The 112,017-nt window shown below is 71.0% G+C and carries 105 protein-coding genes, 4 tRNA genes, 1 pseudogene and 1 riboswitch (2 of these 111 only partly in view); of the genes and pseudogenes, 59 read left to right on the plus strand and 51 right to left on the minus strand.

The genetic code is table 11. The features are described 5' to 3' along the window. Together BM085_RS09310 and BM085_RS09315 are read right to left on the minus strand one after the other, a co-directional pair. Positions 1–1,527, minus strand: partial view of a serine/threonine-protein kinase gene (locus tag BM085_RS09310; RefSeq protein WP_245789220.1) — the 5' portion only. 270 nt of this gene lie to the left of the window's left edge; only the first 1,527 of its 1,797 coding nucleotides appear in the window; it begins with the start codon at positions 1,525–1,527; its stop codon lies beyond the left edge, outside the window. A gap of 125 nt (positions 1,528–1,652) precedes the next feature. Beyond that, positions 1,653–3,014: an FAD-binding oxidoreductase gene (locus BM085_RS09315; RefSeq protein ID WP_093886612.1), complete on the minus strand. Its 1,362-nt coding sequence runs from the start codon at positions 3,012–3,014 to the stop codon at positions 1,653–1,655. A 221-nt stretch (positions 3,015–3,235) separates the two neighbouring features. Here BM085_RS09315 and ctaD point away from each other — a divergent pair, with 221 nt between their 5' ends. The 4 genes from ctaD (at position 3,236) to BM085_RS44290 (ending at position 9,616) form a co-directional block, all read left to right on the plus strand. Continuing rightward, complete coding sequence (ctaD, locus tag BM085_RS09320; RefSeq protein WP_425443262.1) at positions 3,236–4,960, plus strand: aa3-type cytochrome oxidase subunit I; 1,725 nt, start codon at positions 3,236–3,238, stop codon at positions 4,958–4,960. Between the two features lie 530 nt (positions 4,961–5,490). Then, positions 5,491–8,265 (plus strand): immune inhibitor A domain-containing protein, encoded by a 2,775-nt coding sequence (locus tag BM085_RS09325; RefSeq protein WP_093886614.1) that lies wholly within the window; start codon positions 5,491–5,493, stop codon positions 8,263–8,265. A gap of 179 nt (positions 8,266–8,444) precedes the next feature. Further along, positions 8,445–9,383 carry a diacylglycerol/lipid kinase family protein gene (locus BM085_RS09330; protein ID WP_093886615.1) on the plus strand — a complete coding sequence of 313 codons (939 nt, stop codon included), beginning with the start codon at positions 8,445–8,447 and terminating at the stop codon, positions 9,381–9,383. Between the two features lie 77 nt (positions 9,384–9,460). Continuing rightward, the gene (locus tag BM085_RS44290) at positions 9,461–9,616 is read left to right on the plus strand and encodes a hypothetical protein (protein ID WP_156056206.1); all 156 of its coding nucleotides are present in this window, start codon (positions 9,461–9,463) and stop codon (positions 9,614–9,616) included. Positions 9,617–9,671: 55 nt separating this feature from the next. On the opposite strand, the gene mads6 is transcribed toward BM085_RS44290, so the two are convergent. After that, positions 9,672–11,120 (minus strand): methylation-associated defense system protein kinase MAD6, encoded by a 1,449-nt coding sequence (mads6, locus tag BM085_RS09335; RefSeq protein ID WP_245789221.1) that lies wholly within the window; start codon positions 11,118–11,120, stop codon positions 9,672–9,674. Positions 11,121–11,374: 254 nt separating this feature from the next. On the opposite strand from mads6, the gene BM085_RS09340 reads away from it, so the two are divergent. The 5 genes from BM085_RS09340 to BM085_RS09360 all read left to right on the plus strand — a co-directional run bounded on the left by BM085_RS09340 (position 11,375) and on the right by BM085_RS09360 (position 15,055). After that, positions 11,375–11,896, plus strand: a complete 522-nt coding sequence (locus BM085_RS09340) for a GNAT family N-acetyltransferase (RefSeq protein ID WP_093886616.1) — start codon at positions 11,375–11,377, stop codon at positions 11,894–11,896. A 167-nt stretch (positions 11,897–12,063) separates the two neighbouring features. Next, a complete protein-coding gene (locus BM085_RS09345; RefSeq protein ID WP_093886617.1) occupies positions 12,064–12,465 on the plus strand; it encodes a phage holin family protein in 402 nt (133 codons plus the stop codon). Beyond that, positions 12,462–13,238, plus strand: a complete 777-nt coding sequence (locus tag BM085_RS09350) for a DUF3618 domain-containing protein (protein WP_143120865.1) — start codon at positions 12,462–12,464, stop codon at positions 13,236–13,238. Before BM085_RS09345 ends, BM085_RS09350 begins: the two co-directional genes overlap by 4 nt. A 762-nt stretch (positions 13,239–14,000) precedes the next feature. Continuing rightward, positions 14,001–14,576, plus strand: a complete 576-nt coding sequence (locus tag BM085_RS09355) for a hypothetical protein (RefSeq protein ID WP_093886618.1) — start codon at positions 14,001–14,003, stop codon at positions 14,574–14,576. A gap of 11 nt (positions 14,577–14,587) precedes the next feature. Further along, the gene (locus BM085_RS09360; RefSeq protein WP_093886619.1) at positions 14,588–15,055 is read left to right on the plus strand and encodes a VOC family protein; all 468 of its coding nucleotides are present in this window, start codon (positions 14,588–14,590) and stop codon (positions 15,053–15,055) included. Here the strand turns inward: BM085_RS09360 and BM085_RS09365 are convergent. Beyond that, on the minus strand, positions 15,052–15,855 hold the full coding sequence (locus BM085_RS09365; protein ID WP_245789222.1) for a TenA family protein: 804 nt from the start codon (positions 15,853–15,855) through the stop codon (positions 15,052–15,054). The genes BM085_RS09360 and BM085_RS09365 overlap by 4 nt on opposite strands. Before the next feature lie 5 nt (positions 15,856–15,860). On the opposite strand from BM085_RS09365, the gene BM085_RS09370 reads away from it, so the two are divergent. The 6 genes from BM085_RS09370 to BM085_RS09395 all read left to right on the plus strand — a co-directional run bounded on the left by BM085_RS09370 (position 15,861) and on the right by BM085_RS09395 (position 21,898). Then, entirely contained in the window at positions 15,861–16,541 is a 681-nt protein-coding gene (locus BM085_RS09370; protein ID WP_218158665.1) for a FadR/GntR family transcriptional regulator, read from the plus strand. Positions 16,542–16,677: 136 nt separating this feature from the next. Beyond that, positions 16,678–17,196: a MaoC family dehydratase gene (locus BM085_RS09375; RefSeq protein ID WP_093886622.1), complete on the plus strand. Its 519-nt coding sequence runs from the start codon at positions 16,678–16,680 to the stop codon at positions 17,194–17,196. 180 nt (positions 17,197–17,376) lie between these two features. Continuing rightward, positions 17,377–18,537, plus strand: a complete 1,161-nt coding sequence (locus BM085_RS09380; RefSeq protein ID WP_093886623.1) for an acyl-CoA dehydrogenase family protein — start codon at positions 17,377–17,379, stop codon at positions 18,535–18,537. A gap of 22 nt (positions 18,538–18,559) precedes the next feature. Next, positions 18,560–19,390 carry an HpcH/HpaI aldolase/citrate lyase family protein gene (locus BM085_RS09385; protein ID WP_245789223.1) on the plus strand — a complete coding sequence of 277 codons (831 nt, stop codon included), beginning with the start codon at positions 18,560–18,562 and terminating at the stop codon, positions 19,388–19,390. 4 nt (positions 19,391–19,394) lie between these two features. After that, positions 19,395–19,823: an HIT family protein gene (locus tag BM085_RS09390; protein ID WP_093886625.1), complete on the plus strand. Its 429-nt coding sequence runs from the start codon at positions 19,395–19,397 to the stop codon at positions 19,821–19,823. 71 nt (positions 19,824–19,894) lie between these two features. Next, positions 19,895–21,898 (plus strand): hypothetical protein, encoded by a 2,004-nt coding sequence (locus BM085_RS09395; protein ID WP_093886626.1) that lies wholly within the window; start codon positions 19,895–19,897, stop codon positions 21,896–21,898. Here BM085_RS09395 and BM085_RS09400 read toward each other — a convergent pair. After that, positions 21,885–22,352 (minus strand): hypothetical protein, encoded by a 468-nt coding sequence (locus BM085_RS09400; protein ID WP_093886627.1) that lies wholly within the window; start codon positions 22,350–22,352, stop codon positions 21,885–21,887. The genes BM085_RS09395 and BM085_RS09400 overlap by 14 nt on opposite strands. A gap of 103 nt (positions 22,353–22,455) precedes the next feature. Between BM085_RS09400 and BM085_RS09405 the strand changes: the two genes are divergently transcribed. Further along, positions 22,456–22,743: a hypothetical protein gene (locus BM085_RS09405; RefSeq protein ID WP_143120866.1), complete on the plus strand. Its 288-nt coding sequence runs from the start codon at positions 22,456–22,458 to the stop codon at positions 22,741–22,743. Between the two features lie 373 nt (positions 22,744–23,116). Continuing rightward, entirely contained in the window at positions 23,117–24,340 is a 1,224-nt protein-coding gene (locus tag BM085_RS09410) for a helix-turn-helix transcriptional regulator (RefSeq protein ID WP_093886629.1), read from the plus strand. Positions 24,341–24,416: 76 nt separating this feature from the next. Here BM085_RS09410 and BM085_RS09415 read toward each other — a convergent pair whose 3' ends face one another. After that, positions 24,417–25,691, minus strand: coding sequence for an MFS transporter (locus tag BM085_RS09415; RefSeq protein ID WP_177245026.1), 1,275 nt, complete (start codon positions 25,689–25,691; stop codon positions 24,417–24,419). A 168-nt stretch (positions 25,692–25,859) separates the two neighbouring features. Between BM085_RS09415 and BM085_RS09420 the strand changes: the two genes are divergently transcribed. The 10 genes from BM085_RS09420 to sthA all read left to right on the plus strand — a co-directional run bounded on the left by BM085_RS09420 (position 25,860) and on the right by sthA (position 36,705). Continuing rightward, entirely contained in the window at positions 25,860–27,056 is a 1,197-nt protein-coding gene (locus BM085_RS09420) for a sensor histidine kinase (protein ID WP_093886630.1), read from the plus strand. Between the two features lie 143 nt (positions 27,057–27,199). Then, a complete protein-coding gene (locus BM085_RS09425; RefSeq protein ID WP_093886631.1) occupies positions 27,200–28,564 on the plus strand; it encodes an MFS transporter in 1,365 nt (454 codons plus the stop codon). Positions 28,565–28,640: 76 nt separating this feature from the next. Continuing rightward, entirely contained in the window at positions 28,641–29,402 is a 762-nt protein-coding gene (locus BM085_RS09430; protein ID WP_093886853.1) for a LytR/AlgR family response regulator transcription factor, read from the plus strand. 113 nt (positions 29,403–29,515) lie between these two features. Then, positions 29,516–29,932: a hypothetical protein gene (locus BM085_RS09435; RefSeq protein WP_051864704.1), complete on the plus strand. Its 417-nt coding sequence runs from the start codon at positions 29,516–29,518 to the stop codon at positions 29,930–29,932. After that, entirely contained in the window at positions 29,929–31,428 is a 1,500-nt protein-coding gene (locus tag BM085_RS09440) for a sodium/solute symporter (protein ID WP_093886632.1), read from the plus strand. The genes BM085_RS09435 and BM085_RS09440 overlap by 4 nt, the downstream gene beginning before the upstream one ends. 73 nt (positions 31,429–31,501) lie before the next feature. Then, positions 31,502–31,642, plus strand: a complete 141-nt coding sequence (locus BM085_RS44295) for a hypothetical protein (RefSeq protein WP_156056204.1) — start codon at positions 31,502–31,504, stop codon at positions 31,640–31,642. Between the two features lie 2 nt (positions 31,643–31,644). Beyond that, entirely contained in the window at positions 31,645–32,961 is a 1,317-nt protein-coding gene (locus BM085_RS09445) for a YcaO-like family protein (RefSeq protein WP_177245027.1), read from the plus strand. Beyond that, positions 32,961–34,532 carry an MFS transporter gene (locus BM085_RS09450; protein WP_093886634.1) on the plus strand — a complete coding sequence of 524 codons (1,572 nt, stop codon included), beginning with the start codon at positions 32,961–32,963 and terminating at the stop codon, positions 34,530–34,532. Before BM085_RS09445 ends, BM085_RS09450 begins: the two co-directional genes overlap by 1 nt. A gap of 5 nt (positions 34,533–34,537) precedes the next feature. After that, positions 34,538–35,179, plus strand: coding sequence for a nucleotidyl transferase AbiEii/AbiGii toxin family protein (locus BM085_RS09455; protein ID WP_093886635.1), 642 nt, complete (start codon positions 34,538–34,540; stop codon positions 35,177–35,179). 122 nt (positions 35,180–35,301) lie between these two features. Next, positions 35,302–36,705 carry a Si-specific NAD(P)(+) transhydrogenase gene (gene sthA / locus BM085_RS09460; RefSeq protein WP_093886636.1) on the plus strand — a complete coding sequence of 468 codons (1,404 nt, stop codon included), beginning with the start codon at positions 35,302–35,304 and terminating at the stop codon, positions 36,703–36,705. 132 nt (positions 36,706–36,837) lie between these two features. Here the strand turns inward: sthA and BM085_RS09465 are convergent, their stop codons facing one another. Then, the gene (locus BM085_RS09465) at positions 36,838–37,419 is read right to left on the minus strand and encodes a maleylpyruvate isomerase N-terminal domain-containing protein (RefSeq protein WP_093886637.1); all 582 of its coding nucleotides are present in this window, start codon (positions 37,417–37,419) and stop codon (positions 36,838–36,840) included. Positions 37,420–38,054: 635 nt separating this feature from the next. Between BM085_RS09465 and BM085_RS09470 the strand changes: the two genes are divergently transcribed. Together BM085_RS09470 and BM085_RS09475 are read left to right on the plus strand one after the other, a co-directional pair. Further along, on the plus strand, positions 38,055–38,384 hold the full coding sequence (locus BM085_RS09470) for a DUF485 domain-containing protein (protein WP_031164210.1): 330 nt from the start codon (positions 38,055–38,057) through the stop codon (positions 38,382–38,384). Beyond that, complete coding sequence (locus BM085_RS09475) at positions 38,381–39,991, plus strand: solute symporter family protein (protein WP_093886638.1); 1,611 nt, start codon at positions 38,381–38,383, stop codon at positions 39,989–39,991. Before BM085_RS09470 ends, BM085_RS09475 begins: the two co-directional genes overlap by 4 nt. Before the next feature lie 164 nt (positions 39,992–40,155). Here the strand turns inward: BM085_RS09475 and BM085_RS09480 are convergent, their stop codons facing one another. Next, positions 40,156–41,079, minus strand: a complete 924-nt coding sequence (locus tag BM085_RS09480; RefSeq protein WP_093886639.1) for an aldo/keto reductase — start codon at positions 41,077–41,079, stop codon at positions 40,156–40,158. Between the two features lie 104 nt (positions 41,080–41,183). Between BM085_RS09480 and BM085_RS09485 the strand changes: the two genes are divergently transcribed. Beyond that, a complete protein-coding gene (locus BM085_RS09485; protein ID WP_093886640.1) occupies positions 41,184–42,242 on the plus strand; it encodes an alpha/beta hydrolase in 1,059 nt (352 codons plus the stop codon). 25 nt (positions 42,243–42,267) lie between these two features. On the opposite strand, the gene BM085_RS09490 is transcribed toward BM085_RS09485, so the two are convergent. Next, positions 42,268–43,818, minus strand: coding sequence for an MFS transporter (locus BM085_RS09490; protein WP_093886641.1), 1,551 nt, complete (start codon positions 43,816–43,818; stop codon positions 42,268–42,270). A gap of 68 nt (positions 43,819–43,886) precedes the next feature. Beyond that, positions 43,887–44,444 carry a TetR/AcrR family transcriptional regulator gene (locus tag BM085_RS09495; protein ID WP_093886854.1) on the minus strand — a complete coding sequence of 186 codons (558 nt, stop codon included), beginning with the start codon at positions 44,442–44,444 and terminating at the stop codon, positions 43,887–43,889. Between the two features lie 214 nt (positions 44,445–44,658). On the opposite strand from BM085_RS09495, the gene BM085_RS09500 reads away from it, so the two are divergent. Next, positions 44,659–45,252, plus strand: coding sequence for a TetR/AcrR family transcriptional regulator (locus BM085_RS09500; RefSeq protein WP_031164199.1), 594 nt, complete (start codon positions 44,659–44,661; stop codon positions 45,250–45,252). Between the two features lie 27 nt (positions 45,253–45,279). On the opposite strand, the gene BM085_RS09505 is transcribed toward BM085_RS09500, so the two are convergent. The 3 genes from BM085_RS09505 to BM085_RS09515 form a co-directional block, all read right to left on the minus strand. Continuing rightward, positions 45,280–46,761, minus strand: a complete 1,482-nt coding sequence (locus BM085_RS09505; protein WP_093886642.1) for a WS/DGAT/MGAT family O-acyltransferase — start codon at positions 46,759–46,761, stop codon at positions 45,280–45,282. 290 nt (positions 46,762–47,051) lie between these two features. Beyond that, entirely contained in the window at positions 47,052–47,681 is a 630-nt protein-coding gene (locus tag BM085_RS09510; RefSeq protein ID WP_093886643.1) for a response regulator, read from the minus strand. Next, positions 47,621–48,718 (minus strand): sensor histidine kinase, encoded by a 1,098-nt coding sequence (locus BM085_RS09515; RefSeq protein WP_245789238.1) that lies wholly within the window; start codon positions 48,716–48,718, stop codon positions 47,621–47,623. The genes BM085_RS09510 and BM085_RS09515 overlap by 61 nt, the downstream gene beginning before the upstream one ends. Before the next feature lie 129 nt (positions 48,719–48,847). On the opposite strand from BM085_RS09515, the gene BM085_RS09520 reads away from it, so the two are divergent. Beyond that, positions 48,848–49,873: a hypothetical protein gene (locus tag BM085_RS09520; RefSeq protein ID WP_093886645.1), complete on the plus strand. Its 1,026-nt coding sequence runs from the start codon at positions 48,848–48,850 to the stop codon at positions 49,871–49,873. A gap of 209 nt (positions 49,874–50,082) precedes the next feature. On the opposite strand, the gene BM085_RS09525 is transcribed toward BM085_RS09520, so the two are convergent. Next, on the minus strand, positions 50,083–51,291 hold the full coding sequence (locus BM085_RS09525; protein ID WP_093886646.1) for a sulfite oxidase: 1,209 nt from the start codon (positions 51,289–51,291) through the stop codon (positions 50,083–50,085). Positions 51,292–51,372: 81 nt separating this feature from the next. Continuing rightward, a complete protein-coding gene (polX, locus tag BM085_RS09530; RefSeq protein ID WP_093886647.1) occupies positions 51,373–53,055 on the minus strand; it encodes a DNA polymerase/3'-5' exonuclease PolX in 1,683 nt (560 codons plus the stop codon). 230 nt (positions 53,056–53,285) lie between these two features. Between polX and BM085_RS09535 the strand changes: the two genes are divergently transcribed. After that, on the plus strand, positions 53,286–53,678 hold the full coding sequence (locus tag BM085_RS09535; RefSeq protein ID WP_086572233.1) for a VOC family protein: 393 nt from the start codon (positions 53,286–53,288) through the stop codon (positions 53,676–53,678). 73 nt (positions 53,679–53,751) lie between these two features. Here BM085_RS09535 and BM085_RS09540 read toward each other — a convergent pair whose 3' ends face one another. The 6 genes from BM085_RS09540 to BM085_RS09565 are packed head-to-tail and all read right to left on the minus strand — an operon-like array spanning position 53,752 to position 58,609. Continuing rightward, positions 53,752–54,498 (minus strand): copper homeostasis protein CutC, encoded by a 747-nt coding sequence (locus BM085_RS09540; RefSeq protein ID WP_031164185.1) that lies wholly within the window; start codon positions 54,496–54,498, stop codon positions 53,752–53,754. Next, complete coding sequence (locus BM085_RS09545; protein ID WP_093886648.1) at positions 54,495–55,475, minus strand: asparaginase; 981 nt, start codon at positions 55,473–55,475, stop codon at positions 54,495–54,497. The genes BM085_RS09540 and BM085_RS09545 overlap by 4 nt, the downstream gene beginning before the upstream one ends. Then, positions 55,468–56,292 carry an amino acid ABC transporter permease gene (locus tag BM085_RS09550; protein WP_093886649.1) on the minus strand — a complete coding sequence of 275 codons (825 nt, stop codon included), beginning with the start codon at positions 56,290–56,292 and terminating at the stop codon, positions 55,468–55,470. The genes BM085_RS09545 and BM085_RS09550 overlap by 8 nt, the downstream gene beginning before the upstream one ends. Beyond that, a complete protein-coding gene (locus tag BM085_RS09555) occupies positions 56,289–56,933 on the minus strand; it encodes an amino acid ABC transporter permease (protein WP_012892755.1) in 645 nt (214 codons plus the stop codon). The genes BM085_RS09550 and BM085_RS09555 overlap by 4 nt, the downstream gene beginning before the upstream one ends. Next, positions 56,933–57,859: a glutamate ABC transporter substrate-binding protein gene (locus BM085_RS09560; protein WP_093886855.1), complete on the minus strand. Its 927-nt coding sequence runs from the start codon at positions 57,857–57,859 to the stop codon at positions 56,933–56,935. Before BM085_RS09560 ends, BM085_RS09555 begins: the two co-directional genes overlap by 1 nt. A 21-nt stretch (positions 57,860–57,880) precedes the next feature. Further along, the gene (locus BM085_RS09565) at positions 57,881–58,609 is read right to left on the minus strand and encodes an amino acid ABC transporter ATP-binding protein (RefSeq protein WP_093886650.1); all 729 of its coding nucleotides are present in this window, start codon (positions 58,607–58,609) and stop codon (positions 57,881–57,883) included. 128 nt (positions 58,610–58,737) lie between these two features. On the opposite strand from BM085_RS09565, the gene BM085_RS09570 reads away from it, so the two are divergent. From BM085_RS09570 to BM085_RS09585, 4 genes are all read left to right on the plus strand, one after another. Next, positions 58,738–59,856, plus strand: a complete 1,119-nt coding sequence (locus tag BM085_RS09570; RefSeq protein ID WP_093886651.1) for an ROK family protein — start codon at positions 58,738–58,740, stop codon at positions 59,854–59,856. 219 nt (positions 59,857–60,075) lie between these two features. After that, positions 60,076–60,675 carry a sulfite oxidase-like oxidoreductase gene (locus BM085_RS09575; protein ID WP_093886856.1) on the plus strand — a complete coding sequence of 200 codons (600 nt, stop codon included), beginning with the start codon at positions 60,076–60,078 and terminating at the stop codon, positions 60,673–60,675. Next, entirely contained in the window at positions 60,645–61,400 is a 756-nt protein-coding gene (locus tag BM085_RS09580) for a ferredoxin reductase (protein WP_093886652.1), read from the plus strand. The genes BM085_RS09575 and BM085_RS09580 overlap by 31 nt, the downstream gene beginning before the upstream one ends. 44 nt (positions 61,401–61,444) lie before the next feature. Next, positions 61,445–61,717 carry a DUF6510 family protein gene (locus BM085_RS09585; protein ID WP_093886653.1) on the plus strand — a complete coding sequence of 91 codons (273 nt, stop codon included), beginning with the start codon at positions 61,445–61,447 and terminating at the stop codon, positions 61,715–61,717. A 67-nt stretch (positions 61,718–61,784) separates the two neighbouring features. On the opposite strand, the gene BM085_RS09590 is transcribed toward BM085_RS09585, so the two are convergent. Both BM085_RS09590 and BM085_RS09595 read right to left on the minus strand, forming a co-directional pair. Then, the gene (locus tag BM085_RS09590) at positions 61,785–62,759 is read right to left on the minus strand and encodes an aldo/keto reductase (RefSeq protein ID WP_093886654.1); all 975 of its coding nucleotides are present in this window, start codon (positions 62,757–62,759) and stop codon (positions 61,785–61,787) included. 232 nt (positions 62,760–62,991) lie between these two features. Further along, positions 62,992–64,152, minus strand: coding sequence for an NsdA family TPR-like regulatory protein (locus tag BM085_RS09595; RefSeq protein WP_218158666.1), 1,161 nt, complete (start codon positions 64,150–64,152; stop codon positions 62,992–62,994). 241 nt (positions 64,153–64,393) lie between these two features. Here BM085_RS09595 and BM085_RS09600 point away from each other — a divergent pair, with 241 nt between their 5' ends. The 3 genes from BM085_RS09600 (at position 64,394) to BM085_RS09610 (ending at position 66,360) form a co-directional block, all read left to right on the plus strand. Beyond that, entirely contained in the window at positions 64,394–64,774 is a 381-nt protein-coding gene (locus tag BM085_RS09600) for a hypothetical protein (RefSeq protein ID WP_143120868.1), read from the plus strand. Then, positions 64,771–65,058 (plus strand): hypothetical protein, encoded by a 288-nt coding sequence (locus BM085_RS09605; RefSeq protein ID WP_093886656.1) that lies wholly within the window; start codon positions 64,771–64,773, stop codon positions 65,056–65,058. Before BM085_RS09600 ends, BM085_RS09605 begins: the two co-directional genes overlap by 4 nt. Before the next feature lie 618 nt (positions 65,059–65,676). Beyond that, positions 65,677–66,360, plus strand: a complete 684-nt coding sequence (locus BM085_RS09610; RefSeq protein ID WP_177245028.1) for a maleylpyruvate isomerase N-terminal domain-containing protein — start codon at positions 65,677–65,679, stop codon at positions 66,358–66,360. A 473-nt stretch (positions 66,361–66,833) separates the two neighbouring features. On the opposite strand, the gene BM085_RS09620 is transcribed toward BM085_RS09610, so the two are convergent. Beyond that, complete coding sequence (locus BM085_RS09620; RefSeq protein WP_093886659.1) at positions 66,834–67,748, minus strand: LysR family transcriptional regulator; 915 nt, start codon at positions 67,746–67,748, stop codon at positions 66,834–66,836. A gap of 70 nt (positions 67,749–67,818) precedes the next feature. Here BM085_RS09620 and BM085_RS09625 point away from each other — a divergent pair, with 70 nt between their 5' ends. From BM085_RS09625 to BM085_RS09635, 3 genes are read left to right on the plus strand one after another with little or no spacing between them, the layout of a single operon-like run. Further along, entirely contained in the window at positions 67,819–68,757 is a 939-nt protein-coding gene (locus BM085_RS09625; protein ID WP_093886660.1) for an NAD-dependent epimerase/dehydratase family protein, read from the plus strand. An 11-nt stretch (positions 68,758–68,768) separates the two neighbouring features. Continuing rightward, entirely contained in the window at positions 68,769–69,659 is an 891-nt protein-coding gene (locus BM085_RS09630) for an aldo/keto reductase (protein WP_093886661.1), read from the plus strand. Between the two features lie 55 nt (positions 69,660–69,714). After that, positions 69,715–70,653, plus strand: coding sequence for an MBL fold metallo-hydrolase (locus BM085_RS09635; RefSeq protein WP_093886662.1), 939 nt, complete (start codon positions 69,715–69,717; stop codon positions 70,651–70,653). Positions 70,654–70,762: 109 nt separating this feature from the next. On the opposite strand, the gene BM085_RS09640 is transcribed toward BM085_RS09635, so the two are convergent. Next, positions 70,763–72,658, minus strand: coding sequence for a S9 family peptidase (locus BM085_RS09640; RefSeq protein ID WP_093886663.1), 1,896 nt, complete (start codon positions 72,656–72,658; stop codon positions 70,763–70,765). 91 nt (positions 72,659–72,749) lie between these two features. Next, positions 72,750–73,511 carry an SDR family NAD(P)-dependent oxidoreductase gene (locus BM085_RS09645; protein ID WP_093886664.1) on the minus strand — a complete coding sequence of 254 codons (762 nt, stop codon included), beginning with the start codon at positions 73,509–73,511 and terminating at the stop codon, positions 72,750–72,752. 31 nt (positions 73,512–73,542) lie between these two features. Here BM085_RS09645 and BM085_RS09650 point away from each other — a divergent pair, with 31 nt between their 5' ends. After that, complete coding sequence (locus BM085_RS09650; RefSeq protein ID WP_093886665.1) at positions 73,543–74,103, plus strand: carboxymuconolactone decarboxylase family protein; 561 nt, start codon at positions 73,543–73,545, stop codon at positions 74,101–74,103. On the opposite strand, the gene BM085_RS09655 is transcribed toward BM085_RS09650, so the two are convergent. Continuing rightward, positions 74,057–75,142: an alcohol dehydrogenase catalytic domain-containing protein gene (locus BM085_RS09655; protein ID WP_093886666.1), complete on the minus strand. Its 1,086-nt coding sequence runs from the start codon at positions 75,140–75,142 to the stop codon at positions 74,057–74,059. The genes BM085_RS09650 and BM085_RS09655 overlap by 47 nt on opposite strands. 203 nt (positions 75,143–75,345) lie before the next feature. On the opposite strand from BM085_RS09655, the gene BM085_RS09660 reads away from it, so the two are divergent. Together BM085_RS09660 and BM085_RS09665 are read left to right on the plus strand one after the other, a co-directional pair. After that, complete coding sequence (locus BM085_RS09660; RefSeq protein ID WP_093886667.1) at positions 75,346–76,782, plus strand: glutamate--cysteine ligase family protein; 1,437 nt, start codon at positions 75,346–75,348, stop codon at positions 76,780–76,782. Between the two features lie 84 nt (positions 76,783–76,866). Then, positions 76,867–77,904, plus strand: coding sequence for a hypothetical protein (locus BM085_RS09665; RefSeq protein ID WP_143120869.1), 1,038 nt, complete (start codon positions 76,867–76,869; stop codon positions 77,902–77,904). Between the two features lie 9 nt (positions 77,905–77,913). On the opposite strand, the gene pcp is transcribed toward BM085_RS09665, so the two are convergent. The 5 genes from pcp to BM085_RS09690 all read right to left on the minus strand — a co-directional run bounded on the left by pcp (position 77,914) and on the right by BM085_RS09690 (position 82,276). After that, positions 77,914–78,534 carry a pyroglutamyl-peptidase I gene (gene pcp / locus BM085_RS09670; protein ID WP_093886669.1) on the minus strand — a complete coding sequence of 207 codons (621 nt, stop codon included), beginning with the start codon at positions 78,532–78,534 and terminating at the stop codon, positions 77,914–77,916. Next, complete coding sequence (locus BM085_RS09675; protein ID WP_093886670.1) at positions 78,531–78,908, minus strand: thiol-disulfide oxidoreductase DCC family protein; 378 nt, start codon at positions 78,906–78,908, stop codon at positions 78,531–78,533. The genes pcp and BM085_RS09675 overlap by 4 nt, the downstream gene beginning before the upstream one ends. A 27-nt stretch (positions 78,909–78,935) precedes the next feature. Further along, a complete protein-coding gene (locus BM085_RS09680) occupies positions 78,936–80,786 on the minus strand; it encodes an endonuclease/exonuclease/phosphatase family protein (protein ID WP_093886671.1) in 1,851 nt (616 codons plus the stop codon). A gap of 237 nt (positions 80,787–81,023) precedes the next feature. Then, complete coding sequence (locus BM085_RS09685) at positions 81,024–81,908, minus strand: hypothetical protein (protein WP_245789224.1); 885 nt, start codon at positions 81,906–81,908, stop codon at positions 81,024–81,026. 110 nt (positions 81,909–82,018) lie between these two features. Continuing rightward, a complete protein-coding gene (locus BM085_RS09690) occupies positions 82,019–82,276 on the minus strand; it encodes a tyrosine-type recombinase/integrase (protein ID WP_177245029.1) in 258 nt (85 codons plus the stop codon). Between the two features lie 328 nt (positions 82,277–82,604). On the opposite strand from BM085_RS09690, the gene BM085_RS09695 reads away from it, so the two are divergent. After that, on the plus strand, positions 82,605–83,171 hold the full coding sequence (locus BM085_RS09695; protein ID WP_093886673.1) for a hypothetical protein: 567 nt from the start codon (positions 82,605–82,607) through the stop codon (positions 83,169–83,171). Positions 83,172–83,432: 261 nt separating this feature from the next. Here the strand turns inward: BM085_RS09695 and BM085_RS09700 are convergent, their stop codons facing one another. The 6 genes from BM085_RS09700 to BM085_RS09725 all read right to left on the minus strand — a co-directional run bounded on the left by BM085_RS09700 (position 83,433) and on the right by BM085_RS09725 (position 87,916). Next, entirely contained in the window at positions 83,433–84,731 is a 1,299-nt protein-coding gene (locus BM085_RS09700) for an MFS transporter (protein WP_177245030.1), read from the minus strand. A gap of 667 nt (positions 84,732–85,398) precedes the next feature. Beyond that, positions 85,399–85,473: transfer RNA gene (locus BM085_RS09705), tRNA-Val, on the minus strand. Between the two features lie 13 nt (positions 85,474–85,486). Then, positions 85,487–85,558, minus strand: a tRNA-Gly gene (locus tag BM085_RS09710). 77 nt (positions 85,559–85,635) lie between these two features. Further along, positions 85,636–85,706, minus strand: a tRNA-Cys gene (locus BM085_RS09715). Between the two features lie 22 nt (positions 85,707–85,728). Then, positions 85,729–85,803, minus strand: a tRNA-Gly gene (locus BM085_RS09720). A gap of 76 nt (positions 85,804–85,879) precedes the next feature. Further along, a complete protein-coding gene (locus BM085_RS09725) occupies positions 85,880–87,916 on the minus strand; it encodes an N-acetylmuramoyl-L-alanine amidase (protein WP_093886675.1) in 2,037 nt (678 codons plus the stop codon). Positions 87,917–88,070: 154 nt separating this feature from the next. Here BM085_RS09725 and BM085_RS09730 point away from each other — a divergent pair, with 154 nt between their 5' ends. From BM085_RS09730 to BM085_RS09755, 6 genes are all read left to right on the plus strand, one after another. Further along, positions 88,071–88,346 carry a hypothetical protein gene (locus BM085_RS09730; protein WP_031164139.1) on the plus strand — a complete coding sequence of 92 codons (276 nt, stop codon included), beginning with the start codon at positions 88,071–88,073 and terminating at the stop codon, positions 88,344–88,346. Positions 88,347–88,357: 11 nt separating this feature from the next. Beyond that, entirely contained in the window at positions 88,358–90,178 is a 1,821-nt protein-coding gene (glmS, locus tag BM085_RS09735; protein WP_093886676.1) for a glutamine--fructose-6-phosphate transaminase (isomerizing), read from the plus strand. A 115-nt stretch (positions 90,179–90,293) separates the two neighbouring features. Beyond that, positions 90,294–91,322, plus strand: a complete 1,029-nt coding sequence (locus BM085_RS09740; protein WP_093886677.1) for a Bug family tripartite tricarboxylate transporter substrate binding protein — start codon at positions 90,294–90,296, stop codon at positions 91,320–91,322. Beyond that, a riboswitch (cobalamin riboswitch) is annotated at positions 91,321–91,521 on the plus strand. (Overlaps the previous gene by 2 nt.) A 199-nt stretch (positions 91,522–91,720) precedes the next feature. Then, on the plus strand, positions 91,721–93,916 hold the full coding sequence (locus BM085_RS09745) for a ribonucleoside-diphosphate reductase subunit alpha (RefSeq protein WP_093886678.1): 2,196 nt from the start codon (positions 91,721–91,723) through the stop codon (positions 93,914–93,916). 25 nt (positions 93,917–93,941) lie between these two features. Then, positions 93,942–94,937 carry a ribonucleotide-diphosphate reductase subunit beta gene (locus BM085_RS09750; RefSeq protein WP_093886679.1) on the plus strand — a complete coding sequence of 332 codons (996 nt, stop codon included), beginning with the start codon at positions 93,942–93,944 and terminating at the stop codon, positions 94,935–94,937. A 58-nt stretch (positions 94,938–94,995) separates the two neighbouring features. Then, the gene (locus tag BM085_RS09755; protein WP_093886680.1) at positions 94,996–96,072 is read left to right on the plus strand and encodes a mechanosensitive ion channel family protein; all 1,077 of its coding nucleotides are present in this window, start codon (positions 94,996–94,998) and stop codon (positions 96,070–96,072) included. Here BM085_RS09755 and BM085_RS09760 read toward each other — a convergent pair. The 4 genes from BM085_RS09760 to glgC form a co-directional block, all read right to left on the minus strand. Then, positions 96,069–97,664, minus strand: a complete 1,596-nt coding sequence (locus BM085_RS09760) for a pentapeptide repeat-containing protein (RefSeq protein WP_093886681.1) — start codon at positions 97,662–97,664, stop codon at positions 96,069–96,071. The genes BM085_RS09755 and BM085_RS09760 overlap by 4 nt on opposite strands. A 111-nt stretch (positions 97,665–97,775) precedes the next feature. Beyond that, positions 97,776–98,150 (minus strand): VOC family protein, encoded by a 375-nt coding sequence (locus tag BM085_RS09765; protein WP_093886682.1) that lies wholly within the window; start codon positions 98,148–98,150, stop codon positions 97,776–97,778. Positions 98,151–98,160: 10 nt separating this feature from the next. Next, positions 98,161–98,955, minus strand: coding sequence for a TetR/AcrR family transcriptional regulator (locus tag BM085_RS45205; RefSeq protein ID WP_245789225.1), 795 nt, complete (start codon positions 98,953–98,955; stop codon positions 98,161–98,163). Positions 98,956–99,509: 554 nt separating this feature from the next. Beyond that, entirely contained in the window at positions 99,510–100,736 is a 1,227-nt protein-coding gene (gene glgC / locus BM085_RS09780; RefSeq protein ID WP_093886684.1) for a glucose-1-phosphate adenylyltransferase, read from the minus strand. Between the two features lie 48 nt (positions 100,737–100,784). Here glgC and glgA point away from each other — a divergent pair, with 48 nt between their 5' ends. Next, positions 100,785–101,963: a glycogen synthase gene (gene glgA, locus BM085_RS09785; protein ID WP_093886685.1), complete on the plus strand. Its 1,179-nt coding sequence runs from the start codon at positions 100,785–100,787 to the stop codon at positions 101,961–101,963. Positions 101,964–102,015: 52 nt separating this feature from the next. Here the strand turns inward: glgA and BM085_RS09790 are convergent, their stop codons facing one another. Then, on the minus strand, positions 102,016–102,381 hold the full coding sequence (locus BM085_RS09790; RefSeq protein ID WP_012892720.1) for a PH domain-containing protein: 366 nt from the start codon (positions 102,379–102,381) through the stop codon (positions 102,016–102,018). Between the two features lie 98 nt (positions 102,382–102,479). Between BM085_RS09790 and pgeF the strand changes: the two genes are divergently transcribed. Continuing rightward, positions 102,480–103,166, plus strand: a complete 687-nt coding sequence (gene pgeF / locus BM085_RS09795; RefSeq protein ID WP_093886686.1) for a peptidoglycan editing factor PgeF — start codon at positions 102,480–102,482, stop codon at positions 103,164–103,166. Positions 103,167–103,300: 134 nt separating this feature from the next. Here pgeF and BM085_RS09800 read toward each other — a convergent pair whose 3' ends face one another. The 4 genes from BM085_RS09800 to BM085_RS09815 all read right to left on the minus strand — a co-directional run bounded on the left by BM085_RS09800 (position 103,301) and on the right by BM085_RS09815 (position 106,426). Next, positions 103,301–104,092, minus strand: a complete 792-nt coding sequence (locus tag BM085_RS09800; protein ID WP_245789226.1) for a sirohydrochlorin chelatase — start codon at positions 104,090–104,092, stop codon at positions 103,301–103,303. A gap of 194 nt (positions 104,093–104,286) precedes the next feature. Then, a complete protein-coding gene (locus BM085_RS09805) occupies positions 104,287–104,844 on the minus strand; it encodes a GNAT family N-acetyltransferase (protein WP_031164110.1) in 558 nt (185 codons plus the stop codon). 181 nt (positions 104,845–105,025) lie between these two features. Then, complete coding sequence (locus BM085_RS09810) at positions 105,026–105,217, minus strand: ferredoxin (protein WP_093886688.1); 192 nt, start codon at positions 105,215–105,217, stop codon at positions 105,026–105,028. A 9-nt stretch (positions 105,218–105,226) separates the two neighbouring features. Then, positions 105,227–106,426 (minus strand): cytochrome P450, encoded by a 1,200-nt coding sequence (locus BM085_RS09815; protein WP_093886689.1) that lies wholly within the window; start codon positions 106,424–106,426, stop codon positions 105,227–105,229. A 122-nt stretch (positions 106,427–106,548) separates the two neighbouring features. Between BM085_RS09815 and BM085_RS09820 the strand changes: the two are divergent. Beyond that, positions 106,549–107,826: pseudogene (locus BM085_RS09820) on the plus strand (RNA-guided endonuclease InsQ/TnpB family protein). 87 nt (positions 107,827–107,913) lie between these two features. Continuing rightward, the gene (locus BM085_RS09825; RefSeq protein ID WP_093886691.1) at positions 107,914–108,540 is read left to right on the plus strand and encodes a TetR/AcrR family transcriptional regulator; all 627 of its coding nucleotides are present in this window, start codon (positions 107,914–107,916) and stop codon (positions 108,538–108,540) included. Positions 108,541–108,745: 205 nt separating this feature from the next. Here BM085_RS09825 and BM085_RS09830 read toward each other — a convergent pair whose 3' ends face one another. Both BM085_RS09830 and BM085_RS09835 read right to left on the minus strand, forming a co-directional pair. Further along, positions 108,746–109,660: an endonuclease/exonuclease/phosphatase family protein gene (locus tag BM085_RS09830; protein ID WP_093886692.1), complete on the minus strand. Its 915-nt coding sequence runs from the start codon at positions 109,658–109,660 to the stop codon at positions 108,746–108,748. 125 nt (positions 109,661–109,785) lie between these two features. Then, the gene (locus tag BM085_RS09835; RefSeq protein WP_342742870.1) at positions 109,786–110,055 is read right to left on the minus strand and encodes an AAA family ATPase; all 270 of its coding nucleotides are present in this window, start codon (positions 110,053–110,055) and stop codon (positions 109,786–109,788) included. On the opposite strand from BM085_RS09835, the gene BM085_RS47165 reads away from it, so the two are divergent. Next, the gene (locus BM085_RS47165) at positions 109,981–110,157 is read left to right on the plus strand and encodes a hypothetical protein (protein ID WP_342742873.1); all 177 of its coding nucleotides are present in this window, start codon (positions 109,981–109,983) and stop codon (positions 110,155–110,157) included. The two genes, BM085_RS09835 and BM085_RS47165, sit on opposite strands and share 75 nt — an antisense overlap. A 30-nt stretch (positions 110,158–110,187) precedes the next feature. On the opposite strand, the gene BM085_RS09840 is transcribed toward BM085_RS47165, so the two are convergent. After that, positions 110,188–110,613: an Lrp/AsnC family transcriptional regulator gene (locus BM085_RS09840; RefSeq protein ID WP_207620825.1), complete on the minus strand. Its 426-nt coding sequence runs from the start codon at positions 110,611–110,613 to the stop codon at positions 110,188–110,190. Positions 110,614–110,765: 152 nt separating this feature from the next. Here BM085_RS09840 and BM085_RS09845 point away from each other — a divergent pair, with 152 nt between their 5' ends. Beyond that, positions 110,766–111,620 carry a tryptophan 2,3-dioxygenase gene (locus BM085_RS09845; protein ID WP_245789227.1) on the plus strand — a complete coding sequence of 285 codons (855 nt, stop codon included), beginning with the start codon at positions 110,766–110,768 and terminating at the stop codon, positions 111,618–111,620. 39 nt (positions 111,621–111,659) lie between these two features. Here the strand turns inward: BM085_RS09845 and BM085_RS09850 are convergent, their stop codons facing one another. Beyond that, on the minus strand, positions 111,660–112,017 hold the final stretch of the coding sequence (locus tag BM085_RS09850; RefSeq protein WP_093886694.1) for a LysR family transcriptional regulator. The gene runs 659 nt beyond the window's last position; the window shows 358 of its 1,017 coding nt (coding positions 660–1,017); its start codon lies beyond the right edge, outside the window — the gene reads right to left on this strand; its stop codon occupies positions 111,660–111,662.

Below are 112,017 nucleotides of genomic sequence, written 5' to 3' on the forward strand. Positions count from 1 at the left end.
GGAGTTGACCACCTTGTAGCCCGCGCCGCAGACGCCCGTCGGGGTGTAGGGGTTCGGCTTCGGCGGCGAGATCGTCTGCTTGGCGGTCGCGGAGGGCTTCGAGGTCGGCTTGGCGGTCGCTGTCGGCTTGGCCGTCGGTTTGGGGGTCGCCGTCGGTTTGGCCTCCGGGGACGGCTGGCCCGCGTCCGTCGGCTCGATCACCGAGGGCGGCTCCGAGGACTCCCCGTCCGGCTCCGACCCGCCGTCCCCGGAGCCTCCGCCCGCCTTCTTGGTCGGCCGGCTGGTCGGCCTGGCCGTCGGCTGGGAGATCATCTCGCTCGTGACCTGGACGGAAGGGGAAGGGCTCTTCCTGGGCTTGGGGGACTCCCACGCCGCGGGCGGGTCGTCCGGGGTGAGCGCCGGGTCCGACTCCTCCGCCTCCTGGGAGGCGGGCGCCGACGCCACGGGCCGCGCCGCCGCCGCCTTCTCGCCGTTCTGCAGGACCACCACCGTCCCGCCGCCCACCACGGCCAGCGCGGCCGCTCCCGCGAGCAGGAGGCCGACCGGCCGGCGCGTCTTCTGCCGGGGCTGCGGCGCGGGAGCCTGCGGCGGGACGGTGGCCGAGGAGTCGTGCGACAGGAGAGTGGGCCCGTGCGGCGGGGCGGCGGCGGGCACCTGCGGTGCGGCGGGCGCGGGCGGCGGTGCGGCGGGCGCGGGAGTCTGGCGCCGGACCGGGGAGGCGAGCGTCGCGCCCATCAGATGGCTGACGAGCTCCTCGGCCGTGGGGCGCCGCGACGGGTCCTTGGACAGGCACGCGGCGACGAGGAGGCGCAACTGCCCCTCCAGGCCGCCCAGCTCGGGCTCCACGGTCAGGATCCGGTTCATCACCACGGCGATGGAGTCCGCGCCGAACGCGGGTCTCCCCGTCGCGGCGAAGACCATCGTGACGCCCCAGGCGAAGACGTCCGCGGCGGCCGTCACCTCGCCCTCGCTGAGCTGTTCGGGGGCCAGATAGGACGGCGTCCCCATCGCCATCCCGGTCGCGGTCACCCCGGGGGAGTCCAGCGCCCTGGCGATGCCGAAGTCGATCACCACCGGGCCCTCCGGGCCCATCAGCACGTTCGCCGGCTTGAAGTCGCGGTGCAGGATTCCCGCGCGGTGGATCGCCGACAGGGCGGTGGCCGTACTGATCGCGAGCCGTTCGAGCGCGGCGCCGCGCCGCGGGCCCTCCTTGTCGACGAGCTGGCGCAGGGAGAGGCCCGGCACGTACTCGCTCACGATGTACGGCTGGCTGCCCGCGAGGTCGGCGTGGAGCACCGAGGCGGTGCAGAACCGGGCCACCCGCTGGGCGACCGAGACCTCCCGCAGGAACCGGGTCCGGGCGTCGGGGTCGGACGCCAGGCCATGGTGGAGGAGTTTGACCGCTACCTGCTCGCCCGCCGGCCCCCGCCCCAGGTAGACGACCCCCTGGCCGCCCTCCCCGAGCCGGCCGGTCAGCTCGAACGGGCCCAGCCGCTGAGGATCCTCCGCCGACAGCGGCTGCACCATGATGCCCCCCGACAAAGCATGCAAATTGGGTTATGTGGTGTAGAACGCTACCAGCGTGGGCAGTGAGACGGGCGGTCTTCTGGGATCCGCCCCTTCCGCCGGGGCGGATCCCGGCAGATCAGCGCTCAGATGGCCTTGCCCGGATTGAGGATGCCGAGCGGGTCGAAGACTTGCTTGATCCCGTGGTGGATCTCCTCGGTGAGCGGTCCGGCCTCCAGGGAGAGCCAGCGTCGCTTCAGCAGCCCGACGCCGTGCTCGCCGGTGAGCGTGCCCCCCATCTCCAGGGTCTCCCGGAAGACCTCGTCGGCGGCCGCCCACACGTTGGGCGGCGGTTCGGCCAGGCCGTGGTCGAAGATGAAGATCGGGTGCAGGTTGCCGTCGCCCGCGTGGGCCACCGTGGCGATCAGCACGTCGTACTTCACCGCGATGGCCTCGATCTTCTCGATCATGTACGGCAGCGCGGAGCGCGGCACGCACACGTCCTCCACCAGGCACTTGCCGAGCCGTTCCTTGGCCTGGTAGGCCATCCGCCGTACCCCGATCAGCTCCTCGGCCTCCTGCGGGGACGAGGAGACCGCCACGAAGGGGGAGCCGTTGGCGGTGCACAGTTCCGCCATCCGCTCGGAGACCGCCGTCGCGTCCGCCGCGTCCGACTGCGCGATCAGCATCGCCTGGGTGGACGCCTCCAGCCCGATGTTCCGCCAGTCGTCGATGGCCTTGAGCGTGGTCCGGTCGAGCATCTCCAGCAGCGACGGCTGGCACCCCGCGGCGATGATCGCCGCGACCGCGCGCGCCGCGTCCCTGAGGGAGGTGAACTCGGCCGCGATCGTCGCCGGATAGACGGCGGGCGCCCGGCGCAGCCGTACGGTGGCCGCGGTGATCACGCCGAGCGTCCCCTCCGAGCCGACGAACAGGCCGGTCAGGTCATAGCCCGTCACGCCCTTGACCGTGCGCCGGCCGGTGTTCAGGATCCGCCCGTCCGCCAGCACGACCTCCAGGCCCAGCGCCGAGTCGCGGGTCACGCCGTACTTGACGCACCGCAGGCCGCCCGCGTTGGTGGCCAGGTTGCCGCCGATCGTGGAGATCTCGTAGGAGGACGGGTCGGGCGCGTACATCAGCCCGTACTCGCGGGCCGCCCGGTCCAGGTCCGCGGTGATGAGGCCGGGCTCCACCACCGCGATCTCGTCGGCGGGGGAGAGCTCCCTGATCGCCTTCATCTTGTGCAGTGCCAGGACGACGCTCCCCTCGATCGCCGTCGCCCCGCCGGCCAGCCCCGTGCCGGCCCCCCGGGGAACCACCGGCACCCGGTGCTCGCTCGCCCATCTGAGGGTGGCGACGACGTCGTCGCGGGTTTCGGCCAGCACGACGGCCAGCGGCCTGCCCGGTTCGAGGAAGGTCCGGTCCCGCGCGTAGGAGTCGGTCACGTCGGGGTCCGTCAGCACCTTCTCTGGTGCGAGTGCAGCGACAAGTTCGGCGATAGCGGTCACAGGGGGACTTTACGGCCTATGGCCCGCACGGGCGGCAGAGGGCCGCCGGCTGTGACGGCCGCGTCCGGGCGCCCTGAAGGCCCGAGTCCGGAACGCCCGGTGTCTCTCCTGGAGGGCGAAGGGGAAATTTATATAAAAGAGCAGCTCTGTACCTGCTTGAGACTCTCTGCGAGGAGTGTCCGTTCCGCGGAAGTCGGGCAGAGGGTTGACAGGGTGGACGGATGGGAGAAGTCCCGCCATGTCCGGCTGACGCCAACGGGAGGGAGCCGGCTGTGACCACAGTGCAGCAACGGCCCACACTTGTGTCTACCGCCAGGGGATCGAGGCTCGCGTCGTGGCTGTCCTCGACCGACCACAAGGTCATCGGGTATCTCTACCTGATCTCTTCGTTCGTGTTCTTCCTGATCGCCGGGGTCATGGCCCTGATCATCCGGGCCGAGCTGGCCCAGCCCGGACTCCAGTTGGTCAACCCGCAGCAGTACAACCAGCTGTTCACCATGCACGGAACCCTGATGCTGCTGCTGTTCGCCACGCCGCTGTTCGCCGGATTCGCCAACGTGGTCATGCCGTTGCAGATCGGCGCGCCCGACGTGGCGTTCCCGCGCCTGAACATGGTGAGCTTCTGGCTCTTCCTGTTCGGCGGGATCATCACGCTCAGCGGCTTCGCCACCGACGGGGGCGCCGCCGACTTCGGGTGGACGGGATACGCCCCCCTGTCGGTCGCCACGTACTCCCCGCAGAGCGGCGGCAGCCTGTGGATCGTCGGCCTGGTGATGGCGGGCCTCGGCACGATCCTCGGCTCGGTCAACTTCATCACCACGATCATCTGCATGCGCGCACCCGGCATGACCATGTTCCGGATGCCGATGTTCACCTGGAACGTGCTGCTGACCGGCCTGCTCGTGCTGATCGCCTTCCCGGTGCTGGCCGCGGCCCTGCTGGCCCTGGAGGCCGACCGCGCGTTCGGCACGCACATCTACGCGCCCGAGACCGGGGGGCCGCTGCTCTGGCAGCACCTGTTCTGGTTCTTCGGCCATCCCGAGGTCTACGTCATCGCGCTGCCGTTCTTCGGCATCGTCACCGAGGTCCTCCCGGTCTTCAGCCGCAAGCCGCTGTTCGGCTACATCGGCCTCGTCGGCGCGACCATCGCCATCGCCGGTCTGTCGATCACCGTGTGGGCGCACCACATGTTCGCGACGGGCCGGGTGCTGCTGCCGTTCTTCTCCTTCATGACGTTCCTCATCGCGGTACCGACGGGGGTGAAGTTCTTCAACTGGGTCGGCACGATGTGGCGAGGGCATCTGACGTTCGAGTCGCCGATGCTGTTCTCGATCGGCTTCCTGGTCACCTTCCTGCTGGGCGGTCTGACCGGAGTCATCCTGGCCTCGCCGCCGCTGGACTTCCAGGTGACCGACTCCTACTTCGTGGTCGCGCACTTCCACTACGTCGTCTTCGGCACGGTGGTGTTCGCGATGTTCGCGGGCTTCTACTTCTGGTGGCCCAAGATGACCGGCAAGATGCTCAACGACACCCTGGGCAAGGTGCACTTCTGGCTGCTGTTCATCGGCTTCCACACCACCTTCCTGGTCCAGCACTGGCTCGGCGCCGAGGGCATGCCGCGCCGTTACGCCGACTACAGCGCGATCGACGGCTTCACCGGCCTGAACCTGGTCTCCTCGATCGGCGCCCTCATTCTCGGCGTCTCCACGCTGCCGTTCCTCTACAACGTGTGGGTGACCAGCCGGCACGCACCGAAGGTCACCAGGGACGACCCGTGGGGCTTCGGCAACTCGCTGGAGTGGGCGACCTCCTGCCCGCCGCCGCGGCACAACTTCGTCTCGCTGCCGCGCATCCGGTCCGAGCGCCCGGCCTTCGACCTGCACCATCCCCGGGTGGAGGCCCAGCCGCGCCAGCTCGACCCGACCGCGCCCGCCGAGGAGATCTGAAGGCATCCCCGCCCCGCCGGCCGGCGCTTCTCCCGGAGCCGGCCGGCGCCTGCCCCCCGCCGTCCGCGTCCGGCGCCCTTCCCGGAGCCGTCCGGTGCTTCTCCCGCGGACGTCCGGCGCCTGCCCGCCGTCCGTGTCCGGTGCCCGTTCGGCGTCCGTCCGGCCTCCCGGGGATATGGCCGGCGCCATAAGACCGGGTTATGCATCCGCGTTATGCATTCGCTCCCGTGCGGCGTGATCGGGGCCGGTCGTCCGGCGTCGCCCGCCGGGTCCATTTCACGTCCACGGCGATGTGCCCGTCCGCCCTGTGATCCGGCTTCACCGTGCTGACCTGCCATGGAGCGGTCGCCGACGGCGTTGGAGTGGAAATCATCACCATTTTCTAACAAACGACCATTTATTGCAGTTTGACAACATCATTTGGCGGCTTTACTGCCGCTTTACCTTCTCGTCTAACGTCCCGCTCGGCGCGTGCATCAGGCGCGCCGGGGACGTCCGCGCCCGGCGAACCCGGGCAGGGAGGGTATGCGTTGTCCAGCAGAGGCAGAGGCGTCGGCAAACGCCTTCTCGCGATAGTGCCCGTGGTCGGCCTGGCCGCCGCGGGACTGGCGATAGGCGGTACGTCGGCGGATGCCGACACCTCGGCCGCGCGGTATCAGCCGACCGCGGCCGACTACTACATCAACTACACGCCTCCGAGGGACGAGCCGGAGGTCGACGACCCGGCCGCGCCCAACGCCAAGGCGCGCAAGGTCAGCCCGTCCAAGAAGATCCAGCAGAAGTTCTCCGGCGGCAACCCCACCGCCGCGCGGGTGCTGGCCGCCCGCGAGGCCGAGGCGATCCGGACCGGGCTCAACCCCGCGGACTTCCTGTTCAAGAAGGCGAAGACCACCACGTCGGCCAAGCTGCTGACCTTGCTGGTGGAGTTCGACGACAAGGCCAACGACGACTTCTCCGGCTTCGTCCGCCCGCCGGACGCGCGGAGCGAGGACCCCGCCGAGTGCGTCACCGAGCCGCCGGGCACGCTGCTCAACGGCCCGCTGCACAACAAGATCCCCGACCCCGCGTCGCTGCCCCGCAAGGACAACAACAGCTTCTGGGTGCCGGACTTCAGCCCCGAGCACTTCAACAAGATGCTCTACAGCAAGGAAGGCATCACCCAGCGCGTCCGCCCCGACCTGACCGACCCCCGGGACGGGCGCAAGGGCATCGACATCTCCAAGCACACCATGAAGAACATGTACGAGGAGATGTCCAAGGGCGCCTACACGGTCTCCGGGCAGGCGAGCCCGTGGATCAAGGTCCCGCACTCCGAGGCCTACTACGGCGCGCGCGCCTGCGGCAAGGAGATCCAGGACATGAGCGGCCACCCGAGCAACCCGCTCGGCCCCGGCCAGCTCGCCATCGACGCGGTGAACACCCTGGCCGCCGCCGACCCGAACTTCCCCTGGGCCGACTACGACGTCGAGGACGTCGCCGACTCCGACGGCGACGGCAACTTCGCCGAGCCGGACGGGGTGGTCGACCACCTCGTGCTGGTCCACGCCGGCAAGGACAAGTCCTCCGACGGCGGCGCCGAGGGCCCCTACGCGATCTGGGCGCACTCCAGCGCGGTCGCGGGCGGCTACCAGGTCCCCGGCAAGAGCGTGAAGATCTCCAACTACATCGTGCAGCCGGAGGACTCCGGCGTCGGCGTCTTCGCCCACGAGTACGGCCACGACCTCGGCCTGCCGGACCTCTACGACACCAGCGGCCAGGCCTCCTCGGCCGTCGACTTCTGGGACCTGATGTCCAGCGGCTCGCACAGCGGCCCGATCTTCCAGTCGATGCCGACCCACATGGGTCTGTGGGACAAGTGGATCCTCGGCTGGGCCAACCCCAAGGTCTTCAACCCCGGCGACCGCGCCCGCGCGGTGACGGTGGGCCAGACCTCGCGCACGCCCAAGCTGACCGAGGACGGCCTCCGGGTCAACCTGACCAGCGCGCCGCTGGCGATGGTCGAGCCGCACAGCGGCACCAAGACGCTCTGGTCCAACCTCGACCAGGAGTGGGCCGACGCCAAGATCACCCGTGACGTCCAGGTGCCCGCCGGGACCGACGTGAAGTTCTGGCTCTGGAACAACTACGAGATCGAGGAGGACTGGGACTTCGGCTTCGTCGAGGTCTCCGCCGACGGCGGCGCGACCTACGCCCAGCAGAAGGTCTACACCGAGGGCGGCGCCCTGGTCTCCACCGACGACGGCTACCCGGACCCGAACAAGAACCTCGTCAAGTTCGGCAACAAGAAGTACGGCCTCACCGGCAACACCGACGGCTGGCGGCACGACTACGTCGACCTGGCCCCGTTCGCCGGCAAGACCGTCAAGCTCCGGCTGACCTACGACACCGACGCGGCCTTCTCCCCGCGCGGCTGGCACGCCGACGACTTCTCCCTCACCAACGGCGCCCAGACCGTCTGGAGCGACGACGTCGAAGGCGGCCTCAACGGCTGGACGCCGAGCGGTGGCACCTTCACCAACACCCACGGCCAGGGCTGGGTCGTCAACGACGGCCAGCGTGAGGTCTCGCGGTTCTACCTCGCCGAGTGGCGCAACTTCGACGGCTTCGACAAGGGCCTGCAGCACGCCTACGACACCAACTACTCCCGCGACGGGGCGTGGAAGGTCGAGAAGTTCAAGTACAACGCCCCGGGCCTGCTGGTCTGGTACCGCGACTCGACCTTCGTCAACAACTCGCTGATCAACAACCTCGAACTGCCGCCGAGCATCGGCTCCAAGGGCACCCTGATGATCGTCGACTCGCACTACGAGCCGCTCCGCCGTACCGGTGTGGCGGCGGAGAAGGACGGCGAGCTCAGGGACAACCTGCAGGGACGCGTCCAGACCGGCAACGCGGCCTTCTCCTTCGGCAAGACCTACCCCTTCACCGAGTGCGTGGAGGCCGCGGGCGAGCCGTTCAGTGAGTACTGCACCAAGATTGGCGCGCAGCGCGGGGTTCCGGAGTTCACCGACGCCAAGACCTGGTATCCGGGCATGGAGATCCGTAACGGGGCGCTCGGCTACCGCGACTTCGACGCCTCGGTGGTCGTCCCGTCCAAGGGCGACCAGCCCTACAGCACCCGGGTCGTCAACGTCGACGGCACCCCGGCCACCGAGCTGTACGGCACCGACCTCGGCGGCGGCCACGTCCTCGGCACCGGCAACCCCGGCGACGAGGGCAAGGCGCTGGGCGTGAAGTTCCAGCTGCTCACCCCGCTCCCGGGCAACCTCGGCGCGGTCGTCTACGTGACCCCGCCCAAGAAGTAGTCCCGGTCCGCCGGTCGCGGCCCCCTCCGTGAGGGAGACGCCGCCGGCGGATCGACCGGAACGACGGCGGCCCCGTGATCACATGTGTGATCACGGGGCCGCCGCCGGTCCGCCGGCAGTGTCCCACCGGCGGATCGGCCCTACGATTCGTAGGGAACACTCGATCGAAAAGGGGCAGTGTGGGAGAGCTTCGCAGCAAGTCCGAGCACACCGAGGCCGTCCGGACCGGACGCCGGATCTGCGTGGTGGTCAACACGCGGTCGCGCCGTGGCCGCCACCTCTACCCCGAGGTGGTCCGCACGCTCCGGGCCGAGGGCTTCGAGCCGATCCGCCTGTACCCCCTGGACGATCCCAGGCGCCTGCGTGCCACGCTGGAGGCGGCCCTGGACGCCAAGCCTGACCTGCTCGTCGTGGGCGGCGGCGACGGCACCCTCAGCGCCGCCGTCAAGCACGTCGCCCACCGCGACGTCGCCCTCGGCGTGCTGCCGCTGGGGACCACCAACAACTTCGCCCGCAGCCTCGGCCTCCCGCTCGACCTGCCCGGCGCGATCCGGGTGTTCCACACCGGCAAGGTCGCCGACATCGACCTGGGGATCGCCGGCGACCGGGAGTTCGCCAACCTGGCCAGCTTCGGCGTCTCCGTCGAGGTGGCCGGCAAGGTCAAGCCCTGGCTCAAGCGCGTCCTCGGCCGTGCGGCCTACCCGCTCACCGCCCTGACGATCCTCCCCCACCACCAGCCGTTCCGCGCCTTCATCACGGTGGACGGCCACCGCCACGAGCTGCTCACCCACCAGCTCAACATCGCCAACGGCCGCTTCCACGGCGGCTGGCAGGTGGCCAAGGACATCAGCATCGACAACGGCCGGCTGGTCGCCTACCAGCTCGGCTCGGGCAAGCGCCTGAGGCTGCTGCTGGAGACCCTGACCCGGGCCACCACCGGCCGCTGGAGCAGCCTGGCGGGCGGCCCCTTCGTGGTCGGCCGGGAGATGCTGCTGGAGACCGAGCCCCCGATGGCCGCCGACGTCGACGGTGAGGTCCGCCTGATGACCCCCATCACGATCCGGACCGTCCCCAACGGCCTGCGGGTGATGGTCCCCGACCACTTCGTCGACTCCTGACCCGGTTCCCGGTGTCCGGCCCCTGATTGGGGCCGGGCATGGGGGGTAGGCGGTCATCCTGAGGGGTTGGAGGAGACATGGCATCTCTGGTGGACCGTATCCGGAGCTATCTGAGCAGCCCGCAGGGGCGGAGAAACGTCGAGAAGGCCAAGACGATGGCCCGTGACCCGCGCAACCAGCGCAGGCTGCGGGAGTTCATGAACCGTTTCCGCTCCGGCGGCTCCAGGCACTAGGCGAGCGGCCCGCGGCCCCGTGGCGGTCCGCCGTCCCGGGGCCGCGGGCCGCCTTTCACGGCTGTCGCCCGGACATACGCCGGAATCTGTTCCGGAGCCTGTCGAGCAGGAGGGGCTCCGGCTCCGTGGCGAGTCCCTCACGTGCCCGGCGCAGGGCGCCCAGCGCCTCCACCGCGTCCGGCCGCTTGGCGGGCGAGTGATCGCGCATGCGCCGCAGCAGCTCCATCACCTCCGCCGGAACGCCGTCCACGGAGATCTCGGCGTCCGGGCTGGCGGGGGGCAGCCGGCCGGCCAGCAGATGGAAGGCGATCACCCCGGCCGCGTACACGTCCGACGCGGCCGTCATCCGCTCGGGCCTGCCCTGGCACTCGGGGGCCACGTAATGGGTGTCGAGGACGTTGGGGAGCTCGTTGGCCACGGTATGCGCCCGGGGGCCCGGCTTAGCGTAGTCGAAGCCGGTCAGCATCGCCCGGCCGTCCTCGGTCACCAGGACGCAGGCCGGGCTGAGCGCCCGGTGGATGACCTTGTTGGCGTGGACGTGGGCCAGCCCCACCAGCATGTCGTCGATCAGGTCGAGCGTCGCGCCGGTGGACAGCGACCGCCGTGAGGCGGTGAGGTGCAGGTGCAGCGCCTGGCCGTGCACGTCGTCGAGGACCAGCACGAACCGGCTCTCGTCGTCGATCGCGAAGAAGTCGCGTGAACGCACGACGCACGGGTGCGGAGGGATCCGGGTGAGGGACTGGTAGGCGTTGGCGATCAGCCGCCGCTCGGCCGCACGCGGCTCCTCCTCGGCCAGCGGGTCGGCCCGGTACACCCGCAGCAGGACCGTCTCGCTCCCCGGGACCGTCGCGTTGATCGCGCGGTACTCCGTCACCCGGTTGTCCCCGCCGAGTTGCTCCTCCACCTCCCAGTTGCCGAACCGCGGCGGCGCGGTGGAGCGCCGCACGGCGCCGTTCAGCGCCTCGATGATCGCGGTGCGGTACGGCCGCACGTCCGTCGTGTAGCCGCGCCTGACGCGGGAGGCGTCGCGCAACGTGCCGACCAGGCCGGGCAGGTCGGTGACGTGCCGCGAGTCACGGCCGGCCGGGTCCACCAGTTCGGCGTCGGGGCCGGTCAGCGTGACGACGCTGTCGACGTAGACCCGCTCCAGCTCACGGCGCTCCTGGGTGAGCAGCCCCTTGAGCGCGCGCCCGTTGCCGCGCAGCTTGGCGACCGGGGAGCCGAAGGCGTCCCGCCGCGCGGGGAACCAGCGCGTCCCGGCGACCTCGATCCGGCCGCGCGTGCCCTTGACGTCGATGAGGCAGAGCGAGTGGCCGGTCAGGACGATCACGTCGACCTCGAAGCTGTCGTCGCCGCGCGGCACCTCGATGTTGTGCAGCAGCAGCCAGTCACCGGGGGCGTTGTCCCGCAGATGGGCGATGACCCGCCGCTCGGCATCGTTGACCGGGCGTCCGCCACCGACGATCTGTGCCATCTCTCGCGCGCCGCCCTTCTCACCGTGCATCGAAGTAGGGCAAGGGTCTCATGCTCACGTGTATCTCTACTTTTCCGCCACTCTGGCGGGCCCGGAGTATCCATGATCATGACACATCCCCGGCCGTGGAGAGAGGATCGAAACGTCGCAACAGCATGATCGAAAACGAGGCCGCGGCATGGGGGACGGAACGGCCGGACCGCTGAACGGCCGCCGGCGGGGCGGGGCCGTACGCGCGGAGCCCCCAAACGGCCGGGGGCACGTGATGGGTACGCTCGGCTGCCATGGAACCCATGGAGATCGCCGCGGGGAGGCTTCAACTCCGGCCGTGGCATCCGGCCGACGTCGAGGTCGCGACGGAGGCGCTGAACGATCCGGAGATCCGCAGATGGGCGCCCACCCCCATGACCGATCCGGACGGGAAGGCATGGATCGCCGGCCAGATCGCGGGGTGGGCCGACGACTCGTCGTTCGCGTTCGCGATCACGGACGCGACGACCGGTCAGGTGCTGGGACACATCAGGGTCAAGTCCGTCGTCGACGGGGCAGGAGAGGTCGGTTACTGGGTCCTGCCCGCGGCCCGCGGCAAGGGCGTGGCCGCTCACGCGCTGGACGCGGTCGCGCGGTGGGCGTTCGCCCGTCTGGAGCTGTCCCGGCTGAACCTGCTGCACGACGCCGCGAACACCGCCTCCTGCAGGGTCGCGCAGAAGAGCGGGTTCGCGCTGGCCAGGCTTCTCGATGAACCGTCCTGGGACGGGGGAGAGGAGACCGTCGAGGTTCATCTCCACGCGCTCTCGCACAGATGATCTAGCCTGTCCGCCGCCGTCTGCACCGGCGAAACGGACGGAACGCGCGCGGATCCGCTGATGACCGGAATCGCCCGCGCGGGTGCCGTCGCCGTGAGCCGGAGGTTTGCCTTGGTGGGAGAGGGTAGCGCCTTCTCCAGTAGGGACCTGCGGGGGAGGAGGCAACCATGACCGGCAGTCCGAAGGACGCTCTGTCCACGGCCGAACTGATCCGGCAGATGTCGGAGGAGGTCTCACGCCTCGTCAGAGACGAGCTCCGGCTGGCCAAACTGGAGCTCGCCGAAAAGGGCAGACACGCTGGAATCGGTGCGGGTCTGTTCGGCGGAGCGGGCGTCGTGGCCCTGTACGGGGGCGGCGCTCTGGTGGCCGCCGTGATCCTGCTTCTCGCCCTGGCGATGCCGGCGTGGGCCGCCGCGGCGATCGTGGGCGTGGTGCTGCTGGCCGTGGCCGCCGTTCTCGGGGTCCTGGGCAAGCGTCAGGTGACCGAGGCCGTTCCGCCGGCGCCTGAGCGGACCATCGAGAGTCTCAAGCACGACATCGACGTGGTGAAGGAGAGGGCACACCGATGACTGAGACAGACCCGGGCAGTCCCGACTTCGAACCCGGAGAAGCCGGGACCACCGGCTCTCGCAGGAAGGGGGTCGGTGAGCCCGTGACACCCGACGAGAGGGAGTCGCTGAACATCCCGCCGAACGCGCCGGACATGGCGGAGGCTCCGCCGCCCGGCCGTGACGGGACCCCCACCACGGATCTCGGTGGCCCGCCGTCCAGCCGTGACGGGACGCCCCACCTGGCGGACGGCACCGCCGTCGCCAGGGCCGCCGTCGCCGGTGCCGGGGCCGGGGCCGGGAACACGGTCGTCGGCCGGACCGGCACGGGTGGCGTCGGCGGTGCCGGTGCCGACGGGACGGGCGCGGGCGTGACGGGCGAGAAAGCAAGCGTGACAGGCAAGGAATCCGTGCGACGGGACATCGAGAACGACCGTCGCGAACTAGGTGACACTGTGGAGGCTTTGGTGCACAAGACCGATGTGAAGAGCCGTGTTCAGGAGACCGCGACCCACGTGGGCGAGGACATCCGCCGGGTGGGAGCGGCCACCGCCGGCACCGCGACCGAGATGGTGGGCCGGGTCAAGGAGGCGGCCCCCGAGATGGTCGGGCGGATGAAGGAGGCGGCTCCCGAAGTCATGGGCCGGGTCAAGGAGATGACCCCCGTCGAGATCAAGGATGCGGCGGGGAAGGTCTCGGCCGAGGCGGGCAAGCGTCCCGTTCTGGCCTTCGCCACGGTGGCCGCGCTCGCCCTGGTGGTCTTCCGGATGCTGAGGCGGGGCAGGAAGAAGTAGGCGAGCGCCCTCCGGGAAGGCCGTCCGAGGCACTTCGTCCGGGGAGAGCCGGAAAGCGCCGGGAGAACCGGGACAGAGTGAATCAACGCCGGGGCCCTGTCCCTTCAGGGAGGGGAGGAGGTCAATTCCCGAGCTCTTTTCTTGAGTGGTTGTCGCTGTTGTCGTACAACTGACTCTCCGCCTTCCGTGACCCTCGGACCAGGCAGAACGGTGTCAGCAAGTTCCCCTCCGATGGCAGTTTGCTGACACCGGGCGGCCTTCGGAGCCGTCCCGCGAACGGTGGCCCGGCGCCGCTCCCGACGGCCTGCGGCCGGGGGCGGCGCCGTCCCTGCCCGCCGCGCCGGAAGCGCTCGCCGTCGCCCCCTCGCCTGCCGGAGATCCCGGGTGAGGCCCGCCGGGCCGGGGGCCGGATTCAGCGGGCACGACGACCGGCTCTACGGCGACCTGCCCGGCCTCGGGCGGGGGAACGAGCCAAGCTCAGGGTCGCCGGGGTAATCTGACCGCCTCCCGGGCGGGCGGCGGACCCCCTCCTTTCCGCCCGCCCGGGACCTTTCCCCCGGAAAACGTCCGCGGATCTCCAGGGAGAACGGCCGCGGAGCCGTCGCGCCGGGGAAGGGCCGCCGGCCGTTCCGGCCGGGCGTCCGTGAACCGTTCCGGCGGCCCGGACGTTGTGATCGGTGCCGGGATTGCGCAACTCCTGATCCCGGAGCGGAGGCGTCCCCCCGGAGGCGGCGTCCTCCGGCAGGACACACAGGAGGTCTCATGCGCCGTGTTCTTGGTATCGCCGCAGGCCTGGCCCTCATCGCAGCCGCCCTGTCCCCGGTCACCCCCGCCGAAGCCACCTGCCTCGCCGCCGCCAAGAAGTGCGGGCGGGACGCCCTGATCGCCATCGACGTGAAGGCCAAGGGCACGCCCCGCGCCCATCCGGGCGGGCGTGTCACCTACGTTCTGGACTACTCCATGACATGGACGCCGTCCTTCGCCCCCTACTGGGGTTCCTACTGGGTGGGCGGCAAGTTTCCCCGGGGCGTCCGGGGCCCGGCCAGGGCCGTGCTCTTCGACGAGAAGGGCAAGCGGCTGGCCGCCTTCGCCTGTCGCAGGCACTCCGACGGCGTCTGGTGCGACACCGGCGGCGCGATCCCGCACCGGGGGCGGATCGTCCTCAGCGCCCGCCTCGCCCGCGGCGGCGCGGGGGCGGCCGTGGCCAAACTCGGCTTCGACAGCTTCGACGGGCTGAACAAGGAGGAGTTCGCCCGGCACCTCAACCGTGAGAAGTCCCGTGCCGAGTTCTGCAACTATCGTTTCACCAGGACCGTCACCACGAGGGTGGGCTCTTGAGGGAGGGCGTCATGAAGGCGGGGGTGAGCGGTGTCCACCACGTCAAGATCTGGGTGAGCGACCTGGCGCGGAGCCGCTCCTGGTACGAGCGGGTCCTCGGCCTCGAACTGCGCACCAGCTTCGAGGACGACGACGGCGCGGTCAGGGGCATGGCCTTCGACGTCCCCGGGGCCGGCCTCCAGCTCGCCCTCCGGGAGAACCCTGAGCTGGCCAGGGCCCTTTCCGGTGCCGACCCCTTCGCCCTCCAGACCACCGGGGAAGGGCTCGACGCCTGGGCCGCCCACCTCGACGCCCTCGGCGTCCCGCACAGCCCCGTCGTCAGGGCCTCCGCCGGCCACGTCATGGGTTTCCTCGACCCCGACGGCCTCCAGATCCGCCTCTATGCCCCCGACGACGGGGGCCACGCCGTCCGGAGCGGCCAGGCGGGCACCTACCGTCCGGGCCCCGTCCCCGGACCGGACGGCGGCGGCCGGGGCTAGGCGCCCGCGGCCATGTCGAAGAAGCGCAGCTCCAGCTGTACGGCGCGGCGGAAGAAGTCGAGCACGCGGAGCTGCCCCTCCGCGGTGAGCTCGGGGCCGAGGCGGTCGAGCTCACCGCGGAGGAACCCCACCCACGCCCGGAACGCCGGCCCCTCGTGCAGGTCGATCCACTCGCGGTGGACGAAGTTGCCGGGCAGCGGCTCCTCCGCCAGGCTCGCCCAGCCGAGATAGCTCCACTCCGCGACCGACAGCACCGCCAGGACGAGCGGATAGTCCAGGCTGGTCCTGGCCTCGTCCATCAGGGCGCGGAAGTCGGCCGTCACCGGTTCCAGCGGCGGGGAGGCCAGGTCCTCCGGGGTGGCGCCGAGGGCGGCCAGCGCGCGGTGGAAGTAGGTCTTCTCCTCGGTCGTGGCGGTCTCGCCGAGGAAGCGGCCGAACGGCACCCGCGACTCGAAGCTGTCCGCGCTGGCCACGGCCGCGCCGAGCAGCGCGGTGAAGGAGTCGACGAACTGGAAGTCCTGGACCAGGTAGCGGCGCATGTCGTCGTCGGCGACGTCGCCCCGGGTGATCGAGGCGGCGAACGGATGGGTCACGACCGCGGTCCACTCCGGCTCGCTCAGCGAGCGCAACCACTCGCTGAACGCGGGGTTGACGGCGCTCGCGCGCCACTCGTCGTAGGGGACCAGGTCCACCGGGCTTCTCCTCGCGATCTGGGGAACGTCGATCAGCGTGAATGCTAGTCCGCCGATGCCGACGGCGGCCGGCGCGCCGGAGAATCGGACGCCGTCGCCTACGATCACTGGATGTGACCGCCTACCAGGCACTCGCGGCCGACCTGCGTGACCGGATCGTCTCCGGGGAGTTCCAGCCCGGGGACAGGTTGCCCATCGAGCCCGATCTCTGCGTCCGGTACGGCGTGAGCCGCAGCACGGTCCGTGAGGCGCTGCGCCTGCTGGCCAGCCAGAACCTGATCAGGACCGTCCGGGGGACGACCGGCGGCAGCTTCGTCGCCCACCCCGACCCCGACCACATCAGCACCTACCTGGAGACCAGCTTCGACCTGATGCGGGTGGGCATCGGCCAGCTGATGGAGATCCGCGAGCTGCTGGAGGTCCCCGCCGCCGGGCTGGCCGCGCTGCGCCGTACCGGGGCGGACCTGGAGCGCCTGCGCGGCTGCATCGTCGGGGCCGGCGGCAGGGAGCCCGGCGAGGTCTTCGCGCCCAACCGCGATTTCCACATCGTCCTGCTCCGCGCGGCCGGCAACCCGCTGCTGGAGGTCGTCGCCCGGCCGGTCTTCGAGGTGCTGGAGGGCCGCTTCGTCCGCGACCGCGCCCCGCGGGCCGCACTCGACGGCATCGACCGGGAGCACCGCGACATCCTGCGCCACATCGAGGCGGGCGACGCCGAGGGGGCGCGGCGGGCCGCCCTGGAACACCTGGACAACCTCCGCACCGCCTACTACCCCAGCGTGGAGCCTCAGCCGTAGCCCTCGGCCCGGCCGTCCCGCCATGCCCCGTACGGCCGGCGCCACCTGGCCGTCGCGTGGAAACCACCAAGCAAGCCATTGACCATCAAAACGTCAGACTATTAGCGTCAAGGTTCCGTCGTTCAGGGAGAGATCCGTGACCGTGCACGAACCCGGCCTGGGCCGGTACTACGAGGACTTCGTCGTCGGCGACGTCTACCAGCACCCGCTCGGCCGCACGATCAGCGAGGCCGACAACACCTGGTTCACCCTGCTGACGATGAACACCAACCAGAACCACTTCAACGCCCACTTCGCCGGGCGCGCCCCGGTCGGGAAGATCATCGTCAACTCGGGGCTGACCGTGGCGATCGTCCTGGGCATCTCGGTGATCGACGTCAGCCAGACCGCGCTGATGAACCTCGGCTGGGACGAGATCAAGCTGACCCACCCGGTGTTCCTGGGCGACACTCTCTACGCCGAGTCGATCGTGGTGGACAAGCGGGAGTCCGGGTCGCGGCCCTACGCCGGGATCGTCACCTGTCGCACGCGCGGCCTCAACCAGGACGGCGACGAGGTCATGTCCTGGCGCCGCACCGTGATGGTCTACCGCCGCGACGCCCCGCACGACAAGAACTACTTCCCGCGGGCCAAGACCGGGCCGCTGACGACATGAGGGGCGCGTCCGGGCAGTGGGGGGAGTCCCCGCCCGAGCTGGCCGCCGCCCCGCCCGCCGCCGCCCGGACCGCCGATGACGCGGGCCCGCGGCCGGAGACGGACCCGTGACCGGTGAGACTCCCCGCCGCGGCCCCTTGCCCGGTGGCCGCCGGCTTCCCGCGTTCGAAAGGACCCCGCCATGGATTTCGAGCTGAACGACGAACAGCGGCTGTTCCGCCGGACCCTCCGGGAGTTCGTGGACAAGGAGATCGTGCCGGTCGCCTCGGAGTGGGAGCGGACGGGCCGCTACCCCACCGAGATCGTCGAGCGGTTCAGGCAGATGGGGCTGTTCGGGATGACGATCCCCGAGCAGTACGGCGGGCTGGCGCTGGACCGGGTGTCGTTCGCGCTGGTCTTCGAGGAGATCGCGCGAGGATGGATGGGGGTGGCCGGGGTGCTCGGCTCGCACTCGCTGGCCTCCTGGATGATCGCCGAGCACGGCACCGAGGAGCAGCGCGACGCCTACCTCCCGGACCTGGCCACCGGTGCCCGCCGTACCGGGATCGCGCTGACCGAACCGGCCGCCGGCACCGACCTGCAGGGCATCCAGACCCGGGCGGTCCGTGACGGCGACCACTACGTGATCAACGGCACCAAGACGTGGATCACCAACGCCCGGCACGCCGACCCGATGCCCGTCCTGGTCAAGACCTCCGTCACCGAGCCCGCGCACCGCGGCATGTCCCTGATCCTGGTCGAGGCCGGCACCTCGGGCTACACCGTCAGCCGGGACCTGCCCAAGCTCGGTTACAAGGGCACCGAGACCTGCGAGATCGTGCTGGAGGACGTCCGCGTCCCGGCGTCGCGGCTGCTCGGCGGGGTCGAGGGGCGGGGCATGCAGCAGGCGCTGTCGGCCCTGGAGCTCGGCCGGGTCAACATCGCCGCCCGCGCGGTCGGCATCTCCCAGTGCGCCTACGACGCCGCGCTGAACTACTCGCGCGAGCGTCACGCCTTCGGCCATCCCATCGCCGACTTCCAGGCGATCCAGCTCAAGCTCGCCGACATGGCCACCGACATCCAGGCGGCCCGGCTGCTCACCTACTGGGCGGCGACCCGCTCCGAGAGCGGCGCGGTCAACTCCGAGGCCGCGATGGCCAAGTACTTCGCGTCGGAGGTCGCGCTGCGGGTCACCATGGAGGCCATGCGGATCCACGGAGGGTACGGCTACTCCCAGGAGTTCGTCATCGAACGCCTCTACCGCGACGCGCCCCTGATGGCCATCGGCGAGGGCACCAACGACGTCCAGCGGATGGTCATCGCCAGATCCCTCATCTCCGGTACCGCCAAGGTGGGCTGGTGAACGGTGACGCTAGGGTCGGGTGGTGATCCGATCTGCGCTGTATGTCCCGGGTGACCAGCCCGGCAAGCTCGCCAAGGCACTCGACCGGGGCTCCGACTCACTGATCGTCGACCTGGAGGACGCGGTCCTGCCCGCGCACAAGGCCGAGGCCCGCGCCGCCGTGGCCGGCTGGCTGCGCGGGCTGGGGCCCGGCGGCCCGGAGATCTACGTCCGGGTGAATCCGGGTGAGGCCGGCCACGAGGACCTCCGGGCGGTGGCCCTGCCGGGCGTGCGCGGGGTCTGCGTGGCGAAGACCGAGTCGGCCGCCGAGCTTGACGCCGTGGACGCCGTGCTCACCGCCGCCGAGGCCGCCGAGGGCCTGCCCGGCGGCTCGATCGCGGTCTGCCCGCTGCTGGAGAGTGCCGGTGCGGTCCTGTCGGCGCCGGAGATCGCCCGGGCACCCCGCGTCCTCCGGCTGCAGATCGGCGAGGCCGACCTGCGTGCCGAACTCGGCGTCGAGACCGGTCCCGACGAGCGCGAGCTGCTCTGGGCCCGATCCCAGGTCGTCCTGGCCTCGGCGGCCGCCCGGCTCGTCCCGCCCCTCGCCCCGGTCAGCACCGACTTCCGCGACCTCGACGCCCTGCGCGCCTCCACCGTCGCCCTGAGACGCCTGGGGTTCCGTGGCCGCGCCTGTATCCACCCCGCCCAGCTCGCCGTGGTCAACGAGGTCTTCACCCCCACCGGGGAGGAGCTCGCCCAGGCCCGCGACCTGATCGCCCGGTTCGAGGCCGCCGGAACCGGAGTCGTCACCGACGCCCGGGGCCGGATGGTCGACGAGGCGGTCGTACGCGCCGCCCGCCGCCTCCTATCCTGAGGGGATGCCAGCCGGAGAATGTTCGTTCTGCGCCATCGGGGCGGGGGAGCAGCCGGGCCATGTGGTGCTCTCCGACGAGGTGGCCGTGGCCTTCCTGGACACGCGCCCGGTCTTCAAGGGCCACGTCCTGGTGGCGCCCAGGGCCCACGTCGAGACGCTCCCCGACCTGCCGTCGCCGGCGGTCGGCCCGTTCTTCGAGCGGGTCCGCTCCGTCACCGCCGCCGTCGAACAGGGCCTGGAGGCGGGCGGCACGTTCGTCGCGATGAACAACCGGATCAGCCAGAGCGTCCCGCACCTCCACGTCCACGTCGTCCCCCGCAACCGCAAGGACGGCCTGCGCGGCTTCTTCTGGCCCCGCACCACCTACGCCGACCCCGCCGAGGCCGAGTCCTACGCCCTCCGCATCCGCAAGGCCCTCGAACCGAACCCCTGAGCCGCTGGGTTCATGGGATGGCGGTGAGGAGTCCCGCAGGGTCATGATGGTTGCCTGGAGGTGGTGCAGACGTGGGGGAGACGCCTGCGGTGATGCCGGGGACCGGGCCGCTCGCGCCGGACTTCAACGGGATCGACCCGGCGCTCATGAAGGGCTTCATCGCCGATCTGGAGCGGGCGGGGAAAGCGATCGCCGAGTATGGCGAGGCGATCCGCCGGGAACTGGCTGCTGTAGACCTTTCCGCCCCGGGCATCGCTTCCATCAGGGAGATCGGCGGATGGGCCGAAGAACAGCTTCCCCGGCTCCGGCAGCGGATGGAGACCATCGAAGTCATGCCCGCCGTATTGCTGGGGAGCAAGCTGGAACCATACTCGGAGGGGGCGCTGCCCGCTCCGGCGGAGGCTCAGAGGCAGGGCGCCGAACTGGGCAAGCGAGCCGCCGCCGTCGATCCGGAGGCGTTCTCTCTCACGGGTCCGTATCCCACCGAAAGACTGGCTGCCCTCGTCAACGAGCTGAAAGCTCACCAGAGCGATCCGAACTTCACCGCCGCGTTCTTCGCGGCGCTCGGTCCCGCCGGGACCCGAAAATTCGGCGAAAAACTTCGTCGCCTTGAAAAGGCCGACGACGCACTCGGCGTCGCCGGTACGGCTTTGGGCGCCGCGGTCAGGGGCGGGCCCAAGGTTCCCGGGTTCGCTCAGGTCATGGGAGCGGTGAAGAAGGCCGGAGCCAAGGACATCGAGGGGTTCGCCGAGCTGCTGAACTCCGGCGACTATCCGGACGTGTGGCTGGCCGAGATCGTCGCGCCTATGCTGGCGGCGGACAGCCACGTCAGCGGCGAGACCCTCGGTAAACTGCTGAATGCTCTGGGCAACAACCCCGTCGCCGCCAGGCTCGCGATCAGCTCGGTCACCGACATCAGCCCGGTTCCCGCCTCCGCCAAGACCCCCTTCGGAATGCTGCCCAGCAGCCCTCAGGTGTGGAAAGCCCGGCCGGATCTGGCCGCGTTTCTCAAAACGCTCAATGAACGGGTGCACTGGCAACCCGAGGCGGCGAAGGGGTTCGGACGGATGCTGGCAGCCGCGTCCGGTGCCTACGACGAGGCGCAAGGCAAGCACAGCCAGGAAGCCGCGTTCTTCGCGTATACGGTGATGACCAGCGTCGACGATCTGAAACTGGGCGACGCCACCCGGCCGCACCTGTCAGAGATCGCGGGCTCGTACGCCGCCGAGATCACTCTGGGCGCCAACATCGGCGACGCCGACATGACCAAGGACAGCGCGCTCCGGCTCACCCCCGGTCTTTTTGAGCCGACCACGGTTCCCGGTCTGCGCGGCGCGTTCCGGCTCAGTCCCGAGGACACCTTCCGCTTCCTCACCACCTTCGCCGGGACCGCTGAAGCCCGCGCCCCGTTCGAGGCAGGTATGGGCGAACTCACCCAGCGACTCCTCCCCGAGGCGTCCCGCCTGGCCAAGCGCACCGAGGACGTCACAGCCCTGGACAACCTGTTCACCGCTCTCGGAAACGTGCGTGGTTTCGAACTGGCTGCCGCCGTACGGGTGCTTAAACCCTCGGACGAGGAAGCTGAAAGCGCGAAAGACGCGGAGGATCTTCTGGTTGGTGCTCTCATGGGTGTCGCCGGACTTATCCCGCCTTTTTCTATATACGCAAAAACTTGGACCGGAATTTGCGCAGGGAAAGCCGCATATGACACCTATGGTCCTCAATCTGAGGAGAAGGTGGAAAAACTTCGAGAACTGGACGGCGCGGAAACCTTGGGTCGCCAGTACGCGGTGGCCCAACTCCTCATGAAGCAGGGCTTCGCTCCTGGAACGCCGCCGTCCGGTATGGCTATCGCCGACTCAAACGGAAATTTGCGCCCGTTCAGTGAGATCGCCAAGCAGGGCGATGTGGGCATGAAGGCACTGGAACAGTGGTTTATTGATAATGGTATGGGCGGTAAGGACAAGTTGAGCATCGGAGAGTTGAGCATCGCGCTTGCCGGTCGTTTCGATGGACGTAAGGACCCTAGCTTCCAGCGTGCGGGTCTCTATGAGAAGGGACTCACAACCGATTAAGGCACTGGGTTTCGCCGCGCACTGAGTATTGACCATCGATTGAAGACTGCAGTACCAAGGATGTCTTGGATGGTTTACTGGCCATTTCCATGGGATCGCCGACGTCGTCAGGTTTGCCGATGCTGACGAGATCGTACTCCGCTACACGCTTCAATGCGCTGAGCATCATCTCGTTGAGGCCACTCGCCGTTCGTTCGGGCGCGAGGTCTTGGCCGATGGCGGCGAAGGTGCGTTTAAATTTGTCGTCGCCACAGGGGATGTCCTTGCCGCCCGGGTCGGTGATCTGGATGTTCTGGGCGTTTACCTCTTTCAATAACTCAAGGATATGCGTCTTGAGGGTCGCGCCCGCTTCGGTGGCGGTGGGTTCCCTCTCGCCACAGGCCGCCAGGGCCAGAGTCGTTGCCATGAGTGTGATGCCGAACCGTACAGGGAAACTGCGGGCGGAACGGGGCATCGAATCTCCTTCGAAGCACTGGCCGACTGAGCGCACGATCTCATATTCTCCAGGAAAATGCGCAAGCCGTACCGGAAAAACGCCGAGGCGGAAGGCGGGGCGGATGGGGCTCGGGTCTGAGAGCACGGTCAATCCCCGACGGGAGGAATTGCTGCGTGCCCTGACACGGGTGCAGCTGCATGCGGTGCGGTTGGAGACGGCGCTGGATCCGGCGCATGCCTCGTTCACCGGGAAGGCGGTCTGGGTGGGGCCGACGGCGCGGGCGTTCGCCGAAGAGCTGACCGGGCGGCGGAACCGGCTCCGGACACTCGTGCAACGGATCGTCGAGGATCTGGAGGCAGAGCTTCGCGCCACCCCCGAGAAGGTGGATCGGGCATCAACCGCGCGTTGACCGGCAGGGCTCATACGGTGCTCATGGAACCAGACTTCGGGGAGGCGTGTCGGCGTCCCTCCAGCCGCCATGCCGCCACACCCGTTCATAGGACGGGTCACGACCCCCGCCGAAGCGAGACGCGTCTTCACCCCGTCACGGTGACGTACATCCCCTGCCGCACCCAGCGTTTCAAGCTCCCGCCTGAGCCGCTCGATGGTCACTCCGGCCGTCGTCGTGGTGGCCGGGCGATGGGGATATCGCCCGGTGTCGCCAGGCTCGTCGCTGCTCACGAGGAGTGACGATACGAACGCGAAAAGGCAGCGAGATCAGTGTGGTTGATACTTTGGCGCGAGGAGGGGACGGGCGTGCTGTCGAGGGTTACCTTGAGGGCATGGCCTACTCAGACCCGGCGGGCGAAAGCACGGGAACACGTGTGCGTCGCGCACGTAAGCGCGTGGGCATCACCCAGCGAGAGCTGGCCCAGCGTGTCGGCCGAGCGCAGTCATGGGTGTCCGGGGTGGAGAACGACAGCATCCCGCTTGACTCCATCGCACTGGTCAACGGCCTTGCCCGTGTCCTACGCATACATCCCAACGAGCTCACCGCACGCCCCTACCGGGGCGACACTCCGGCGGAAGACCGAGGGCATTCTGCGATCCCCGAGATCCGCCGCCACCTGGAGCGCTACGACCTGGACCCCGAATGGGTCGACGAGGTGAGGTCGCTGCCCGAGCTTCGCGCCGGGACCGAACGCGCAAGCCGGCTGCGCCTGGAGGCACGCTACGCGGAACTCGCCGAAGAACTCCCTGCTCTGCTCTCCGAGCTCCAGGCGGCGACCCGCCTCTACCCTGAGCCTGATCGGAGCGCGGCGTTCAGCCTGCTTTCGCTGACCTGTCAGGCGGCACACTCGGTGGCCTGCAACCTCGGCTACGCCGATCTTTCCCTGATCGCCGCAGATCGAGCTCGTTGGGCGGCGGAGTGCTCGGGAGACCCCTATCACGAAGCGGTGTTCGCCTGTCTCCGAGTACGGAACATGTGGTCCAGCACCTCGTGGAACGACGCGCTCACCGTCCTTGACTCGGCGTGCGCGCATATCGAAGACCAGTACACCGCCGGTCAGCCGAAGGCGCTGGCCGTTTGGGGTGGGCTCCAGTTGCGGGCCGCGATCACTGCCGCACGAAAAAACGACGCCGTAGAGGCATGGTCACGCCACCGGCTCGCGGCCGAGGCCGTCACGAGGCTCGGACCTCGCCAGCGCACCAACTACTACGATCTATCGACCAACCAGCCCAACATCGATATCCACGGCGTCGCCGTCGCTGTCGAACTCGGCGACGGGCCGCAGGCCGTACGCCGAGGAGAAGCCGTCCGGCTTCCGAAGGGTCTGCAAGCCGGTCGCGCCGGACATCACCACCTTGATCACGCCCGGGGTCTGCTGTGGTGCAGCAAGCGGGAGGCCGCGCTGGCTGAGCTGGAGCGTGCCGAAAAGATCGCCCCTCTGCTCATCCGTAATCATCCGATGGCCCAACAGGCTGTACGGACGCTTCTCGATCTCGAACGCTACAGCTACCGGGAACGCATCCGCCGTCTGGGCGTTCGCATGCACATTCTCTGATCCTCTGGAGGCGGGCGGCACGTTCGTCGCGATGAACGTCAGAGGGGGCCGACCCGGGGGAGGGCCGGGGCGGCCGTCATGTGGCCCGTGGCAGGACGGCGGCGCGGATGCCCTGGCGCAGGAGGGCGGGGATGCAGAGGACCGTGCCCAGGGCGCCGATCCACACGGCGGTCTGCAGCCCGCCGAGCGCGGTCGCCCCGGCCGCCAGCAGGCTGCCGAGGGCGACGGCGCCCCAGAGCAGGAAACGCTGGACCGCGCCCACCCGGCCGAGCAGGGCGGCGGGGGTGGCGGTCTGGCGGAGGGTCAGCGAGGTCGGGCTGAACGCGCCCTCGCCGACGCAGTGCACGATGCTGCCGGCGATGAGCCCGGCCGTTCCCGCGGTGCCGCCGAGGGAGCCGAGGGCCGGCATCGAGACGATCCCGGCGACCGACAGCGAGGCGGCGCCGAGCAGGGTGCGCGGCGTGCCGTACCGGCGGATCAGCCGGCTGGACAGCAGGTTGCCGATCGGGTAGCCGGCCGCGGCGGCCCCGATCACGACGCCGATCCACTGCGGGGACAGGCCGAGCACGTTGCGGCAGTACAGCACCAGGCTGGTCTCGACCATGCTGAGGAACAGCACATAGGTGGTGCCGCACAACAGGACCGGCTGCAGTATCGGGTGGCCGAGTGCGAACCGGAGCCCGGTGGCGATGTCGCGCCGCAGCCAGCCGCGCTCCCGCGGGGCGCTCTCGCGCGGCGGCTCCCGGTGCCGGATCAGCGCCAGCGAGACGACCGAGGCGGTGAAGCTGATCACGTTGGCCGCGAGCGCGCCGACCAGGCCCAGAGCGTGGATCAGCGGTCCGGCGGCCATCGGGCCCAGCGCTTTGGACGCCGACTCCGACAGGGCCAGGCGGGTGTTGCCGCGGTGCAGCTCGTGCGGGTCGCCGTAGAGGCTGGGCAGGTAGGAGGTGTAGGCGACCTGGAAGAACACCACCGCGCAGCCGCTCAGCAGCACCAGGCAGAACAGCAGCGGGAAGGTCAGCGCCCCGGTGGCGGCCAGCGCCCAGACCGCGCCGAAGGCGGCCACCTGCACGCCGTCGCAGACCAGCATGGTCATGCGGCGTGAGAGCCGGTCCACGATCGCCCCGGCGGGTAGGCCGAGCGGCAGGAAGGGCAGGAACAGCGCGAAGGGCAGCAGCGCCGCCTGTGCGGGTGAGACCTCCAGCATGGTGACCGCGAGCAGCGGCAGTGCCAGTGTCATGAACTGGTCGCCGAAGAGGGACAGTGACTGTCCCGCCCAGAGCAGGCCGAAATCACGGCGCACGGAGGGCGCGCCGGCGACGGGGGGACCGGTGGTGGTGGGGGCGGACACGGGACAGCCTTCCGGGGAGCGGAGCGGGATGCCTACGGAGCATGCCGACCGGCGCCGGGCGGTGACTGGCGGGAAACGGACGCGGATATCCGTTTCCGGAACGAGGTCCGATCACGGCCGCCGGCCGGGAGGAGGCGTGCGCGAACCTGGGCAGATAGGGTCCGGGGCGTGGAACCCGTCGTCGCTGTGCTGTTGATCGCCGCTCTGGTCGGTGTCCCGGCCCTGGTGCTGTGGCGGGTGCTGCGCGGCAGACGGGAGCTGGGCAGCAGCCCGGCCGAGCGGGCCACGTTCGAGACCCTGCACACCGCCTCGCTCGCCGCGCCGCCGCTGCGGGCCGGGCTGACCGAGGCGGGCGCCCAGAAGGCCTCCCGGCATCTGCGCGAGCTGCTCGGCTCCCCGGCGCTGGCGATCACCGACGGCGAGCGGCTGCTGGTCTACGACGGTGAGGGCGACCACCACGCCCGGGAGGCGTTCGCGCACGCCGCCAAGACCCTCGCCGGCGGCCGGACCCAGGTGCTCGGCCCGGAGGTCGTCTCGTGCGAGCTCCCCGAGTGCCCGATCAGGTTCGCGGTGGTGGTGCCGCTCACCACGGACGGCCGGGTGGTCGGCTCGCTGGCGGCCTACGGCGGGCACGCCTCGGCGGGCCTGGTCCGGGCCACCCACGAGGTGGCGAACTGGGTGGACTCCCAGCTGGAGCTGGCCGAGCTCGACCGGTCCCGGACGCGGCTGATGGAGGCCGAGGTCCGGGCCCTGCGCGCGCAGATCTCCCCGCATTTCATCTACAACTCGCTGACGACCATAGCGAGCTTCGTCCGTTCCGACCCCGACCGCTCCCGCGAGCTGCTGCTGGATTTCGCCGACTTCACCCGCTACTCCTTCCGGCGGCACGGCGAGTTCACCACGCTGGCCGAGGAACTGCACTCCATCGACCGCTACCTCACCCTGGAACGCGCGCGTTTCGGCGACCAGCTCCAGGTCACGCTGCGGATCGCCCCGGAGGTGCTCGCCGTCGCCGTGCCGTTCCTGTGCCTGCAGCCGCTGGTGGAGAACGCCGTCCGGCACGGTCTGGAGAGCAAACCCGGCGTCGGCCGCATCTCGATCATCGCCGAGGACGCGGGCGCTGAGTGCCGGATCAGCGTGGAGGACGACGGCGTCGGCATGGAGCCGGACCGCCTGCGCCGCATCCTGGCCGGTGACGCCGACGAGCGCTCCGGGGCCGGGGGCGTGGGCCTGGCCAATGTGGACGAGCGGCTGCGCCAGGTCTACGGCGACGAGTACGGCCTGGTGGCCGAGACGGGAAAGGGCGCCGGCACCAAGGTCAGCGTCCGGCTGCCGAAGTACCATCCGGGCGTCTCCGCCCGCTGACACCCTCTGAGCCGGTCGACGGTCGTGGAGACGCCCATGTCACGGCGTCGTCTGCAAAGATCTTCTGTCCGGCGCCGCCCCCGAGACGGCCGAGCCGCGGATCAACGCGATTCCGAGGACGTACCCCCCAACCCGGAGGAACCATGGACACCACCCCCCAAGGCGTCGCCGATACGGTGCCGGAGGACACCGGACCGGCCTCCGCCGGCCTGCCGCCTTCCACGCCGCCACAGGCAGGGGGCCAGGCCGCTCCCGCCGAGCTCCCGGTCCCGGCGTCCGGAGGGCTCGGGCGGCGGTTCTGGCTGCTGTTCGCCTCCAGCACCGTGTCGAACCTGGGCGACGGCATCGGCCGGATCGCGCTGCCGCTGCTGGCGGTGACCTTGACCAGGGATCCCGTGCTCGTCGCGGCGCTGTCATCGCTCGCCTTCCTGCCCTGGGTGCTGTTCGCGATCGTCAGCGGCGCGCTGGTGGACCGGCTGGACCGCCGCAAGGCGATGATCGTCGCCCAGTTCGCCAGGACCGCGGTGGTCGGCCTGCTCACGGCGGCGGTGCTGACCGGCCATGCCGCCATGTGGATGCTCTACGTGGCGGCGTTCGCGCTGGGCACCATCGAGACGCTCTACGACAACGCGGTCCACTCCCTGCTGCCCTCCGTGGTACGGCGCGACCAGCTGGAGAAGGCCAACGGCCGGGTCGAGGCCGCCGCCGTCGTCACCGACAGCTTTCTCGGCGCCCCGGTGGGCAGCGCGCTGTTCGTGGTCGCGGCCGCGATGCCGTTCATGGCGAACTCGGTGGGCTTCCTGCTCGCCGGGGCGCTCCTGTTCCTGCTGCCGGGCCGTTATCGCACCGAACCGGCCGGCGACCGGCCCGCGAACCTGCGCCGGGAGATCGGCGAGGGGGTGCGCTGGCTCTGGAACCACAAGCCGCTGCGGGGCATCACGCTGATCGGCGCGTTCTCCGCGGGGATGAACCAGGCCGCGATGGCCGTGCTGGTGCTGTTCGTGGTGGACGTGCTGCGGCTGCCCGCCGCCGCCTTCGGCTGGTTCGCGCTCGCCTCCGGGGTCGGAGGGGTGGTGGGCGGCCTGGTCGCGCCCATGCTGGTGCGCCGGTGGCCGCGCGCCGCCGTGATGGCCGTCGCGATGACCGTCGGCGGGATCGGGTTCACGCTCGTGGGGATCTTCCCGTCCGTGCCGATGCTCGCGGTCGCCGCCATGGCCATCGGCTGCTCGCTTCTCGTCTGGAACGTGCTGATCATGTCGGTCCGCCAGGCGCTGGTGCCGCCTCAGCTGTTCGGCCGTGTCCTGGGTGCGATCCGTACCCTGCTGTGGGGGCTGATCCCGCTGGGCGCCCTGGCGGGCGGTCTGCTGGCCGGGGCGTTCGGGCTGCGGGCCGTCTTCATGATCAGTGGTTGCGTGATGCTGGCGCTCATGGTGCCGCTCTGCCGGGTGCTGTGGCGGCATCGGGACCTGATCAACACTCTCCGCGAGCCGGGAACTGTTGACACCTGATGTCTGATTCATCACCCTCTAGGGATTCACCCGTGAGCGTTCGGGGTCCACAGGTGACCGACCCGGAGGAGTGACCGTGACCGGCCTGCGTGTCCTGGCGGTGGACGACGAGCTCCCCGCGCTGGAGGACCTGGCCTACCTGCTGCGCGACGACCCCCGGATCGGGGAGGTCTCCCTCGCCAGGGACGGGGCCGCCGCGCTGCGTGTCCTGGACCGGGCGATCGCCGACGGGCGGCCGATCGACGCGGTCTTCCTCGACATCCGGATGCGCGGCCTGGACGGGGTGGTGCTCGGCAGGCTGCTGTCGCAGTTCGCCAACCCGCCCCGGGTGGTGTTCGTGACCGCCTACGAGGAGCACGCGGTGGACGCGTTCGAGATCAAGGCCGAGGACTACCTGCTCAAACCGGTCCGGCCGGAGCGGCTCGCCGAGGCCATCCGGCGGGTGTGCGTCTCGGCCGAGCTGCCCGACAGCGACGGCGGGGGCCGTACCGATCCCGGCACCATCCCGGTGGAGCTCGGCGGTGTCACCCGGTTCGTGGCCAGCACCGAGGTCCGCTACGTCGAGGCGCAGGGCGACTACGCGCGCCTGCACACCGCGGGCGGCAGCCATCTGGTCCGGATCTCGCTGGCCACGCTGGAGGAGCGCTGGTCCTCGGCCGGGTTCGTCCGGGTGCACCGCAGCCATCTGGTGGCGGTCAAGCACATCGACGAGCTGCACATCGATTCGGGCCGCTGCGTGGTCCGCATCGGCGAGATCGAGATCCCGGTCAGCCGCCGCCACACCCGCGAGCTGCGCGACCTGCTGGTCCGCCGGGCACGCAAGGGGCGACCGGAATGAGCGAGGAGAACCGCGGACCCGCGCCGGACCGGGAACCCGGGCGTGGACGGGAGAGCGGATCCGATCGCGGCGAGGAGAGCGGGCCGCGCCCGGACGCGGAGCCGCGGCGCCGGATGGCCGATCGGCTCACCCGGGCGGTGGAGCGGCCGCGTAAGGAGACCGACCGGCCGCGTCGCGAGGTCGTGACCAGCCCCCGCACCATGGCCGCCCGGCACCCCCGTTACCCGGTGACCCGTGAGATCGACGAGCAGACCCGGCTGGGCGAGGTCTACATGGGGTCGCTGATCCGCACCCAGTTCCGCCTGGCGCTGTTCGTCTGCACGGTGCTGGGCTGCGTGGTCGGCGGCCTGCCGGTGCTGTTCCTGCTCGTGCCGGAGCTGCGGGAGGTCCGGCTGCTCGGGATCCCCCTGCCGTGGGCGGTGCTGGCCGGTCTGATCTACCCGGCGTTCGTGATCGGCGCCTGGCTCTATGTGCGGCAGGCCGAGCGGAACGAGCGTCACTTCGCGGAACTGGTGGACCGGGCCCGATGAACACCGCGTACGGCGTGACCGCGGTCGTGCTGGTGGTCCTGGCGGCGGTGCTGATCGGGGCGTTCGGCATCCGGCTGTCGCGCACCACCTCGGATTTCTACGTGGCCTCCCGTACGGTCTCCCCGCTGTGGAACGCCTCCGCCATCGGCGGGGAGTATCTGTCGGCGGCGAGTTTCCTGGGCATCGCCGGGCTGATCCTCGCCTACGGCGCCGACATGCTCTGGCTGCCGGTCGGCTGGACCGGCGGCTACCTGGTGCTGCTCGTCCTGGTCTCCGCGCCGCTGCGCCGCTCGGGCGCCTACACGCTGCCCGACTTCGCCGAGGCGCGGCTGGAGTCGATGGCCGTGCGGCGGCTGGCCGGCGTGCTGGTCGTGCTGATCGGCTGGCTGTATCTGATGCCGCAGTTCCAGAGCGCCGGTCTGGTGCTGGCGGCCATCACCGGAGCCCCGGAGTGGGCCGGGGGGCTGCTGGTGGCGGCCGTGGTCGCGGTGAACGTGATGTCGGGCGGCATGCGGTCGATCACGTTCGTGCAGGCCTTCCAGTACTGGCTCAAGCTCACCGCGCTGGCCGTGCCGCTGGTGTTCCTGCTGCTGGCCTGGCGGGCGGGCGGTGCGCCCGGTCTGAGCGCGGGGGACGCGGCCACCTGGGCGCTGCCGCTGTCCAGCGGCAAGGAGTACGGCCTCTACTCGACCTACTCGCTGATCCTGGCGACGTTCCTGGGCACCATGGGGCTGCCGCACGTGCTGGTCCGCTTCTACACCAACCCCGAGGGGCGGGCCGCGCGCCGTACGACGCTGGTGGTCCTGTCGCTGCTCGGCGCCTTCTACCTGCTGCCCGCCATCTACGGCGCGCTGGGCCGGATCTACGCCCCGGAGCTGAGCGGCAGCGACATGGTGGTGCTGACGCTGCCCGGACGGCTGGTCGGGGGAGTGGCGGGGGACCTGCTGACCGCCCTGGTGACGGCCGGGGCGTTCGCGGCGTTCCTGTCCACCTCGTCCGGGCTGACGGTCTCGGTCGCGGGTGTCATCGGGCAGGACATCCTCCGGGGCGGGGTCCGCTCGTTCCGGGTGGCGGCTCTGCTGGCCGTGACCGCGCCGCTGGCCCTGGCCACCTCGGCCCGGTCGCTGCCGGTCGCCGACGTGGTGGGGCTGGCGTTCGCGGTGGCCGCGTCCTCCTTCTGCCCGCTGCTGGTGCTGGGCATCTGGTGGCGGCGGCTGACCTCCACGGGCGCGATGGCGGGGCTGGTCGTCGGGGGCGGGCTGGCCTGCGGCGCGGTTCTGACGACCATCGCCGGGGGACCGTACACCGGCCTGGCCGGAGCCCTGCTCGCCCAGCCCGCCGCCTGGACGGTGCCGGTCGCCTTCGCCGTCATGGTCGTGGTGTCGCTGCTCACCCCGGGCCGCATCCCGGCCGGTGTGGCCCGCACCATGGTCCGGCTGCACACCCCTGAGACGCTCGATCTCGATAGGGGGGACTGGCGGCCCCGATCCCCTTGACTTGATCCATTACTTATGTCGAAATGTCCAGTAATTAAATGACATTTCAGTTACTGGTGTGAAGGGGTGTGCGATGGGCAACAGCAACTCCAACGGTCAGTCGCTTCTCAAACCGGACGGCTTCCAGTTGGAGGACGGCTTCTCGTTCACCCTCGCCGAGACGATGCTCCTCGACCAGTTCTTCACCGCGCGGCCCGTGCCGGGCGCGCTCTGACAGTGGCGGCGCGTGCCCAGCGCGAGCGTTGCACCGGTCTCGCCGAGGCGCTGTCGCTCATCGAGTCGGTGCTCGCCGACGCCGGTCTCTCGGCGGAGTTCCTCTCCACCGGCTCGCCGGAGTTCCCCGTGCACCGCTGCACCCTCCGCGACCCGGCCGGCCGGGTGCTCACCGCCTCCCTCGGCAAGGGAACCGGCGCGCAGAGCACGGTGAGCGCGCTGTTCGAGGCATGGCAGCACCTCCAGCACGAGGCGGGCCAGGCCGCGCTCCCCGGTGACCACCGGCGGGCGCGGGCGGTGCCCGTCGCCACCGTCGTGGCCCAGCCGGAACTGTGCGGGGAGCAGATGATCCACCGGCTCGCCCGCGACTACCCGGACATCGACCTCGCCTGCCTGCGGGCCGAACCCCTCAACCCGGAGCGGGCCGCGCTGTGGTACCCGGCCTTCACCCGGTCGCCGTCCTGCCGCAGCCATCCGATCCCCGGTGACGACCTGCGCTACGAGCCCTACCTCCGCTACGCCTACGACAACGGCACGGCCACCGGGGCCACCGAGCCGGAGGCGCTCCTGCACGGCCTGCTGGAGGTCGTCGAGCGCGACGCGCTGTCCCACGCCCTCCTCGACTGGTATCTCGACGAGCGGCCGCGGCTCTCCGCCCTGGACCCCGGCCTCCTCCCACCCGACCTGCGCCGCCTCCACGACGAGGCGACGGCCCGTCTCGGCGCGCCCCCGCTCCTCATCGACATCACCTCCGACCTGGGCATCCCCGCCTACTGCGCGCTTCCCTCGCGTGCCGGGCCGTACCCGGGAGTGGTCGGCTCAGGCGCCTCCCTCGACCCCGAGTACGCCGTGGAGCGCGCGCTCACCGAGCTGATCCAGTCCTCGTTCAACCTGTCGCTCGGCGTGGACCTCACCCTGGGCCGCAGGCTGGAGAGCCTGCGGCGGTGGCCGCTGCTGGAGCGCTGCGCCAGGCTGGACCCCGCCCCGCTGCTCGACCGCCTCACGTTCGACGCGCGCCTGCCCGGCCCGCGACCGGAGGACGCCGCCGGCCGGGAGCCCGGCGCCGCCGGCGGACATCCGGCGCCACCGCCCGCCGATCGGCAGGGGCCGGGGGACGTCGGCGCGCAGATCGCCACGATCCTGGAGACGCTGGAGCGTGCGGGGCTGCCGGCCTACTTCTTCCGCTGGAACCCCGCACACGACAGGTGCCCGGTGCTGACGGTGATCGTCCCCGGCCTTGAGACGTTCGCCATGGTCCACAGCGCCGTTCCGGTGTTCCCGACCGGCCGGGCCGTACGGCGGCTCGCCGGGCACCGGTGATGCGGGCGGTCCTGCGCGAACGCGGATTCCGGCTCATCTACCTCGGGATGGCCGTCAGCCTGCTGGGTGACGCCTCGCTGCTACTGATCCCGGCGATCCTGGCCAAGAAACTCACCGGCTCGGACGGCGCCGCGGGGCTGACCCTGTTCTTCTTCACGCTGCCCCTGTGCCTGTCGCCCCTCTTCGGCCACGTGATCGACCGCGTCGACCGCAGGAGGTTCCTCATCGCCGCGTGCCTGCTCTCCGCGGCGGCGCTGACCCCGCTGACCGCGGTGAGCGGCGAGGACACCCTGTGGCTGCTCTACCCGGTGTCGGCGGCCATGGGCTGCTCCTACGCGGCGGTGTCCGGGGCCCTGAGCGGCCTGCTGAAGAGCGTCCTGCCCGAGGAACTCCTCGCCGAGGCCAACGGTGCCCTGCAGACCACCCGGCAGGGACTGCGCCTGGTCGGACCGCTGCTGGGGGTAGCCGTCTACACGAGTTCCGGCATCGGCGCCGTCGTCCTGCTCGACGCCGGCACCTTCGTCGTCGCCGCGGCGGCCTTCGCGGCCCTGCCGAAACCCTCCCCCGTCCCGGCCGCACCGCGCGGCCGCTGGCGCGAGGAGTTCTCGGCCGGAGCCCGGCACCTGGCCGCCGACCCGTTCCTGCGCCGCGCCGCCGGGGCGTTCTGCCTGATGTTCACGCTGGCCGGAGCGACCGAGTCGCTGATCTTCGCGGTCATCGACCACGGCCTCGGCAGGGCTCCGGAGTTCACCGCCCTCACCTCCACCGCGATGGGCGTGGGGGCGATCATCGGCGGCCTGTGCGGGGCCACGGTGATCACGCACCGGGGCGAGCTGTTCGCGATCGGCACGGGCATCGCCCTGTACGGCGCGGCGGTCCTGCTGTGGACGGTCCCCGCCGAGCCGGCCGTGCTGGGCGCGATGACGATGGCGGGCGCCGGCCTGACCCTCGCGGGCGTGGCCCGGATGACCCTCGTGCAACGCCGTAGCCCCGGCCACCTCGTCGGCCGGGTCTCCACCGCCTTCGAGGCCATGGCCGGAGCCGCCCAGCTGCTGTCCCTGGTCGCGGGCGCGGCGCTGGTGTCGCTCGTCGACTACCGCGTCCTGCTGGCCGTGGTCGGGCTGACCATCTGCTGCGCGGCGGCACACGCGCTCCGGGGCCGGACGCCGGCGGTGAGAAGTCGCCCGAAACGGTTTCGGTACGCCGTCAGTCGTGGTGCGACAACCGAGGCGAGCGGGCAGACTGGGGATGTGAACGCCAAGACCCGTTACGCCAGTCGCCGTACCTACCTTGTGCCCGCCGATCTGAGCGAGCTGGCCGGGCCGATCTCCGGTGTCGTGGAGCTTCCCATCCACCTGGACTGGTCCGAGCAGCGGGTCTACGACCTCTCGGACGACAGTCATGTCGGGCTCATGTACGAACGTGTGATCCGCGAAGCCTCTCACCTCGACGACCTGCGGGCCTATCTGAATCATGAGACGCTGGTCCGTCTATGGCCGCATCTGTACCTTCCTGTCCAGGCCAGGAACGTCTGGGAGACACGTTTCCGGGATCTGGTGCGGGCGGCGTAGTCTTCATGGACCCGCTGCACGAACTCGCCACGCGGATCGGTCTCGCGGCGACGGATCGGTTCGGTTTCGCGCTCGCCGGCGGCTATGCCGTGCAGGCACATGGTTTCCTCACCCGCCGGTCGGAGGATGTCGACCTGTTCACTTCGGTGGGTGGAGAATTCGAGGCCGCCGTGGTCGCCGCTGTGGCGGCCTATCGCGATGCGGGTTTGAAGGTCGAGATAACGCTTGAGAACCCGGGCTTCGCCCGCCTGCTCGTCACGGACGGCGACAGCCACTCGGTCAAGATCGAGATGGGGGTGGACTGGCGTGCACATCCGCCGGTCCGGCTTGAGATCGGCCCCGTGCTTCATCCTGATGACGCAGTGGGGAACAAGGTCGCCGCGCTGTACGGCAGAGCCGAGGTCCGGGATTTCGTCGACGTGTTCGCCGTACTGCGCAGCGGCCGCTACGACTCCGATCAGCTGATCGACTTGGCCACGTGCGCGGATCCGGGGTTCGACACGGATATGTTCGCGACAGCCCTGTCCGCGCTGGGTCGCATACCTGACCAAGCTCTGTCCTTGCATGGTCTCAGTGACGAGGAGGTTCAGGAACTGCGCAGGTGTTTTCACGGCTGGGAGAGATCCCTGCGTTCGAGCGGCGGATAGGAGGAACGCCGGAGAGTCGGGAAACCTCTGACCTGGGCCGGCCGGGGGCCGGGAGACGTGTGGCGGAGAGTCGTATCCATGAGACCTTCTCCTGATCCCCAGCGGCGCGCAGACTGGGCCTTATGTGGGACTTCGATGTTCTCGTCCTGGGTTCCGGGCCGGGCGGGCAGAAGGCGGCGATCGCCGCGGCGAAACTCGGCAGGCGGGTCGCGGTGGTGGAGAAGAAACACATGCTCGGGGGCGTGTGCATCAACACCGGGACGATCCCGTCGAAGACGCTTCGGGAGGCGGTCCTCTACCTGACGGGGCTCAACCAGCGGGAGCTGTACGGAGCGAGTTACCGGGTGAAAGAGGAGATCACGGTCGCGGATCTCGGGATGCGGACGCAGCATGTGATCGGCCGGGAGATCCAGGTGATCCGGAGCCAGCTGGGCCGTAACCATGTGACTGTCCTACAGGGGACCGGGCGGTTCCTGGACGCGCACACCATCGGCGTCACCGGGGATGAGGAGAGGAAGGTCACGGCCGAGAGGATCGTGATCGCCACGGGGACGTCGCCGGCCCGCCCGTCCAGCGTGGAGTTCGACGACAAGATGATTATCGACTCGGACGCGATCCTGCATCTCGACCGGGTGCCCGAGACCCTCGTCGTCGTCGGAGCCGGGGTCATCGGCATCGAGTACGCCTCGATGTTCGCGGCGCTCGGCACCAAGGTGACCGTGGTGGAGCGTCGTGAGCGGATGCTGGAGTTCTGCGACCTGGAGATCGTGGAGGCGCTCAAATACCACCTGCGGGACCTGGCCGTGACGTTCCGGTTCGGTGAGAGCGTCGCCGCGGTCGAGCGACGGCCCCGCGGGGCCCTGACCGTCCTGGAGAGCGGCAAGAAGATTCCCGCCGACTGCGTCATGTACTCGGCGGGCCGGCAGGGGAAGACGGCCGAGCTCTGCCTGGCGGCGGCCGGGCTCGCCGCCGACGACCGGGGTCGGATCGAGGTGGATGAGAACTACGCCACCCCCGTCCCGCACATCTACGCGGTCGGTGACGTGATCGGCTTCCCGGCGCTGGCGGCCACCTCGATGGAGCAGGGGCGGCTGGCCGCTCAGCACGCGTGCGGCGAACCGGTGGCGGAGATGCAAGAGCTGTCGCCGATCGGGATCTACACCATCCCGGAGATCAGCTTCGTCGGAAAGTCCGAGGACGAGCTGACCCGGGACAAGATCCCGTTCGAGGTGGGCATCTCGCGCTACCGTGAGCTGGCCAGGGGGCAGATCATCGGCGACTCGTACGGGATGCTCAAGCTGCTCGTCTCCTCCGAGGACCGGCGCCTGCTCGGCGTCCACGTGTTCGGCACGGGGGCCACCGAGCTCGTCCACATCGGGCAGACCGTCATGGGGTGCGGCGGTACGGTCGACTACCTGGTAAATGCCGTGTTCAACTACCCCACGCTCGCGGAGTCCTACAAGGTCGCCGCCCTGGACGCCATGAACAAGATGCGGGTGATCGCCCGGCTGACGGCCGAACTGTGACGCCGTGATCGCTACCCGGTCCCCGTGCCGTGCGGCGCGTGGTCGCGGTCAGCGCTGTTTTCACCCTGAGCGATCGGGAATCCGGTCGTCCCGTGGCCCGCCGGCTGTCCGCCCGCCGCCGGCTGCGAGGCCTCAGCGGACGTCGCCGTGCCACTGCCATTCCTTCCGGCGGCCGAGGCCGGGCAGGGCGACGCGGCCCGTGCACCACAGCAGGGTGCGCGCCGGATCGTGGCCGGCCGGAGCGTCGGGGAAGAGCCGCTCGACCACCGGCGCGCACAGGTCGTCCGGGGGCGTCCAGTCGATCCCGAGGGTGAGGGCGATGTCGCGGCTGTGGACGAGGATCTCCAGCGTGCCCATGGCGGCGAAGCCGGGGCCGTCGGAGTGCCCGTAGGGGTGCCAGGCGCGAACCTCCGGTACGGCCTCGCGGACGGCCGAGGCGAGGATCGTCGCCGAGATCCGGATCCCCTCCAGGCACGCGGGGATCGGGGCCTGGCCGTCGAGCGAGGCGAACAGGGCGATGTAGCGGTCAGCCGGCTGGGCGATGAGCAGTCCCGCGTAGCCGACGACGCCGAGGGCCATGTGATCGAGGGTCTGCCGGCAGGTCCAGTCGAGGTCCCCCGCGTCGCGGGACCAGTCCTGGTCGGCGCCCTTGGCGAGGATGGAGACGCCGTCGGCGGCTGCCGAGGTCACCAGGTCGGGCCAGGAGATGGTCATGGCGGGTCGTCCTTCTTGTCTGCGGCAGGCTCGGGCGGAGGGGGATGGGGCGGGCGGAGATGCCGGGACGGCCCTCCCGGCTCACGCGGTGGGCCGCGACCGGCTCCCACAGGGGTGCCGCCGGTCGATGACCAGGCTCGCAGCGCGTCTCGTCCGGCGACAGCGGCAGGACTGCCTGTCTTCGACATATTCCTGCCATACCTGGTGATCGTGAGTCCCAGGCCCGTCACGGTTGCCATGGTCGATCACGCTGGCGTTTTGCCGTCTGTGACGTGAAATATCAGCTGCAAAAGGTCGGCGTTATTACCGTGATCGACTATGGGCTGAGATGACGACGCGGATGCCGGCCTCGCGGACCGGCAGGCGGACATCCGCCCCCAGGGTCGGCGGGACGGGCGATACGGCACCTGCTGCCGGGCCGGAACCGGTGGTGGGTCTCTGTCCGAGGGGTCTCCGTCCGACGGCCCCGAGCCGGGAGACCGCTCACCGCATGAGACGGACCTTTCACCGCAGGCCATACCCAACTGGCCGCGACCCGGCGCCACCTGGGCGAAGAGTCCGGCTCCGGATCTCCTCACGGGGTACGGTCCCCTCCTACGTTATCCGTGATCCAGATCACATTCGTGGGAGGTCCCGTGACCACCAGGCAACATGATTCATCGGTTTACGAACATATCCAGGGCGAGGAGAGGTTCCAGGAGCTGAAGCGGCGTTTCCGCTCCTGGGCGTTCCCGATGACGGCGGCGTTCCTGGCGTGGTACCTGCTCTACGTGGTGCTGTCCGCCTGGGCGCGTGACTTCATGGGCACCAAGGTGTTCGGCAACATCAACGTGGCGCTGATCTTCGGCCTGCTCCAGTTCGTGTCGACCTTCCTGATCGCCTGGGCCTACTCCCGATACGCCGAGAAGAAGCTCGACCCGGTGGCCGACGAGATCCGCCACGAGGCCGAGGGGACGACCGAATGAGCCACCAGACGCTGTCCACGATCCTGTTCCTGCTCTTCGTCGCGGTGACGCTGGGCATCACCTTCAAGGCGAGCCGCAGCAACAAGGACGCCGCCGACTTCTACGCCGGCGGCCGCTCCTTCAGCGGCGCGCAGAACGGCCTGGCGATCGGCGGCGACTACATGTCGGCGGCGAGCTTCCTGGGCATCGCCGGGATCATCGCGCTGTCGGGATACGACGGCTTCCTGTACTCGATCGGCTTCCTGGTCGCCTGGCTGGTGGCGCTGCTGCTGGTCGCCGAGCTGATGCGCAACTCCGGCAAGTTCACCATGGCCGACGTGCTGGCCTTCCGGATGAGCCCGCGGCCGGTCCGCACCGCGGCGGGCGTCTCCACCATCGTCGTGTCGATCTTCTACCTACTGGCCCAGATGGTCGGGGCGGGCGCGCTGGTCGGCCTGCTGCTCGGCATCACCTCTCCGACCGGCAAGGCGCTCACCATCGTCGGCGTCGGCCTGCTGATGATCGTCTACGTGGTCGTCGGCGGCATGAAGGGCACCACCTGGGTGCAGATCGTCAAGGCCGTGCTGCTGATGACCGGTGCGACCCTGATCACCCTGCTGGTGCTCGGCAAGTACGGGTTCAACCTCTCGGCCCTGCTCGGCGAGGCCGCCGCACAGAGCGGCAAGGGCGACGCGTTCCTCAACCCGGGCCTGAAGTACGGTACCGAGGCTCAGGGGATCGCCGGCAAGCTCGACCTGATCAGCCTGGGCCTGGCGCTGGTGCTCGGCACCGCGGGCCTGCCGCACATCCTGATCCGCTTCTACACGGTCCCCACCGCCAAGGAGGCCCGCAAGTCGGTGCTCTGGGGCATCGGCATCATCGGCGTCTTCTACCTGCTCACCCTCGTGCTGGGCTTCGGCGCCGCGGCGCTGGTCGGCGGCAAGGCGATCGTGGCGCAGGACAAGGCGGGCAACACCGCGGCGCCGATGCTCGCCGAGGCGGTCGGCAACGCCATCTTCGGCGAGGTGGGCGGCACGATCCTGCTGGCCGTCATCGCGGCCGTCGCGTTCGCCACGATCCTGGCGGTCGTCGCCGGCCTGACGCTGGCCTCCTCCTCCAGCTTCGCCCACGACCTCTACGCCCACGTGTTCAAGCGCGGCAACGTCACCGACAAGGAGGAGGTCCTGGTCGCCAGGATCTCCGCCTTCGTCATCGGCGCGGTCGCCATCGGGCTCGGCATCCTCGCGCAGGGGCAGAACGTGGCCTTCCTGGTCGCGCTCGCCTTCGCGGTGGCCGCCTCCGGCAACCTTCCCGCGATCCTCTACAGCCTGTTCTGGAAGAGGTTCAACACCGCCGGCGCGGTGTCGGCCATCTACGGCGGCCTGGTCTCCGCGCTGATCCTGGTGGTCTTCTCGCCGGTCGTGTCGGGCAGCGCCACCGCGCTGTTCCCGGACGCCGACTTCGCCTGGTTCCCGCTGAGCAACCCTGGCCTCATCTCGATCCCGATCGGATTCCTGGCCGGATTCGTCGGCGCGCGGCTCAGCAAGGAGTACAACCCGGCCAAGTACGCCGAGATCGAGGTCCGCTCGCTGACCGGCATCGGCGCGGAGAAGGCCGCCCAGCACTGAGCCGGACCGCCCGGCACCGAGCCGGCCACCCAGCTGAGTGGACCGCCCGGCACTGAGCGGGCCGCCCGGCACCGAGGGCGGACCGACGAGTGCTGAGTGGGCCGACCAGCACGAGCCCCGGCGGGGGCCCGGCCGCACCACGGCCGGGCCCCCGCCGTACGGCGTCAGCGGGACGCCACGTCCAGCATCGCCAGCTCGTCCTCGCTCAGGGTCAGCCCGGCGACGGCGAGCAGCGGCCTGAGCTGTTCGACGTCGCGGGCGCTGGCGATCGGCGCGGCCACCGTGGGCTGGGCGGCCAGCCAGGCGAGCGCGACGGCCGCCGGGGCGACGTCGTGGGCGGCGGCCACCTTGTCCAGGGCCTCCAGCACCCGGGGGCCGCGCTCGGTCTTCAGATACGCCGAGGCCTGGCCCGCGCGGGGGCTGTCCACCTCGACCCCGGGCCGGTACTTGCCGGTCAGGAATCCACGGGCCAGCCCGTGGTACGGCGTGCTGGTCAGCCCTTCGGCGGCCACCACATCGCGCAGCGGGCCCTCGTAGCCGCGCTCCACCAGGTTGTAGGGCTGCTGCAGCACCCCGTAGCGGGCCAGGCCGTCCCGGTCGGAGATCGCCAGCGCCTCGGCCAGCCGCTCGGGGCCGTAGTTGGAGGCGCCGATGTTACGGACCTTGCCCTCGCGGATCAGGGAGTCGAACGCGCCGAGGGTCTCCTCCAGCGGGGTCCCGGCGTCGTCGATGTGCGCCCAGTACAGGTCGATGTGGTCGGTCCGCAGCCGCCGCAGCGAGTCTTCGGCGGCCGCGCGGATGTTGGCCGCGGACAGGCCGGGACGGCTGGCCAGCGAGCCCACTTTGGTGGCCACCACGATCTGGTCGCGGTTGCCGCGGGCGGCCATCCACTCCCCGATGATCGTCTCCGACTCCCCGCCGGGGTGCCCGGGAACCCACTCGGAGTAGACGTCGGCGGTGTCGACGAAGTTACCGCCGGCCTCGACGTAGGCGTCCAGGACGGCGAACGAGGCGTCGCGGTCCGCGGTCCAGCCGAATACGTTGCCACCCAGGCAGAGCGGGAAGAGGTTCAGCTCAGAAAGGCTCATGGTTCTCAGCCTATTTGCTGAATAATCGCGCACTTCGCGGGCATCCCCGGCAAGCGGTTGACAGTTATTATGTGCGACGTCAATAAGGACTGTCGGAGGCTCTCATGGCACCCGGTTCACGGCTACGCGGATTCTTCGTCGGCGCTGTGATCGCGGGCGGGCTGACCGTCCTCGTCGTGGCCGCCGCGATCGCCCTCGTCACCAACCAGCGCCACGCGGTCTCCGGGCCGGTCGGCGCTCCGGTCAGCGCTCCGGTCACCGCCTCAGCCGGCGCCTCGGCCTCCACGCAGCCGCCGAAGACCTCCGGCGACATCGAGGTGGTCAAGGAACGGCGGCTCGGCGAACGCCGGATGGATCTGACCCTCCGTTCCACGGCCCTCGACGACGTCACCACGGTCCGGCTGCTGCTGCCCAAAGGCTGGTCCAGGGATTCCGGCAGAACCTGGCCGGCGCTCTGGCTGCTCCACGGCGGTCTCGACGGCTACCAGGGATGGTCGAAGTCGGATGTCGCGGAGATGACCGAGAACGAGCAGGTCATCGTGGTGATGCCCGACGGGGGCAAGTGCGGCAGCTACTCCGACTGGTACAACGGCGGCGACGGGGGCCCGCCCCGGTGGGCGACCTACCACCTCAAGGAACTGCTGCCCCTGCTGGAGAGCCGGTACGCCGCGAGCGGGGAGCGGGCCGTCGCCGGATACTCCATGGGCGGCCAGGGAGCGATGCTCTACGCCGCGACCGGGAACTTCAGGGCCGCGGCCTCCTTCAGCGGCGCGGTGCACACCCTCATGCCCGGAGCCGACGTGGCCGTCTTCCTCGGCACCACGGCGGGCTGCTTCGGCACCGACTGGAAGCGCATCTGGGGTGACCCCCGCGGCGACCGCGAGGTCTGGCGGGCCCATGACCCCTACCACCTGGCGGCCCGGCTCCGCGGGGTCCGGCTCTACGTGGCCGCCGGTGACGGCCGGAAGAGGCGGGGCGAGCTGTTCGGCGACATCACCGAGGAGCTGGCCGGCAAGGCCTCCAGGGCCTTCGCCGACCGGCTCAAGGAGCTCGGCATCCCCGTCGAGACCCACTTCTACGGCGGCCGCCACAACATGACCTACTGGAACAGGGAGCTCCGCCGCGCGCTGCCGATGCTGCTCGACTCCGTCGGGGCCAAGTGAGCCCGCCGGGCGCCGTACGGGACGGTCAGTGGCCGCCGGACAGGTCCATGTCACGCGGTGTGAGCAGCCAGACCGCGACGGCGGCGGCCAGCATGAGGCCGCCGCCGGCCGCGCCGGTCACCACCAGCGAGTCGGTGAAGGCGGCCTGGGCCTGGCGGGCCAGCTCGGTCCCGGCCCGGCCCACGGCCCCGGTCACCTCCAGCGCCCCGCCCAGTGACTCGCGGACCGCCTCGGCGGCCTGGCCGGTGACGCCCCTCGCGGCCAGCTCGGCCGGCGAGAGCTCGTTGCGGTAGACCGCTGCGGCGACGCTGCCGAGGACGGCCACGCCCAGTGCCCCGCCCAGCTCGTAGCTGGTCTCCTCGATCGCGGCTGCGCTGCCGGCCTTCTCGGGCGGCGCGCCGGACATGATGACCGCCGAGGCGATCGCCAGCGACCCCATGCCGGCGCCGATCAGCAGGAGCGCCGCGGCCACGGCCGGGTAGGGGAGAGGTGCCGGTGCGACGGGAAGCACGAGGAACCCGGCGGCGGCGACGGCGAGACCTCCGGCCAGCACCGTCCGGGGGCCGAGCCGGCCGGCCAGGCTGGGGGCGAGCGGCGAGACGAGCCCCGCGCCGACCGCGGCCGGCAGCAGCCGCACCCCCGTCTCCAGCGGGGAGTATCCCTGCACCAGCTGCATCCACTGGGCCACCAGCAGCATCATCCCGGCCATCGCGATGGAGGTGGTCAGCGCGGCGACGGTGCCCGCGGTGAAGGAGGGGCGGCCGAACAGGCGGACCTCCAGCAGCGGATCGGGCCGGTCGAGGCAGCGCTTGACGAACCAGGTGATCGTCACCGCCGCGACGGCGAGGGCGATCAGCGCGCTGGGGTCGCCGAGCCCGTCCTTGCCGATGTGCTTGATCGCCCACACCAGGGCGACCATGCCCACGATCGACAGCACGGTGGCCACCGCGTCCCAGCGGCCCGGACGCGGGTTGCGGGACTCGGGCAGCAGCAGGAGCCCCGCGATGATCGCCGCGGCCATCACCGGGACGTTCACCAGGAACGCGGCGTGCCAGCTGAACCTCTCCAGCAGCGCTCCGCCGAGGATCGGTCCCAGCGCGGCGCCGAGCGCGGCCATGGCCGACCAGACGCCCAGCGCGGTGGCCCGCTCCCTCGGGTCGGTGAACAGGGTACGGATCATCGACAGCGTGGACGGCATGATCATGGCACCGCCGACGCCGAGGAGCGCCCGTACCGCGATCACCTCGCCGGGGCTGTCGGCCGCCAGCACTCCGACCGAGGCGAGGCCGAAGATCGCGAATCCGGTGAGCAGCATCCTCTTGCGGCCCCACCGGTCGCCCAGCGCGCTCAAGGTGACCAGCAGGCCGGACAGCACGAGCGCGTAGACGTCCACCATCCACAGCAGCTGCACCGAGTCCGGCCTCAGGTCGGCGGAGATCGCGGGCAGCGCCACGTTGAGGACGGTCATGTCCATGACCACCAGCAGCAGGCTCGCGGACAGGACGCCGAGCCCCGCCCAGCGGCGTGGGTGCGGTGGCGCGCCGGCCGCCGATCCCGGTTCCGGGGCGCGCGTCACGGAGTCTCCGGTGGATGGTTCCGGTGTGTGTGTCACGGAGTCTCCGGCGGACGGTTCCGGGTTGTGCGTCACGCGGTCCCCCGGAGAAAGGTGTCCAGCAGCGTCCGCTCGATGTCCCTGCGGGCGACGTCGCCCCGCCGCAGGCTCTCGCGTACGGCGACGAGCAGGCCGTACACGGTGTTGCTGATCCACCTGACCGGCAGGTCGGAGCGGAGCACGCCCGCCCGCTGGGCGGCCAGGTAGAAGGCGATCTCGCGCCCCTCCAGCTCGTCGGCGCGCTCCTGCAGCCCGGGCAGTTTGGTCATGACGTGCTCGGTCAGCGCGAAGCCGTGCTCCTGCACGTCGTCCACCAGGCCGGCGAGCAGCTCGTGCAGGGCGGTGGTGATGCGCTCGGGGTCGGCGGAGGCGGCGGCCTCCTCGATCGCGGCCTGCCGCTGCACCCGCTCCCACCCGTCGAGCGCCCTGCTCCCGAGGACCACGAGCAGCTCCTCCCTGCCGGTGAAGTACCGGTGGAGCGTGGCGCGGCTGACCCCGGTGGCCTCGGCGATCTGGGCCATGGAGGCGGTCGGGTCCCCGTTCAGGTGGCGTATCGCCAGGGCGATGATCTGGTCGCGGCTTACAGCCACCACTCATCTCCGTTTCGTTTGAGACAATTCTGTTTCAAACGATACGTGATCGCATCAAGGTTCTGGTACGGCACCCCCCGGCGCGGCCTCCGCCTCCCCGCACGGCGCGGCCTCACCGCCCCGGCACGGCACCTGCCTCCCGCTACGGCGCGCGTACGGCGCTCTCTCCCCGGTGGCATGGAAATCCGGCCTGGCCGGGGGCTATGGTCAGGCTGTGGCCAGCCTCAGACAGCGCTCCGGCAGGTCCGGGCGCGCGCGTGACGCCTCGGATCCCGGCACGCGCACCCGTATCCTCGACGCCGCCGAAGAGCTGTTCGCCGGGGGCGGCTACGAGGCGACGCCCACGGCGGAGATCGCCCGGCTGGCCGGCGTGCCCAAGGGGCTCGTCTTCCACTACTTCCCCAAGAAGATCGACGTGCTCGTCGCGCTGATCGACGAGCGCACGCTCGTGGAGGAGCTCCCCGAGGTGGAAGCCGTCCCCGGCGACGCGGCGGGGACCCTGTCGCGGCTGGCCCGGCGCCTGCCGCTCAGCGCCTCCCCGGCGATGCGCCGCATCCTGTTCCGCGAGGCGGACACGCACGGCTCGGTCCGCGACCGGCTCGGCCGCCTGAACGGTGAGATCATCCGGCGGGCCCGGTTCGCGCTGGAGCTGGCGCTGCCCACGGCGCGCGGCGACGCCGCCCGGCTGGAGGTGGCCGCGGTCACCTTCGCCGCGGTGCTGCTCTACCAGGAGAACCTCTGCCAGCTCACCGGCCACCACATCGATCCCGACGCGGTCGCCGAGCTGATCGCCCACGCCCTGGGGTGAGCTCCGCCCGCGGCCGGACGGCCCGCCTCAGGCGGGGACGGTCTCCCGGGCCGTCCGGGGCTCGGCCGGCTCGGCCAGCTCCGTCAGCTCGTCCATGGCCTCCCGCAGGTGACCCATCAGCCGCCACACGTCCTCCACCCGGTCGGGGCAGGCGAGGATGCCGAAGTCCAACGAGCCGTCATAGGAGAAGCAGGTGATGTTGACCCCGCCGCTCAGGTCGGTCAGCACCGACATCGGGTGGTAGGCGAGCATCCGTGCCCCGCACAGATACAGCGGGAGCCGGGGCCCGGGGACGTTGGAGACGATCAGGTTGATCGGCGGCAGCACGATCGAGGCCAGCCGGAAGATCGTGGAGGTCGCGCGCGCGGTGACGGCCGCGGGCAGCATCGAGGACAGCTCGCCCAGCCAGGTGGCGGGGGAGCCGGCGAAGCGCCGCTTGGCCGCGCGCATCGTCCGCCCCGTGACCCGCAGCCGGTCGAGGGGATCGGCGAGGTCGGTCGGCATCGGGGTGATCATGACCGAGAGCTGGTTGCCGACCACGTCCCGGGCACTCGACGTGCGGACCGCGACCGGGACCGCGGCGATCAGCGGCCGGTCCGGCAGGCAGCCGTGCTCGCGGAGCCAGGAACGCAGCGCCGAGGCGCACAGCGTCATGACCACGTCGTTGACGCTGAGCCCGAAGACCCCGGCGACCCGCTTGACGTCCGCCAGCGGGATCGAGCCGTAGGAGAAGCGCCGTCCGGCGCTGATCGGGCCGTTGAACGGCGTGCGCGGGGCGGCCAGGGAGGGCGTCTCCGGCAACTCCCGGCGGTCTTTCCGGACCATCCGGGTCGCGGCGGCCACCGTCCGTGCCCCGGGCAGCGCCGCGGCCACCGGGATCGCGTCGAGGTCGGCCGCCATCCTGCCCAGCGAGCGCAGCGCTCTGACCGGGTGGGCCACCGACCGGGTCAGGGCCGCCGCGAGCATCGCGACCGGGCCGGGGGCGGTGGTCGCCGCCGGGGCGGCCGGCGGGTCGACCACGCGGCGCTCGGGGGTGAGGTCCAGCAGGGCGGCGAGGGTCTCGGCGCCCGACACCCCGTCGATGGCGCAGTGGTGGACCTTGGCGTAGAGGGCGGCCCGGCCGCCGCTCAGGCCCTGGATGAGGTGCATCTCCCAGAGCGGCCGGGTCCGGTCCAGCCGCCGCTCGTGGAGCCGGGCGATCGCCTCGGCGAGCTGTGCCTCGTCGCCGGGCAGGGGGAGGGTCACCTCGTGGACGTGGTCGGCGACGTCGAGGCCGGGGGCCTCCGTCCAGTAGGGATGGTCCAGGCCGAACGGCACGTCGGCCAGGCGCAGGCTCAGCGCCGGGGCGAGATGCAGCCGCTCGCGCAGCAGCTCGACCAGGGCCGCGCGCGTGACGGCGCCCCCGGGAGCCCCGGCCGGGTCGAGGATCGCCACCCCGGCGACGTGGGCCGCGGTGGTCGCCGATTCGGCGTGCAGGAACTGCGCGTCGAGTGCGGTCAGCTGGCGCATCGATTGAGCCTCCTCGCGGAGAGCGGAGAGATGGATCCGGCCATCATCGCCCCGGTAGGTTTCCGCCTCGTTTCCCCCGAGCGAACTCGGGAGTCGGTCACGTCCACACCGGTGGTGTACGAGTTGACCTGCACGTGATCCTGTTTCTGCAGGTTAAGCGGTAAGTGTCTGCGGAAGAGGGGCGTGCCGCGGTGTGTCGCCGGTGATGACCCGCATCCGGGCTCCGGCGAGCACGTCCAGGTCCATGGAGCGGGCCTCTTTCAGGGGACGCCGCCGGTGGCTGTGCGCGGTCAGGGCTTGGCTCTTCCGGTAGCCCATGCCCAGGCGGCGATGGCGACCCGGTTCCGGGTGCTGGTCTTGTTCTGGACGGACGCGATGTGGTTCTTCACGGTGCCCGGAGACAGGAAGAGCTCAGCGGCGATCTCGGCGTTGGTCATGCCGTGCGCGACCATGGCCACGATCTGGTCCTCTCTTTCGGTGAGGACGACGCTGGACGACTCGTGCGGCAGGCCGCGCCGGCGCAGCAGCCGGACGGTGAGCTGCGGGCTGATGAGCACGTCGCCGTTCATCGCGGCCCGGATGGCTTCGATGAGCAGCGTGGGGCCTGAGCGTTTCAGGACGAACCCGGCGGCGCCGTGGTGCAGGGCGGCGTGGACGTATTCATCGAGCCCGAAGGTGGTGACGACCACGACGTGAATGCCGGTGCCGGCCAGAGCGCGCGTCACCTCGATGCCGTCGGCGCCCGGCATGCGGATGTCGGCGAGCACGACATCGGGTTCGACCGTCCTGGCGGTGTCGATCGCGGCGCGGCCGTCGGAGGCCTCGGCCACGACGGTCATGTCGGGTTGGGCGTCGAGGATCATGCGGAAGGCGCTGCGGATGCCTTCCTGGTCGTCGGCGATGAGGATTCGGGTGACCATGTCGGCGATTGTCTCAGGGGCAGGCGTGCCGTCAGCGACCATCCGTCCGGTACGGCCTGGGCGACCAGCTCGCCGCCCCGATCCTCCACGAGTCCGGCCAGGCCGGGCAGGCCGGACCCGCCACGCCGGCGGCTCCGCGTACGGGTCACCCCGTCGTTGGTCATCGTGACCTCCAGGACGCCGGCGGAGGCGCTGACCCGCAGGTCGACGCGTGTGGCCCGCGGAGCATGCCGCCGGACGTTGGTCAGTCCTTCGATCACGATCCGATAGGCCAGTGCCGCGGTCTCCACCGGAGCCGTCACGGCCGGGTCCATCCGCAGGCGGACCCGCGTGGGGCCGGCGGCGGAGAATCGCTCGGCCGCCTCGCTGATGCCGCCCAGGTCGCCGACGGGGCTGAGGAGCCGATCGTGGTGGAGCGTCTCCAGGGTGCCGTCCAGCGTGGACAGGGCCCGCTGGCCCGCGTCTTCGACGCGTTCGAGCGCCTGAAGCGGATCGCCCGCGACTCTGCCCGCCTGGGCGTGCGCCACCATCTCGCTGATGTCGTGGGCGAGGAAGTCGTGCAGGTCCCTGGCCAGCCGCAGTCGCAGGGCGGTGCGCGTGTCGGCCACCGCGCGCTCCTGCCGTACATCGAGAAACCGCAGGTAGGCGCCTACGGCGGCGGCCAGCAACGCTCCCAGCCCCCAGAACGCGCTCACGCCGACCGCCTCCAGCGGCGAGGCGGGTGTGAAGACGCGCAGCGGCCAGACGGCAGCGGCCAGACCCGCCGCCGACGTCGAGAGCGCCGCCTGCCGGAGGGGGGCGTACCGGACGACCAGGCCGGCCGACACCATCAGCGCCACACTCTCGATCATTCCCAGCGCGTCGACGCCGGGCGCGGGCCGCGCCGCGTCACCGAGGTAGGCGAGGGTGACGGCCAGGGACACGCCCGCGGCCGGCAAGGCCGGCGCGGACAGGCGCGGCCTGAGCCGAGACCGGAACAACCCGATCGCGGCCACCGCGACAGCGACGACCACCGACAGCAAGGCGACAGCCCACATCAGGTTCACCTGAAGACGATATGCGCACCCGGCGATCGGCCCGCAGGTGCCGAACAGCACCTCTTCCGGCCGCAGGGGGTGCCGAACGGCATCTGGTCCGCCGTACGGCCGGGCCGGGAGGCTGATCGCATGAAAACCTTCACTTCCGGCCGGCACGGGTATGCGGCAGCGCTGTGGGCGCTGGCCTACGGTGTGCTCGGCGCCGCGTGGGCACTGGGGATGCCCGGCTTCCCCTGGGGCTCCGACGATCCCGACCCCGATGGGGCGCTGTCGATCCTGGCCGGCACGACACCGCGCTTCGGCTGGTGGATCGCCGCCTTCTCCCTGCTCACCGCGGTGACGGCACTGGCGCTGACCCGCAGGAGCGGCCACCGCGCGCCGGTGTTCCTGGCCTGGCCGATCGCCGCGCTCCTGATCCTGGTGATTCCCGACTCCCGGCTGATGATGGGCGTCGCCTACACGCCGCTGCTGCTGGTCGCCCCTGTCTTCGGCTGGAGCCTGGGCGGCGCCACCTTCGCCGACGCCTGGCCGTGGCCGGTGCTCAACCAGCTCGTGTGCGTGCTGGGCGGCCTGCTGCTGGCCGCCGCGACCCTGGCCTACGCACGTCAGCAGGAGCGCAGGAGCTGGTTCACTCCGCAGCGCGGGCGCGTAGCGGTGTACGTGGCGGTCGCGGTGCCGTTGGTGTATTGCGCCACCCGGTGGGCGTGGGCGCTGGGCATCCCCCTGGGCGTGAGCGCGGAGTTCCTGGCCGAAGGCGAGGACGGTCTGTGGCTGGCAGGCGCCTACCTGGCCACCTTCGGCGCGCTCGGCGGCGTGCTCACCCTCGGGCTGACCCAGCGGTGGGGGGAGATCTTCCCGCGCTGGATCCTCGGACTGCGCGGCAGGCGAGTGCCACCGCTGCTGGCGATCATCCCTGCCGGGTTCGTCTCGATCATCATCACCGTGGCCGGGCTCACCTACATCCGCTGGACTGTCGCCGGCCGGTTCACCTGGGCCGAATGGGGAGCCTGGCTGCCGGAATGCTTCTGGCCGATCTGGGGCGCCGCCCTGGCCACCGCCACCGTCTCCTACCACCAGCGCCGAAGAGCGGAAGCACACCGGGCAGGGGCTGACCACGCTCGCGCGGTCCTGACCGGTGCCGGCACCGGGCGCTGACCTGCCGTGGTCTTCGCCGTCACCGATCCGGGCATGCGGTTCTCCCGCGCAGGGCTCACCGACGTCGTGCACCGCCGGCATGCGGTCTCTCGTCCGCCGTCGGGTGCCTCAGCTCATAGTGGTGACAGGGCATGGCTACTCCTGCGGCACGAGGCCGTCGGGCAGGTGGTCGTCCGCCCCGTCGAGCCTGGGCGCGGCGGCGTTTTCGATCATCCGTTCACGACGGTCACGGGATGGCGCACGACGGCGTCGAAGAGATAGCCGTAGTCGTTGTGCGTGGCCCGCATGGGCTGGACCGCGCCCGTCTCGTCGGTGGCCCGGGCGAGCAGGGTGTGCGGGCCGGTCCGCTGGGAGGTCCAGGTGATGTGCCAGCGGGTCCAGGCCGGCACGACGTGCGGGTCGCGGAGGTGGGCGCGGTGCCAGGTGGCGCCGCCGTCGAAGCTCACCTCCACCCCGGCGATCCGGCCGTTGCCCGACCACGCCCGCCCGTGCAGCACGTGCGGGCGTCCGGCTGCCAGCGTGGCGTCCCAGGGCAGCTCGAAGGCGCTCCTGATCCCCTGGGCGGTCAGCGGGACGCCGCCCTCGGGCGGGTAGGCCTCGCCGAACATCCGGTAGAACTCGGTGTTCCACGGCGAGGCCAGCGGCGAGGTGGAGACCTCGATGTCGCCCACCCACTTGATCGAGGCCAGCCCGATCCAGGAGGGGACGATCAGCCGCACCGGGTGGCCGTGGTCGGGCGGCAGCGGCTGGTCGTTCATCTCATAGGCGAGGATGACGTCCTTGAGCGCCTTGGACACCGGGATCGGGCGGCGGACCCGGCCGTAGTCGACCCCGTCGGCCACGTAGCCGTCGTCGAGCCCGCGCGGCATGACGTCGACGGCCTCGGGGGTGAGCCCGGCCCGCTCCAGCACCGTGGCCAGCGGCACCCCGCGCCAGCGGGCCACCCCGATGCCGCCCAGCCGCCAAGGTGTTCCGAAGATCTCCTCGCCCTGCTGGGCGGCGAAGAAGCTCCGGCCGTTGCCCGCGCACTCGATCGCCACGTCCTGGGTCACCGCGGGCAGTGCGAGAAGCTCCTCGTAGCCGAAGCCGCGGGGGTTGCGCAGCCCCGCGCCGTGCAGTTCCAGCCGCCAGGTCGCGGCGTCGATGATCGGGGTCGAGGTGTGGTTGCGGACGAAGAAACGGTCGTTGGGAACGTGGTAGCCGACGTCGCGCATCGCCTCCCAGCGCATCTCGGCGTTGGTGCCGTGGGCGATGAACGTCTCCGGCGGCAGCGGTTTGACGATCCCCGGGGTGCCCTCCCCGGAGACCGGCTCCCCGTCGGTGGCCGCGAGCCGGAGCCGGTCGCGCCTGCCCCGGGCCGGCTGCTCGGCGCGGGTGCGCTGGTAGACGGCCTCGTCGTTCAGGTCCTCGTACGGCATGCGGCACCTCCCCTTTCCTTACATCTATTTCCTACCAAAAAAGCATGTAATTTGCGAAGGAGGGTCACGCTTCTGTGACTCTCAGCGACCCAGAAAGGCTAGCAGCCGCGCCAGGGGCCAGGTGTTGATCACGTCGTCGGCGGTCAGCCAGGCGCGCTGGGCGATGCCGATGCCGAACCGCTGGTTGTCCAGGTGGGGCACCGCGTGGGCGTCGCTGTCGATGGAGAACTTCACGCCGTGGTGGCGCGCCAGCCGGGCCAGGTCGGAGGGGAGGTCGGAACGGTCGGGGAAGGAGTCGATCTCCATCGCGGTGCCGGTGCGGGCGGCGGCGCGGAACACCGCCTCCCAGTCGGCGTCCACCGGCGGACGCCCGCCGATCTTGCGGGTGGTGGGGTGGCCGATGATGTGCACGTGCGGGTTCTCGCAGGCGGCGATGTACCGGCGGGTCATCTCCTCGCGGGACTGGGTGAAGTGCGAGTGCACGCTCGCCACACACACGTCGAAGCCCGCCAGGACCTCGGCCGGCCAGTCGACCGAACCGTCGGGGGCGATGTTGAGCTCGGTGCCGTGCAGCAGCCTCATGTCCGGATGGCTCGCCTGGAGCCGCCGGAGCCGCTCGCGCTGCTCCAGCGCCTTGTCCAGCGTCATCCGCTGCATCGCCAGGTCGGGCGCGTGGTCGGTCACGGCGTAGTAGGAGTGCCCGCGTGCGCGGGCCGCCGCGACCATGTCCTCCAGCGAGGCGATGCCGTCGGTCAGGTCGGTGTGGGTGTGCAGGTCGCCCCGGATGTCGTCCAGGGTGACGAGCGCGGGCAGCTCGCCCCTGAGGGCGGCGGTGATCTCCCCGCCGTCCTCACGCAGCGGCGGCGGGATCCACGGCATGCCGAGCGCCTGGTAGATGTCCTCCTCGCGCTCGGCCGCGATCACCCGGTCCCCGTCGAACAGGCCGTATTCGGAGAGCTTCCAGCCCTTCTTCACCGTGATCTCGCGCAGGTGCACGTTGTGCTCCTTGGAGCCGGTGAAATACTGCATCGCGGCGCCCCACGACTCGGCCGGGACCACGCGCAGGTCCACCTGGATGCCCTCGGTGGTGCGGATCGAGGTCTTCTTCTCGCCCGAGGCGATGACCTCCGCGACGTACGGCCGGCTCTTGAAGTCGTCCATCAGGCTCACCGGGCCGACGGCGAGGATGTCGATGTCGCCGATGGTGTCCTTCATCCGGCGCAGCGACCCGGCGTAGGCGATCCGCTCGGCGGACAGCGAGGCGATGATCCGCTCGGCCAGGTCCATGGCCACGCCGGTGTGCACCCTGGCGCTGGTCCGCTCCAGCTGCTCGATGCCCTTGAGCAGGTTCTCCTCGGTCTTGGGGCCGAAGCCCTTCAGGCCCTTGAGCCGCCCCTGCCCGATGGCCTCGGCGAGGGCCTCGGGGGAGTCGATGCCGAGCTCCTGGAAGAGGAAGACGGCCTTCTTCGGCCCGAGCGAGGCGATCCGGGTCAGCCTCCGCACCCCGCCGGGGACCTTCCCGCGCAGGTCGTCGAGCTGGCGGAAACTCCCTCTCTCCAGGTATTCCTCGACCTTCTTGGCGATCGCCTCGCCCACTCCCGGCACGCTCCGCACGGCCGTGGCCGCGATGTCCTCGGGGAATCCCGCGATCGCCTTGGCGGCCTTCTGGTAGCTGCGCACCCGGAACGCGTCGCCGCCCGTCATCGCGAACAGCTCGGCGTATTCCTCCAGGGCGGACGCCACAGCGTCATTAGCTCGTGCCATGGGCCCAGCCTAGAAGATCGCACCGACGTTTTCCCGGGCCGGTCCGGAAGGCGGACCGTGGTCGGCGTGCTCTCGGACGCGGGTGCGCCGCGGGCCGATTCTCCGCGGCGGCCCCGGCCCCGGATCCGGCGCGCCCTTGGACGTAGGCCGAAGGTCCGATGCCGGAGGCGGGTCCAGGCCGTAACGTCAGGAGGGCAAGGCCGTTTCGAGACTGACAACCGGGAGGTTCCGTGCCAGCGCAGCTCGACCACACCATCGTGCACAGCAGTGACCGTTTCGCCTCCGCCCGTTTCCTCACCGGGCTGCTCGGTGCGCCCGAGCCCCGGGCCTACGGGCCGTTCGCCGCCGTCCCGCTCGCCAACGGCGTGACCGTGGACTACGCGGACTCCATCGTCGCCTCCGACCGGATCGTCATGCAGCACCTGGCCTTCCTGGTCGCCGAGGACGAGTTCGACGAGATCTACGCCCGGATCACCGAGCGCGGACTGCTCCACTGGGGCGATCCGGGCCATACGGAGCCCCAGCAGATCAACCACCGCCACCGCGGCCGGGGCGTGTACGTCGACGACCCCGACGGGCACTCCCTCGAATTCCTCACCCACCCGTACGTCACGGACGAGTGACCGCACCCGTGCGGGCCGGGCGTCCGCCGGCGAACGCGGCGACCGGCCGGCACGGGTGGGCGGGGCCGGCCGGTCAGGCCCCCGAGGCGGCGATCACCTCGGAGACCAGGCCCGGGGAGGTGACCAGGCGGGCGTACTCGGGCTGGCGCAGCTCGCCGCCCATGAACGGGTGGGGGTTGCGGTGGACGGCGGGGCTGGGCGCGTCCACGAGGGCGGCGAAATGGATCTCCTTGACCCCCGTCGCCTCCACCACGCGGCTCACGTTGCGGGGCGTGATGCCGCCGCCGGGCATGACGATCAGACCGTCGCCCGCCCGCTCGACCAGGGACGCGATCAGCGGCGCCCCCTCCAGCGCGGTGACGTCCTGGCCGGAGGTGAGCACCCGGTCGACTCCCAGCGAGGCGAGCGTGTCGAGAGCGGCGAACGGGTCGGCGGTCATGTCGAAGGCCCGGTGGAAGGTGACCGAGAGCCCTCCGGCGGCGCCGATCAGCCGCTTGGCCACCTCGACGTCCACCTCGCCCGACGGCGTCAGCACCCCGATCACCACGCCCTGCGCGCCCGCCTCCCGGACTTCCGCCACGTCGCGCTCCATGGCCGCGACCTCGTACTCGTCGTAGATGAAGTCACCGCCACGGGGGCGGATGATCACGTGGACGCGGATCGACGAGACCGCGGCGAGGGTCGCCTCGACGGTGCCGAGGGTCGGGGTGAGACCGCCCTCGAAGAGGGCCGAGCACAGCTCGACCCGGTGCGCCCCGGCCTGCTCGGCCGCCAGCGCGCCTGCCGTGCTGTCGATGCAGATCTCATAGGTAAGGCTCATTTTTCCCCCAAAGCGTGGATCTCGCCGACCGGGACGCCCCCGCCCAGCACCGCGACACTCGCGAACTCCCCGGCCGACGCGACGTCGCCCCCCGCCGCCCGGAGGGCGGCCAGCGCGATCGCGGTCGTGGCCCGCGGGCTCCCGTCGATGACCTTGACCGCCGCCGCGTGCCCGTCGGCCAGCGCGACGACGAGCACGCCCTCGGCGCCGCCCTTGGCCACCGCCCCGGGCAGCGCCCGCATCAGGGAGGTGTTGACGTGGCCGGTCCCGCCGACGTATTCGGGATACTCGCGCATCGCGTCGGCGACCGCCCGCGGCGCCGTCCCGGGCGCGGCGAGGACCAGGCCCTGTACGGCCCGCGCCAACCCGGTCAGCGACAGCCCGAACAGCGGGGCGCCGCACCCGTCGACGGCGACGTGGGCCGTCTTCTCCCCCGACAGCTCCTCGACCACGCCGCGGACCCGCTGCTGCACGGGATGGCCGGGGTCGAGGTAGGCGCCGGCCTCCCAGCCGGAGGCCACGGACGCGGCGAGCATCGCGGCGTGCTTGCCCGAGCAGTTCATCCGCTCGCGCGACGCCGTCAGGCCGCCGCGGATCAGCGCGTGCCGGGTGGCCTCGTCCTCCGGCCAGTCGGCCGGACAGCCGAGGGCGTCGAAGCCGAGCCCCGCCTCGCCGAGCATCTCGGCGACCAGCCGTACGTGGAAGTCCTCACCCGTGTGGCTGCCGGCGGCGATGGCCAGGCGCGGGCCGTGCAGGTCGGCTCCGGACAGCAGGCACGCGAGCGCCTGGAACGGCTTGGCCGACGAGCGCGGCAGCACCGGGTCGTCGACCCGGCCGAGGGCGACGGCCGTGCCGCCGCCGGGCGCGAGGGCGACGGCGCTGCCGAAGTGCACGCTCTCGGTGAATCCGGAGCGGACCACCTCGGCGAGCGGGACGTATCCGGAACCTCCCCCGGTGAGCGGGACGAGTTCAGGCACGGGCGAGTCTCCTTCGCGGTCGGTGGGCGCGCGGTTGGCGGGCTTCGAGGGTGCGGGCGAGTTTGGACAGCGACGCGTTGACCACCAGGTAGACCAGCGCGACGATGATGTAGGTCTGGATGAGCAGGCCGTTGTAGGTCGCCAGGACCTTGCCGCTGTAGAGCAGCTCGGCGTAGCTGACCACGAAGCCCAGCGAGGTGTCCTTCAGCAGGCCGACCGACTGGCTGACGATCGAGGGCAGCACGCGCCGGGCCGCCTGCGGAAGCACGATCATGCGCATGGTCTGGCCGTGGGTGAGCCCGACCGCCAGGCCCGCCTCGCTCTGGCCGCGCTCGACGGACAGGATCCCGGCCCGGAAGATCTCCGCGAACGCCGCCGCGTTCGAGATCGCCAGCGGCACCACGAGCTTCCAGAACAGCGGCAGGTCCAGCCCGTAGCGGGGCAGCGCGAACAGCACGACGTAGACCAGCAGCAGTGCCGGGACGGTGCGCACGACCTCCACGTACGCGGCGGCGGGCAGGCGCACCCAGCGCCGCCGCGACAGCCGCCCCAGGGCCAGCGCCAGCCCGGCCGCCATCGCGAGCGCGGCCGACACGACCGCCGCCAGCACGGTGGACCAGAGCCCGTCGAGCAGGTAGCGCCACATCGGCCACGTCGCGTACGGCTGCCAGCGGGCGGCGTCGAGCTGGCCGTTGGCGGCGAACTGCCGTACGGCCAGCGCCAGCAGGGCCAGAACCGCGACCGCCCCCACCACGGTCGCGATCCTGATCCTGCGGCGGGCGCGTGGCCCGGGCTCGTCGAAGAGCAGGTTGCTCATCGGACCATCACCAGCCGTCGTTCGAGCCGTCCGGTGACGAATCCGGCACAGGCGGCGATCAGCGCGTAGGCCAGGCCCGCCCCGACGAAGATCGGGATGGGCTGGGCCTCCATGAGGTTCACCCGGTTGGCCGCGGCGGTCAGGTCGACCACGCCGATCGCGGCCGCCAGAGAGGTGTTCATCGTCAGCGCGATGAAGATGTTGCCCAGCGGCTGGATCACCGTGCGCAGCGCCTGCGGCAGGATCACGTGACGCAGGGACTGGCCGAAGGTCAGGCCGAGCGCGCGGGCCGCCTCACCCTGCCCGGCGGAGACGGCGTTGACGCCCGAACGCAGCGCCTCGGCGATGTAGGCGGCCTCGTAGAGCGCGATGACCACGATGGCCGTGACCAGCAGGTCGGCCTTGATCCCGATCTCCGGCAGGCCGAAGACGGCGAGCACCAGCAGCACCAGCAGGGGCAGGTTCTGGAAGGTCTCCACGTAGGCCGTGCCGATCCCGCGCAGCACGCCGACCGGGCTGACCCGCATGGCCGTGATCACGAGCCCCACCACCGCGGCGCCGAGGAACGACGCCGCGGTGAGCTGGAGGGTCACGATCAGGCCTTCCCAGAACTCGGGCAGGTGATCCAGGATCGCCGACATCAGGAGCCCGGAACCGATCCGATCTGCGGCGGGGTGGGCGCCTCGCCCTGCACGACCGTGCCGATGGAGTTCTTCCAGGTCTGCTGCCAGAGGCCGTCGCCCTGGATCTTCTTCAGCCAGTCGTTGACGAACTTCTTGAACTGCTCGTCACCGTGCTTGAGGCCGATGCCGTACGGGTCGGTCGTGAAGGGCTGCCCGACGACCTGGACCGAGGGGTCCTTCTGGGCGTTGGCGACCAGGAGCATCTCGTCCTGGACGTAGACGTCGCCGCGCTCCTGCTTGAGCGCCTGCATGCACTCGGGGTCGCTGCCGAACGTCACGATCTTCGCCTGCGGCGCGAGCTTCTTGATCGCCGGGATGGCCGGGGTGTTGGCCCCGGCGATGACGGTCTTGCCGTTCAGGTCCTCCGGCTTGGCGATGCCCGCCGTGCCCTTCCTGACCGCGAGGGACAGGCCCGAGGAGTAGTACGGCCCGGCGAAGGCGACCTGCTTGGCCCGCTCCGGCGTGATCGTGTAGGTCTGGAAGACGACGTCCACGGTGCCGTTGCTCAGCAGCGCCTCACGGGTCTCCGACGCCGAGTTGACGATCTTCACCTTGGGCTCGCCGATGATGTACTTGGCGAGCGCCTTGCCCATGTCCGCGTCGAACCCCTCGACCTCGCCGGTCGTCGGGTTCTGCTGCGACAGCAGCGGGGCGTCGAGCGACCCGCCGACGATCAGCTCGCCGCGCTGCTTGATCTTCTCCATCGTGGAGCCGGGCAGGATGTCGGCCGCCGCCGCCACCGGCGCCTTGGCGAGCAGGTCGCCGCCCTTGGTCTCGCCTGGCACACCCGGCACCGCCGAGCTGCCCGAATCCGTGCCGGAACAGGCCGAGAGACCGACCATTGCCACGGCGGCGACAGCGGCCATCCGCTTCATGGACACCATCGGGCCCACCATCCTTTGCGATCAGTGAGTGAGTACCTTGGCCAGGAAGTCCCTGGCCCGGTCCGTCGTGGGAGCTTCGAAGAAGGCATTGGGCTCGCCTGTCTCGACGATCTGGCCGCCGTCCATGAACACCACGCGGTCGGCGGCCCTGCGGGCGAAGCCCATCTCGTGGGTGACCACGACCATGGTCATGCCGTCGGCGGCGAGCTGGACCATCACGTCCAGGACCTCGCCGACCATCTCCGGGTCGAGCGCCGAGGTGGGCTCGTCGAAGAGCATCACCTTGGGCCGCATGGCCAGCGCGCGGGCGATGGCCGCCCGCTGCTGCTGGCCGCCCGAGAGCTGCGCGGGCAGCTTGTCGGCCTGCTCGGCGATGCCGACGCGCGCCAGCAGCCGCCGCGCGGTGCTCTCCGCCTCGGTACGGCTGACGCCGCGCACCTTCACCGGCGCGAGCATGACGTTCTCCAGCACGCTCTTGTGCTGGAAGAGGTTGAACGACTGGAAGACCATGCCGACGTCGGCCCGGAGCCGGGCCAGCTCGCGGCCCTCCACGGGGGCCGGGACGCCGTCGATGAGGATGTCGCCCGAGCCCGCGGTCTCCAGCCGGTTGAGGCAGCGGCACAGCGTGGACTTGCCGGACCCGGAGGGGCCGATCACCACGACGACCTCGCCCTGCGCCACCTCAAGGTCGATGTCGCGCAGCACGTGATGATCGCCGAACCATTTGTTCAGCCCTTGCACCTGAATCATTGCCGTCTTCCTTCGAAATCGAAGATAAACCGGAACGTAATGGATGATTCTGGTCGAAGTCAACACATTGCCGTAGTAAGTACAGACGTGGTATTCCTCTGTTCATGTCAGGCAAAGAGAGGTTGCCCGTGCGGGGGGCCCAAGGCGATCTCCTGCGTCTCGTCGCCACCGGCCACGCCGAGTCGCGCGCCGAGCTGGCACGCCTGTCCGGCCTGGCGGCGTCGAGCGTCTCCCTGCGCGTCGAGGAGCTGATCGGCACCGGGCTGCTCGTGGAGGAGGGGTCGGGCACCTCACGCGGCGGGCGGCGGCCCCGGCGGCTGCGCGTCAGCCCCACCGCCGGGCTGCTCGCGGTGGCCGACCTCGGAGCGCACCACGCCCGTCTCGGGCTGCTCGACCTCAGCGGCACCCCGCTGGTCGTCGAGGAACGCCCCTGCGACATCGCGCTGGGCCCGGAGGAGACCCTGGACTGGATGGCGGCCTCCTTCGACGAGCTGCTGCTGGCCCACGGCCCGCCCGGCGTCCCCCTGCGCGGAGTGGGCACCGGCATCCCCGGACCCGTCGACCCCGCCAGCGGCCGCGTGGTCTCCCCCTCGCGCATGCCCGGCTGGAACAACTTCCCCGTCGCCGAGCACCTCGGCGCGCGCTACGACCTGCCGGTGCTCGTCGAGAACGACGCCAACCTCATGGCCGTCGGCGAGGCCCGCGCGTGGCCCGGCTGCGACAACCTCATGGTGCTGAAAGCCGGCAGCGGCATAGGGTGCGGCGTGATCGTCGACGGCCGCCTGCACCGGGGGAGGGGCGCGGCCGGCGACATCAGCCACGTCCGGGTCAGGACCGACTCCTCCGTCGTGTGCTCCTGCGGCCACTCCGACTGCCTGGAGGCCTACGCCAGCGGGGCGGCGCTGATGAGCGCCCTGACCGAACAGGGCATCGCGGTGGGGCGGCCCGCCGACGTCGTCGCCGCCGTCAACGACGGCGTGCCCGAGGCCACCGCCCTGGTCAGGAGCGCCGGACGCCTCATCGGCGAGGTGCTCACCGTCCTGGTGAACTTCCTCAACCCCGACGCCATCGTGATCGGCGGCAGCCTGTCCACGGCCGAGCCGCTGATCTCGTCGATCCGCGCCGCCGTCTACGAACGGTGCCTGCCGCTGGCCACCCGCGACCTGGAGATCGCCGTCACCCGCGCGGGCCCCGACGCGACGCTGCTCGGCGCCGGATCCCTGCTCCTGGACGCCGTCCTGGGCTGAGCGGGGCCGCCGCGGCGGAGCCCGCCACGCCCCCGGCCACGCGGCCTCCTGGCCACGCGACCCCCTGGCCGCGCGGCCTCCGGACGCCGGCCGCCCGGACGGGGCCGCCCGGCGGGGCGCGGAGCGGGCGGGTGTGATGGGATCGGATGTACGCACGTGATGCGCCTGACCTGCGGATCACGGTCGCGTCGACCTCTCCGAGACCAGGAGGTGAGCGTCATCGGCATCGTCTCGCCGGGATTCTCCGGCCGCCGTCGCGGCGGCGCCCCGGACCTGCCGCCCGGGCAGTACCTCACCGAGGACTTCCCGGTGCTCTCGGCAGGCCCCACGCCGCACGTCCCCAAGGAGAGCTGGAACCTCACCGTCACGACCGAGACCGGCGCCGCCCACCACTGGGACTGGGCCGGGTTGACCGCCCTCCCCACCGAGCGGTTCACGGTGGACCTGCACTGCGTCACCAAGTGGTCCAAGCTCGCCACCGCCTGGGAGGGGATCTCACTGGACACCCTGCTCGCCGGGGTGGAGACCTCGGCGGAGTACGCCCTGGCGCACTCCTACGGCGGCTACACCACCAACCTCCCCCTGGAGGACCTGCTCGACGGGCAGGCGTGGATCGCCGTCCGCTACGACGGCGAGGACCTCACCCCCGAGCACGGCGGGCCCGCCCGGCTGCTCGTGCCGCACCTGTACCTCTGGAAGAGCGCCAAGTGGGTGAGCGCCATCCGGCTCCTCAACGAGGACCACCCCGGCTTCTGGGAGAGTGTCGGCTACCACAACTACGGGGACCCGTGGCGCGAGCAACGGTACTGGGGCGACTGACCTGGCGGGTCGCCACGGTCGCCGCCGTCCGTGACGAGACCCCGACCGCGCGCACGATCGTCCTGGACGTGCCCGGCTGGCCAGGCCACCTGGCGGGCCAGCACGTCGACGTACGGCTCACCGCGCCCGACGGCTACTCCACCCAGCGCTCCTACTCCGTCGCCTCGGCGCCCCGGGGGGACCGCCTGGAACTGACCGTCGAGTCGCTGCCCGACGGCGAGGTGTCCCCCTACCTCACGCGGGTCCTCTCCGTGGGAGACCCGCTGGAGCTGCGCGGCCCGATCGGCGGCTGGTTCGTCTGGCGTCCCGAGGCGCCGGAGCCGGTCCAGCTGGTCGCGGGAGGCTCCGGTGCCGTCCCGCTCATGGCGATGATCCGCGCCCGCACGGCGGGCACGGCGGCGCCGTTCCGGCTGCTGTACTCCGTGCGCGACCCCGAGGCGGTGCTCTACCGCGACGAGCTGCGCGGCGCGTCGGAGGACGGTTCCGGCCTGGACGTCACCTACGCCTACACCCGCCGGGCGCCGGAGGGCTGGCCGCGTCCGCCGGGCCGGGTCGACGCCGGCCTGCTGGCCGAGACCGCCTGGGCGCCGGAGCTGGCTCCGGCCTGCTATGTCTGCGGCCCGACCGGCTTCGTCGAGACCGTCGCGGACCTGCTGGTCGCCGCCGGCCACGACCCGGCCCGCATCCGCACCGAACGTTTCGGACCCGGCGGAGGACGGCCTTGACCTCCCCGCCGGGACCCGCGACCTGCCACGCCCAAGGAGTCTCGATGACCGACAACCGCCTCGACGGCAACGCCGCCGGAGGAGCCCTGCGCGAGGTCTTCGCCGTCGACCTGACCGCGGCCACCGGGCAGTGCTCGAACTGCTCGCAGCGTCTCGCCCTGGCCGAGTCGCGCCTCTACACCCACGCCCCGGGCCTGGTGGGCCGCTGCCCCGGCTGCGACGCCGTCCTGTTCCGGCTGGTACGGGGCCCGGGGCGGGCATGGCTGGACCTGCGCGGGGTGACGTGCCTGCAGTTCGCGCTGCCCGGCGCGACCTGACCGGGCCGGGGCCGACGCGCCCGCCGGCGAGCGCGCCGTACCTGGTCCCGGCCGCGGCCGGCCGGCGTCAGTGGGCGACGGCGCGCGGGCGGTACGGCTCGGCGAGGAAGGCCAGCTCCTTGTCCGTCAGCTCCAGATCCACCGCGGCGACGGCGTCGTCGATGTGCCTGTCCTTCGTCGCGCCGACGATCGGGGCGGTGACGCCCGGCTGGCGGAGCAGCCAGGACAGCGCCACCTGAGCCGGCGGGACCTCGTGCTCCCTGGCCACCTGGGCGACCCGGTCGAGGATCTGGCGGTCGTTGTCGGCGTCGGTGTAGAGGGCGCCGATGCGCCCGTCGCTGTCGGCGCGGGTGGTCTCCGCGTCGGAACCGGCGCGGGCGAGCAGGCCCCGGGCCAGCGGGCTCCACGGGATCAGGCCCACACCCTGGTCGGCGCAGAGCGGGTTCATCTCCCGCTCCTCCTCCCGGTAGAGCAGATTGTAATGATTTTGCATGGTTGCGAACTTTGTCCAGCCGTTGACCTCGGCCACGTGCTGGGCCTTGGCGAACTGCCAGGCGCTCATGCTGGAGGCGCCGAGGTAGCGGGCCTTGCCCGCGCGGACCACCTCGTGCAGGGCCTCCATGGTCTCCTCGATCGGGGTCTCGGGGTCCCAGCGGTGGATCTGGTAGAGGTCCACGTGGTCGGTGCCGAGACGGCGCAGCGAGCCGTCGATCGCGGAGTGGATGTGCTTGCGTGACAGGCCGCGGTCGTTGACGCCCTCGCCCATCGGGAAGAACACCTTGGTGGCCAGCACGTAGTCGTCCCGGCGGGGGAAGATCCCGCGGAGCAGGTTGCCGGTGACCTCCTCGCTGCTGCCGGCGGAGTAGACGTCGGCGGTGTCGAAGAAGGTCACCCCCGCGTCGGCGGCCCGGCGCACGATCGGCTCGGCCGCGGCCTCGTCGAGAACCCACTCGCTCCACTTGGCGGGGTCGCCGTAGCTCATCATGCCGAGACAGATCCTCGACACCTTCGTGCCGGTGGATCCCAGGCGCACGTATTCCATGGTGAAACCTCCCGATCTCTACTGCCAGGGCCCAGCCTACGACCGGCGGCCCCGGCGGTGAGATCGGCGGGAAGGAGCGGTCCTGACGTCTCGCCGAGCGACGCGGTACGGCAGGTGCGGCAACCTCGTCACATCGGCCACGAATCGCGTCGAAGGAGGAGGGACGATGAGCGGCGAACACCCCGTCACCGCCCGTCATACCACCAAGGAGCGGGGAAGACGAGTCCGGCCCTCACTGAGATCCGCTCAGCTCCCGGTACGCCTCGCGTAGCTCTCCGGCCTCGGGCACGCGGCGCGCTTCGATGGCATTGATCACCTCATGCGCCCTCCAGTAGTTGGACGGCACCAACAAGTCGCTGGTCACAGCCGTGAGAGTGAGGTGCGCTGCCTCATCCGGCTGATCGGAGGCCAGGAGGGCCAGGGACAGGTCAAGGCGCGCGGATACCGCCCTGCGCGGACGGCGCGGTCCGTCTGCGGCCGACTCCAGACGCGCGAGCACTTGCCGTGCGTAGGGCTCAGCGGCTGAGTCTCCCAGCCAGGAAAGGGTGGTCGCGATGTACGCGTCACTCTTGGAGGGGTCGTAGCGGTAGTGGTGCTCGGAACGCTCGGGCATCGGCAAGGGCGAGACCAGCCGAGCAACCCGGCTCAGTGCGTCACGCGTCTCCGGACCGGCTCCGAGTCGCGCCCATACCCGGCCTTCCTGCGCGGTCGCCTGAATGTAGGCGGAGCTTTTACGCGGTGCGATGACCTGTGCCCCTTGGGTGAGAGTCAAGGCACGGCGGTAGTCGCCAGTGGTCACCGCCTGCCATGCCTCCGTCTCCAGGCACCATGCCGCGATCTCGGGATGTTCGGCGTGCCTTGCCAACTGGGCGGCCGTCCGAAGCCACGTTGCGGCGGTTCCGAACTCACGAAGGTCGATATGGCAGGTGGAGGCGAGCAGTGACAACCAGCCGCCGACCGTAAGAAGACGGCGATGCTCGGTGAGTGTCTTCTTCGCATCGACCAGATGCGAGACGTAGGTCAGGTGCTTGCGTACTCGTTCGAGCAGGTCGGCCGGTGGTGTCTGCGGGTAGGCGGTCGCGAGATCGTCAACTACCAGTTCCATCCGGTCAAGCGTCTCAGTGCCTACGTCGCTCGCGGCGACACGGCGGGCCAGTTCCATGGCTTCGATCTCGTCGCCGAAGCGAGTGCTGCCTTGCGCGCTGTTCCCGGTGTCATCGCCGAACAGTTCGGCTTCTCTCACATCGAACACTCGGCAGTAGAGCACCCGGTAAGGGTCCTTCGGCTGGTGTCTCCCGGCTTCCCAGTCCTTGATCATGCGGATCAGGGATTCCCGCTCGGGCAGACGGGCGCGAGTGCGTATGTCCGCAGCGTCGGCGAGCTGTTTGGCCATGTCTCGCTGTGTCCACAACTTGCCACGCCTTTCGGCGCGTAGCCGTACGGCCCAATCTGGAACGTTGCTCATCGTGTGCACCTCGGGGGACTTGGGGGTCCGCCTGTCTCCCTCAGTCTCCCCTACTCGCACTGTCGGTGCGTGTATCCCCGGCGATGTCATGGGAGGACTGTGAAAAGCGGGACCCGTAGGCGCTGACACGCCGTACGGGTCCCTTGATCGCACACTGGAGGTGCGACCCATGGACAACTCTAGAGGTGCCCCGATCCCCGCGAACAGGGTCACAGCGGGCCGTCAGAGCAGGGCGCTCGGGGTCGCTTCGATGATGCCGCTCGATACCGCCGAAGAACTCCGTCAGGCTCTGGAGGAGCATGGGATAAAGGCCGATGTCCACGACGGATACGGGCTGGCACTGGTGTCGGTCTGGGTGGGCCTGGTCGTGTGGTCGGACGGGGAACGGTTCTGGTGGCGTACCGGCTGGGACGCTCGACGACGCCGGTTCGTCTACGCCTGGCATCCGGCGCTGGATCCGCGCCGGGCCGCTCGCCGGATCGCCTTCCGCTACGCGAATCTCCGGGGGAACGGCTCGCTGCCCGAACTGATCGCGGAAAGCATGTCGTGACGGTGCTGGAGGAGTGCCTGAGCCCCCACGTGGCCATGCTTCAACGTGATCATGTGCGGTTGGAGTGGTGCGCGCCGTACCCGGTGCTGGAGCGGGCGCGCTCGGTGGCCTGGACCTGCTTCTGCCGCGCGACGGTCTACGAGCTGTACGAGGGCGCGGGGCGGGCGTTCGTCCGCCGGACCGTCCAACTCGACGGCGGGCACGAGATACACGAGACCGCTATTCGGTCGATCCATGAGACCCGGGCGATCTGGACAGGGCTGCTGTCCGGAAGAGCCCGATAGACAGGCGTGGCGGCGTGAGATCTGGAGGGGCGGCGTCGCCACGCCTGCCAGGAGTCATCCGGGAACTCCTGGTCCTGTTCCTCTCCCGTTCTCGCGGCCTGGCTGAAGCTGAGCTCCGTTCTGGCGCGTCCCCACGCGCGCGATGCATCGTTGCCTCCACAGCGTGCATCGGCGGAGACGACGCACACCAAGGGACGCGAGCACATCAGACAGTCGAGGGCGGGGGAGGAACCACCCGGCATCGCCGGGGAAACCATCAGTGGGAGCGGAGCGGCCGGCGCCAATGCGGAGCACCCCGTAGGGGCCGCGAAGCGGTTGGGGCCGGTGGTCGGAGCGGCGGAAAGCGAGAAACAAGCCGCTACTCATCACAAGGAATGTCGGTCGGAATTGCTGATGTTCGGTCTCATTGAAGGCAAGGAAGTCTCATTGGATCTGAGGAATCTTGCCGTTTGTCTCACTGCTGATCATGATCGTTTTCGGTTCTCAATGTATCTGTTCCACTCCCGCGTACCTGCTCCGTGGGCACTCCGCGCCTATTTAGCTGCTCCGCCCCTCGTGGATCCTTTCGTCCTGGAATGATCGGCATTCATGGGATATGTCGATGGTCAAGGGGGTCCGATGTCCGGTCGCGATGCGTTGGTTGCACTGACACAAGAAAGTCGGGCGTTGTCCGCAGTTCTGCGAGATTTGGAACCGGAAGGCCTGAAGCTTCCAACGAACTGCCCGCCCTGGGACATGCAGGAACTCGTCGTCCACATCGCCGCCAGCATCGGCCTCGGCGACACCGGCTTTCCCGATGCCGAGCCGCATGCGCCACTCGTCGGCGAGGCCGATTACTATCGCAGATCTGAACGAGGCACTCAGGTCTATCGGCAAAACAACGTCGATCAGACCCAGGAACTGGCCCGGAGGATCCTCGCCTCGACCTCTGCTGCTCAGTGGTTCGACGAGATTTCCCGCGACTCAATCGCCAAACTGAGCCAAGAAGATCTGGACCGCATCGTCCTGATCTCCGGCCGCGGCGCGATGAGACTGTCCGACTGGGTCGTCACCCGTGTCATCTCCGTCGCGGCCCACGGATTGGATGTCGCATTGACCCTGGAGCGGACACCGTGGACCACGTCCTCTGCACTGCAGGTCATGCGGCCAGTTTTCACCGCGCTGCTCGGCATAGAACTTCCAGTCGACTTGAACTGGGATGACCAAGCGTTCCTGGCCGCAGCAACCGGTCGCCGAGCCTTGGCAGGGGACGAGCGCACCCTGCTTGGTCCTCAAGCGGAGCGTTTCCCGCTTCTGTCCTGATCACCGTCATTCCATCGGGGGCATCGCTATGTCGTCATGATCGACAAGACAGAGCAGTCGGACGGCTCATCAAGTGGGTGAGCTGTCGTATTCCGCTGCTCGTTGGGCTGGTGTTGAGGGACGAAGCGCCGGACCGTCGATCGCCCCCGACCTCGTGCGGAGATCGGCCGCCATCAGGCGATCGTGAGGGCGTTGCCCATCGTCTGGATGATCATGGCCGTGAGATGTTCGGTGTCCGTGGACAGGTCGGGGATTGAAGCGGCCTTGGCGGCAGGGCGTTGGCGGTCGGCGCGGTGTTCGGCTGCGGCGGGCGGCCTGGTGCGGCGGGCGGCGGGGTCTGCCCGTTCGCGTGGCGCGGGCGCGGGCCGGGACCGGCCCCCAGGCCGCATGCCCGGTCTCGATGTCCGCGCGGCGTGGGCGGGCACACCGCGCCGCGCCTTGACCATGTAATGAAACTCCTCGCCAAATGCCGCTCACGGCCGGGCGGCAGGGGCACCGGGCACGGCCAGGCGCAGCGCGTCGGCGAGCCCGGCGACGTGCGGCTCCGCCAGGCGCCGGTGCGCGACGGCCACGCCGACATATCGGGCGGGGCGCGGCGGCCGGATCGGCACGACGGCCAGCTCCGCGGACGGCCGCAGCGCCACGTGGGGGATCAGCGCGATGCCGACCCCGGCGGCGACCAGCACCTGGGCGAAGAAGTAGTCGGTGGTGCTCGCCGCGACGCGCAGCTCGAAACCGGCGAGCGTGGCGTACCGGTGCAGGAACGCACCGGTCTTGAGACAGCCCATCACCCACCGGTCGGCGGCGACCTCGGCCAGGTCCACCGACGCGCGGCCGGCGAACTCGTGGCCGGCGGGCATCACGACGGACATCGGGTCGTCCATCAGCGGAGTCCACGTCAGGCGGGAGCGGTCGCCGGGCCGGATCGGCAGCGGCTCGTCGAAGTGGTAGGCCAATGCGAGGTCGGCCCGCCCCTCGCGGACCATCGGCAGGCTGTCCTCCGGCTCGCGTTCCAGCACGGTCAGCTCGACGTCCGGGTGGCCGGCCGCGAACCGGGCGAGCGCGGCGGGCAGCAGATACCGGCCGCCGCTGGTGAACGTCGCGACCGTCAGGGTCGTGCGCCCACTCGTGAGCCGGTCGATCCGCTCCTGGGTGTGCCGCAGCTCGGCCGAGATCGTCTCGGCCGCCTCGACGAGCAGCCGCCCCGGCTCGGTGAGCACCACCCCGCGGGTGCTGCGGTGGACCACCGGCGCGCCGAGCGCCCGCTCCAGGGCGGCGATCTGCTGGGAGACGGCCGACGGGGTGAGCAGCAGCGCGGCGGCGGCCCCGCTGAAGCTGCCGTGCAGGGCGACCTCGCGCAGGATCCGCAGCCGCTGAACGTCGATCATCAGTTTTCCTAACAGCCGGTTAAGTAGATCACCACTTCCGCTTAGGACCGTATACCGACAGGCTGAAGGCATGAAAGAGATATGCGTCATCGGCGGCAGCCGCTACTTCGGCAGGCGCCTGGTGCTGCGGCTGCGGGACGCCGGTGTCAACGTCACGCTGGTCAACCGGGGCGCGCAGGCGCCGCCCCCGGGCGTCACCCATCTCGTGGCCGACCGCGACGACGAGCGGGCGCTCACCGCGGCGCTGGGCGCCCATGACTTCGACGTGGTCGTCGACCAGGTGTGCGGCACGCCGCGCCAGGCCGACGTCGCCGCGCGCGTCTTCGCCGGCCGCACCGGGCGGTATGTGATGACCTCGACCATCGAGGTCTACGACCACGCCCCGGCCGGAGACGTTCCGGCGGCCGTGCCGGGCGCCCCGCTGGCCGAGGAGGCCGTCGACCCGCTGCGGTGGCCGGTGGACCTGGAGCTGCCCTGGCACGACCGGGCGTTCCGCGAGGCCCGGTACGGCGAGGGCAAGCGGCAGGCCGAGGCGGTCTTCGCCCGCGAGGCCGCGTTCCCGTTCGCCGCCGTGCGCTCCGGTCACGTCATGGGCGGCGGCCCCGCCGACTTCACCGGGCGGCTGGAGCACTACGTCGGGCGCATCCGCGCCGGCTGTCCCGTCGCCGTCCACCGCGAGCCCCACCCGTCGTCGTTCATCCACGACAGGGAGATCGCCGAGTTCCTGTACTGGGCGGCGGGCGCCGGCTTCACCGGCGCCGTCAACGCCCGCTCCCACGGCGAGTTCGACGTCATCGAGCTGTGCGAGCGGATCGCGGCGCGCCTCGGGGTACGGCCGGTCTACGAGACCGGCGGGGACACCGGGGCCTCGCCGTACTCCTTCGACCGCTATTACGGCATGGACAACGGCCGGGCGGGCCGGCTCGGCTTCGCCTTCTCGCACACCGGCGACTGGCTGCCCGGCGTCGTCTCCGAAGCACTGTCCGGCGTCGTCTCCGAAGCACTGTGAGGTCCTCCGCCATGCACATCCGCCGCATCGGCGCCGTCCCCGTCGGCGCCGTCGGGCTGGGCGCCATGCCCCTGTCGATCGAGGGACGGCCGGACGAGGACCGGGCGATCGCCACGATCCACGCCGCGCTCGACGCCGGCGTCACGCTGATCGACACCGCCGACTCCTACCACTGGCACGCCGGCGAGGCCGGTCACAACGAGGAGCTGGTCGCCCGCGCGCTCGCCGCCCGCGACGACGCCGGGGCGGTGCTCGTCGCGACCAAGGGCGGCCGGGGCCGGCCGGGCGACGGCTCGTGGACGGTCGACGGCTCACCGGACCACCTCAAGCGGGCCTGTGAGGCATCGCTCAGGCGGCTCGGTGTCGACGCGATCGGGCTGTACCAGCTCCACAAGCCGGACCCCGCCGTCCCCTGGGCCGACTCCGTCGGCGCGCTGGCCGAGTTGCTCGACGAGGGGAAGATCCACATGGCCGGCGTCTCCAACGTCGATACCGGGCAGATCCGCCAGGCACACGACATCCTCGGCGACCGGCTGGCATCGGTGCAGAACCGCTTCTCCCCGGCCCTGCGCACCGGCGAGCCGGAGCTGCGCCTGTGCGAGGAGCTGGGCATCGCGTTCCTGCCCTGGAGCCCGCTCGGCGGGATCTCCCGCAGCTCGCTCGACGGCGGGTCCCGTCCCGGCGCGCCCGACCCGGCCTACGCCGCCTTCCACGAGGTCGCCCGCGAGCACGGCGTGAGCCCGCAGCGGGTCTGCCTCGCCTGGCTGCTCGCCCGGTCTCCGGCCGTCATCCCGATCCCCGGGGCCAGCCGCCCCGAGACGATCCGTGACTCCGCGTCCGCCGCCGGCCTGGCGCTCGGCGCGGACGAGCTCGCCCGGCTGGAGGCGGCCGGGACATCCTGACCGAACCTCCCGATCTTGATGACCCAGGCCCGGCTCCGGCATGACAATTCCAGCCATGAGCTCATCCAGGCACGACCACCCCCTGCCTCCCGCCCGCGTCCAGGAGGTCTCCGACGGCGTCTACGCCTACGTCCAGCCAGACGGGAGCTGGTGGATCAACAACACCGGCTTCCTGGTGGGGCGGCGTGGAGTGATCAGCGTGGACGCCTGCTCCACCGAGCGGCGCACCCTCGCCTACCGCGAGGCGATCAGGTCGGTCACCGGCCGTCCGGTCACGACGCTGATCAACACCCACCACCACGGCGACCACACCTTCGGCAACTTCGTCTTCCCCGAGGCGACGATCGTCGGGCACGAGCGGACCCGGGAGACGATCCTGGCCGAGGGGATCCCGGAGTACCGCACGATGGCGTGGACCGAGGTGGAGTGGGGCGACCTGGTGGCCTGCCCGCCGTTCCTCACCTACACCGACGGGGTGACCGTCCACTCCGACGAGCTGCGCTGCGAGGTGCGGCACGTCGGAGGCCCGGCGCACACGACCAACGACTCGATCGTGTGGATTCCCGAGCGGGCGCTGCTGTTCGCCGGCGACCTGGTCTTCAACGGCGGCACGCCGTTCGTGATGATGGGCTCGGTCCAGGGTTCGATCGCGGTGCTCGACGGGCTCAGGGAGCTGAACGCCGAGACGATCGTGCCCGGCCACGGCGAGGTCTGCGGGCCGGAGGTCATCGACCACGTGCAGGGATATCTGCGGTTCGTGATGGCCACCGCCGAGCTCGGCCGGGCGGCCGGCCTGTCGCCGCTGGAGGCGGCGCGCGAGACCGACCTCGGCGAGTACGGCGGGCTGCTCGACCCCGAGCGCATCGTCGGCAACCTGCACCGGGCCTACGCCGAGCTGGACGGCCTGCCCCCGGGGGAGCCGATCGACCTCGTCGCCGCGATGCTCGAGATGGTGGAGTTCAACGGAGGCAGGCCGCTGACCTGCCTGGCCTGACCCGCCTGGCTTGACCTGACCCGCCTGGTCTGGCCTGGCTGGTCTGGCCTGGCTGGTCTCACCTGGCGCCCGCTCCGCGGGCGCCAGGTGAACGCCTGTCCCGAAAGGGTCAGGACAGGTGCCGCGACCACCATTCGAGGACGGCCTCGAAGCGCTGGAGGCGGTGCCTGGGGCGGCCGCTCCGGCTGAGCTCGTGCCCCTCACCGGGGAACAGCAGGAACTCCGCCGGTACGCCGTTGCGGCGCAGGGCGACGTACATGCGCTGGGCCTGCTCGACCGGGCAGCGCCAGTCCTCCTCGGAGTGGACCACGGCGAACGGCAGGTCGATCCGGTCGGCGTGGTACAGCGGGCTCATCGCGCGCTGGACCTCGATGTCGGGGCCGCAGTAGGCCTCGGCGAAGAACCAGCCGATGTCGGAGGAGCCGGTGAAGGAGTCCCAGGCGTTGACCGCCCGCTCGCTCCAGGCCGCCTTGAAGCGCTCTCCGTGGTGGGCGGCCAGCCAGCTCGTCATGAACCCGCCGTAGGAGCCGCCCATCACGCCCACCCGCTCGCCGTCGCACTCGGGCCGGGCCAGCGCCGCGTCCAGCAGGGCGAGCACGTCGTCGACGTCCACGGTGCCGAAGGCGCCGATCACCGACTGGCCGTGTGCCTGGCCGTACCCGCTGGAACCGCGCGGGTTGGGCAGGACCACCGCGTATCCGGCGGCCGCGTAGACCTGGGTCTCGTCCATGAAGCCCCACCCGTGGTGGTGGAAGGGGCCGCCGTGCACGTTCAGCAGGACCGGGTGCGGGCCCTCGCCCTCCGGCAGGGCCAGCCAGCCGTGGACCGGGTAGCCGTCGGCGGACACGGCGGTGATCTCCTGGAGCGGGCGCCTTCCGGCAGGCGACCCGTTGAAGTCCGTGAGCGCCCCGGCCGGGGTGACCACCTCCCCGGGGCTGTGCGGGGTGGACACCACCGCCACGACCTGCCCGCCGTAGGAGGTGAACGACTTGACGGCCGCCCGCTCGCCCAGCACGAGGGGGAGCTTCTCCAGAGGCGCCTGCGCGGCGTCGGAGGGGACCAGCCGCAACTCGACCGCGCCGCGGACCTGGACCGCGACCAGCGCGCCGTCCTCGGTCGCGATGGGGGGCAGCGGCTCGATGTCCACCGACTCCTCCTCGGTCAGCCGTACCCCGGTCGCCGGCTCGCCGCCGATCCGCAGGGGAGCGCGGAAGAGGCCGGTGTTGCGGGCCACCGCGTGGATGCCGGAGAAGGTTGTGCCGAGGTAGAGCACGTCCCCGCCGGGGAGCGCGACGGGCATCCCGGCCGATCCGGTGCTGCGCACCACCAGGATCGGCGCGCCGCCGGCGGCCGGCACCGCGTACAGGTCGGAGTGCAGGCTCTCGCCGTCCAGGTCGCGGTCGGCCGAGACCAGCACGTGCTCGCCGTCGGGGGTCCAGCTCGGGGAGGCGACCTCGTAGGGCCCGTCGGTGAGCCGCACCGGCTGCGGGATGTCGGCCAGGGCGTTGACCACGAACAGGGCGGGCGGCCGGTCCAGGGTGAAGCCGACGCCGTCGTGCCGGTAGCGGAACCCGGTGATGCGGCGCGGCGCCTCGGCCGCGGCGCTCACGTCCTCCTCGGTGCCGTAGCGGCCGGCTTCGGGGACCCGGGCGACGAACGCGATCCGGCGGGAGTCGGGGGCCCAGACCGGGGCGCCCGCGCCGAGCGGCAGGTCGGTGAGGGGGCGTGCCTCGCCGCCGCCGGTGGGCATCACGTGGAGCTGCGGCCTGCCGCCGTCCTGCGCGCGCAGGAAGGCCACCCAGGCCCCGTCGGGGGAGATCCGGGGCGCGCTGTCGTGGTCGCCGAAGGTGAAGCGGACGGGCGGGCCGTCCTGGGGGAGCCGCCACAGGCTCCCGCGGTAGGCGTCGGCCTCCAGGTCGGGGCGGGCCACGTCGACGAGGATGAGATCCTCATGAAGGGTGACGCTACCGGGGACATGCAGCAGGGCGAGATCTTCTGGACGCATGCCCAGGGACGTTATCACCGTGTTAATCATCTTTTGCGGTGTGAAACCCGTATGTCCGCGCGAGGCGCCGGAGTGCCCGTCGCCGTCCCTCCTACAGCAGGGTGAGCCCGCCGTCCACGGCGAGGATCTGGCCGGTGACGTAGCTCGCCTCGTCCGAGAGCAGGAAGGCCGTCACCTTCGCCACCTCCCAGGCGGTGCCCTGGCGGCCCATCGGGATCATCACCTGGCCGCGGTGCTCCCAGAGCCTGGCCGCGTCCCGGCCGAGCGGGGTGTCGATCAGGCCCGGGGCGACCATGTTCGCCCGGACCCCGCGGCCGGCGCCCTCCAGCGCGACGTGCCTGGCCAGGCCGACCAGCCCCGCCTTGGAGGCGTCGTAGGACGGGATCAGGCTGCCCGGGCGCAGCCCGGCCACCGAGCCGATGAACACGATCGAGCCACCGGAGGCGAGCAGGGGCAGCGCGCCCTTGCAGACCAGGAAGTGGCCGCGCAGGTTGACCGCGAACACCTGGTCCCAATCGGCGGCGCTGGTGCCCTCCAGGGCCAGCCCGGCGCCGATCGCGGCGTTGAGCACGATGCCGTCCACCGCGCCCGCCCGCCCGGTCAGCGCCTCGCAGGCGTCACCGTCGGCCAGGTCCACGGCGACCACCTCGGCCTTCCCGCCCTCGCGGCCGATCCACCCGGCCGTCTCGGCGGCCGCGTCCTCGTCGACGTCCGCGCAGATCACCGTGGCGCCCTGCCGTGCGGCCTCGACCGCGATCGCCCGGCCGTTCCCGACCGGCGGTTCGGGGTCGGGGGAGGGGCGGGTGCCCGCGCCCACGACCAGCACACGTCTACCTACCAAGCGACCGTTCACAATCGTGATCGTAGTAAGTACTCTCTGATCTGTGAATCCCCGAGTCGAGCCGCTACCGCCGGAGCAGTGGGACGGGTTCCTCGCCCGGGTCGTCGAGGGCACCGGCCCCTACAACGTCTTCACCACGCTGGCCCGCCACCCCGCGCTGTTCCAGGCGTGGATCGGATTCGGCGCCGCGCTGCTGTACGGCACGCTGCCCGCCCGTGACCGGGAGCTGGCCGTCCTGCGCACCGCGCACAACCGCGGGAGCGCCTACGAGTGGGCCCAGCACGTACGGCTGGCCCGGGAGGCCGGGCTGGCCGAGGCCGAGATCGAGGCCGTCCGCGGCCACGGGCACGGCTGGGGCGCCGGCGACCGGCTGGTGCTGGACGTGGCCGACGAGATGCACCGCTCCGGAGACGTCACCGACGAGACGTGGGAGGCCCTGTGCGCCCGCTACGACGAGCCCGGCCGGATCGAGCTGGTCATGCTCGTCGCCCACTACGACATGCTCGCCGTGGTCCTCACCACCCTGCGCGTCCCCCTGGAGGACGCCGGTACGGCGCTCACGGGCGCCGGAGACCCGCCGGATCCCCCGGCAGGATCATCGTGACGCCGGGGACGGAGCCGATCGCGGCGAGCGCGGGCCCCGCTCCGTCGAGGCCGACGGTGCGGGTGATCAGCAGGTCCGGGCGGAGGAGCCCGGCGGCGACCATCTCCAGCATCGCGGGGTAGGCGTGGGCGGCCATGCCGTGGCTGCCGAGGAGTTCGAGCTCGTAGCCGATCACCCGGTTCATCGGCAGCGAGGTGAGGCCGGGGAGCAGGCCGATCTGGACGTGACGGCCCCGGCGGCGCAGGCCCTCGATCGACGACGCGCACGTCTGCGGGCTGCCCAGCGCGTCGATCGAGACGTGGGCCCCGCCACCGGTCAGCTCCCGGACGCGCGCGGCGGCACCGGCCCCGTCCGGCGGGGCGGCGGGGGCGGCGGGGGCGGCGGGGGCGGCGGTTACGCAGGCGGCGGCGCCGAACCGCCGGGCCAGGTCCAGGGCCTGGGGGGAGACGTCCACGGCGACCACCCGTGCGCCCGCGGCGGCGGCGATCATCACGGCGGACAGTCCGACCCCGCCGCAGCCGTGCACCGCCACCCACTCGCCGGGCCGTACCCGGCCGACCGTCACGACGGCGCGGAAGGCGGTGGCGAAGCGGCAGCCCAGGCTCGCGGCGGTGGGGAAGGTCATCTCCTCCGGCAGCGCCACCAGGTTCACCTCCGCGTTCTCGATCGCCACGTACTCGGCGAAGGAGCCCCAGTGGGTGAACCCCGGCTGGGTCTGGCGCTCGCAGACCTGCTGGTCGCCGGCCGCGCACGCCGCGCAGGAGCCGCAGGCGCAGACGAACGGGACCGTCACCCGGTCACCGGCCCGCCACGAGCCCACCCCCGGCCCCACGTCCTCGACGACCCCCGCCAGCTCGTGCCCGGGAACGTGTGGCATGACCCGGATGTCCGGGTCGTGGCCCTGCCAGCCGTGCCAGTCGCTCCGGCACAGCCCGGTCGCCTCCACCCGGATCACCGCCCCGCCGGGCGGCGGCGCGGGGGCGGGCACCTCGCGCACCTGCAGATCTGACCCGAAGGCGTCGAAGACCACCGCTCGCATCGGCGCACACTCCCTGACTCGTCCGGCGCCGCCGGCCCGCTCGCGCGGCCCGGTGGCCTGTGCAGCATTCTCCAGGTCCCCCGGAGCGCCGGGGGAAGGGGGGCGGATGCGCCGTGCGGGCCGTCACTTGCGGCGCGGGCCGATTAGAACCCCCGGGCTGGGACAGAGGAGGGGGCACAAGGACCAACGGATCGGATGGTGAGATGGGTCAGCAAGTCGACAAGGACCGATTCTCCGAGGCGGAGTTCGCCCGCTTCGGCGAACGGCTGGAAGAGCAGCTCGCCGCGCTCCGCGAGCTGCTCGCCAGGCCGGGCTTCGGTACCGGGCCCGCGACCATCGGGGCCGAGCTGGAGATGTTCCTCATCACCCCCGACGGCCGGCCGCTTCCGCGCAACCACGAGGTGCGCGACGCCGCCGACGACGACCGGCTCGTGCCGGAACTCGGCCGGTTCAACCTGGAGGTCAACCTGACTCCGCTGCCGATCGCCGGGCGGCCCTTCAGCGCCCTGGTGCGGGAGCTGCGCGAGACGATGGCCCTGGTGGACGCGGCGGCGGGGACGCAGGGCGGGCAGGCCCTGGCGATCGGGATCCTGCCCTCGCTGAGCGAGTTCGACTTCACCCACGAGGCGCTCAGCGACGAGAGCCGCTACCGGGCGCTGAGCCGGGGCATGCGGCGGCTGCGCACCGAACCGTTCCGGGTGCGCATCGAAGGGGTCGAGGAGCTGGAGCTGGAGGTCGAGGGGGTGATCCTGGAGAGCGCCAACACCTCCTGGCAGGTCCACCTCCGTACGGCCCCCGCCGACTTCGCCCGCGTCTACAACGCCGCCCAGCTGGCCACCGGCCCGGTCCTGGCGGTCAGCGGCAACTCGCCGGGCTTCCTGGGCAGGCGGTTGTGGGAGGAGACCAGGATCGCGCTGTTCGAGGAGTCGGCCGACGACCGGGACGTGGAACGGCTCGATCGCAGGGACCGGCGGGTGGCCTTCGGCTCCGGCTGGGTGAGCGGCGCCGAGGAGATGTTCGAGACCTGTGTCCGCGACTACGAGCCGGTGCTGCCGATGACCTCGGAGCAGGTCCCGGCGGGGGAGGGGGAGGCTCCCGGGCTGGCCGAGCTCCGGCTGCACCAGGGGACGGTGTGGCAGTGGAACCGGCCGATCTACGATCCCGCGGACGGCGGCCACCTGCGGGTGGAGATGCGCGCCCTGCCGGCCGGTCCGACCCCCGCCGACATGGCGGCCAACGCCGCGTTCCTGCTCGGGCTCACCGCCGCCATGGCGGTCGGGCCGGTCGAGGACTTCCCCTTCGCCGCGGCCTACCGCAACTTCTACCGCGCCGCGATCCACGGCCTGGACGCGCCGATGGCCTGGCCGGGCCTGGAGGGGGAGGTGCCGGCCGCGCGGCTCGCCCTGGATCTGCTGCCCGTGGCGAAGGCCGGGCTCGAACGGGTGGGGGTGGACCCGGCCGAGGCCGACTGGGCACTGGACATCATCCGGGAACGGGTCAGGCTCCGCCGTACCGGCGCGATCTGGCAGCGCCAGGTCGTCGAAGGACTCGGCGGCGATCCGGCGGCCCGGGCCCGCATGGTGACCCGCTACCGGGAGCTGTCGCTCACCGGGGAGCCCGTGCACACCTGGCCCATATGATCACAAAAACTATTCAAGTCGGGGCATACTCATGAACTCCACATCTTGATCCGCCCGTCCGGGCGTGACGGAGGAGAACCCCCCATGAGTGGGATGACGGCCGTAGCGGCGGAGCCCTTCCAGCTGAAGCGGGACAACGGCGACCTCGCAGCCGGGGTCCAGGCCCTGGAGAAGCAGCTCAAGCGCGTGACCCTCGACACCGTGCTGGCCAAGGCGAACCGCGTCGCGGCCAGGAAGGGGGCCGCCGGGGCCGGGGCCTTCGGGACGATGAGGCCCCGGCCGGTGGACTGGTACTGCTTCGAGGCCGCCGACAACGCCGTCCGCGACTGGTACCCCCAGGGGCTGACCTGCTCCTCCGACGCGGGGACCAGCGCGGGGACATTTGTGGTGAGCTGGTACTTCAAGCCCGAGACGGGGGCCGAGCGGGGAGTGCGCCTGTCCTTCCTCGACACGGCGGCCCTGCGCTACCGGCACGTCCTGCTCGTGCGGGCCCGCGCCGACGGCGACATCGCCCCGATCGACATCCACGCCGGCGGCGTCGCCTGGTACGGCGACCTGCTCTACGTCGCCGACACCAGCCGGGGCATGCGGGTCTTCGACACCCGGCACATCTTCGAGGTGGACGGGGACGACAAGACCACGATCGGCAGGAAGGGCGGCGTGCACAACGCCTTCGGCTACCGCTACGTGATGCCGCAGACCGGCGCCTGGACCCCGACCTCGGGGGGCGCCCGCTTCTCCTTCGCCGCGATCGACCGCACGACCGCCACCGACACCCTGATCTCCGGCGAGTATCTGGACGGCCCCGGGGGCCGGGTGGCCCGCTGGCCGCTGAACGCCGACGGCACGCTCCGCGCCGACGCCGGCGTCGCCTCCGCGCTGGACGCCTACCGCCTGCCCGAGGCCAGGATCCAGGGCGCGCTCTCCCACGACGGCACCTGGTATCTCAGCCAGGCGGCGGGCGCGACCAGGAACGGCAGCCTGATCGTGGTCGGCGACACGGTCAGGAAGCGCCCCTACCCGGTGGGCCCCGAGGATCTCACCTGCGTCCGCGACAAGAAGACGCTCTGGAGCGTGACCGAGTTCGCGGGCCGCCGAGTGATCTACGGCGTGCCGCTGTAGGGGCCCGGCTCAGTGCAGAGACCCGCCGACCAGCCGGAGGTCGCCCTCCACCGAGACGGCGGCCGCCACGATCGCCGTCAGCGCCTCGGCGACCATCGCCACCGGCATGGACGGCGCGGCCTGGCCGAGGACCTGCCCCGGGGCGAACGGCACGTGCACGAAGCCGCCGCGGACCTCGGGCCGCTCGGTGGCGATCAGATGCATGAGACCGTAGAAGACGTGGTTGCAGACGAACGTCCCGGCGCTCTGCGACACACTCGCCGGGACCCCGGCCGTCCGGGCCGCCACCACGCACGCCTTCACCGGCAGCGTGGCGAAGTAGGCGGCGGGCCCGCCGGGCACCACCGGCTCGTCGATCGGCTGCCGCCCGGCGTTGTCCGGGATGCGGGCGTCGTCGATGTTGACGGCCACCCGCTCGACCGTCACGTCGGGCCGCCCCCCGGCCTGCCCGACGCAGACCACCACCGCGGGGTCGTGCTCCAGCACCGCCGCCCGCAGGTGCTCCAGCGCCTGGCCGAACACGCACGGCAACTGTACGGCCCGCACCCCGGGCACCAGCTTGACCGCCTCCCACGACGGGTTGACCGCGGCGCCGTCGAACGGCTCGAAGCCGGTGAGCAGGACGGTCATCGCCGGCCCGCCGGAAGCGCGCAGGCGGGGGTCCCGCCGGGCAGCCGGTGGCGGTTCCTCGCGATGAGCCGGTAGAGCCCCTGGGCCACCCACCGGAAGGGCGGCACCCGTAGCGCGAGCCCCGGCAGGCTCCACGGCGGGCCGGCGGCGATCAGCAGCCTGGCGACCGCCTGCGCGCCGCCGTACACCCGGCCGCGCTCGACCCACAGGACCTCGCGCTCGGCCCGCTCCCGCGTGGTGCCCAGCGCGGTCAGGTCGGCGAACTGCCAGGGGGTGACGCGTGCCCGGACACCGATCCGGCGCTCGGCGAACCGGACGCTCGCCGTGCAGAACCCGCAGTCGCCGTCGAAGACCAGAACCGGTTGTTCCCTCATGGAACAGACCCTACCCAGCCGTTCTGATCACGACTGCGGGACCAGGGTGACGGCGATGGGGCGGTGGTCGGAGTGGGGGACGTCGACGTTGGCCTGGTCCCTGCCGGTGAAGCCCGGGGTGACCAGCACGTGGTCGATCTGCTCGGCCGGGCCCCCCGACGCGGGGATGGTGCTGAACGGCCGGACCGGGGCGATGGGGTCGGTCAGCCCGGAGCCCATGAGCACCTCCCAGGCCGGATCCGCCGGCTCCAGGTTGAGGTCGCCCGCCACGACCACCGGCCGGCCCCCCGCGGAGGCGTCCTTGACGATCCGCCCGAGCTGCTCCACCTGGTCGAGCTCGCGCCAGCCGGGCGGCGGCTGCAGGTGGGTGCCGATCACGGTGACGTCCCTGCCCTGCCATCTCAGCCCGACCTCCAGCGCCTGCGCCCCGGTCGGACCGCCCTGGACGAGCACGTGGTTGCGGACCGAGGTGACCGGCAGGTCGGTCAGGAGAGCGTCCCCCCACACCTCGTCGGTCGCCGGGGCCCAGATGTAGCGCATGCCGAGCCGCTCGGCGATCAGCCGCACGTCGTCGTGGCCGCCGTTGAGCAGCCATCCCCGGTCGGCCTCGCTGAGCACGACCACGTGCGGTCTCATGGCCCTGAGGGTGTCGGCCTGTTGCTCCAGCGACAGCCTGCCGGACTGGCCGTACCCCATCCGGATGTTGTAGGCCGCCACCCGCAGCCCGTCGCCGGGCGGCTCCCACCCCGGCGTGGCGCCCTGCCAGAGAGGCACGGCCGCCACCAGCGCGACGGCGGCGGCGGCGATCGGCAGCCGCAGGCCGTAGGAGGCCCGCGGCAGGCCGGTGGCGCCCACCACGGCCGACACCGCCACCAGGAGCGCCGCGCAGACGGGCACCCACTGGTTGGGCAGGTAGAGGTCGTAGGCGGCGTAGTAGCCGAAGACGAACACGACGAACAGCAGCATGCCCCCCGCCGCCGCCAGACCGCGCCGCGGCGGACGGTCGGGGCCGAAGGTCGCCGCCGCGTGCGCCAGGCAGGCCCCCAGCGCGACCTGACCGATGATCTGCGCGGCGATCGTCCAGCCCGGGGCCACGCCGTGGACGCCGTCCACGGCGGTCCTGCCGAACGTGAACGCCACGGCGGAGGCGACCAGGGCGACGGCGGGCACCAGCGGCCGCCGGAGCAGCGGCAGCGCGGCGGGCGCCGTCGACAGCACCGCGAACGCCGCCACGACCGCGGCGGCGGCCAGGGAGGGGGAACCGGCCGTGGCCTGGGCGTGCGCGGTGTTGCCCGTGTACAGGCCCCACAGCAGTAGGGCGGGGCCGACCGGCAGCCAGGCGCGCGGGGCGCCCGAGTGCTCCTCCCCGGCGGGCACGGGCCGCAGCAGGAACACCCCGGCCAGCGCGAGCTCGGCCGCCAGCGCCACCCACGGGACCGGGCCGGGCCGCCACATCAGGTCGATGCCGTCCAGCGCCGCGTGGATCACCGTGGAGGCCGCCAGGCCGGTGATCACCCCGGCCATCGCGGGCCGGGCGTCCCGGGCGGACATGGCGGTCGCCGTCAGCCAGACCAGTCCGGCCAGCAGGCCCGCGCTCGCCAGGTAGAGCTGAACCTCGCCGCCGGAGGTCGGCTGCAGCGCCAGCCGGGCCAGGAGCAGCAGGAGACCGGCGCCGAGCGCCACCCGGCGCGGCGGGACGGACCGGGCCAGCGGGACCGTGAGGAAGGCCACCACGAACCAGGAGACGGCGTACAGGCCCATCATCTCCGCGGGCGTGCTGCCCGCCCGGCCGAACAGGGTGATCAGCGACGGCAGGAAGACCCGCAGCACATCGATCAGCACCACCACGCCGAGGGCGACATCCACGCGGATCCGCATGCTACCTCCAAGGAATGTGAGTCATCCTCGCTTCCTTGGGGATCCGTGGCAAGGGCGAACTTTCCCGGCCCGATCGGTGCTCCCGGATCCGGCGGTGAACGGGGGCGCCGCCGCGGCCGGTAGGGCCGGGAGCGGTGCGCCGGGGGTCGGGCGACCAGCCGGGGGAGGGGGTGGACGGGGCCGTCGCGGTCGGGGGGGCAGCCGGCCAGGGTGAACGGAGCCGTCGCGGTCGGGGGGTCAGCCGCGCGGGGGGCCGTCGAGATAGCGGAAGGCCTCGTGGGCGGAGCGGACGCTGTCGCGGAGCGCCCGCTGGAGCTGGGCGGCGTCCTCGCTCAGATGGCCGATCTCCGGCGCGGAGAACCTGGCCGCCCCCGTCTCGGCGACGAGCTGCTCGTACTCGGGCAGGTAGGCCAGGAGGGCGTCGATCTGGCTCTGGGACCGGAGGGCGCGGTCGGCGTTGGAGACGTGGCGCGCGTAACGTTCCAGGGCCTCCACCCGGGCGACGACGGCGGCCTCGCTGGCGGCCAGCGCCCGCTCCAGCGGCGCCATCGCGGCGGCGACCTCCGGCGTCCTGCCGCCGCGGGCGAGGTTGCCGTGCCTGGCCCGCAGCGCCGACAGCTTGGTCAGCAGGCGGGCGATCTCCCATTCCTCGGCCGGCAGCATCACCGAGTTGCGCACGCTGTCGAGCATTCCCATGGTGTTGACCCGGGAGCCGAGGATGGAGTCGATCGCCCGCTGGACCCGGCCGAGCAGATCCCTGGCGCCGTAGTCGAAGTCCTCCAGGATCAGGTAGCCCCCCCTGTACCGCTGCGAGTGCCGGTACAGGACGCGCTCGACGGCGTCGTGCGGGGCGGGCTTCCTGCCGATGTAGACACAGGTGAGGATCGTCGCGTAGACGGCGAGCAGGACGAGGAATGCCACGGATATCCCGGTGAGGGCGGTGAAGGCGGCGGCCAGGGCCGCCGTCACGCCGAGGGGCGCCACGAGGGCCGCCGGAAGCCGTGGGGCGTCCTCCGGTTTCGGACTCCACCCGGCCCGGAAGCGGGAGAGCAGTGGGCCGTTCCGCCGGAGAAGTCCGGCGACGTCCGCGGGCACCTCCGGATCGACCACCACGCGCTGCACAGGCCGGCCCCTTTCACCAGGTCAAAAGAGCATAGCGATTAACCGATTTCCAGCTATGCGTCCCTCTATGTTGCCTCTTAACGGTGGTGTGCCGAGTGTCGAGAGGACGTTCATCGTGATCCGCGGTGCGCGGAGGGGGCCGAGGGGCGGGGATAGGCGGTCTCCATGACCTCAAGGGCACGGTCCCATGCCTCCTCAACCAGGTGTCCGTAGATCTGGTACGTGGTGTTGATGTCGTTGTGGCCCAGCCACGCGGACACGTCGGTGACGGGGATGCGCTGGGCGAGCTGCATGGAGGCGAAGGCATGGCGGAGGCTGTGAGGGGTGAAGTCCTCAGGGAGTCCGGCAGTGTCACCAAGACAAGCCAAGAGGCGTGACCAGGGTAGGTCTTCGGGCTCAGATCTGACGATTGGGGGTGTTCACGAGTCGGCCTGAGCAGCGAGTCACCCGAGAGCTTATAGATCGTTTTCCGCGCGACGAGTGATCGTTTCCCGAGGCTGACGCACATCGAGGTGGGCAGCGGCGAGAACGAAGATCTGCCAGAGGCGCGGATCGCGACCCGTGGCCCTTCCACTCCAGCGGCTGGATGTCACCCCGGAGAGACTGTGCGGGTTTCGTCGAGATTCCGTGCACTCCGCGGTTACGGCACCACGGTGTTGTCATGATCTCGGTGACACCTCACCGATGGGATCCGCGATGTCTTCCCGCTCGCTCGTACTGCTGGCCGCCTCGCTCTGCGCGGGCGGCCTCGCAGCTCTGGTGTACTTCCACGACTCCAGCCTGGTGCTCTTGAGGGAACATCTGAACCATCCGTTCGCGCTCGGTGTGCTGGCCTGCCTCCTGATGGCGTCGGCCGCCGCCGGGCTGCGGTGGATGTGGTTACGTGTCGTGATCGTCGTCCTTGCCGTGCTGGGCGCGAGTGCCGCGCTGTTCGAGGGGTGGGTGGCCCTTACGTTCGCCTCTACCAAGGAGGTCGGCTTCGTCGACGGACCAGCCCCGTACAGGATCCGGCTCCAGCAGTCGCTGGCGGGTCTCGGGCCGGACACGGTGATGTGGCTCAGCGTCCGCCGGGACGGCGGGTTGCTCAGCAGGGAGTGGGATCTCGGCTGCTTCAACGACGACGTCCCCGGCGACGCCTTCGACTCGGTCAAGTGGACGGGGCCGAGTTCGGTCGAGATCCGGGTGGCCGACGGGCAAACGTTCTCCGTGGCCTTGGACCCCGCCTCGGGCCGGCCCCAGACCACCGCCGCCCTCAATTGTTAACAGCGCTCCCGCAAGCGACGCAGCTGGGAGTGGGCCGTCGGCCGGTCGACCTGGGAAAGGACGCGATCACGTCAGCCGCGGGTGAACGGTTTCCGCGTTGTGGAGTCCGCCAGATACCGCAGTCCGGCCTCTGCCTCGGAACCAGGTTCGGCGGCGAACAGGCCCATCCCCTGCGGGGGACGTTCACGAGTACGGCCGAGCTGCACGGGTCCGAGGGTTCGATGATCGCTTCCCGGACACGTAATGATCGTTGCCCAATGCTTACGTTTTGGGGGCGAGCGTCGCTCCGTCCGCGTCGGTGTGGGCGGGTTCAGCCCGTTCCGCTTTTTCGTCTTCCCCAGGGCCGTCTTTGATCTGCCACACAGATGGAACGAGCAGCGCGGTAACGGTGATGAGGATGGCCAGGACTGCGCCGGCCGCGAGGACGATGCCACTGCCGAATACCTGCGCCGCAGGTCCGGCGAGACCCATGCCCAGGGGTGCCGCCGCGAGTGAGCCCAGCGTGACGACGGAGCTGGACCTGGCGATGAGATGGTCGGGAACGTGGCGCTGAATGGTGCTGGTCTGCAGAACGTTGTAGATCACCAGCTCCAAGCCGGCCAGGAAAGCGGCCGGCAGCAGCAGCCAGAGGGTGGCGGGCACCGCCAAAAGGGCGGGCAGTGGCGTCATCAGCAGAAACACCGCCAAAGTCGCACCCACGGGACGGGAGGGCTTCCATCGAGTCGCGACGAAGCCGCCGGTGAGTCCTCCGACGGCGTACGCGATGCCGATCGCGGACCAGGCCGGCGCTCCGCCGAGATGCTCGTCTGCCACATACGGGCCGAGTACCAGGAACGGGGCGACCACGATCAGGTTGGTCAACGCCACATGGATGACCGACATCAGCAGCCACGATCGCCTGGTGACTTCCGCGAGACCTCCCTTGATGCTGGCCAGTAGCCCTGTGCTCGCTGCCGGTCGCTGCGTGGCGACAGCGCGAGGAAGGCGCGAGAGAAAGGCCGCACTCACCAGGAACGTGGCCGCATCGATCAGAATCGCCCACCCGGGCCCTATGGTTGCCACCAGCGCTCCGGCCACGCTGAGCGCCAGAATCGAGGTGAGGCTGCGCGACATCGACAGAAGCGAGTTGGCTTCCTGCACCCGTTCCTTGCCTGCGAGCGAGACCACAAGGCCGACAGAGGCGGGGTTGAAGAGGGCGGATCCCATGCCCGCGAGGAGTTGCAGGACCACGATCATCCAGATGCCGGCCGTCCCGCTGAGGAGAAGGGCCGCGGTGGCCCCGTGGGCGAGGAAGCGCATCAGGTCGGCGACCAGCATGACGTTGCGCCGGGAGAAGCGGTCGCCGAGAGCACCGCCGAGGAGGCTCAGCGCAATGATGGGGATCCGAGTGCTCAGGACGACGATACCGAGGTCGGCGGGTGATCCGGTGAGGTGCAGGACGGCGAAGGCAAGCGCGAAGGGGGTCAGTGCGTCCCCGAATGTCGAAGCGGTATGTCCGAAGTAGTAGCGGCGGAAGTCCCGGACGTTTAAGGGAGCGATCGCCTCGCGGATCGGCTTCACAGGCCGCCATCGCTGTTCATGGCGGCGAATGGGGTTGAGCCGCGGCGGCCGGAGGCGGTGTAGGCCCATTGGAGCCTCAGGCATGGGCAATCTGGATGCGATGGGCCAAGGTCGCGCAAGAGGGTGGCTCTCTCGATGGAGTGAACTGATCCGAGGTCACGCCTGACACCGTCAAGTGGCAGGCGCCTGGTGGTGATCGACTTTTGTGGTCAGGTCACCCTGGCAGAGCCGACTGACATTTCCGCAGGGGTTCACGGCCCTACCCGGTGGGCGATGGCTTTGGCTGCGGCGATAGGGATCTTGCGCGCGGCAGTGACTGCCAGCGCCTCGCCATTTACAGTGTGGAGTTGCAGGACTGCATGGCGTGAATGCACCACGTAAGTGTGACTGCCTGTCTTCAGGGAGACGATCGTGACGTCGCCGCTGGAACGCTTGGCCCGGGCCGAGAGGTCCGCACTGCAGCAGGCGAGGTGTCCGTCCTGCGGGGAGAAGCTCACGGGGCCTGGTGACTGGCTGGCTCTCTGTGGGTCAGCACAACATCAGCACCGGTGCTGACAAGTACGCCGACCAACCCGGAGCAACAAGAAGCCCCAGACTCTCGGCGTGTGCCGTGAGCTGGGGCTTTGTCTCCTGCTTGAACAGGTCAAACCTGGTCTGCTGTAGACCGTGGTGGACGATACAGGGATTGAACCTGTGACCTCTTCCGTGTCAGGGAAGCGCTCTCCCGCTGAGCTAATCGTCCTCGGGTGAACCAGAGCGGAAGACGGGATTCGAACCCGCGACCCTCACCTTGGCAAGGTGATGCTCTACCACTGAGCCACTTCCGCGTGTCTGCTTCGGGTTTCCCCTCTGCGGCACGTGCGCTACTTTACCGGATCCTTGAGACTCCGATGTCCGTGCACTGAGGTGGAGACGGGATTTGAACCCGTGTACACGGCTTTGCAGGCCGTTGCCTCGCCTCTCGGCCACTCCACCAGTCAGATCCCGGAGGACCTGCTGGAGCGGAAGACGGGATTCGAACCCGCGACCCTCACCTTGGCAAGGTGATGCTCTACCACTGAGCCACTTCCGCGTGATTCCCGGCGACTCGTCCGGGGCACGTGAAAACTCTAGCGCCTCCGGAGCGCTGATGTGCGCAAGCCGGGGGCCTACCGGGGATCTTCCTGGGAGATCACCTTGACGTCGGCGGCCCGGACGAACATGATCCGGTGGCCGAACTGGATCTGGCGGTAACGGACGTCGCCCCTGACGACCCGGTCTCTCGACGGGTCCAGGGCGCCCGACCGGAGGTAGGCGGCGCGGCTCGTCATGCCGAGGCTGTAGAACTGCCCGGCCGGGAACGAGTACTGCAGGGGGATCAGCTCCTGCCGGGGGACGCCCCGGGGGTAGGCCGACGCCTCGGGGTAGGCCCTGCCGTACACCTTGACGGAGGCGAGGCCGGGCCGGGGCGTCACCAGGCGGCCGGCGGCGGGCACGGACGTGCGGGCGGTCTCGGGGTCGTGGAACCACGCCTTCTGCCCGAGATACCAGATGGCCGTCCAGTCGCCCCTGCGTCCGGCGAGCGCGTAGCGCTGGCCGGTGGAGGCGCGGGCCGCGTGGTCGTAGACGCCGTAGGTGGAGGCGCCCTTGGGGTGCTTGCCGATGTCCTTGACCAGCGGGGCCTGCTCCGAGGGGCGGCTGTACAGCCAGACCGAGGAGGCGCCCTGCGGGGGGCAGTCGCCGGACTTGGCGCAGCCGGTGAAGCGCGGCTGGTTGAGGGCGTAGTCCGGCCTGATCAGCACCGAGCGGGCGCCGGGGGCGGCGGAGCCGGTCAGCGGGCTGCCGAGCAGTTCGAAGTAGTGGGCCCAGTCCCAGTAGGGGCCGGGGTCCTGGTGCATGTCCCGCACGCCCTGCGGGGTGGTGCCCGGCACGTTGTCGTGGCCGATGATGTGCGCCCGGTTCAGCGGCACGTCGTACTTGCGCGCGAGATGGGCGACCAGCGCGGCCGAGGAGCGGTACATCGCCTCGGTGTACCAGGCGCCGCCCCTGGCCAGGTAGCCCTCGTGCTCCAGGCCGATGGAGCGGCTGTTGACGTACCAGTTTCCCGCGTGCCAGCCGATGTCGCTGCCCCGCAGGTGCTGGGCGATGTGGCCGTCGCTGGAGCGCAGCGTGAAGTGCCAGCTCAGGTAGGTGGGGTTGCGGGTCAGCCGGGTTATGGCGTCGTAGCTGCTCTCCCCGTCGTGGATGACGATGTAGTCGATCCGGCGGGGGCCGTCGTAGCGGTCGTGGTTGCCGTAGTCGCCGTTCTTGAGCCGGCGGTAGGCGGCCGGCATCCACTCGCAGGAGACGGAGGGCGGGCAGTCGGGGCCGGCGGCGGGGGCGGGGGCGCGGAGCAGCCCGGAGGCGGCGGGCGGCCGCCGCGGGGACAGGGCCGGGATCGCGGGCAGGACCACCCGCTCGCCGTCGTCGGTCACGCGCGCGGCGCCGGTGCGGATCGTCGCGTAGACCTCGTCGGCGAAGGACGTCGCCGCCCCGGAGTCCGCCGTGCCCGGATAGCGGGCCACCGCGCCGTACCACCGCGCCGGGTCGGTGCCCGGCGGCTCGCCGATACGCCGCTGGTGGTCGGCGAGCAGCGCCGCCCCGCCCCGGATGTTGGCCGCCGGGTCCCGGCGCAGCCGTCCGGGGGCGATCCCGGTCAGCTCCGCCGCGCGGTGCAGGGTGTCCTCGGGTGGGGCCGCGGCGGGGTCCAGGACGACAGGCGGGTGCGGCCGGCTCTCGTCGCCGCGCGGGTCCTCCCCGCCGTGACGGTGGCGACCCGGGTCGATCCGGCCGTCGACCAGGTGCATGGGGCCGTAGCCCGCCGAGACGCTGGGCAGCCCGTCGTTGGCGTCCCAGCGGGACTCCAGGTAGGAGACCGCGAGGAGCACGCTCTCCGGCACGCCGTACGTCCGGGCCGCTCGTGCGAAGGCCGCCTGCCTGCTCTCCGGCCTCGCGTACGGCCCGGCGGGAGCCGTCTGCCCGCTCCCCGGTGTTCCGTACGGCCCGGCGGGGGGCGTCTGCCCGCCGCCCGGCGTCCCGTGCGTCCGGGACGTCCGGGCGGGGGGCGCCTGCCCGCTCTCCGTCCGCCCGCCGCCCGGTGCCGCGGTGGTGGGCGGGACCAGAGCGGCGACGAGGGCGACGACGGCGATTCCCGGCAGACGGCGCATGGTGGTCCCTCCCGACCGGACGACTACTCAGAGTTATGTCCGATTGCCGACTGTCTCACGACTGGAGGTGCTTGGGGCCGACTGGGGCAATCCTTGCCCGAAATCGGGCAGAAAACTTGGTGAAGGCCGCCGATGGTGCGTATGGTCCTGCTCTGTGTCCACGGCATGGCATCCGCATGAGGATCTGATTACCCACCTGACCCGGACGAGCGCGCTCGGCCCGGGCGAGGCGGCGCGGGTGGTGGCGGACGTGCTGGCCTACTTCTCCGAGCCCGTCGAGGAGTTCGTCCGGCGGCGTCACGCCGAACTCAAGACCAGGGGACTGGTCAACGACGAGATCTTCCCCCGGATCGCCGCCGAGATCCCGTCTCGCCGTGTCGCGGCACCTGAACTCTCCCTGCGCCAGCTGCGCCGGATCGTCTACGGGTAAGGAGCGGTTAGATGTGCGGAATCGTGGCTTATGTAGGGCCCAAGGATGCGGCGCCGATCCTGCTGGAGGGCCTGCAGCGCCTTGAGTACCGGGGCTACGACTCGGCCGGCGTGGTGGTCTCCAACAAGGGCCTGAAGATGCGCAAGGTCAAGGGCCGGGTGGCCGACCTGGCGGCGGTCGTGCCGGCCCGGTTCAAGGGAGGGCTGGGCATCGGGCACACCCGGTGGGCCACCCACGGGGCGCCCAGCGACGTCAATGCCCACCCCCACCTGTCCACCGACGAGCGCATCGCCGTCGTGCACAACGGCATCATCGAGAACGCCGACGAGCTGCGCGCCAAGCTGGAGGCCGACGGCGCGGTCTTCCTGTCCGAGACCGACACCGAGGTGCTGTCGCACCTGATCGCCCGCACCGTCGTGGAGGCCGACTCCCTGGAGGAGGCCGTCCGGGCGGCGCTGAAGCGGATCGTGGGCACCTACGGCATCGCGGTGATCGACGCTCAGCGGCCGGGCGAGGTGGTGGTGGCCCGCAACGGCAGCCCGATCGTGCTGGGCATCGGCGAGAAGGAGATGTTCGCCGCCTCCGACGTGGCCGCGCTGGTCCGCTACACCCGCCAGGTGGTCCACCTGGAGGACGGCGAGCTGGCGGTACTGAAGGCCGACGGGTTCAGCACCTTCGCCGGCGACGCGAGGCCGACCGCCAAGGAGCCGCTGACCGTCGACTGGGACGCCGGGCACTACGACACCGGTGGCTACGAGCACTACCTGCTCAAGGAGATCTCCGAGCAGCCCGAGACCGTGGCCCGGACGCTGCGCGGGCGGCTGGACGACCGCTTCCACATCGCCCACCTGGGCGGCCTCAACATGGACGCGCGCGAGACCCGGTCGTTCCGCCGCGTGAAGATCATCGGCTGCGGCTCCGCCTACTACTCGGGCCAGATCGGCGCCCAGCTCATCGAGGAGCTGGCGCGGATCCCGGCCGACGCCGAGCCGGCCAGCGAGTTCCGCTACCGCAGCCCGGTCGTGGAGCCCGACACCCTCTACGTGGCGATCAGCCAGTCGGGGGAGACCTACGACACCCTCGCCGCCGTCCAGGAGCTCAAGCGCAAGGGCGGCCGGGTGCTCGGCATCGTCAACACCGTCGGCAGCGCCATCGCCCGCGAGTGCGACGGCGGTGTCTACCTGCACGCCGGCCCGGAGGTCTCGGTGGCGAGCACGAAGGCGTTCACCTCGACCGCGGTGGCCTTCGCGCTGCTGGCGCTGCACCTGGGCCGGGTGCGCGACCTGTCCCCGGCCGACGGTCGCCGCATCTGCGAGGGCCTGCGCCGGCTGCCCGGCCAGATCAAGGAGATCCTCGCGCTGGAGCCGCAGATCGAGGAGCTCGCGCGCAAGTACGCCGACTCGCCGAGCATGATGTTCGTCGGCCGGGTCCGGGGCTACCCGGTGGCGCGCGAGGGCGCGCAGAAGCTCAAGGAGATCTCCTATGTGCACGCCGAGGCCTACCCGGCCAGCGAGCTCAAGCACGGGCCGCTGGCGCTGATCGGCCCGGAGATGCCGACCGTGGCGATCGTCCCCGACGATGAGCTGCTGGACAAGAACCTCACCACGCTGGGCGAGATCCGCGCGCGCGGCGGCCGGGTGCTCATGGTCGGCCACCGTACGGCCGATCCCAAGCTGGCCGACGACTGCGTCGTGGTGCCCAGGAACGAGACGGAGCTGGACCCGATCCTGCTGTCGATCCCGCTCCAGCTCCTGGCCTACCACGCCGCGGTGGCGCTGGGGCGTGATGTGGACAAGCCTCGCAATCTGGCTAAGAGCGTCACCGTGGAGTAATCCGGTTCCTGAACCCTCGATCCCTGTCGGATGACGGTAAGACCCCCCAATGTGTAACAGAAAGTGACGCATCTATAACCTGGGGTATTGGGGGTTCTTGGGGGAAGGGGCGCTTATGCACCGTAGGCGGTTCTTTGTGCTCGCCCTGGGGGTCATGGTCGCCGGCGGCTGCGGCGGGACGGGAGACTCCCGGCTGCCGCTGGCGGGCCGGCTGACCGTCGTCGCGCCCGCCGCGCGCGGGCAGGGCTGGGACCGGGCCGCGCGTGCGCTGGTCGCGGTCCTGACCGGGGACAGGCTGGCGCGGACGGCCGAGGTGAGCAACTATCCGGGCGGCCTGGGCGCCGCCGCGCTGGGGGCGTTCGCCGCCGCCCGCGAGCCCTTCACCCGCGAGGGCAGGCTGCTCCTCACCGGGATGCCGATGGTGGCGGGGGCGGAGATCGCCAACGCCGCCTCGGTGGTGGAGTCCACCACCCCGCTGGCCCGCATGGTCGGCGACTGGGCGGCCCTGGTCGTCCCGGCGGGCTCCCGCCTGCGCGCCTTCGAGGACTTCGCCGCGGTGCTCCGCCGCGACCCGGCAGGGCTGGCGGTGGGCGGCCGGATGGAGGGCGGCTCCGACCACGTGCTCTACGGCATGATCGGCAAGTGTCTCGGCGTGGACACCCGGCTGCTGGACTACGCCGGCTACTCCAGCGGGACCGAGGCGGCCCAGGCGCTCCACGACGGCCGGGTGGCCGCGCTGCTGGGCTCGGCCCGCTCCTTCGTGCCCGAGATCGCCGAGGGCCGCCTGCGGCCGCTGGTGGTCTCCTCCGCCGAACGGATCGACGGGATCGACGCCCCGACGCTGATGGAGCTGGACATCCGCCTGGAGTACACCGACTGGTGCGGCGTGCTCGGCCCTCGCGGCATGAGCTCCGAGGACAGGGACGTGGCCGTCGCCCTGTGCGACCGCGTCGACGCCTCGTCCCGCTGGCGGGCCATCTGCGCGGCCAACGGCTGGAACCGGGTCTACCTGAGCGGGGACGACTTTCGCCAGTGGCTCGTCACCGAGACCCGCCGCACCCGGGAAGTGCTCAATGAGCTCGGGTTGCTGAGCACTTTCGCCACAAGCTGTTGGGGTAGTTGCGTCCAACGGCCCTACATGTAGGATCCTGCTCGTTGCTGGTTCGCCCCTCGGGGGCGAGGCAAGAGGGAACCCGGTGAGATTCCGGGACTGCCCCGCAGCGGTGAACGGGAACGACCGCCGTCATGAGAGCACTGGGTGCAGTCTGCCTGGGAAGCGACGGCCAGTAGGCATGTGCGAGGCGCCCGTGAGTCCGAAGACCTGCCGGCGACGTGTGGAAGAGGGAGCCGAACCGGGCACCGGGGGACGCGTGAGCGGCCCGACGCGTGCCAGGCGAGGCGGACTCGACCACGGAAGCTGTCCAGGGCCTCGAGGGAGGGCTCGCGGAATGAGGCGGTCCGGCATGCCCGGAACCGCTCTCGCTCGCGTGCGTCCTTCCGGTGAGAGCCGTACGGGGAATTCGAGCGCGCGAGGGGTAGTACGTGACACAGACCTTGGTCGACGTCGCAGGGGAGACCGGCGACGGCCCGGTCGACCGCCGGTTGGCCATCGAGGAGGCCGCCGCCCGGGTGATCACCGATCCGGAGAACTCCAGGATCGCCGCCGGGCTGCTGGCGGAGCTGATCGCCGACGAGGCGGCCGGGCACGGGGTCCGGACCTTCTCCGAGTCCGTCGCCGCCACCCACGCGGCCGGGCTCGTCCAGGACGGGCTGGCCGCGTTCGTGGCCGCCCACGCCGCGGAGCTGGACGCGTTGGTGTCGCAGGAGGCCGACGGCCGGTTCGAGTACTTCGGGCTGCGCACGGTCTACGACCGCTACCTGCTGCGCCACCCGCGGACCCGCAAGGTCCTGGAGCGCCCGCAGCACTTCTTCCTCCGGGTGGCCTGCGGCCTGTCGGAGACGGTCGAAGAGGCGGCCGAGCTGTACGCGCTCATGTCCACCCTGTCCTACCTGCCCAGCTCGCCCACCCTGTTCAACTCCGGCTCGCGCAGGCCCCAGCTCTCCTCCTGCTTCCTGCTCGACTCGCCCCGGGACGAGCTGGAGGCGATCTACGAGCGCTACGGGCAGGTCGCGCGGCTGTCGAAGTACGCCGGGGGGATCGGCATCGCCTGGACCCGGGTGCGCTCGCGGGGCTCGCTGATCCGGGGCACCAACGGCCACTCCAACGGCATCGTGCCGTGGCTGCGCACGCTGGACTCCAGCGTCGCCGCGGTCAACCAGGGCGGCCGCCGCAAGGGCGCGGCCTGCGTCTACCTGGAGTCCTGGCACGCCGACGTCGAGGAGTTCCTCGAACTGCGCGACAACACCGGCGAGGAGGCCCGCCGTACCCATAACCTGAACCTGGCCAACTGGATCCCCGACGAGTTCATGCGCCGGGTCGAGGCCGACGGCGTGTGGTCGCTGTTCGACCCCAAGGAGGTCCCGCACCTCACCGACCTGTACGGCGCCGCGTTCGAGGAGGCCTACCGGGCCGCCGAGGCCGAGGGCCGCTACGTCAAGCAGATCCCGGCGCGCTCCCTGTACGGCCGGATGATGCGGACCCTCGCCCAGACCGGCAACGGCTGGATGACCTTCAAGGACGCGGCCAACCGGACCTCCAACCAGACGGCCCGCCCCGAGAACGTCATCCACCTGTCGAACCTGTGCACCGAGATCCTCGAGGTCACCAACGACGCCGAGACGGCCGTCTGCAACCTCGGCTCGATCAACCTCGCCGCCCACCTGGACGGCCGGGACATCGACTGGGCGCGGCTGCGCCGCACGGTCCGCACCGCCGTGCGGTTCCTGGACCGGACCATCGACCTGGGCTTCTACCCGACCGGGGAGGCCGAGACCGCCAACAGGAAGTGGCGGCCGATCGGCCTGGGCGTGATGGGCCTGGCGGACGTGCTCTTCGCGCTGCGGCTGCCGTTCGACTCCCCGCAGGCCCTGGAGCTGTCCACCCGGATCTCCGAGGAGATCGCGCTGGCGGCCTACCGCACCTCCTCCGACCTGGCCGTCGAGCGGGGCCGTCACCCCTCCTACGACGACACCCGGGCCGCCGCCGGCGTGCTCCACCCCGACCACTACGGGGCCGCGAGGTCGCCGGAGTGGGCGGAGCTCAGGGACAGGATCGCCGGGACCGGCCTGCGCAACTCGCTGATGATCGCGATCGCGCCCACGGCCACCATCGCCTCCATCGCCGGCTGTTATGAGTGCATCGAGCCCCAGGTCTCCAACATCTTCAAGCGCGAGACCCTGTCGGGGGAGTTCCTCCAGGTCAACCGCTACCTGGTCCGCGACCTGCAGGCCCGGGGCCTGTGGACCCCGCAGATCCGGGACGCGATCAAGCGGGCCGACGGCTCGATCCAGGACGTCCCCGGCATGCCGGAGGACCTCAAGGCCCTCTACCGGACCGCCTGGGAGCTGCCGCAGAAGGCGCTGATCGACCTGGCCGCGGCGCGCACGCCGTACATCGACCAGTCGCAGTCGCTGAACCTCTTCATGGCCACGCCGACCATCGGCAAGCTCTCCTCGATGTATGCCTACGCGTGGAAGTCCGGCCTCAAGACCACCTACTACCTGCGCTCGCGGCCGGCGACCCGGATCGCGCAGACCACCGTGGCCCAGGCCGTGCCCGATCCCGACGCCGTCGCGTGCTCCCTGGAGAACCCCGAGTACTGCGACGCCTGCCAGTAGCCGCTTCTCCGAAAGGCTTTCCCTGATGTTGCTCGACCCCGGCATGGACCTCACGCTGCGGCCCATGCGGTACCCGGAGTTCTACGAGCGCTACCGGGCCGCGATCCGCAACACCTGGACTGTTGAGGAGGTGGACCTCAACTCCGACCTGGCGGACCTGGCCAGGATGACTCCGGAGGAGCGCCACCTGATCAACCGCCTCGTCGCGTTCTTCGCGACCGGCGACTCGATCGTGGCCAACAACCTCGTGCTCAACCTCTACCAGCACGTCAACGCCCCCGAGGCGCGCCTCTACCTCAGCAGGCAGCTCTTCGAGGAGGCCGTGCACGTCCAGTTCTACCTGACCCTGCTGGACACCTACCTGCCCGACCACGACGAGCGGGTCAAGGCCTTCGCCGCGGTCGAGCACATCCCCTCGATCCGGGACAAGGCCGAGTTCTGCTTCCGGTGGATCGACTCGCTCGGCGGGTTGGACCGGCTGGAGTCGCAGGACGACCGGCGGGCGTTCCTGCTCAACCTGATCTGCTTCGCCGCGTGCATCGAGGGGCTGTTCTTCTACGGTGCCTTCGCCTACGTCTACTGGTTCCGCTCCAGGGGCCTGCTGAGCGGCCTGGCCACCGGGACCAACTGGGTCTTCCGCGACGAGTCCATGCACATGGAGTTCGCCTTCGGCGTGGTGGACACCGTACGGGCCGAGGAGCCGGAGCTGTTCGACGACAAGCTCGGCGCGCAGGTCACCAGGATGATCGAGGAGGCGGTGGAGGCCGAACTCGCCTTCGCGGCCGATCTGTGCGGCGACGGCATGTCCGGGATGAGCGTGGAGCAGATGCGCCAATACCTGGAGTACGTGGCCGACCAGCGCCTGGTCCGGCTCCGGTTCCCCGTCCGGTACGGCACCGCCAACCCGTTCGCGTTCATGGAGTTGCAGGACGTGCAGGAGTTGGCGAACTTCTTCGAGCGGCGTGTTTCTGCCTATCAGGTAGCTGTTGAGGGAAACGTCTCTTTCGACGAGGCGTTCTGATTATGCGGTGAAACGTCGGGCACCTCCTCTGTAACGGACGACAAGGGGGGCGCCGTCAGTGTCCAGATGGATCATCCTGCTCGCTTCCATGCTGGCCGCCGCCGCGTGTGTGGAGATGGTGCGGCGGGCGCTGCGGTGGAGGCTGATCGGCGAGAAATGGGTTCTCGCCGCTCCACTCGTGCGCCGCTGCACCTGGCCGGGGTTCACCACGGCTGTCGTGGTGACCGCCAACACGCTCTACCAGCCGGGCATGGCCGAGGGGCAGGTCGACGACGCGATCGACCGGATACTCAGCCTGACCATGATCGGATGTGTCACCTGGCTGGTCATCCAGGCCGCCTACGCCGTCACCGACGTGGTGCTGGACCGGCTGGTCGTCGTCCAGGGCGAGCGCAACCGGCGGGCCCGCAGGATCCGCACCCAGATCACCCTGGTCCGCCGGGTGGCCACGGCGGTGGTCATCGTGCTGGCGATGGGCGCGATGCTCTTCACCTTCCCGCAGGTGCGCGCGCTCGGCGCCGGACTGCTGGCCTCCGCCGGGATCGCCGGTGTGGTCGTCGGCGTCGCGGCCCAGTCCACCCTGGGCAACCTGCTCGCCGGGCTGCAACTCGCCTTCAGCGACGCCCTCCGGCTGGACGACGTGGTGGTGGTGGAGGAGGAGTGGGGCAGGATCGAGGAGCTCACCCTCACCTACGTGGTGCTGCGCCTGTGGGATGAGCGCAGGCTGGTGCTGCCGGTCTCCTACTTCACCACCAACCCGTTCGAGAACTGGACCCGGCACGGCAGCCGGGTGATCGGCGCGGTCTTCCTCCGGCTGGACTGGTCGGTCCCGGTGGAGGAGCTCCGGGCCGAGCTCTACCGCGCCCTGCGCGAGCACCCGCTGTGGGACCAGAAGGACTGGGTCCTCCAGGTCACCGACACCCTGCCCGGCGGCCTGCTGGAGTTGCGCGCCCTGATGAGCGCCGCCGACTCACCCAGCGCCTGGGATCTCAAGTGCGACATCCGCGAGCACATGGTGAAGTTCGTCCGGGACAAGTATCCCGATTCGCTGCCCCGCCTCCGGGTGATGGAGGAGAAGGATCCGCTGTCCCGGTTCGGCGTCGCCGAACGCCCGTCCGGAGCGGCCCGACGCTAGGAGTTCCCGCTGGGGCGCAGCACCCGGGCGGCTCCGGCGATCAGGGCGGTGGCCAGGATCCAGCCGGAGGCGACCAGGGTCCAGGCCAGCCACCGGGTCCAGCCGACCGGCTCCCACGCCCCCCGCTGCTCGAAGACGCTCACCGGGACGAGCAGGTCCAGCGTGTAGACGAAGGGCTGGAAGCTCCGTACCTCGTCCGGGTCGATCTGCGCCGGGCGCACGGCGCCGAAGACCACGGTGCCCAGGGTCAGCAGCACCGCCACCCAGAGGCCGGCCAGCCAGGGGCGGTAGCCGTAGCCGACGACGGAGTCGAGCAGCCGGCCCCAGACCCTGCCGGTTGGTTTGAGGGTGCCGCGGCGACGGCGCTGCTTGGCCAGCAGCACCCGGCGGGCGTCCGGCTCGTGACCGATCCGGCGGAACCAGGAGGCGAGCTGCTCGTACGGCTGCGGCTTGTAGCCGTCCGGGTCCCGGCCGAGCCAGTCGAGCCGTTCGGCCACCGTCCAGTGGCCCCGCAGCGACTCGTAGGTCAGCCCGGTGAGCTGGACCCTGTCCGCGTAGGCGGCGGGGTTGTCGAGCAGGACGCCGATCCGGGAGTAGCCGAGGTTGACCTCCCCCTTGATGGAGGCCGGGTTCAGGATCAGCTCCTCCACCTGGGCGTGGCTCAGGTGGAGGACCCGGCCGGGGGCCTCCAGCGTGGCCCCGTCGAAGGAGAGCACGCCGTTGACGCGCGCGCCGCGCATCCGGATGACGCCCGTCGCGGTGAACCCCGCGCTGAACTCCGCCGCCCCGGACTCCATGAAGTCGGCGCGCACGGCGTGCGGGCCGGTCGCCGTGATGACCGACCTCTGCAGGTAGACCCCGCCGTGGAACTTCGCCCCGATGAACCTGAGGCCGCCGGTGACGCGCATGTCACGCATGAACGCCCCGCCCTCCACGGTCAGCCCGCCCGCCCACACCGCCCACTGGCTCTGGTCGAGGCCCCGCTCCCGCATCTCCGTCTCGGTGAACGGCCGCCGGATGTCCTCCAGCCAACTCTCGCTCGCCCAGGACCGCTCACCGGGGGCGTGCAGGCGCGACCTGGAGAGCCGGAACTGGCCGGTCACGTGCGCGTTGTCCAGCCGGATCCCGCTGTGAACCGTGGAGCCCTCCAATTCCAGCAGGCCGTTGACCGTGCACCGGGCCGCCCGGAGCCGCTCCATCTCGCACCCCCGGAACCGCACGCCCGACGTGGTGGCGTCGGTGAGGGAGACGACCTCGGGGAGGTGGCAGTTGAGCAGGTGGAGCTTGCCGGTGAGGGTGGCGTCGGACAGGTCCAGCACCCCCGTCACGCGGGCGCCCGCCAGCCGCAGGCCGGCGGTCCGGCCCGGCTCGGGCTCCCGCGCGCCGAGCAGCAGCGCCGCGATGACCTCCGCCCGGACCGTCCGCTCCGGCCCCCACCCGGCCCCCTCCGCCGGGTCGTCGGCGTCCTTGTCCCCGGTCCGCAGGTCCACCCAGGTGCCCGCCGGATAGGCGTCCCATACCTGCCGCTCGGCCGGGCTCAGCCGTGGAGGTCGTCCCCCCGGCCGCCGCGTCCATCCGCTGATTCCGAACATCCGGCCCCTCCGGCTGGGGTGATCCGCCCGCATGATCAAAGGAACGTACCGGAAGAATCTATCCCGTGTGGATCTCTGATGGGCGGGCTGTCCGTGACCCCGGCCGCCGCCTCACTCGGGGGACATGACCCCGTAGAGGTCGCGGGCCTCGTCGACGAAGAACAGGCCGCGGGCGCAGAGCGGGTGGTCGACGCGGCCGTTGCCGGGATCGGCCGGGTGGTTGCCGTACGGCACGCCGCGCTCCTGGAGGCGGGCGAGGATCCGGTCGAAGGTGGCGGGGTCCACGTCGAAGGCCAGGTGGTGTCCCTCGGGGTCGTCGACGGTCATGTAATCGAGGGTGAGGGTGGCGTTGACCCGTACGGGGACGAAGTGGCCGCGCGCCCCGGCGGGCGGCAGGCACTCCAGCCCCATGACGCCGGCGAAGAACCGGGCGTCCCGCTCGTTGTCGACGGCGGGGACGATGGTGGGGTTCAGCGTGATGGGCATGGTCGGCCTCTCAGATCAGGGCGCCGTGCACGAAAACGTCCACGAGGTCGTCGTTGCTCACCTGGGGGCCGCCCAGCGGGCGGCGGGCGCTGGACAGCATCAGGTGGAGGAAGATCGTCGCCAGGCGTTCCGGGGGGAGCCGGAGCGAGTCGCGTTCGGGGTCGAACAGCTCGGCCAGCGCCTCGACGGTCTGCGTGGACGAGTGCTCGCGGTCCGAGGGGCGCGTCCCGCCCGCCTCCTCCGGGGGCCGCGCCGTGCCGGCCTGGTCCCGGGGCCGCGTCGTGTCCGCCTGGTCGGGGGGAGGGGCCTGGACGGCCTGGTCCGGAGGGAAGTCCTGGACGACCTGGGCGGGCGCGGGCGCCCCTCCTGTCCGGCCGGTCGCGGAGGCGCCGGCCGTACGGCCCGCCGGAGGAGGGGCGGCGTGGCGGTCGCGGGAACGGCGGCCCGAGGCGTGCAGGGCGCCGAGGACGGTGCCGATCCGCGCCGTGTGCGCCTGCAGGGTGTCGGCGGCCTCGGTCAGGCGGGCGGCCAGCGGCTGGTCGAGCGGGATCGCGGCGAGCTGTGCCAGCGCGTGGTCGGGGCGGAGCGCCTCGACCACGCAGGCGTCCAGCAGCTCGTCCTTGTCGGTGAACGCCCGGAAGATCGTGGCCTCGCCGATCCCGGCGGCTCTGGCGATCTGGCTGGTGGTGACGGCGGCGCCGTACTCGGCGACCAGGGGGAGGGCGGCCCGTACGATCATGTGGCGTCGTCGCTCCGGGCTCATTCCCGGCGCTCGCCGCCGGGCAGGTGGGTTCTCGTTCTCCATGCGCCCATCATGCGGAGTGAGTGCTCACTCCGTCAATGGGTTAATCGGACGCGGGCGGTCGCCGGGCCGCGGGCGCCGATGGAAGCTTTGCCCACCCCGCCCCGGTGTTTCTTCGCACGGGGAAGAGGATTCCCCTCCCCGTGCGCGAGGTGGCGTGCCCGCGGAGTTCCGGACGGCCTCAGGCTGGTCGTCGTGAGGACCCGCGCCCCAGTCCCTTCCTCACCGGCGTGCCCTGGGCCACGCCGCGTCTCGAACCGGAGGACACCCTCATGGCCACCCTGGAGGAGCGGGCAACCCGTCTGGAGGACGAATTCCGGGCACTGCGCACCCGCTGCGCGCCGAGGGCCCCGGCTCGCGCCCTCGAAGTCCGGGACGCCTGTCCGGTGCAGCCCCCATTTGACCGGCCGGGGCGGGAGCCGGACGGCCGACGGCAGACGCGCGCCATCCCGTGACGGCCCCGTCGCCGGCCGGTGACGGGGCCGTGACCGGCGGCCGGTTCACGCCCACGGGCGGCCGGGCCGGCCGGACCCGTGTCGTCCCGGCCGGGGCCGGGGCTACCGTTCGACGATCTCGTTCTTGCCGATGACCACGATGCCGTTGCGGGTCACCGCGAAGCGGCTGCGGTCGTACTCCAGGTCGAAGCCGATGCGGGCGCCGTCCGGGATGATCACGTTCTTGTCGATGATGGCCTTGCGGATGATGGCGCCACGGCCCACCTTCACGTTGCCCATCAGGACCGAGTCCTCGACCTGGGAGTGGGAGTGCAGCACCACGCCCGGGGAGAGGATGGAGCGCTCCGCGAGCCCGCCGGAGACGATCGCGCCCGCGGAGACCAGCGAGTCGATCGCCCGGCCGACCCGGTCGCCGTCGTTGTGCACGAACTTGGCCGGGGGGAGCGGGTCGTGGCCGGTGTAGATGGGCCACTGGCTGTTGTAGAGGTTGAAGATCGGGTGCGCCGAGATGAGGTCCATGTGGGCCTCGTAGTAGGCGTCGAGCGTCCCGACGTCCCGCCAGTAGCCCCGGTCCCGATCGGTGGAGCCCGGCACGACGTTGTCGGCGAAGTCGTAGACCTCGGCGCTGCCCGCCTTGACCATCATCGGGATGATGTTCCCGCCGAGGTCGTGCTTGCTGGTGGGGTCGAGCGCGTCCTCCCGGAGCGCGTCGAGCATCGCCTGGGTCTTGAAGACGTAGTTGCCCATCGACGCGTACACCTGGTTGGGCGCGTCCGGCAGGCCGACCGCGTCCTTGGGCTTCTCCCGGAAGGCCACGATCCGCCGCCCCACGGGGTCGGTCTCGATCACCCCGAACTGGTCGGCCAGCGACAGCGGCTGACGGATCGCCGCCACGGTCACCTCGGCGCCGGACTCGACGTGCTGCGCCACCATCTGCCGGGGGTCCATCCGGTAGATGTGGTCGGCTCCGAACACGATGACGTGGTCGGGCATCTCGTCGTAGATCAGGTTCAGGTTCTGGAACAGGGCGTCGGCCGACCCGGAGAACCAGTGCGGCCCGAGCCGCTGCTGCGCGGGCACGGGCGTGACGTAGTTGCCCAGCATCGACGAAAGCCGCCAGGTTCGGGAGATGTGCCGGTCGAGGCTGTGGTTCTTGTACTGCGTCAGCACGACGATCTGCAGGTAGTGACCGTTGGCCAGGTTCGACAGCACGAAGTCGACGAGCCGGTATATCCCCCCGAATGGCACTGCGGGCTTGGCCCGGTCAGCCGTCAGCGGCATCAGACGCTTGCCTTCGCCGCCGGCGAGCACAATCGCGAGGACTCTCATATCTGGACCTTAACCTGACGGACAAGACTGAAACACTACGCTGATCATATGCGCGTTGATCTGCTGAGTCGTGAGTACCCGCCCGAGGTGTACGGCGGTGCCGGGGTCCATGTCGAATACCTCGCACGGGAGCTGCGCCGGCTGGCGGACGCCCGGGTCCGCTGCTTCGGAGCGTCACGGCCCGAGTTCGGTGTCGAGGCCTACCGGGTGCCCGGCGGGCTGGAGGCGGCCAACGCCGCACTCCAGGTCCTGGGCGTGGACCTGGAGATGGCGGCCGGGTGCGAGGGCGCGGATCTGGTGCACAGCCACACCTGGTACGCCAATTTCGCGGGTCACGTGGCCAAGATGCTGTACGGCACGCCGCACGTGGTGACCACCCACAGCCTGGAGCCGCTGCGGCCGTGGAAGGCCGAGCAGCTCGGGGGCGGTTACACGCTGTCATCGTGGGCCGAGCGGGGCGCGCTGGCGAGCGCGGACGCGATCATCGCCGTGTCGGAGGGGATGCGGCGTGACGTGCTGACCAGCTATCCCGAAATATCGCCGGAAAAAGTAACGGTGATTCACAACGGGATCGACACCGGCGAATACACCCCCGACCGGGACACCGAGGTCCTGGCCCGGCACGGCATCGACGCCGCCAGGCCGTACGTCGTGTTCGTGGGCCGCATCACCCGGCAGAAGGGCCTGGTCCACCTGCTCCACGCGGCCAGGGACTTCCACCCCGACGCCCAGCTGGTGCTCTGCGCCGGCGCGCCCGACACCCCGGAGATCGCCGCCGAGGTCGCCGGGCTCGTCCAGGGGCTGGAGCGGGACGGCGTCATCTGGATCTCGGAGATGCTCCCGCGCCCCGAGGTGATCCAGATCCTCACCCACGCCACCGTCTTCGTCTGCCCGTCGATCTACGAGCCGATGGGCATCGTGAACCTGGAGGCCATGGCCTGCGAGACCGCCGTCGTGGCCACCGCCACCGGAGGCATCCCCGAGGTCGTCGCCGACGGCTCGACCGGCCTGCTGGTCCCGATCGACCAGTCCGCGGCCGACGGCACCCCCGACGACCCCGAGCGGTTCGCCGCCGACCTCGCCGAGCGGGTCAACCGGCTGCTGGCCGACCCGGCGCTCGCCGCCGAGATGGGCAGGGCGGGACGGGTCCGCGCGGTGGACCACTTCTCCTGGGAGCGGATCGCCGAGCGGACGATGGACCTCTACCGGTCGGTCGTCCGCTCCTGACCGTCCGCCCGTCCGTGATCGGGAGGGTTGCGGGGGCCGGGGCGGTCGCCGGCTACGAGCTGATGAAGTGCAGGATCACGTTGTGCACGTGGTGGGCCTTGCTGTCGCCCCGGAACTCCACCTCGTAGGTGTGGGTGCCCACGTGGATGGCGATGGCCCCGGAGGAGAAGAACGAGCCCGCCAGGGACTTGTTGCTCACCACGCTGACCGCCGAGACCTTGCCGTAGGGGATGCTCGTGATGGCGACCTTCTTGCCCACGAAGGACTTGTCCTGCACGATCACGCGCTTGTCGGTGAGACCCAGGAAGCCGGTCCCGGCGCCGATGGCGTCGTAGACGGCGATGATCTGCTCGCCGGGCATCAGACCGCTCTCGATCTGCTGGAGCTGTTCCTTCCGGTCGTACGCGACCTGTGCCATGACGCTCGCAATCTCTCGGGGGAACTGCGTATCCGGGTAACGAACGCCCCGGGGAGGAGGTTCCTGAGGCGGGTAAGGTCGGGGCCGTGAGCTTTCAGATGAGGATCACCGACCGCCACGGCGGCGTCAGTGCCGAGCCGTACGGCAGCCGCAACCTCGGGGGCCTGTGCGGGGACGACCCGGAGGCGGTCGCCGCCAACCGGGCCCGCACCGCGGCCGAGTTCGGTCTGGACCGGGTCGTGTTCATGCGGCAGGTTCACAGCGCCGACGTCCGGTATGTGAGCGAGCCGTTCGGTGACGACCCGCCGCCGCTGGACGGGGTCTGCACCGACGTGCCCGGCCTCGGCCTGGCCGCGCTCTGCGCCGACTGCGCCCCCGTCCTGCTGGCCGACCCGGAGGCCGGCCTGGTCGGAGCCGCGCACTCCGGACGGGTCGGCACCGTCCTGGGCGTGGTCCCGGCCCTGGTCGCGGAGATGACCGCGCGCGGCGCCGACCCGGCGAGGATGACCGCCCTGATCGGCCCGATGGCCTGCGGTAGCTGCTACGAGGTCCCCGCCGAGCTGCGCGGGCAGGTCGCGGACGTCCTCCCCGAGGCATGGTCGATCACCCGTCAGGACACCCCCGCCCTCGACCTGCGCGCCGCGATCACCTCGCAGCTCGCCAAGGCGGGCGTCGGTGAGATCACCCACGACACCCGCTGCACCATCGAGACCCCCGAGCTGTTCTCCCACCGCAGGGACCGGACGACCGGCCGTTTCGCGGGTTACGTCTGGCTGGAGGCCTGACCTCCGGCGGCGCGCGCCGGTCATGCCCCGATCACGGGGAACGCGCTCCGGCACGACTTCTTTCCCGAACGACATGGTCGGTCCCCTCTGATGAGGTACGGGTTCTCGACACCCGTCAGAGGGGACCTCTCACGTCAGTCCTCGGCCAGCACGCTCCCGTAGGCGCGGGCGGTGAGGTCCGCGATGAGACCGTGCGCGCCGAGGAGGTCGGCGCACTCGGCCCCGATCTCCGCCGCCGCGCCGCTCGCCAGGCCGGGGTCGATCTCCGGGCCGACGGCGCACGGGGACAGGGCGATGCGCTGGACGCCGATGCCGCGCAGCCGCTCGGCCGCGTCGGCCACGGCGGGCGCGCTGTCCAGGGAGGCCACCACGACGGGGAGCGTCAGCCGGGAGGCCAGCAGCACCGCCGTCGGCTGCGCCTCCGCCGCCGCTTTCTCGCCGCCGACCGTGGCGAGGATGACCGCGTCGACCGGGCTGGAGACGTTGAGCAGCCGCATCCGGTCGGCCCTGGCCAGATCCTTCTCCGCCAGGCGGATGTGCAGGGCCTCGGCGAGCAGCGGGTGCGGCCCGAGGGAGTCGGTGACCGTCACGGACGCCCCGCTCGCGGCGACGGCCATGGCGATCAGCCGGTCCGCGACCGGGTGCGGGCCGGTCAGGATCGGCACCACGATGGCGGCGACGCCGTCCTCGGGACGTTCGCGGGCGGCCGCCTCGAGCTCGGCGGTCAGCGCCTTGCCGTCCTCGCCGAGACCGGCCAGCCGGACCTCGATCTGCGGATTGTCCCCTCGGACGAGGGCGGCCAGCTCGGCGACGGCGCCTGTCGCGTCGCCGAGGGTGGCCAGCACCAGCGCGGGTGCCTCGGGCGGGAGCTGGGAGGGCACGGGCCTGCGGTGCCGGCCGGAGGGCCGGACGGCGCGTCCGCGCACTGGGAGGATGGAACTCTCACTCACATGCGCGGACTCTAGGCCCATTTCACTCTCTTTGTAGTGAGAAATGGCGGCAATTCCGTCACGACATCGTCCCAGGGCGGAATTCCCGCCGCACGGACCCCGGTACGGCTCCGCGCGCGGGCGGACGCGCCCCGCGGGGTGGGACGGTGCACCCGGGGGCGGCCCTCCGCTCAGATGTCCCGGTGTCCCTCCCACTCGTCCTCCAGGGCCGAGTGGACGACGGAGTCGCGCCAGGCGCCCCGGGCCCGCACGTGGTGCCTGATCCTGCCCTCCTCCACCATCCCGGCGACCAGCATCGCGAGCTGGGCGGCGGTGTTGGCGGGGGAGCGGGCGCCCCAGATGCGGTGCAGGCGCAGATCCCGGAAGCCGAACGTCAGCATCAGCCGGATCAGGTCGGTGCCCATGCCCCGGCCCCAGTGGTCGGGGCGGAGCCCGAGGCCGATCTCCGCGCTGTGCGGGTGGTCGGCCTCGATGTGCAGCCGGGCGACGCCGACGGCCTCGTCGTCGTCCAGGTCGATCACCGCGAGCACGTAGAGCCGCCGGGGCTCGGCCCGCGCGGCCTCAAGCGCCTGGGCGACTATCTCCTCGACCTCCTCGCGGGTGCGCGGGTCGAACGGCAGATGCTCGGTGGCGGTGGGGTCGCCGTAGACGGCGTGCAGCGCGTCCACGTCAGTGGTCGTGACTTCCCTCAGCCGGAGCCTCTTACCGGAGATCTCAACGTGACGCATGCGCAGACGCTAACGCCTCAGGAGTCCCACGGCTAGAGATCGTTCCGTCCGGCAACTATCACAAAGGCGGCAAACATAGCTTTGCCGCCGATCGAGAGACGGGTGGTGCCGCCAGGCGGAACAGCGACCCGCGCCACGCGGGCCGCCGATCTCGCCACCCGTCAGGAGATCTCGCCGCCCGTCAGGAGACGGACAGGGCTCCCGAGGGGCACAGCTGTACGGCCTTGCGGACCGCCGTCTCCCGCGAGGCGGGTGGGTCGGCGTCCAGCAGCACCACCGTCCCCTCCTCCTCGCTCTGGTCGAAGACCTCCGGCACGGTGAGCGCGCACATGCCCGCTCCGATGCAGCGGTCGGTGTCAGCCTTGATATCCATGGGAACCTCCTACCATGTGACCGGCAGCCGGTGCACGCCGTAGATGGTCATGTGGGAGCGCATGGGGACCTCCTCGGCGGGCACCGCCAGGCGCAGTCCGGGGAAGCGGCGCAGCAGCGCCGGGTAGGCGATGCGCATCTCGGTGCGGGCGAGCTGCTGGCCGAGGCACTGGTGGATGCCGTGACCGAAGGAGAGATGACCCGTCGCCGGCCGGGTGACGTCGAGGGTGTCGGGGTCGTCGAACCGCTCGGGGTCACGGTTGGCGGCGGGCAGCGAGAAGGCCACCGACTCGCCGGCCCTGATCAGGTGGCCGTCGAGCTCGACGTCCTCCAGCGCGGTCCGGACCGGGCCCATGTGGATGATCGTGAGGTAGCGCAGGAGCTCCTCGACGGCGTTGTCCACCACCGCCGGGTCGTCGCGGAGCAGTGCCAGCTGGGCCGGATCGCGCAGCAGCGCGAAGGTGCCGAGCGCGAGCATGTTCGCGGTCGTCTCGTGGCCGGCGATGAGCAGGAGCAGCGCGACCCCGGTGAGCTCCTCGTCGTCCAGCTCCCCGCTCGCCACCAGGCCGCCGAGCAGGTCGTCGGCCGGTTCGGCCCGCTTGCGGAGCACCAGGTCGCGCATGTAGGCCATGAGATCGACCAGCGCCGCGCCCATCCGCTCGGCCGAGGAGTCGAGGTTGAGCAGCGCGGCCGAATCCCGCTGGAACTGCGCCCGGTCCCCGTACGGCACGCCGAGCAGCTCGCAGATGACCAGCGACGGGATCGGCAGGGCGAAGGCCTGCACCAGGTCCGCCGGGCGGTCGCCCCGCTCCATGGCGTCCAGGTGGTCGGAGGTGATCTCCTCGATCCTCGGTTCGAGCTGCCGCATCCTGCGCACCGTGAACTGGCCGGTCAGGAGCCGCCGGAAGCGGGTGTGCTCGGGCTGGTCCGTCCTCAGGAAGAACCCCGGAGGGAGCTGCCGGTTCTCCTGCCCGGCCAGCGGATGGGCGACCGGCGGGTGGGTCAGCTCGGTGCGGTTGCTGAAACGGTTGTCGGCGAGCACGGCCCGGGCGGCGGCGTGGCCGGTCAGCAGCCAGCCCAGATGGCCGTCCGCGAAGGTCATCCGGTGGAGTGCGCCCTGCCGCTGCCACTGGAGAACCTCCCCCGGCGGGTCGAAGAGGTGCCGGCGGGCGGTGGGAAAGGTTACCGGGCGGGACGGGGCCTCGGTCATCAGATCTCCTTGAGCGTGGAGACCCCGGGCTTCAGCCCCGGGGAGGAAACGCGGCACAGCGCCGCACGGAATTTTCTCGAACACGCGTACGGCCCCGGCCGTCCTGCGCGATGATGTGCGCCATGGCGCAGAGCGTGAAGCGGGCCTTCAAGTACCGCTTCTATCCGACTCCCGAGCAGGCCGAGCAGCTTGCCCGGACGTTCGGCTGCGCCCGCCTGGTCTACAACAAGGCCCTGGAGGAGCGCAGCCGCGCCTACACGCGGGAAGGCCGGAGGGTCTCCTACGAGGAGTCGTCGGCCGCGCTGACCGCGTGGAAACGCACCGAGGAGTTGGGCTTCCTGGGTGAGGTGTCGTCGGTGCCGCTGCAGCAGGTCCTGCGCCACCTGCAGGCGGCGTTCACGAATTTCTTCGCCAAACGGGCGAAGTATCCGGCGTTCAAGTCCCGTAAGAAGTCCCGGGCGTCGGCTGAGTACACCCGGTCGGCGTTCACCTGGCGTGACGGGCGGCTGAGTCTGGCGAAGCTGGGCGGCCCGCTGGACATCGTGTGGTCGCGGCCGCTGCCCGAGGGGGTCGAGCCGTCCACGGTGACCGTGTCGAAGGACGCGGCCGGGCGGTGGTTCGTGTCGATCCTGTGTGCGGACACGATCCGCCCGCTGGACCCGGCCGACGGCGTGGTCGGTATCGACGCCGGGATCAGCTCGCTGCTCACCTTGTCGCGGCCGATCGCCGGCGTCACCGACGCCGCCGGGAAGGTCGCCAACCCCTGCCACGAGCGCGCCGACCGGCGCAGGCTGGCCCGCGCGCAACGCGCGCTGGCCCGCAAGGAGAAGGGGTCCGGCAACCGGGTCAAGGCGCGGGTGCGGGTGGCGCGGGTGCACGCCCGGATCGCCGACCGCCGCCGGGATCACCTGCACAAGGTCACCACCTCGATCGTCCGCGAGAACCAAGTGGTCGTGATCGAGGACCTCACCGTCCGCAACCTGGTGAGGAACCACCGCCTGGCCCGCGCCATCTCCGATGCGAGCTGGCGGGAGGTGCGGATCATGCTGGAGTACAAGGCGGCCTGGTACGGGCGGGAGTTGGTGGTCGTCGACCGGTGGTTTCCCTCCTCCAAGCTGTGCTCGGCCTGCGGCGCCCTGCAACCATCCCTGCCGTTGGACGTCCGGGAGTGGGTGTGCGCCTGCGGCGCTGCCCATGACCGGGACGTGAACGCTGCCAGGAACATTCTCGCCGCCGGGCTGGCGGAGAGGTGAAACGCCTGTGGAGCCGGTGTAAGACCTCAAGGGAGACTTTTTCCTGGCGGGCGACTGGCGGTGAAGCAGGAAATCCGACCTGTGAGGGTGGGAATCCCCCGGCTTCAGCCGTGGGGAGGAAGTCAAGACGCAGCTCCTCGTAGGTAGACGCGTGTCCTCTCACCTCCACCAAACAGCATTCAATGTAAATTTGCAATGAGTGAAGAAAAGCTCAGAATGCAGTAAAGTGCGTGCATGGTCGATGGTCCGGGGTTGCGGGAACGTAAGAAGCTGCGCACCCGTCGCGCGCTGATCGAGGCGGCCCTGCACCTGTTCGAGGAGAAGGGCTACGAGGAGACCACCGTCGCGGAGATCGCCGCGGCGGCGGACATCTCGACGCGGACGTTCTTCAGCTACTTCGCGAGCAAGGAGGACGTGGTCTTCTTCGACGGCCAGGAGCGTCTCGACGAGATCATCGACATGATCGCGCATCGGCGGGCCGGAGAGACGGTGGTCGAGCTCCTGCTCCGCGTGGGCGAGCTGGGCATGGCTCGGACCTTCGCCGAGACCGATCGCCTCATGGAGCTGACCCCCGCCCGCGCCCGTCTGATCATGTCGGTCCCGGTGCTTCAGGCCCGCGCGCTGCGGCTGCTGTTCGACACCCAACTGCAGCTGGCCGAGGCGCTCCACCGGGCCTACTCCGAGGAGATCGACCTCGTCGAGGCCGCCGCCGCCGTCGGCGCCCTCGCCGGAGCGGCCAAACTCGCCACGATGGCCTGCCTGAACCGGGGCGACCCGCCGGAGCGGATATGGGAGGCGGTGCGCAGGGCCATCGAGATCGCCATGCGGGGCGTGCAGTCGGCGGGCTCACGGCCTTCCTAGAAGCGCGTCCGGCGATCCGGACCGGCGGAGCCGGAGCGTCAGGCGGCCGATGGTGACGCCCGCGAGGCGGGGACTGGTCGGTTTGTCGAATATGTCCGGCCTGTGGTGATGCGGCGGCATGGCCGGAGTGTGCGGATCCAGCGGTCGTCGGAGGGTGTCCGGGGCCTCGCCGTCCGTCCGGGGGACCTGCCCCGGGGCGCCGGTGTCAGCCGAGGCCGACCCTGACGTAGATGGGCCTGTGGTCGGAGGGGACGACATCCTGCGCCACGTGGCACCGCGTCACGCTTCCCCTGGGGGCGAAGAGGTAGTCGAGCTTGCGCTTCGAGACGCTGCCGTCCTCGCGGACGTGCTTCTCGGTCCACCGTCCGTCTCGGCGGCCGTTCTGGTCGCACTCGGCGTAGGCCGCGTAGACGGGCGCCAGGATGCGTCTTTTCGTGGCGGTGCTCTGCCCGCTGTCCGGCGGGGCCAGGTTGAGGTCCCCGCCGAAGACGGCGCGGTAGCCGGGCTTGGCCGCCGCCGCCAGCAGTTCCCCGACCTGCTTCCTCCGGAAGGGCGCGCCGGGTTCCCTGTCGTCATAGGACAGGCCGGCGCTGAGGTGGGTGCCGCAGACGTTGACCCTCCTGGCCGGGATCGCGGCGCAGAGCGCCATGCGCTTGACGTACCACGGCGGGGAGGTCAGTCCGTGCGCCTGGAAGGTCGCCGCGTTGTCGGCGACCGCGACGGTGACGGCCGTATGGCCCCGCGGCCGCCCCTGCCGGTCGGGCGCGCAGACCTTCGGCGAGCCGCCCTTCACCGTGAGGATCGACGACCGCACGGTCCAGGCCCGCCCGGTCTTCTGCTCCAGCAGGCTCTCCAGCGTGGCCGTCCCGTCCGAGCAGAACTCCTGCAGGAAGATCACATCCGGCCTGATCGGCTGGGTGGCCGCGTACCAGGCGACCTTCACGGCCACCTCCCGCATGTCCCTGCCGTAGAAGAAGCAGCCGGGGTTGGTGCCCGCGCAGACGTTCCAGCTCATCACCGAGATGGCGGAGGACGACGTCCGAGCCTGGGCCTGTCCCGCGGAGGCGGGGACCGTCACGACCGCCAGAACGGCCGCCGCCATCAGCTTCCTTGCGATCATGGCTGGTCATTGAAGCATGTTCGGGCGGCCATCTGGGATATTTCACCCGCGAAGCGGCTGAAAGGCGGCTTTATGTAGTTGCTTGTCGGACGCGGCCCACGGGCCGGGCCGGCGCGGCGGACCGGTCAGCCGATCCAGCCGGCCACGAACCGGAGCCGCTCCTCGACGGGTACGCACGGGAGCGTCACCAGCTCGTAGCCGTACTCCGTGTAGGCCGCGACCATGGACTCGTAGGTCTGCCGGGCCGTTTCGAACGACTGCCTGCGCTCGTCGTCCTGCTCGTAGATCTCCGGCCACGGCGGCGCGATGAGCACGCGCCGGTGGTAGCGGAACCTCTGCGCGGCGGCGTGGATGTGATCGGGGACCGGGCGTCCTTCGAGCCGCAGGTAGCCCATGATGTCCGGGATCCCGCGGCCTGGCTGCTCGGCGACCGCGCCTCCTACGTCACCGGGACCGCCCTGCCCGTCGACGGCGGGATGGTGGCCGTCAGAGGATGACCGGGCCGCCGATCGGCTTCCGGGGCGGCCTCAGGTGGGGGAGAGCGGGCGCCAGGGGACCGGGCTGGAGAGCACCATCATGCTCGACGGGTGGCCGTACGGCGCGAGCCGGTCGATCAGCTCCTCGAAGGCCGTCATCGAGGAGGCGGCCACCCGCAGCAGGCAGCAGGTGTCGCCGGTCACCCGGTGGACCTCCAGGATCTCCGGCCAGGCCAGCGCCTGCTCGTCGCGGAGCACGCAGCGCGGCCCGTAGCACGACATCCTGATCAGCGCGGCCACTCCGCGCCCGGCCAGCGCCGGATCGACCCGCGCGTGATAGCCGGTGATCACTCCCGACTCCTCCAGCCGCCGCACCCGCTCGGCGACCGCCGGAGCCGACATGTGGACCCGCCGCGCGAGCTCGCTGTAGGACAGCCGCGCGTCGTCCTGCAACTCGGCCAGCAGTGCCCAGTCCATCGCATCCACCGTCACGCTCCGTCACCTCGTAGCCTGATCGACTCCAATGCCTTCCGTTCGGAAGGCGGAAGCTCGAAATCGCCTTATTCGTATTATTTCCGGACCTGACATTACGGGCCACCATGGAGGTGAACAACCTCAAGGAGTCACTGATGACCAGCACCAGGCAGCTCAGCGAGCGAGAGCGGGAGACACGGGCCGCGGCCAACGAGGGACTGCCCACGCTCGGGTTCGACGCGGCCACGCCGTACGACGACTACGTCGGCACCGCCACCCTGCACCGGCTCCAGCGCACCGTCACCGACGCCCCGGAGGAGCTCGCGTTCCTGGTCACCACCCAGGTGATGGAGCTCTACTTCGGCCTGCTCCGCTCGGAGTGGCAGCTCGCCCAGCGGCAGCTCGACGATGACGACGCCGCCGCCGCGACCGTGACGATCAAGCGGTCGGTCCGGCACTTCGAGGCGCTCAACGCCGCGTGGGCGTCGCTCAGCTGGCTCACCCCCGCGCAGTTCAACCAGTTCCGCGACGCGCTCGGTGAGGCGTCGGGCTTCCAGTCGGCTCTCTACCGGCACGTGGAGTTCCTGCTCGGCAACAAGTCCGAGGCGCTCATCCGCCCGCACCGCCGCAACCCCGAGGCCTACCGTGAGCTCGCCGAGGCGCTGGCCCGGCCGAGCCTGTACGACTCGGTGCTCGCCTTCCTCGCCCGGCAGGGCCACGCGATCCCGCGCGCGGCGGTGGAGCGCGACTACGCCGCCGAATACGAGCCCCGCTCCGACGTCGAGGCGGTCTGGGTCGAGGTGTACGGCGGGCCGCTCGCGCCACTGGCCGACGCGCTGACCGACCTGGCCGAGCAGTTCTCCGACTGGCGCTACCGGCACCTGATGGCGGTACGCCGCTCGATGGGGGCCAAGCCGGGATCCGGCGGGTCGAGCGGCCTGAGCTGGCTGGAGCGGAGCATGCGACGTGAGATCTTCCCCGAACTCTGGACCGCGCGCACGCTGATGTGACGTCCACCGCCGCCGGGCGGCGGGGGATCTCGCCCGCGCCTACCGGGCGTGCCCCGTACGACGGCCGCCAGGGAGCGAGGAGTGCAGCGCGGCGGTGAAGGCGGCGACGGCCGGGTGGGCCGAGGCCCCCCGGCGGAAGGCGATCTGGGTGCGGCGGCGCATCGGCAGTCCGGTGAGCCGGACGCCGCCGGGCGGGTCGGCCGCGCCCAGCTCCGGCACCAGCGCCACGCCCTGACCGACCGCGACCATCGCCAGCACGGTGGCGAAGTCGTCGATGTGGTGGCGGATCCTGGGGGCGAACCCGGCGGCCTGGCAGGCCCGCACGGTCATCGTGTGGCAGAGCGTGCCGGGCTTGGAAACGATCCAGGAGGCGTCGCGCCACCGCGCCAGGACGTCG

The organism is Streptosporangium canum (assembly GCF_900113865.1).
In the GTDB taxonomy this organism is placed as follows: Bacteria; Actinomycetota; Actinomycetes; order Streptosporangiales; family Streptosporangiaceae; genus Streptosporangium; species Streptosporangium canum.

What these genes read in the sequence shown, in the direction of transcription:
- BM085_RS09555 (WP_012892755.1), bottom strand. Translation starts at nt 56,933, where the DNA reads ATGTCGGCGATCCTGGATCACCTGCCCGAGTTCTGGGAAGGCCTGATC.
- BM085_RS09675 (WP_093886670.1), bottom strand. Translation starts at nt 78,908, where the DNA reads ATGAGGGAACAACCGGTTCTGGTCTTCGACGGCGACTGCGGGTTCTGC.
- pcp (WP_093886669.1), bottom strand. Translation starts at nt 78,534, where the DNA reads ATGACCGTCCTGCTCACCGGCTTCGAGCCGTTCGACGGCGCCGCGGTC.
- BM085_RS09630 (WP_093886661.1), top strand. Translation starts at nt 68,769, where the DNA reads ATGCACATCCGCCGCATCGGCGCCGTCCCCGTCGGCGCCGTCGGGCTG.
- BM085_RS09400 (WP_093886627.1), bottom strand. Translation starts at nt 22,352, where the DNA reads ATGCCCCGTTCCGCCCGCAGTTTCCCTGTACGGTTCGGCATCACACTC.
- BM085_RS09740 (WP_093886677.1), top strand. Translation starts at nt 90,294, where the DNA reads ATGCACCGTAGGCGGTTCTTTGTGCTCGCCCTGGGGGTCATGGTCGCC.
- BM085_RS09610 (WP_177245028.1), top strand. Translation starts at nt 65,677, where the DNA reads ATGTCCGGTCGCGATGCGTTGGTTGCACTGACACAAGAAAGTCGGGCG.
- BM085_RS09380 (WP_093886623.1), top strand. Translation starts at nt 17,377, where the DNA reads ATGGATTTCGAGCTGAACGACGAACAGCGGCTGTTCCGCCGGACCCTC.
- sthA (WP_093886636.1), top strand. Translation starts at nt 35,302, where the DNA reads ATGTGGGACTTCGATGTTCTCGTCCTGGGTTCCGGGCCGGGCGGGCAG.
- BM085_RS09540 (WP_031164185.1), bottom strand. Translation starts at nt 54,498, where the DNA reads ATGAGCCTTACCTATGAGATCTGCATCGACAGCACGGCAGGCGCGCTG.
- BM085_RS09340 (WP_093886616.1), top strand. Translation starts at nt 11,375, where the DNA reads ATGGAACCCATGGAGATCGCCGCGGGGAGGCTTCAACTCCGGCCGTGG.
- BM085_RS09815 (WP_093886689.1), bottom strand. Translation starts at nt 106,426, where the DNA reads ATGACCGAGGCCCCGTCCCGCCCGGTAACCTTTCCCACCGCCCGCCGG.
- BM085_RS09450 (WP_093886634.1), top strand. Translation starts at nt 32,961, where the DNA reads ATGCGGGCGGTCCTGCGCGAACGCGGATTCCGGCTCATCTACCTCGGG.
- BM085_RS09585 (WP_093886653.1), top strand. Translation starts at nt 61,445, where the DNA reads ATGACCGACAACCGCCTCGACGGCAACGCCGCCGGAGGAGCCCTGCGC.
- BM085_RS09350 (WP_143120865.1), top strand. Translation starts at nt 12,462, where the DNA reads ATGACTGAGACAGACCCGGGCAGTCCCGACTTCGAACCCGGAGAAGCC.
- BM085_RS09405 (WP_143120866.1), top strand. Translation starts at nt 22,456, where the DNA reads ATGGGGCTCGGGTCTGAGAGCACGGTCAATCCCCGACGGGAGGAATTG.
- BM085_RS09525 (WP_093886646.1), bottom strand. Translation starts at nt 51,291, where the DNA reads ATGCCGTACGAGGACCTGAACGACGAGGCCGTCTACCAGCGCACCCGC.
- BM085_RS09360 (WP_093886619.1), top strand. Translation starts at nt 14,588, where the DNA reads ATGAAGGCGGGGGTGAGCGGTGTCCACCACGTCAAGATCTGGGTGAGC.
- BM085_RS09760 (WP_093886681.1), bottom strand. Translation starts at nt 97,664, where the DNA reads ATGTTCGGAATCAGCGGATGGACGCGGCGGCCGGGGGGACGACCTCCA.
- BM085_RS09680 (WP_093886671.1), bottom strand. Translation starts at nt 80,786, where the DNA reads ATGCGGATCCGCGTGGATGTCGCCCTCGGCGTGGTGGTGCTGATCGAT.
- ctaD (WP_425443262.1), top strand. Translation starts at nt 3,236, where the DNA reads ATGGGAGAAGTCCCGCCATGTCCGGCTGACGCCAACGGGAGGGAGCCG.
- BM085_RS09520 (WP_093886645.1), top strand. Translation starts at nt 48,848, where the DNA reads ATGAAAACCTTCACTTCCGGCCGGCACGGGTATGCGGCAGCGCTGTGG.
- BM085_RS09695 (WP_093886673.1), top strand. Translation starts at nt 82,605, where the DNA reads ATGTCTTCCCGCTCGCTCGTACTGCTGGCCGCCTCGCTCTGCGCGGGC.
- BM085_RS09845 (WP_245789227.1), top strand. Translation starts at nt 110,766, where the DNA reads ATGACCAGCACCAGGCAGCTCAGCGAGCGAGAGCGGGAGACACGGGCC.
- BM085_RS09475 (WP_093886638.1), top strand. Translation starts at nt 38,381, where the DNA reads ATGAGCCACCAGACGCTGTCCACGATCCTGTTCCTGCTCTTCGTCGCG.
- glmS (WP_093886676.1), top strand. Translation starts at nt 88,358, where the DNA reads ATGTGCGGAATCGTGGCTTATGTAGGGCCCAAGGATGCGGCGCCGATC.
- BM085_RS09565 (WP_093886650.1), bottom strand. Translation starts at nt 58,609, where the DNA reads ATGATTCAGGTGCAAGGGCTGAACAAATGGTTCGGCGATCATCACGTG.
- BM085_RS09625 (WP_093886660.1), top strand. Translation starts at nt 67,819, where the DNA reads ATGAAAGAGATATGCGTCATCGGCGGCAGCCGCTACTTCGGCAGGCGC.
- polX (WP_093886647.1), bottom strand. Translation starts at nt 53,055, where the DNA reads ATGGCACGAGCTAATGACGCTGTGGCGTCCGCCCTGGAGGAATACGCC.
- BM085_RS09750 (WP_093886679.1), top strand. Translation starts at nt 93,942, where the DNA reads ATGTTGCTCGACCCCGGCATGGACCTCACGCTGCGGCCCATGCGGTAC.
- mads6 (WP_245789221.1), bottom strand. Translation starts at nt 11,120, where the DNA reads ATGCACGGTGAGAAGGGCGGCGCGCGAGAGATGGCACAGATCGTCGGT.
- BM085_RS09790 (WP_012892720.1), bottom strand. Translation starts at nt 102,381, where the DNA reads ATGGCACAGGTCGCGTACGACCGGAAGGAACAGCTCCAGCAGATCGAG.
- BM085_RS09595 (WP_218158666.1), bottom strand. Translation starts at nt 64,152, where the DNA reads ATGGCCAAACAGCTCGCCGACGCTGCGGACATACGCACTCGCGCCCGT.
- BM085_RS09830 (WP_093886692.1), bottom strand. Translation starts at nt 109,660, where the DNA reads ATGATCGCAAGGAAGCTGATGGCGGCGGCCGTTCTGGCGGTCGTGACG.
- BM085_RS09660 (WP_093886667.1), top strand. Translation starts at nt 75,346, where the DNA reads ATGGGTCAGCAAGTCGACAAGGACCGATTCTCCGAGGCGGAGTTCGCC.
- BM085_RS09840 (WP_207620825.1), bottom strand. Translation starts at nt 110,613, where the DNA reads ATGGACTGGGCACTGCTGGCCGAGTTGCAGGACGACGCGCGGCTGTCC.
- BM085_RS09510 (WP_093886643.1), bottom strand. Translation starts at nt 47,681, where the DNA reads ATGGTCACCCGAATCCTCATCGCCGACGACCAGGAAGGCATCCGCAGC.
- BM085_RS09835 (WP_342742870.1), bottom strand. Translation starts at nt 110,055, where the DNA reads ATGGGCTACCTGCGGCTCGAAGGACGCCCGGTCCCCGATCACATCCAC.
- BM085_RS09640 (WP_093886663.1), bottom strand. Translation starts at nt 72,658, where the DNA reads ATGCGTCCAGAAGATCTCGCCCTGCTGCATGTCCCCGGTAGCGTCACC.
- BM085_RS09600 (WP_143120868.1), top strand. Translation starts at nt 64,394, where the DNA reads ATGGACAACTCTAGAGGTGCCCCGATCCCCGCGAACAGGGTCACAGCG.
- BM085_RS09455 (WP_093886635.1), top strand. Translation starts at nt 34,538, where the DNA reads ATGGACCCGCTGCACGAACTCGCCACGCGGATCGGTCTCGCGGCGACG.
- BM085_RS09480 (WP_093886639.1), bottom strand. Translation starts at nt 41,079, where the DNA reads ATGAGCCTTTCTGAGCTGAACCTCTTCCCGCTCTGCCTGGGTGGCAAC.
- BM085_RS09550 (WP_093886649.1), bottom strand. Translation starts at nt 56,292, where the DNA reads ATGAGCAACCTGCTCTTCGACGAGCCCGGGCCACGCGCCCGCCGCAGG.
- BM085_RS09810 (WP_093886688.1), bottom strand. Translation starts at nt 105,217, where the DNA reads ATGGATATCAAGGCTGACACCGACCGCTGCATCGGAGCGGGCATGTGC.
- BM085_RS09355 (WP_093886618.1), top strand. Translation starts at nt 14,001, where the DNA reads ATGCGCCGTGTTCTTGGTATCGCCGCAGGCCTGGCCCTCATCGCAGCC.
- BM085_RS09825 (WP_093886691.1), top strand. Translation starts at nt 107,914, where the DNA reads ATGGTCGATGGTCCGGGGTTGCGGGAACGTAAGAAGCTGCGCACCCGT.
- pgeF (WP_093886686.1), top strand. Translation starts at nt 102,480, where the DNA reads ATGAGGATCACCGACCGCCACGGCGGCGTCAGTGCCGAGCCGTACGGC.
- BM085_RS09435 (WP_051864704.1), top strand. Translation starts at nt 29,516, where the DNA reads ATGGCCGATCGGCTCACCCGGGCGGTGGAGCGGCCGCGTAAGGAGACC.
- BM085_RS09635 (WP_093886662.1), top strand. Translation starts at nt 69,715, where the DNA reads ATGAGCTCATCCAGGCACGACCACCCCCTGCCTCCCGCCCGCGTCCAG.
- BM085_RS09485 (WP_093886640.1), top strand. Translation starts at nt 41,184, where the DNA reads ATGGCACCCGGTTCACGGCTACGCGGATTCTTCGTCGGCGCTGTGATC.
- BM085_RS09515 (WP_245789238.1), bottom strand. Translation starts at nt 48,718, where the DNA reads ATGTGGGCTGTCGCCTTGCTGTCGGTGGTCGTCGCTGTCGCGGTGGCC.
- BM085_RS09620 (WP_093886659.1), bottom strand. Translation starts at nt 67,748, where the DNA reads ATGATCGACGTTCAGCGGCTGCGGATCCTGCGCGAGGTCGCCCTGCAC.
- BM085_RS09390 (WP_093886625.1), top strand. Translation starts at nt 19,395, where the DNA reads ATGCCAGCCGGAGAATGTTCGTTCTGCGCCATCGGGGCGGGGGAGCAG.
- BM085_RS44295 (WP_156056204.1), top strand. Translation starts at nt 31,502, where the DNA reads ATGGGCAACAGCAACTCCAACGGTCAGTCGCTTCTCAAACCGGACGGC.
- BM085_RS09410 (WP_093886629.1), top strand. Translation starts at nt 23,117, where the DNA reads ATGGCCTACTCAGACCCGGCGGGCGAAAGCACGGGAACACGTGTGCGT.
- BM085_RS09425 (WP_093886631.1), top strand. Translation starts at nt 27,200, where the DNA reads ATGGACACCACCCCCCAAGGCGTCGCCGATACGGTGCCGGAGGACACC.
- BM085_RS09655 (WP_093886666.1), bottom strand. Translation starts at nt 75,142, where the DNA reads ATGCGAGCGGTGGTCTTCGACGCCTTCGGGTCAGATCTGCAGGTGCGC.
- glgA (WP_093886685.1), top strand. Translation starts at nt 100,785, where the DNA reads ATGCGCGTTGATCTGCTGAGTCGTGAGTACCCGCCCGAGGTGTACGGC.
- BM085_RS09590 (WP_093886654.1), bottom strand. Translation starts at nt 62,759, where the DNA reads ATGGAATACGTGCGCCTGGGATCCACCGGCACGAAGGTGTCGAGGATC.
- BM085_RS45205 (WP_245789225.1), bottom strand. Translation starts at nt 98,955, where the DNA reads ATGGAGAACGAGAACCCACCTGCCCGGCGGCGAGCGCCGGGAATGAGC.
- glgC (WP_093886684.1), bottom strand. Translation starts at nt 100,736, where the DNA reads ATGAGAGTCCTCGCGATTGTGCTCGCCGGCGGCGAAGGCAAGCGTCTG.
- BM085_RS09725 (WP_093886675.1), bottom strand. Translation starts at nt 87,916, where the DNA reads ATGCGCCGTCTGCCGGGAATCGCCGTCGTCGCCCTCGTCGCCGCTCTG.
- BM085_RS09440 (WP_093886632.1), top strand. Translation starts at nt 29,929, where the DNA reads ATGAACACCGCGTACGGCGTGACCGCGGTCGTGCTGGTGGTCCTGGCG.
- BM085_RS09465 (WP_093886637.1), bottom strand. Translation starts at nt 37,419, where the DNA reads ATGACCATCTCCTGGCCCGACCTGGTGACCTCGGCAGCCGCCGACGGC.
- BM085_RS09345 (WP_093886617.1), top strand. Translation starts at nt 12,064, where the DNA reads ATGACCGGCAGTCCGAAGGACGCTCTGTCCACGGCCGAACTGATCCGG.
- BM085_RS09765 (WP_093886682.1), bottom strand. Translation starts at nt 98,150, where the DNA reads ATGCCCATCACGCTGAACCCCACCATCGTCCCCGCCGTCGACAACGAG.
- BM085_RS09805 (WP_031164110.1), bottom strand. Translation starts at nt 104,844, where the DNA reads ATGCGTCACGTTGAGATCTCCGGTAAGAGGCTCCGGCTGAGGGAAGTC.
- BM085_RS09665 (WP_143120869.1), top strand. Translation starts at nt 76,867, where the DNA reads ATGAGTGGGATGACGGCCGTAGCGGCGGAGCCCTTCCAGCTGAAGCGG.
- BM085_RS09505 (WP_093886642.1), bottom strand. Translation starts at nt 46,761, where the DNA reads ATGCGCCAGCTGACCGCACTCGACGCGCAGTTCCTGCACGCCGAATCG.
- BM085_RS44290 (WP_156056206.1), top strand. Translation starts at nt 9,461, where the DNA reads ATGGCATCTCTGGTGGACCGTATCCGGAGCTATCTGAGCAGCCCGCAG.
- BM085_RS09560 (WP_093886855.1), bottom strand. Translation starts at nt 57,859, where the DNA reads ATGGTGTCCATGAAGCGGATGGCCGCTGTCGCCGCCGTGGCAATGGTC.